Annotated in this window: 103 protein-coding genes and 14 pseudogenes (2 of these 117 cut by a window edge); 59 read left to right on the top strand and 58 right to left on the bottom strand. The window is 60.8% G+C overall.

What is annotated here, in order from left to right; all coding sequences use genetic code 11:
• Positions 1–1,620, top strand: partial view of an FAD-binding protein gene (locus tag MF410_RS10205; protein WP_097625448.1) — the 3' portion only. Its footprint begins 465 nt before the window's first position; only the last 1,620 of its 2,085 coding nucleotides appear in the window; its start codon lies beyond the left edge, outside the window; its stop codon occupies positions 1,618–1,620.
• A 14-nt stretch (positions 1,621–1,634) separates the two neighbouring features.
• On the opposite strand, the gene xth is transcribed toward MF410_RS10205, so the two are convergent.
• The gene (gene xth, locus MF410_RS10200; RefSeq protein ID WP_097625158.1) at positions 1,635–2,426 is read right to left on the bottom strand and encodes an exodeoxyribonuclease III; all 792 of its coding nucleotides are present in this window, start codon (positions 2,424–2,426) and stop codon (positions 1,635–1,637) included.
• 9 nt (positions 2,427–2,435) lie between these two features.
• Positions 2,436–2,932: pseudogene (locus tag MF410_RS10195) on the bottom strand (hypothetical protein).
• Between the two features lie 308 nt (positions 2,933–3,240).
• Between MF410_RS10195 and MF410_RS10190 the strand changes: the two are divergent.
• Positions 3,241–3,744 carry a hypothetical protein gene (locus tag MF410_RS10190; protein WP_097625160.1) on the top strand — a complete coding sequence of 168 codons (504 nt, stop codon included), beginning with the start codon at positions 3,241–3,243 and terminating at the stop codon, positions 3,742–3,744.
• Between the two features lie 31 nt (positions 3,745–3,775).
• On the opposite strand, the gene MF410_RS10185 is transcribed toward MF410_RS10190, so the two are convergent.
• The 3 genes from MF410_RS10185 to MF410_RS10175 all read right to left on the bottom strand — a co-directional run bounded on the left by MF410_RS10185 (position 3,776) and on the right by MF410_RS10175 (position 6,030).
• Positions 3,776–4,399 carry a response regulator transcription factor gene (locus MF410_RS10185; RefSeq protein WP_097625161.1) on the bottom strand — a complete coding sequence of 208 codons (624 nt, stop codon included), beginning with the start codon at positions 4,397–4,399 and terminating at the stop codon, positions 3,776–3,778.
• A gap of 2 nt (positions 4,400–4,401) precedes the next feature.
• Entirely contained in the window at positions 4,402–5,790 is a 1,389-nt protein-coding gene (locus tag MF410_RS10180; RefSeq protein WP_097625162.1) for a sensor histidine kinase, read from the bottom strand.
• Positions 5,791–5,853: 63 nt separating this feature from the next.
• Positions 5,854–6,030: a hypothetical protein gene (locus MF410_RS10175; protein ID WP_165503984.1), complete on the bottom strand. Its 177-nt coding sequence runs from the start codon at positions 6,028–6,030 to the stop codon at positions 5,854–5,856.
• Between the two features lie 161 nt (positions 6,031–6,191).
• On the opposite strand from MF410_RS10175, the pseudogene MF410_RS10170 reads away from it, so the two are divergent.
• Positions 6,192–7,042 (top strand): annotated as a pseudogene (locus MF410_RS10170) (methyltransferase domain-containing protein).
• A 62-nt stretch (positions 7,043–7,104) separates the two neighbouring features.
• Here the strand turns inward: MF410_RS10170 and MF410_RS10165 are convergent.
• The gene (locus MF410_RS10165) at positions 7,105–7,386 is read right to left on the bottom strand and encodes a hypothetical protein (protein ID WP_097625164.1); all 282 of its coding nucleotides are present in this window, start codon (positions 7,384–7,386) and stop codon (positions 7,105–7,107) included.
• A gap of 199 nt (positions 7,387–7,585) precedes the next feature.
• Here MF410_RS10165 and MF410_RS10160 point away from each other — a divergent pair, with 199 nt between their 5' ends.
• The 7 genes and pseudogenes from MF410_RS10160 to MF410_RS10130 all read left to right on the top strand — a co-directional run bounded on the left by MF410_RS10160 (position 7,586) and on the right by MF410_RS10130 (position 12,192).
• Positions 7,586–7,984, top strand: a complete 399-nt coding sequence (locus MF410_RS10160; protein ID WP_097625449.1) for a DUF1236 domain-containing protein — start codon at positions 7,586–7,588, stop codon at positions 7,982–7,984.
• 110 nt (positions 7,985–8,094) lie between these two features.
• The gene (locus MF410_RS10155) at positions 8,095–8,916 is read left to right on the top strand and encodes a DUF1236 domain-containing protein (RefSeq protein WP_097625165.1); all 822 of its coding nucleotides are present in this window, start codon (positions 8,095–8,097) and stop codon (positions 8,914–8,916) included.
• A 46-nt stretch (positions 8,917–8,962) separates the two neighbouring features.
• On the top strand, positions 8,963–9,130 hold the full coding sequence (locus MF410_RS10150) for a hypothetical protein (protein ID WP_165503983.1): 168 nt from the start codon (positions 8,963–8,965) through the stop codon (positions 9,128–9,130).
• Positions 9,127–9,708 (top strand): BA14K family protein, encoded by a 582-nt coding sequence (locus tag MF410_RS10145; RefSeq protein ID WP_097625166.1) that lies wholly within the window; start codon positions 9,127–9,129, stop codon positions 9,706–9,708. Before MF410_RS10150 ends, MF410_RS10145 begins: the two co-directional genes overlap by 4 nt.
• 92 nt (positions 9,709–9,800) lie before the next feature.
• Positions 9,801–10,115, top strand: coding sequence for a hypothetical protein (locus tag MF410_RS10140; RefSeq protein WP_097625167.1), 315 nt, complete (start codon positions 9,801–9,803; stop codon positions 10,113–10,115).
• 108 nt (positions 10,116–10,223) lie between these two features.
• Positions 10,224–11,107: pseudogene (locus MF410_RS10135) on the top strand (hypothetical protein).
• Between the two features lie 77 nt (positions 11,108–11,184).
• Positions 11,185–12,192, top strand: a complete 1,008-nt coding sequence (locus MF410_RS10130) for a L,D-transpeptidase family protein (protein ID WP_179867098.1) — start codon at positions 11,185–11,187, stop codon at positions 12,190–12,192.
• 48 nt (positions 12,193–12,240) lie between these two features.
• Here MF410_RS10130 and MF410_RS10125 read toward each other — a convergent pair whose 3' ends face one another.
• Entirely contained in the window at positions 12,241–13,032 is a 792-nt protein-coding gene (locus MF410_RS10125; RefSeq protein WP_097625170.1) for a phenylalanine 4-monooxygenase, read from the bottom strand.
• A gap of 124 nt (positions 13,033–13,156) precedes the next feature.
• On the opposite strand from MF410_RS10125, the gene MF410_RS10120 reads away from it, so the two are divergent.
• Positions 13,157–13,618, top strand: a complete 462-nt coding sequence (locus tag MF410_RS10120) for an Lrp/AsnC family transcriptional regulator (RefSeq protein ID WP_097625171.1) — start codon at positions 13,157–13,159, stop codon at positions 13,616–13,618.
• A gap of 35 nt (positions 13,619–13,653) precedes the next feature.
• On the opposite strand, the gene MF410_RS10115 is transcribed toward MF410_RS10120, so the two are convergent.
• Positions 13,654–14,154 carry an Lrp/AsnC family transcriptional regulator gene (locus MF410_RS10115; protein ID WP_097625172.1) on the bottom strand — a complete coding sequence of 167 codons (501 nt, stop codon included), beginning with the start codon at positions 14,152–14,154 and terminating at the stop codon, positions 13,654–13,656.
• 129 nt (positions 14,155–14,283) lie between these two features.
• On the opposite strand from MF410_RS10115, the pseudogene hppD reads away from it, so the two are divergent.
• From hppD to maiA, 4 genes and pseudogenes are all read left to right on the top strand, one after another.
• Positions 14,284–15,394 (top strand): annotated as a pseudogene (gene hppD, locus MF410_RS10110) (4-hydroxyphenylpyruvate dioxygenase).
• A 59-nt stretch (positions 15,395–15,453) separates the two neighbouring features.
• Positions 15,454–16,837, top strand: a pseudogene (gene hmgA / locus MF410_RS10105) (homogentisate 1,2-dioxygenase).
• Positions 16,834–17,859: a fumarylacetoacetate hydrolase family protein gene (locus MF410_RS10100; protein ID WP_097625175.1), complete on the top strand. Its 1,026-nt coding sequence runs from the start codon at positions 16,834–16,836 to the stop codon at positions 17,857–17,859. Before hmgA ends, MF410_RS10100 begins: the two are co-directional and overlap by 4 nt.
• Positions 17,856–18,488, top strand: coding sequence for a maleylacetoacetate isomerase (maiA, locus tag MF410_RS10095; protein WP_097625176.1), 633 nt, complete (start codon positions 17,856–17,858; stop codon positions 18,486–18,488). Before MF410_RS10100 ends, maiA begins: the two co-directional genes overlap by 4 nt.
• 55 nt (positions 18,489–18,543) lie before the next feature.
• Here the strand turns inward: maiA and MF410_RS10090 are convergent, their stop codons facing one another.
• Positions 18,544–19,014, bottom strand: a complete 471-nt coding sequence (locus MF410_RS10090; RefSeq protein WP_097625177.1) for an MEKHLA domain-containing protein — start codon at positions 19,012–19,014, stop codon at positions 18,544–18,546.
• 334 nt (positions 19,015–19,348) lie between these two features.
• Here MF410_RS10090 and MF410_RS10085 point away from each other — a divergent pair, with 334 nt between their 5' ends.
• Both MF410_RS10085 and MF410_RS10080 read left to right on the top strand, forming a co-directional pair.
• On the top strand, positions 19,349–20,677 hold the full coding sequence (locus MF410_RS10085) for a hypothetical protein (RefSeq protein ID WP_097625178.1): 1,329 nt from the start codon (positions 19,349–19,351) through the stop codon (positions 20,675–20,677).
• Positions 20,678–20,741: 64 nt separating this feature from the next.
• Positions 20,742–22,010: a patatin-like phospholipase family protein gene (locus MF410_RS10080; RefSeq protein ID WP_097625179.1), complete on the top strand. Its 1,269-nt coding sequence runs from the start codon at positions 20,742–20,744 to the stop codon at positions 22,008–22,010.
• Positions 22,011–22,031: 21 nt separating this feature from the next.
• On the opposite strand, the gene MF410_RS10075 is transcribed toward MF410_RS10080, so the two are convergent.
• Positions 22,032–22,250, bottom strand: a complete 219-nt coding sequence (locus MF410_RS10075) for a hypothetical protein (RefSeq protein ID WP_239620366.1) — start codon at positions 22,248–22,250, stop codon at positions 22,032–22,034.
• Between the two features lie 119 nt (positions 22,251–22,369).
• Between MF410_RS10075 and blh the strand changes: the two genes are divergently transcribed.
• From blh to MF410_RS10050, 5 genes are read left to right on the top strand one after another with little or no spacing between them, the layout of a single operon-like run.
• Positions 22,370–23,668 carry a bifunctional sulfur transferase/dioxygenase Blh gene (gene blh, locus MF410_RS10070; protein ID WP_097625180.1) on the top strand — a complete coding sequence of 433 codons (1,299 nt, stop codon included), beginning with the start codon at positions 22,370–22,372 and terminating at the stop codon, positions 23,666–23,668.
• A complete protein-coding gene (bigR, locus tag MF410_RS10065; protein WP_097625181.1) occupies positions 23,659–24,006 on the top strand; it encodes a sulfite-sensing transcriptional repressor BigR in 348 nt (115 codons plus the stop codon). Before blh ends, bigR begins: the two co-directional genes overlap by 10 nt.
• Entirely contained in the window at positions 24,003–24,413 is a 411-nt protein-coding gene (locus MF410_RS10060) for a hypothetical protein (RefSeq protein ID WP_097625182.1), read from the top strand. Before bigR ends, MF410_RS10060 begins: the two co-directional genes overlap by 4 nt.
• Positions 24,410–24,841, top strand: a complete 432-nt coding sequence (locus MF410_RS10055; RefSeq protein ID WP_097625183.1) for a YeeE/YedE family protein — start codon at positions 24,410–24,412, stop codon at positions 24,839–24,841. Before MF410_RS10060 ends, MF410_RS10055 begins: the two co-directional genes overlap by 4 nt.
• Positions 24,823–25,620, top strand: coding sequence for a sulfite exporter TauE/SafE family protein (locus MF410_RS10050; protein ID WP_097625184.1), 798 nt, complete (start codon positions 24,823–24,825; stop codon positions 25,618–25,620). Before MF410_RS10055 ends, MF410_RS10050 begins: the two co-directional genes overlap by 19 nt.
• A 227-nt stretch (positions 25,621–25,847) precedes the next feature.
• On the opposite strand, the pseudogene MF410_RS10045 reads toward MF410_RS10050, so the two are convergent.
• Both MF410_RS10045 and MF410_RS10040 read right to left on the bottom strand, forming a co-directional pair.
• Positions 25,848–26,680: pseudogene (locus MF410_RS10045) on the bottom strand (universal stress protein).
• A gap of 67 nt (positions 26,681–26,747) precedes the next feature.
• Positions 26,748–29,423, bottom strand: a complete 2,676-nt coding sequence (locus tag MF410_RS10040; protein WP_239620364.1) for an HAD-IC family P-type ATPase — start codon at positions 29,421–29,423, stop codon at positions 26,748–26,750.
• A gap of 224 nt (positions 29,424–29,647) precedes the next feature.
• Between MF410_RS10040 and MF410_RS10035 the strand changes: the two genes are divergently transcribed.
• The gene (locus MF410_RS10035; RefSeq protein WP_097625187.1) at positions 29,648–29,971 is read left to right on the top strand and encodes a TraR/DksA family transcriptional regulator; all 324 of its coding nucleotides are present in this window, start codon (positions 29,648–29,650) and stop codon (positions 29,969–29,971) included.
• Between the two features lie 27 nt (positions 29,972–29,998).
• Positions 29,999–31,862: pseudogene (locus MF410_RS36760) on the top strand (heavy metal translocating P-type ATPase).
• Here the strand turns inward: MF410_RS36760 and MF410_RS10020 are convergent.
• Positions 31,859–32,679: pseudogene (locus MF410_RS10020) on the bottom strand (universal stress protein). The pseudogenes MF410_RS36760 and MF410_RS10020 sit on opposite strands and share 4 nt — an antisense overlap.
• A gap of 129 nt (positions 32,680–32,808) precedes the next feature.
• On the opposite strand from MF410_RS10020, the gene MF410_RS10015 reads away from it, so the two are divergent.
• Positions 32,809–33,267, top strand: a complete 459-nt coding sequence (locus MF410_RS10015) for a pyridoxamine 5'-phosphate oxidase family protein (RefSeq protein ID WP_165503982.1) — start codon at positions 32,809–32,811, stop codon at positions 33,265–33,267.
• Positions 33,268–33,666: 399 nt separating this feature from the next.
• On the opposite strand, the gene MF410_RS10010 is transcribed toward MF410_RS10015, so the two are convergent.
• Entirely contained in the window at positions 33,667–34,077 is a 411-nt protein-coding gene (locus MF410_RS10010; RefSeq protein ID WP_097625191.1) for a universal stress protein, read from the bottom strand.
• A gap of 1 nt (position 34,078) precedes the next feature.
• Entirely contained in the window at positions 34,079–34,378 is a 300-nt protein-coding gene (locus tag MF410_RS10005) for a hypothetical protein (RefSeq protein ID WP_097625192.1), read from the bottom strand.
• A gap of 164 nt (positions 34,379–34,542) precedes the next feature.
• On the opposite strand from MF410_RS10005, the gene MF410_RS10000 reads away from it, so the two are divergent.
• The 3 genes from MF410_RS10000 (at position 34,543) to MF410_RS09990 (ending at position 37,762) form a co-directional block, all read left to right on the top strand.
• Positions 34,543–35,526 carry a zinc-dependent alcohol dehydrogenase family protein gene (locus MF410_RS10000; RefSeq protein WP_179867105.1) on the top strand — a complete coding sequence of 328 codons (984 nt, stop codon included), beginning with the start codon at positions 34,543–34,545 and terminating at the stop codon, positions 35,524–35,526.
• Positions 35,527–35,634: 108 nt separating this feature from the next.
• On the top strand, positions 35,635–36,990 hold the full coding sequence (locus tag MF410_RS09995; protein ID WP_097625193.1) for a trypsin-like peptidase domain-containing protein: 1,356 nt from the start codon (positions 35,635–35,637) through the stop codon (positions 36,988–36,990).
• 124 nt (positions 36,991–37,114) lie between these two features.
• Complete coding sequence (locus MF410_RS09990; RefSeq protein WP_097625451.1) at positions 37,115–37,762, top strand: BON domain-containing protein; 648 nt, start codon at positions 37,115–37,117, stop codon at positions 37,760–37,762.
• A gap of 267 nt (positions 37,763–38,029) precedes the next feature.
• On the opposite strand, the gene MF410_RS09985 is transcribed toward MF410_RS09990, so the two are convergent.
• Genes MF410_RS09985 through MF410_RS09975 form a run of 3 tightly spaced genes read right to left on the bottom strand, consistent with a single transcriptional unit; the run spans position 38,030 to position 40,688 of the window.
• Positions 38,030–39,934 (bottom strand): PAS domain-containing sensor histidine kinase, encoded by a 1,905-nt coding sequence (locus MF410_RS09985; RefSeq protein ID WP_239620421.1) that lies wholly within the window; start codon positions 39,932–39,934, stop codon positions 38,030–38,032.
• A complete protein-coding gene (locus tag MF410_RS09980) occupies positions 39,823–40,221 on the bottom strand; it encodes a helix-turn-helix domain-containing protein (RefSeq protein WP_239620420.1) in 399 nt (132 codons plus the stop codon). The genes MF410_RS09985 and MF410_RS09980 overlap by 112 nt, the downstream gene beginning before the upstream one ends.
• Positions 40,140–40,688 carry a cyclic nucleotide-binding domain-containing protein gene (locus MF410_RS09975; protein WP_239620358.1) on the bottom strand — a complete coding sequence of 183 codons (549 nt, stop codon included), beginning with the start codon at positions 40,686–40,688 and terminating at the stop codon, positions 40,140–40,142. Before MF410_RS09975 ends, MF410_RS09980 begins: the two co-directional genes overlap by 82 nt.
• A 123-nt stretch (positions 40,689–40,811) precedes the next feature.
• On the opposite strand from MF410_RS09975, the gene MF410_RS09970 reads away from it, so the two are divergent.
• Complete coding sequence (locus MF410_RS09970) at positions 40,812–41,555, top strand: response regulator transcription factor (protein WP_097625196.1); 744 nt, start codon at positions 40,812–40,814, stop codon at positions 41,553–41,555.
• On the opposite strand, the gene MF410_RS09965 is transcribed toward MF410_RS09970, so the two are convergent.
• Positions 41,518–41,961, bottom strand: coding sequence for a hypothetical protein (locus tag MF410_RS09965; RefSeq protein ID WP_097625197.1), 444 nt, complete (start codon positions 41,959–41,961; stop codon positions 41,518–41,520). The two genes, MF410_RS09970 and MF410_RS09965, sit on opposite strands and share 38 nt — an antisense overlap.
• A 206-nt stretch (positions 41,962–42,167) precedes the next feature.
• Here MF410_RS09965 and MF410_RS09960 point away from each other — a divergent pair, with 206 nt between their 5' ends.
• The gene (locus MF410_RS09960) at positions 42,168–42,677 is read left to right on the top strand and encodes an Hsp20/alpha crystallin family protein (protein ID WP_165503981.1); all 510 of its coding nucleotides are present in this window, start codon (positions 42,168–42,170) and stop codon (positions 42,675–42,677) included.
• A gap of 79 nt (positions 42,678–42,756) precedes the next feature.
• Here MF410_RS09960 and MF410_RS09955 read toward each other — a convergent pair whose 3' ends face one another.
• Positions 42,757–43,404 (bottom strand): BON domain-containing protein, encoded by a 648-nt coding sequence (locus MF410_RS09955; protein WP_097625199.1) that lies wholly within the window; start codon positions 43,402–43,404, stop codon positions 42,757–42,759.
• Between the two features lie 214 nt (positions 43,405–43,618).
• Between MF410_RS09955 and MF410_RS09950 the strand changes: the two genes are divergently transcribed.
• The 3 genes and pseudogenes from MF410_RS09950 to MF410_RS09940 all read left to right on the top strand — a co-directional run bounded on the left by MF410_RS09950 (position 43,619) and on the right by MF410_RS09940 (position 46,751).
• The gene (locus tag MF410_RS09950) at positions 43,619–45,253 is read left to right on the top strand and encodes an MBL fold metallo-hydrolase (RefSeq protein WP_097625200.1); all 1,635 of its coding nucleotides are present in this window, start codon (positions 43,619–43,621) and stop codon (positions 45,251–45,253) included.
• On the top strand, positions 45,234–45,587 hold the full coding sequence (locus tag MF410_RS09945; RefSeq protein ID WP_097625201.1) for a hypothetical protein: 354 nt from the start codon (positions 45,234–45,236) through the stop codon (positions 45,585–45,587). The genes MF410_RS09950 and MF410_RS09945 overlap by 20 nt, the downstream gene beginning before the upstream one ends.
• Positions 45,580–46,751, top strand: a pseudogene (locus MF410_RS09940) (acetate/propionate family kinase). Before MF410_RS09945 ends, MF410_RS09940 begins: the two are co-directional and overlap by 8 nt.
• 219 nt (positions 46,752–46,970) lie before the next feature.
• On the opposite strand, the gene MF410_RS09935 reads toward MF410_RS09940, so the two are convergent.
• Positions 46,971–48,023 carry a type III polyketide synthase gene (locus MF410_RS09935; protein ID WP_097625203.1) on the bottom strand — a complete coding sequence of 351 codons (1,053 nt, stop codon included), beginning with the start codon at positions 48,021–48,023 and terminating at the stop codon, positions 46,971–46,973.
• A gap of 244 nt (positions 48,024–48,267) precedes the next feature.
• Between MF410_RS09935 and MF410_RS09930 the strand changes: the two genes are divergently transcribed.
• The 3 genes from MF410_RS09930 to MF410_RS09920 all read left to right on the top strand — a co-directional run bounded on the left by MF410_RS09930 (position 48,268) and on the right by MF410_RS09920 (position 50,152).
• The gene (locus tag MF410_RS09930) at positions 48,268–48,933 is read left to right on the top strand and encodes a CBS domain-containing protein (protein ID WP_183777772.1); all 666 of its coding nucleotides are present in this window, start codon (positions 48,268–48,270) and stop codon (positions 48,931–48,933) included.
• Between the two features lie 39 nt (positions 48,934–48,972).
• Positions 48,973–49,125, top strand: a complete 153-nt coding sequence (locus MF410_RS09925; RefSeq protein WP_018073256.1) for a hypothetical protein — start codon at positions 48,973–48,975, stop codon at positions 49,123–49,125.
• A 79-nt stretch (positions 49,126–49,204) separates the two neighbouring features.
• Positions 49,205–50,152, top strand: a complete 948-nt coding sequence (locus MF410_RS09920) for an ABC transporter ATP-binding protein (protein WP_239620356.1) — start codon at positions 49,205–49,207, stop codon at positions 50,150–50,152.
• 31 nt (positions 50,153–50,183) lie between these two features.
• On the opposite strand, the gene MF410_RS09915 is transcribed toward MF410_RS09920, so the two are convergent.
• From MF410_RS09915 to istA, 3 genes are all read right to left on the bottom strand, one after another.
• Positions 50,184–50,909 (bottom strand): cation transporting ATPase C-terminal domain-containing protein, encoded by a 726-nt coding sequence (locus MF410_RS09915; protein WP_239620353.1) that lies wholly within the window; start codon positions 50,907–50,909, stop codon positions 50,184–50,186.
• Between the two features lie 70 nt (positions 50,910–50,979).
• The gene (istB, locus tag MF410_RS09910) at positions 50,980–51,792 is read right to left on the bottom strand and encodes an IS21-like element helper ATPase IstB (RefSeq protein ID WP_239620351.1); all 813 of its coding nucleotides are present in this window, start codon (positions 51,790–51,792) and stop codon (positions 50,980–50,982) included.
• Positions 51,782–53,308, bottom strand: coding sequence for an IS21 family transposase (gene istA, locus MF410_RS09905; RefSeq protein ID WP_130713392.1), 1,527 nt, complete (start codon positions 53,306–53,308; stop codon positions 51,782–51,784). Before istA ends, istB begins: the two co-directional genes overlap by 11 nt.
• A 50-nt stretch (positions 53,309–53,358) precedes the next feature.
• Here istA and MF410_RS09900 point away from each other — a divergent pair, with 50 nt between their 5' ends.
• A complete protein-coding gene (locus tag MF410_RS09900; protein ID WP_239620349.1) occupies positions 53,359–54,399 on the top strand; it encodes a HAMP domain-containing sensor histidine kinase in 1,041 nt (346 codons plus the stop codon).
• A 196-nt stretch (positions 54,400–54,595) separates the two neighbouring features.
• Here the strand turns inward: MF410_RS09900 and MF410_RS09895 are convergent, their stop codons facing one another.
• The 13 genes and pseudogenes from MF410_RS09895 to MF410_RS09835 all read right to left on the bottom strand — a co-directional run bounded on the left by MF410_RS09895 (position 54,596) and on the right by MF410_RS09835 (position 72,482).
• Complete coding sequence (locus tag MF410_RS09895; RefSeq protein WP_097625213.1) at positions 54,596–55,384, bottom strand: hypothetical protein; 789 nt, start codon at positions 55,382–55,384, stop codon at positions 54,596–54,598.
• On the bottom strand, positions 55,381–56,832 hold the full coding sequence (locus MF410_RS09890) for an alpha/beta hydrolase (RefSeq protein ID WP_239620347.1): 1,452 nt from the start codon (positions 56,830–56,832) through the stop codon (positions 55,381–55,383). The genes MF410_RS09895 and MF410_RS09890 overlap by 4 nt, the downstream gene beginning before the upstream one ends.
• A 76-nt stretch (positions 56,833–56,908) precedes the next feature.
• Positions 56,909–57,118: a hypothetical protein gene (locus MF410_RS09885; RefSeq protein ID WP_097625215.1), complete on the bottom strand. Its 210-nt coding sequence runs from the start codon at positions 57,116–57,118 to the stop codon at positions 56,909–56,911.
• Complete coding sequence (locus MF410_RS09880) at positions 57,115–57,924, bottom strand: DUF2092 domain-containing protein (RefSeq protein ID WP_097625216.1); 810 nt, start codon at positions 57,922–57,924, stop codon at positions 57,115–57,117. The genes MF410_RS09885 and MF410_RS09880 overlap by 4 nt, the downstream gene beginning before the upstream one ends.
• A gap of 159 nt (positions 57,925–58,083) precedes the next feature.
• Positions 58,084–59,922, bottom strand: coding sequence for an adenylate cyclase (locus MF410_RS09875; RefSeq protein WP_097625217.1), 1,839 nt, complete (start codon positions 59,920–59,922; stop codon positions 58,084–58,086).
• 195 nt (positions 59,923–60,117) lie between these two features.
• On the bottom strand, positions 60,118–60,507 hold the full coding sequence (locus tag MF410_RS09870; protein WP_097625218.1) for a hypothetical protein: 390 nt from the start codon (positions 60,505–60,507) through the stop codon (positions 60,118–60,120).
• An 86-nt stretch (positions 60,508–60,593) separates the two neighbouring features.
• Positions 60,594–63,019, bottom strand: a pseudogene (locus tag MF410_RS09865) (arylsulfatase).
• Positions 63,020–63,220: 201 nt separating this feature from the next.
• Positions 63,221–64,174: a formylglycine-generating enzyme family protein gene (locus tag MF410_RS09860; protein WP_097625220.1), complete on the bottom strand. Its 954-nt coding sequence runs from the start codon at positions 64,172–64,174 to the stop codon at positions 63,221–63,223.
• A 694-nt stretch (positions 64,175–64,868) separates the two neighbouring features.
• Positions 64,869–68,685, bottom strand: a pseudogene (locus MF410_RS09855) (vitamin B12-dependent ribonucleotide reductase).
• A gap of 589 nt (positions 68,686–69,274) precedes the next feature.
• The gene (locus MF410_RS09850; RefSeq protein ID WP_097625222.1) at positions 69,275–69,862 is read right to left on the bottom strand and encodes a hypothetical protein; all 588 of its coding nucleotides are present in this window, start codon (positions 69,860–69,862) and stop codon (positions 69,275–69,277) included.
• 193 nt (positions 69,863–70,055) lie between these two features.
• The gene (gene gpt, locus MF410_RS09845; RefSeq protein WP_097625223.1) at positions 70,056–70,550 is read right to left on the bottom strand and encodes a xanthine phosphoribosyltransferase; all 495 of its coding nucleotides are present in this window, start codon (positions 70,548–70,550) and stop codon (positions 70,056–70,058) included.
• 204 nt (positions 70,551–70,754) lie between these two features.
• Entirely contained in the window at positions 70,755–71,597 is an 843-nt protein-coding gene (locus MF410_RS09840) for a universal stress protein (protein ID WP_097625224.1), read from the bottom strand.
• 108 nt (positions 71,598–71,705) lie between these two features.
• Complete coding sequence (locus MF410_RS09835) at positions 71,706–72,482, bottom strand: competence/damage-inducible protein A (protein WP_097625225.1); 777 nt, start codon at positions 72,480–72,482, stop codon at positions 71,706–71,708.
• A gap of 410 nt (positions 72,483–72,892) precedes the next feature.
• Between MF410_RS09835 and MF410_RS09830 the strand changes: the two are divergent.
• The 5 genes and pseudogenes from MF410_RS09830 to MF410_RS09810 all read left to right on the top strand — a co-directional run.
• Positions 72,893–74,254 (top strand): annotated as a pseudogene (locus tag MF410_RS09830) (hypothetical protein); the annotation flags it as partial.
• 7 nt (positions 74,255–74,261) lie between these two features.
• A complete protein-coding gene (locus tag MF410_RS09825) occupies positions 74,262–74,633 on the top strand; it encodes a hypothetical protein (protein WP_239620345.1) in 372 nt (123 codons plus the stop codon).
• 46 nt (positions 74,634–74,679) lie between these two features.
• Positions 74,680–74,883, top strand: coding sequence for a hypothetical protein (locus tag MF410_RS09820; RefSeq protein ID WP_239620343.1), 204 nt, complete (start codon positions 74,680–74,682; stop codon positions 74,881–74,883).
• A 761-nt stretch (positions 74,884–75,644) separates the two neighbouring features.
• Positions 75,645–77,576, top strand: coding sequence for a hypothetical protein (locus MF410_RS09815; protein ID WP_097625227.1), 1,932 nt, complete (start codon positions 75,645–75,647; stop codon positions 77,574–77,576).
• 27 nt (positions 77,577–77,603) lie between these two features.
• The gene (locus MF410_RS09810; RefSeq protein ID WP_097625228.1) at positions 77,604–77,822 is read left to right on the top strand and encodes a hypothetical protein; all 219 of its coding nucleotides are present in this window, start codon (positions 77,604–77,606) and stop codon (positions 77,820–77,822) included.
• A gap of 487 nt (positions 77,823–78,309) precedes the next feature.
• Here the strand turns inward: MF410_RS09810 and MF410_RS09805 are convergent, their stop codons facing one another.
• The gene (locus tag MF410_RS09805) at positions 78,310–78,666 is read right to left on the bottom strand and encodes a VanZ family protein (RefSeq protein ID WP_097625229.1); all 357 of its coding nucleotides are present in this window, start codon (positions 78,664–78,666) and stop codon (positions 78,310–78,312) included.
• A gap of 192 nt (positions 78,667–78,858) precedes the next feature.
• Here MF410_RS09805 and ilvA point away from each other — a divergent pair, with 192 nt between their 5' ends.
• The 4 genes from ilvA to MF410_RS09785 all read left to right on the top strand — a co-directional run bounded on the left by ilvA (position 78,859) and on the right by MF410_RS09785 (position 83,367).
• Positions 78,859–80,109 (top strand): threonine ammonia-lyase, encoded by a 1,251-nt coding sequence (gene ilvA, locus MF410_RS09800; protein ID WP_097625230.1) that lies wholly within the window; start codon positions 78,859–78,861, stop codon positions 80,107–80,109.
• Between the two features lie 37 nt (positions 80,110–80,146).
• Positions 80,147–80,473: an HlyU family transcriptional regulator gene (locus MF410_RS09795; RefSeq protein ID WP_003587069.1), complete on the top strand. Its 327-nt coding sequence runs from the start codon at positions 80,147–80,149 to the stop codon at positions 80,471–80,473.
• A 250-nt stretch (positions 80,474–80,723) separates the two neighbouring features.
• Complete coding sequence (locus MF410_RS09790; RefSeq protein WP_097625455.1) at positions 80,724–81,995, top strand: GGDEF domain-containing protein; 1,272 nt, start codon at positions 80,724–80,726, stop codon at positions 81,993–81,995.
• A gap of 181 nt (positions 81,996–82,176) precedes the next feature.
• A complete protein-coding gene (locus MF410_RS09785) occupies positions 82,177–83,367 on the top strand; it encodes an MFS transporter (protein ID WP_097625231.1) in 1,191 nt (396 codons plus the stop codon).
• A 40-nt stretch (positions 83,368–83,407) separates the two neighbouring features.
• Here the strand turns inward: MF410_RS09785 and MF410_RS09780 are convergent, their stop codons facing one another.
• Entirely contained in the window at positions 83,408–84,184 is a 777-nt protein-coding gene (locus MF410_RS09780; protein ID WP_012557430.1) for a glucose 1-dehydrogenase, read from the bottom strand.
• 160 nt (positions 84,185–84,344) lie between these two features.
• Here MF410_RS09780 and MF410_RS09775 point away from each other — a divergent pair, with 160 nt between their 5' ends.
• Entirely contained in the window at positions 84,345–84,917 is a 573-nt protein-coding gene (locus tag MF410_RS09775; protein WP_097625232.1) for a TetR/AcrR family transcriptional regulator, read from the top strand.
• Positions 84,918–84,970: 53 nt separating this feature from the next.
• On the opposite strand, the gene MF410_RS09770 is transcribed toward MF410_RS09775, so the two are convergent.
• Positions 84,971–85,585, bottom strand: coding sequence for an FMN-dependent NADH-azoreductase (locus MF410_RS09770; protein WP_097625233.1), 615 nt, complete (start codon positions 85,583–85,585; stop codon positions 84,971–84,973).
• Between the two features lie 137 nt (positions 85,586–85,722).
• On the opposite strand from MF410_RS09770, the gene MF410_RS09765 reads away from it, so the two are divergent.
• On the top strand, positions 85,723–86,691 hold the full coding sequence (locus tag MF410_RS09765; RefSeq protein WP_239620418.1) for a LysR family transcriptional regulator: 969 nt from the start codon (positions 85,723–85,725) through the stop codon (positions 86,689–86,691).
• A gap of 37 nt (positions 86,692–86,728) precedes the next feature.
• Here MF410_RS09765 and MF410_RS09760 read toward each other — a convergent pair whose 3' ends face one another.
• The 4 genes from MF410_RS09760 to MF410_RS09745 all read right to left on the bottom strand — a co-directional run bounded on the left by MF410_RS09760 (position 86,729) and on the right by MF410_RS09745 (position 90,905).
• Positions 86,729–88,717, bottom strand: coding sequence for a bifunctional 2',3'-cyclic-nucleotide 2'-phosphodiesterase/3'-nucleotidase (locus MF410_RS09760; protein ID WP_097625234.1), 1,989 nt, complete (start codon positions 88,715–88,717; stop codon positions 86,729–86,731).
• Between the two features lie 289 nt (positions 88,718–89,006).
• Positions 89,007–89,414, bottom strand: coding sequence for a PilZ domain-containing protein (locus tag MF410_RS09755; protein ID WP_097625235.1), 408 nt, complete (start codon positions 89,412–89,414; stop codon positions 89,007–89,009).
• An 85-nt stretch (positions 89,415–89,499) separates the two neighbouring features.
• Positions 89,500–90,381: a DMT family transporter gene (locus tag MF410_RS09750; protein ID WP_097625236.1), complete on the bottom strand. Its 882-nt coding sequence runs from the start codon at positions 90,379–90,381 to the stop codon at positions 89,500–89,502.
• Positions 90,382–90,443: 62 nt separating this feature from the next.
• Positions 90,444–90,905 carry an Lrp/AsnC family transcriptional regulator gene (locus MF410_RS09745; RefSeq protein WP_003587050.1) on the bottom strand — a complete coding sequence of 154 codons (462 nt, stop codon included), beginning with the start codon at positions 90,903–90,905 and terminating at the stop codon, positions 90,444–90,446.
• Between the two features lie 155 nt (positions 90,906–91,060).
• Between MF410_RS09745 and ald the strand changes: the two genes are divergently transcribed.
• The 5 genes from ald (at position 91,061) to MF410_RS09720 (ending at position 95,304) form a co-directional block, all read left to right on the top strand.
• Positions 91,061–92,179, top strand: coding sequence for an alanine dehydrogenase (gene ald / locus MF410_RS09740; RefSeq protein ID WP_097625237.1), 1,119 nt, complete (start codon positions 91,061–91,063; stop codon positions 92,177–92,179).
• Between the two features lie 227 nt (positions 92,180–92,406).
• Positions 92,407–93,336, top strand: a complete 930-nt coding sequence (locus tag MF410_RS09735) for a helix-turn-helix domain-containing protein (RefSeq protein WP_097625238.1) — start codon at positions 92,407–92,409, stop codon at positions 93,334–93,336.
• Between the two features lie 256 nt (positions 93,337–93,592).
• Entirely contained in the window at positions 93,593–94,342 is a 750-nt protein-coding gene (locus tag MF410_RS09730; protein WP_097625239.1) for an SDR family oxidoreductase, read from the top strand.
• 118 nt (positions 94,343–94,460) lie between these two features.
• Complete coding sequence (locus MF410_RS09725) at positions 94,461–94,958, top strand: flavin reductase family protein (protein WP_239620416.1); 498 nt, start codon at positions 94,461–94,463, stop codon at positions 94,956–94,958.
• A 61-nt stretch (positions 94,959–95,019) separates the two neighbouring features.
• On the top strand, positions 95,020–95,304 hold the full coding sequence (locus tag MF410_RS09720; RefSeq protein WP_027684966.1) for a DUF1330 domain-containing protein: 285 nt from the start codon (positions 95,020–95,022) through the stop codon (positions 95,302–95,304).
• 125 nt (positions 95,305–95,429) lie between these two features.
• Here MF410_RS09720 and MF410_RS09715 read toward each other — a convergent pair whose 3' ends face one another.
• Positions 95,430–95,933 (bottom strand): DUF1203 domain-containing protein, encoded by a 504-nt coding sequence (locus tag MF410_RS09715; RefSeq protein ID WP_097625240.1) that lies wholly within the window; start codon positions 95,931–95,933, stop codon positions 95,430–95,432.
• A gap of 108 nt (positions 95,934–96,041) precedes the next feature.
• Between MF410_RS09715 and MF410_RS09710 the strand changes: the two genes are divergently transcribed.
• Positions 96,042–96,248 carry a hypothetical protein gene (locus MF410_RS09710; RefSeq protein WP_343228872.1) on the top strand — a complete coding sequence of 69 codons (207 nt, stop codon included), beginning with the start codon at positions 96,042–96,044 and terminating at the stop codon, positions 96,246–96,248.
• A gap of 30 nt (positions 96,249–96,278) precedes the next feature.
• Here MF410_RS09710 and MF410_RS09705 read toward each other — a convergent pair whose 3' ends face one another.
• Genes MF410_RS09705 through MF410_RS09690 form a run of 4 tightly spaced genes read right to left on the bottom strand, consistent with a single transcriptional unit; the run spans position 96,279 to position 99,514 of the window.
• Positions 96,279–96,839: a GNAT family N-acetyltransferase gene (locus MF410_RS09705; RefSeq protein ID WP_131711709.1), complete on the bottom strand. Its 561-nt coding sequence runs from the start codon at positions 96,837–96,839 to the stop codon at positions 96,279–96,281.
• Positions 96,840–96,844: 5 nt separating this feature from the next.
• The gene (sseA, locus tag MF410_RS09700; RefSeq protein WP_097625242.1) at positions 96,845–97,714 is read right to left on the bottom strand and encodes a 3-mercaptopyruvate sulfurtransferase; all 870 of its coding nucleotides are present in this window, start codon (positions 97,712–97,714) and stop codon (positions 96,845–96,847) included.
• 18 nt (positions 97,715–97,732) lie between these two features.
• Entirely contained in the window at positions 97,733–98,470 is a 738-nt protein-coding gene (locus MF410_RS09695; protein ID WP_239620341.1) for an alanyl-tRNA editing protein, read from the bottom strand.
• Between the two features lie 6 nt (positions 98,471–98,476).
• Positions 98,477–99,514, bottom strand: coding sequence for a cysteine synthase A (locus MF410_RS09690; protein WP_097625244.1), 1,038 nt, complete (start codon positions 99,512–99,514; stop codon positions 98,477–98,479).
• A 226-nt stretch (positions 99,515–99,740) separates the two neighbouring features.
• Between MF410_RS09690 and MF410_RS09685 the strand changes: the two are divergent.
• Together MF410_RS09685 and MF410_RS09680 are read left to right on the top strand one after the other, a co-directional pair.
• Positions 99,741–100,401 (top strand): annotated as a pseudogene (locus tag MF410_RS09685) (ChrR family anti-sigma-E factor).
• Between the two features lie 99 nt (positions 100,402–100,500).
• Positions 100,501–101,334: an SDR family NAD(P)-dependent oxidoreductase gene (locus MF410_RS09680; protein WP_097625246.1), complete on the top strand. Its 834-nt coding sequence runs from the start codon at positions 100,501–100,503 to the stop codon at positions 101,332–101,334.
• Here the strand turns inward: MF410_RS09680 and MF410_RS09675 are convergent, their stop codons facing one another.
• From MF410_RS09675 to MF410_RS09655, 5 genes are all read right to left on the bottom strand, one after another.
• A complete protein-coding gene (locus tag MF410_RS09675) occupies positions 101,335–102,594 on the bottom strand; it encodes a cyclopropane-fatty-acyl-phospholipid synthase family protein (RefSeq protein WP_003587031.1) in 1,260 nt (419 codons plus the stop codon). It abuts the gene before it with no gap.
• Between the two features lie 198 nt (positions 102,595–102,792).
• Positions 102,793–103,644: a DUF1365 domain-containing protein gene (locus tag MF410_RS09670; RefSeq protein WP_097625247.1), complete on the bottom strand. Its 852-nt coding sequence runs from the start codon at positions 103,642–103,644 to the stop codon at positions 102,793–102,795.
• A complete protein-coding gene (locus MF410_RS09665) occupies positions 103,641–104,972 on the bottom strand; it encodes an FAD-dependent oxidoreductase (protein WP_097625248.1) in 1,332 nt (443 codons plus the stop codon). Before MF410_RS09665 ends, MF410_RS09670 begins: the two co-directional genes overlap by 4 nt.
• Positions 104,969–106,420, bottom strand: a complete 1,452-nt coding sequence (locus tag MF410_RS09660; protein ID WP_097625457.1) for a deoxyribodipyrimidine photo-lyase — start codon at positions 106,418–106,420, stop codon at positions 104,969–104,971. Before MF410_RS09660 ends, MF410_RS09665 begins: the two co-directional genes overlap by 4 nt.
• A gap of 183 nt (positions 106,421–106,603) precedes the next feature.
• Positions 106,604–106,930, bottom strand: coding sequence for a hypothetical protein (locus MF410_RS09655; RefSeq protein ID WP_097625249.1), 327 nt, complete (start codon positions 106,928–106,930; stop codon positions 106,604–106,606).
• A gap of 198 nt (positions 106,931–107,128) precedes the next feature.
• Here MF410_RS09655 and MF410_RS09650 point away from each other — a divergent pair, with 198 nt between their 5' ends.
• Positions 107,129–107,443, top strand: a complete 315-nt coding sequence (locus MF410_RS09650; protein WP_097625250.1) for a hypothetical protein — start codon at positions 107,129–107,131, stop codon at positions 107,441–107,443.
• A gap of 55 nt (positions 107,444–107,498) precedes the next feature.
• Here the strand turns inward: MF410_RS09650 and MF410_RS09645 are convergent, their stop codons facing one another.
• Positions 107,499–107,978, bottom strand: coding sequence for an Lrp/AsnC family transcriptional regulator (locus MF410_RS09645; protein ID WP_097625251.1), 480 nt, complete (start codon positions 107,976–107,978; stop codon positions 107,499–107,501).
• Between the two features lie 138 nt (positions 107,979–108,116).
• Between MF410_RS09645 and MF410_RS09640 the strand changes: the two genes are divergently transcribed.
• Both MF410_RS09640 and MF410_RS09635 read left to right on the top strand, forming a co-directional pair.
• Complete coding sequence (locus MF410_RS09640) at positions 108,117–108,536, top strand: DUF2000 domain-containing protein (protein WP_097625252.1); 420 nt, start codon at positions 108,117–108,119, stop codon at positions 108,534–108,536.
• A gap of 131 nt (positions 108,537–108,667) precedes the next feature.
• Positions 108,668–109,345, top strand: coding sequence for an HAD family hydrolase (locus MF410_RS09635; RefSeq protein WP_097625253.1), 678 nt, complete (start codon positions 108,668–108,670; stop codon positions 109,343–109,345).
• 22 nt (positions 109,346–109,367) lie between these two features.
• Here the strand turns inward: MF410_RS09635 and MF410_RS09630 are convergent.
• The 3 genes and pseudogenes from MF410_RS09630 to nirB form a co-directional block, all read right to left on the bottom strand.
• A pseudogene (locus tag MF410_RS09630) lies at positions 109,368–112,024 on the bottom strand (nitrate reductase).
• Complete coding sequence (gene nirD, locus MF410_RS09625) at positions 112,024–112,359, bottom strand: nitrite reductase small subunit NirD (RefSeq protein ID WP_097625255.1); 336 nt, start codon at positions 112,357–112,359, stop codon at positions 112,024–112,026. The pseudogene MF410_RS09630 and the gene nirD overlap by 1 nt, the downstream one beginning before the upstream one ends.
• A gap of 4 nt (positions 112,360–112,363) precedes the next feature.
• A protein-coding gene (nirB, locus tag MF410_RS09620) for a nitrite reductase large subunit NirB (RefSeq protein WP_239620338.1) crosses the window boundary here: on the bottom strand, positions 112,364–113,714 show its 3' portion. The gene runs 1,100 nt beyond the window's last position; only the last 1,351 of its 2,451 coding nucleotides appear in the window; its start codon lies off the right edge, out of view; the stop codon is at positions 112,364–112,366.

Genomic DNA, 113,714 nt, shown 5'->3' with positions numbered 1-113,714 from the left:
CATGACGAGGTCGGCCGCGCCACCAGCTGCGGCCCGCGCACCTCGCGCCTGATGGTCAAAGTGCTGGCCGAGGAGGCGCTCCGTCTCAATGTGCCCTTCTACAACCAGACCACCGCAGTCAAAATCCTCACCGAGGGTGAGGGAGCGGGCCGCCATGGCGTCGGCATACTCGCCATGCGCGCCGGCGACCGCACGGAAGAAAACCCGCTGGGCATCGCCTTGTTCGTCAGCGACGTGATCGTGCTTGCAGCGGGCGGGCCGGGCGAGCTTTACCGCGACAGCGTCTATCCCAATGGCTGCTTCGGTTCGCTCGGGCTGGCGCTCGAGGCAGGCGTCGAGCTCGTTAACCTGACCGAAAGCCAGTTCGGCATCGGAACGCGCAGAGAAGGCTTCCCGTGGAATCTGTCGGGCACTTACGTCCAGGCAATCCCGCATCTCTACTCGGTCGATGCCGAAGGCGTCGAACATCATTTCCTGGCGCAATATTACCGCAGCACGCAGGAATTGGCGTCGAACGTCTTCCGCAAGGGCTATCAATGGCCGTTTCATGCAACGCGCATGCTCGATTTCGGCTCGAGCTTGGTAGACCTCGCCATCCACTGCGAGACGGCCGCGGGACGGCGTGTCTTCATGGACTTCAACCGCAATCCGCCGCCGGTGCCGGGCGACTTGCCGTTCAGTTTGGAAAGAGTTGACGAAGACGTCCGCCTCTATCTCGGCAAAGCCGGCGCCGGCCAGGACATGCCGATCGATCGACTGAAGCACATGAACCCGCTCGCGATCGAGCTCTACCGCCGCTACAAAATCGACATTGCCGCCGAGCCGCTGGAATTCGCCGTCAACAACCAGCACATGAACGGCGGCATCATGGTCGACACCTGGGGCCGCAGCAATCTTGCAGGCTGTTACGCGGTCGGCGAAGCGGCGGGCACACATGGGGTAACAAGGCCCGGTGGAGCGGCGCTGAATGCGGGGCAAGTCTTCGGCACCCGGGCGGCCGAGCATATCAGCGCAAGCGGAAGAGCGAAGCGGGCCGCCGCGGGTGAGATCTCAGCTATAGCAGAAGCAGGCATCACAAAACTGCTGGCCGCTCTTCGCTCAGAGAGCCCGCTCACCGTCAAATCGATCCGCTCGGAGGTGCAGGCGCGGATGAGCGAGAAGGCCGGCATCATCTGTGATCAGGAGAGCGTCAGCCGGGCCTTGATCGAAGCGCGTAAGCTGAATGCCGACATTCGCGCGGAAGGTATCGCCTACGGCCGCGCCGCCGAGGCGGTCCGGGGCGTGCAATGGCGGCATATGGCGCTCGCCTCGGAAGCGGTGCTCACCGCGCTCGACTTCTTCATCCGCGATGGCGGCGGCAGCCGCGGAGCGCGGGCGGTATGCGATGGCGAGGGCGAATCCCTTCCGCATGCGAAGGCAGGCCCGTTGGAGGAATATCGCTTCCGGAAGGAAAGCGACGCGCATAGGCACGAGCAGATCGTCGTTCGACTCGAGGGCGATGAGGTCAGGCTTTCCAAGCGTGCAAACCGCACTTTGGATGAAAATGCCAAATCCTTCTTCGAGCGAGACTGGCCAGCCTGGCTGACAGGCCGCATCTATGATCTCGGCGCGGATGAATGAGCCGGCATAGCGGCTCAAATGGCTGCAGCGCTGGGAACGTCGAGTTCGATCATGACGGGCGCATGATCGCTGGTATGCTCCCAGCCTCGCGGCTTTCTGCGGACAGTCGCCGATCGAAGCCATGGCGCGACGGCCGGGCTGAGCAGGAAGTGGTCGATCCGTAGCCCCGCGTCGCGTTCAAAGCTGTTGCGCCAGTATTTCCAGAAGGTGTAAATGCGCTCGTCTGGATGCAGATGCCTGACGGCGTCGGTCCAGCCCTGGCCGACGAGATTGGCATAGGCCTTGCGAACCTCCGGCCTGAAAAGCGCGTCGTCGAGCCACCGTTCCGGCTTGTAGACGTCGATCTCCGTCGGCATGACGTTGAAGTCGCCGGCCAGGATCGACGGCACGCCGAGTTCCAGGAGTTCGGCGGCGTAGTCGTGCAGGCGACGGAACCAGCGAAGCTTGTAGTCGAACTTGGCGCCTGGGAAGGGATTGCCGTTCGGCAGATAGAGGCATCCGATCACGGTGCCGCCGATGACGGCTTCGATATAGCGGCTGTGGGTGTCGTCGGGATCGCCGGGAAGACCGCGCCGCGTCAGGATCGGCGTCTTGCCCTTCGCCAATATGGCAACCCCGTTCCAGGATCTCTGCCCGTGCCAGACGGCGCCGTAGCCGGATCGTTCGATCTCTTTTCGCGGAAACCCGGCGTCGTCTGTCTTCAGTTCCTGCAGGCAGACCGCATCAGGCGCATCCTCCTTGAGCCAGCGCAATAGGATGGCCAGCCGTCCATTGATCCCGTTGACGTTATAGGTTGCAATTTTCACGCTAATCGCTCAACGCGTCGCTCCGAAGACGAAGGCAATGCCGGCAACAATCGCGACCGCCGTCAACGGCTGCTGGCGTATCCGATCTTCGACGTCCTGGACAAAGCTTCGCGCTTCCGCCTTTGCCAGACGAGCCGTCCCGGAAGCCACCTCCGAAGCGGTTTCCGCCACGCGGCCGGCTTCTCTCTGAAGCGTGCGCCTTTCGCCGCGATCGAAATCGGAGGCTTCGGCGAAGCCGCCGGTTTCGCCGGTCGAGCGCAGCGCTTGGTCGACGAGCGGATACGCCTCGTCGAGCCTGGTCGGATCGGGCTCCCGCTTTACCCGCTCAGCCGCCTCGATATCGCTGCGGCCGGCAGGGATCGAGGTATGGGTGGCCGACACTGGGTCGGAGGCCGGGAAGGTGCCCTCGATGCCTCTGTCGAGCTCACCCTTTCGAGCCCTTCTTTGCTGCTCTGCCTGCTCTTTTCGCAGGGATTGGACTGCGGGGATTCGTTCGGGTTTGCCATCACTGTTTCCTCTGTTGCTCTTCGACAATCAAATCGGTGACGAGGAAAGAAGTTCCAGAAAAATGCATTCGCCTGATGCGGCCATGTATTGACGAGGAGGCGAATATCGCCGATGGCGCGCTGGGCAATCCAGCACCAGCGACAGTCGTTCGGACTTTTCCTCGCTGATAGCCCCGGCAATCCGGCGGGCGGGACCAAAGTCCGGCCCGATCTAGTACCTAGGTCCGGTTGCATTTATCCGCCGGAACGGCGAAAATTGGCCAGCGTCTATATTGCGTAAGACGGCGAAGAGCGGACGAGGCTATGGTATGACGTTCTCGAAACGTGATTTTCTGAGATTGGGCGGCAGCGCGGCCATTGCTCTCGTCGCAGCCGCATCGCCGGCCACATTCAACCTTGACGGCTTCCTTCCTGTTCTGGCGGTAGAAAGCGCCCGGGCAAAGGACGGCAATAACGGGAATGGCAATGGAAACGGCAACGGCGGAGGAAACGGCGGCGGCAACGGCAACGGCGGAGGCAACGGTAGCGGCAACAGTGGCAGCAACGGCAATAGCGGTTCGGGCAATAGTGCCGGTGGAAGCTCCAGCAATGGTGCCGGATCCTCTGCCTCTTCCTCCGCGAGCGCCTCGCAGGAATCGGGGGCAACAGCGACCGAAGCGTCCGATGGCTCAATCGACGTCCGCCACGCGAACGGCATTACTGAAACCCTGAGGCGTGGCCGCTACGTGATGAAGGACGGAAAGGGCAGGACGATCATAAGCCGGCAAGCGACCGCAAACGATGCCCGGCGGCTCGGCCGCTACGTTCGCTAAAAAGCCCAAAGCGGGGATGCGGACATCTGGTCTAGCGCTGCTGGCGCCATTGTAGAGCCGCTTCAGTCCTGTTCGAAACGCCGAGCTTGCTCAGAATCTGTGTCATATGATGCTTCACCGTCTTTTCCTGCAGGCTGAGACGCAGGCCGATATGCTTGTTTGACAAGCCTTGAGCGACGAGATCCATCACCTCGCGTTCCCGTGGCGTCAGACCGTTCTTCTCGGTCGCGCTGCCATTCAGCGAATTCTCCATGACCTTTGTCGACATCGTCGGCGAGATATATCGTGATCCGCTCAGGACAGTCTGGATGGCTTCAGCGAGACCACGCGAACCGACACCTTTGAGAACATAGCCCATTGCGCCCCGTTGCAGGGCTGCCATCAGCGTGTCCACCTCTTCGGATACCGTCAACATCAGCACTTTCGTTGCCGGACTCCGCGTCAGCACATCGCTGATCGCCGACAGCCCGCCGCCGGGCATCGAGACATCGAGGAGCATGATGTCGGGATGGTTGTTCGCAGCGATCATCGCAGCGTCATCGCTGCTGGCGCCTTCCCCAACGACGGCAAAGTCGCTGATCTCGGATAGGCTCCGGGTTACGCCCTCGCGAAAAAGCGGATGGTCGTCCACGACGCCGATCGTGATGGATGTCATGTCTAATCTCCCACTTCCATAGGCTCGAAGGTCATGGTGACCGTCGTCCCTCCTTCGCCCGTCTTGACGTCGAAGGATCCTCCCAGGCTGTCGATCCGTTCGCGCAGCCCCACCAGGCCGAGGCTCGTCGGCCTCACCTCCATCGGGTCGAACCCATCGCCGCGGTCGCTGACCTCGACATGAACATGTCCATTGTGCGAGGCGGCGCTTACAGTCTGCTGAATACCGCCGCCGTGGCGATAGGCATTGTTCAAGGCTTCCTGAACGAAGCGATAGATACAGATCTTTACGGCAGGTGCGGGTTCGGGTCCATCGTCGTCGATAATTGTTTCGACACGAGTCTCGGTCTTGTGCTGATGCGCTTCGACCACCCGGGTGACGATCTCGCTGATCGAGGATTTTTCGATCTGCGGGAGCACCAGCCCGCTGCAGATATTACGAATCTCGGTCATCGCCTCGGCAAGGCTCGAACGTATCCATGCGAGCTCCTTTTCCCGCGCTTCGGGCGGTGTCGAGGCATTGATCAACATATCGCTGTCCAGCCGCAGTGAGGCATAGGCAATGTGCTGGGCCGGGCCGTCGTGCAGATCGGCGCCGATGCTGCGCAGATATGTTTCGTTCAGCGCCGCCACGCGCTGGGAGGCGCGCTGCAGCCGCCGCTGCAGCCCACGGTTTTCCGCCAGCAGCGCAGACAGGTCGTTGACCCGTTCCTTGAGATCTTTCCTTTGCGCTTCGATCGTGCGGCTGACCCGAAACACCAGGACGGCGAGAACCAGGAAAAAGATTGCTGTCAGAGCGGCGACGGCGGCCCAGCTCCGAAGCCTGGCATTTGCCAGACTGTCGCCCAGTCCTTCCGCGGTCTCGTAGAATTCGATGACGGCGACGGCCTGTCCGGACCATGGCTGGAGCACAGGGTTGTAAATTTCCATCAGCGGCTTGCCGAGTGCGCGCTCTTTCTCGCTTTCCGGATCGTCGGCGATTTCGTAGCGCGCAACGAGAGACCCTGCGAAGGCATTTCGGAGCTTGTCGTTGACCGCAAAGGTCTTGCCGACCAGTTCCTTTTCGTTCGAGTAGAGGATGGTGCCGTCGCTTCGCCACAGCTTGAACGAAACAAGCCGCCTGCCGAGCGCGCCCTGACCAAGTGTTTCGTCCAGAGCCTGCGCGCTGCCTTCATCCAGAAATGATGCCGTTTGCATGTCTGGAAGCAGCGGCGCGACTACGCTGTCGACATAGAGGGCCGTTGCCGCACCGGAATTGTGGATGACCGCCTCCTCGATGAGATGGGTAACGAGAATGCCCACCAGGAACATGGCGGCAATCGAGATCAACCCACCTGCGATGAAGAACTGGGAGGCGAGTGAGCGGGCATTCCAGCGGCGAAGCCAATTCATTGTGATACCGGTAAGAGACTTGCCGACTAACCTATCGCTTCCTCGAAATTTTTCCAGACGGCGTCAGGGGACATCCCTGGTATCGAAGATTTCGGCACCTCTTATACTTTTCGTCAGCTGGAGCGTATCGCCGGACATGGCTGCACCGAAAACGTAGAGAAGAGCCGCCATGACGACGACAAGGGCGACGACGCACACGTTGCAGGCGTCATTGACGCGGGATCTGTTAGTCTGAGCCATTTCAGGATCTCCTTCACCCCTTCGAAACGGCGCGGTCCTGTCCGCGTTCCACCCCGGGACTTCGGTCTGACAGGCCTCGGACCTAGGTCCGGCCCCCGTGGACGTCACCAGATTCAGTCATATTTCAGCACTGAAAGGTTCGGGGTTCTGGAGATTTGCGAGTGACAATTTCTGCTGACATCGAGAACGGCGCTGCCGCCGCATTTGCCACTTCTGCCCCACCATTCGATGAAGGTATGGCCGAGCTATATCAGACCCTCCTGGTGCCCATCCTCTTCGAGCCCTATGCGGCGGAGATGGCGATCGCCGCCGACCAGTCGAAACCTGGAAGCGTTCTCGAACTCGCTGCGGGGACGGGCGCCTTGACGCGCGCTCTGCGCGCAACGCTTGATCCGCCCACGGAAATCGTTGCCACCGACCTCAGCCAGGCGATGATCGATATCGGCGCGCCAACGGTGACGATGTCGCGGACCCACTGGATGCACGCCGATGCGCAAAATCTTCCCTTCGCGCCTGAGATGTTCGATCTGGTCATCTGCCAGTTCGGCGCAATGTTCTTTCCCGACAAGGTGAAGGCCTATAGCGAGGCTGAAAGAGTGTTGCGCAGCAAAGGCCGCTTTCTGTTTTCGACGTGGGATTCACTTTCGGCCAATGACTTCGCGAGCTGTGTCGACGAATGTCTGGCAGGTCTCTTCCATCCGACCCTCCGGATTTTCTCCGGCGCTTGCCGTACTCCTACTTCGACCCCGGCGCCATCAAGGCGCAGATGTCGTCGGCAGGATTTAAGGCAGTGACCTGCAACCGGCTCGAATTGACCTCCGTCGCGGCCAGCGCCCAGGACGTCGCAGCCGCATTCTGCCAGGGCACGCTTCTGCGGGGCGAGATCGAATGGCGGGCGCCGGAACGCATGTCCGAGATCGTCGATGAGGTGGCCGAGCGCGTGGAAGCGCGTCACGGAGCTCGTCCTAGCGGCGGCATGAGCGCCTTGGTCGTCGCCGGCAGCGTTTCGTAGTTCCCTGGGGGCTGCGCACCAATCACCCTCCACACGCTATGTTCAAAGGCCTATCCGGCACGCTATGACGGCTCGCCGGCCTTCTGTCTGTTCGCAAGGGGAGGTTCGTGTATGGCGCGGATGACATGTTTTTCGATCTCGAAACAGGTCTCGTCGTACTCCCGCACCAGTTTCCAATCGAACCGCCGCTTGCGAATGGCGTCGCGCGCTTCGACGGCCATCTGGTACGCCTCGAAAAGCTGGAGCAGCCGTGGGTCGCGCGTTTCCATGATCGGCTTCCGCATCTCCGGCAGCCGCATCGCCAGGCGTCTGCGTCCCGCCTCCCTGCGGTTGGATCGTGCCATCTCGTTCTTTCTCCTGCTTAGGCCCGGAACGACAACGCCTTTTGATCTGAAAGTAGCGCCCGCAACGAACATTGAAATGCGTTTAGGACCAAAGGCCGGGATCGATCGGACTGAGGTCCGGGGCGTGGAACGACCCCGCTTCCAACTGGTTGGTTTGGCAGCGGTCACCAAGGCCGCTTCAAAACAGAAGGAGGAAAATATGCTCTCCAAGCTTATTGTCGGCGCGGCAACCGCCGCGGCTCTTATGTCAGGCGTTGCATTCGCCCAGTCCTCGACCGTCAATGGCGCGGCCGGCGGTGCGGTCACTGGGGCAATCGTCGGCGGTCCCGTCGGCGCTGCTGTCGGCGGGGTTGCCGGCGCGGTCGTGGGCACCGCGATCGATCCGCCGCCGCAGAAGGTTGTCACCTATGTCCGCGAGGCTCCGGCCCCATCGGCGCGCGTGGTTGTCAAGGAGAAGGTTGTCGTCGGACAACCGCTGCCGGAAACGGTCGTCGTGACGCCCATTCCGGATGATCCGACATATGCCTACGCGGTGGTCAATGATGAACGTGTCATTGTCGAACCGTCATCCCGCAAGGTGATCCAGGTTATCAAGTGACTTGATCCTCTCCGCGGCCCCGTTCCGCGGCTCACTCCCGAAATCATCGTTTAGAACGGCCGCACGGCGCGCAGTAGCGACGTCGTGCGGACAAAATCAGTGAGATTGTTATGAAGACCAGGATACCCGCCGTCCTGATGACGGCACTCTCGATCGGCGTCTCGCCAATCGGCATCATATCCGCCTCGGCGCAGGATGCGCCGATCCTGCCTAAGAAGGGTGCGGCTCAGAACGACCAGTCCAGCGGTGGTGCCGCGCAGCAGCCGGAAGCGGGCGGTGCGGGCACATCGACAAGCCAGGGCACGCGGCAACCTTCAGGCTCCGACGGAAGCTCGTCGGGCGCATCCTCTGGGGCCGCCACCGATGGATCCTCCGGTCAGACGGCAACCGAGCCGGGCGCAAAGATGCAGTCCAGAAGCTCTGACAGCTCGAAGACGCCCAAGTCGAAAGAGTCCTCGACGGAAAGCCAGAAGCCCGCCGGCAGCCAGGACTCCCAGACATCCACCGGCACCTCGATCGGTGGCGAAACCCAAAAATCCGGCGATGCCGCGAAGTCTTCCGGCAGTTCGACCGAGACCCAGTCCAACAGCAAGACGAACGTCGAGAACAACAACACGTCCGTCGACAGCAACACCAAGAACACCGCCAAGACCGAGGCGAACAACACGACCAACGTCAACATCTCGGTCGAGCAGCAGACGGAAATCCGGACTGTCGTGAAGGACGTTCATGTCGAGCCGGTTCGTGAGACGGATTTCACGGTTTCGGTCGGCACGGCCATCCCGAAGAAGATCAGGCTCGAGCCGCTGCCGCCGCGGATCGTGGAAATCGTTCCGCAGTACAAGGCCTATCGTTTCTTCATCCTCGCCGACGGCCGGATCGTCATCGTCGATCCCTCTGCGTTGACGATCGTCTACATCATCTCGGCATAGCAGCCGGCACCCGGCGGCCTTGCGCAGCCGGGATGAGGAGAGGAACATGATCTATTCCGAAGAGAAATCCGCTGGCCTGGCTCTGCCGCTGATCGCCATTCTGCTGGCGATCGCCGGTATCCTCGCCATACTTGTCGTCACCGGCGGCCGACAAGGCAGCACGGCTGGCCGCGTCTGGGTTCCACAGGTTCAACAGCAGGGAACAGGACAATGAACGGCCTCGCATCCGTCGCTTTCGGCATTGTCAGCTCGGTCGGGGCCTGCATAGCCGCCGCATCCGTTGCCTCCCACGTCGTGGCGGATTCCCAACCGCATGCCTTGCAGAACCTCGCCGAGCCCGATCTTTGGACGACAGGGCCGGTGAAAGTCGAGCCCCATCGGCAGCGCTATGAACGGATTGCGCCCGTCTATTCCAGCTATGTCACCGAGGCGCCGGCCGTCATGACGGCAAGGGCGAAGCCGGATCCCACCAGCCCGTCAACCGAACCCCCGCCGCCGCAACCAAAATTTTCGGCCGAGCACCTTGCCTGGTGCGCGCAACGCTACCGCTCCTTCGATCCTGCGACCAACAGCTATCGATCCTATAGCGGTGAGATCCGCGCCTGCTCTTCGCCGCACCAGCTTGATGTCGCAGCGGCCGATGAAAGCGCGAGCCCGCAAGTGAACCCGCAGGCGGCGGCCTGGTGCGCCGCTCGCTACAGGTCGTATCGGCCTGAGGACAATACATATCAGCCGTGGGGCGGGCCGCGGCGCAACTGCGACGCGCCGGTCATCGTGGCGGCGAGCAATTGATCATCGCCATGCCGCGTCAATGTCGGACCTAAGTCCGTGTTTCAAACGCTACGGTTGTGATATCGGTTGCATTGAGGGTCGGAGATCAGGGGATGGCGACGACGCTAATAACGGAAATTCAGAGGGCGCAGGCAAGGCTCCGGTTCCTGAGCAGGACGGACCGAGGCGCCCTTATCGTCCGCATTCTGCGCGAACTGCAGACCCATCGGCGTGAGGTTCTCGGCCATGTACCGGCCGATCGCTGCATCTGGATCGACAGGCTCATTGCCTCCGTTTCCTCGACGATAGCGGAGATCACCGGCATGCCCGACGCCGAATTCAATCGTGTCCTGAACGAATTTGAAAAGCTAATGGCGACACTGCAGGATGGTTCACAAGCGGAAACGCGATTGAAGACAATTCACTGAAGAGGAATTGGCCTCAGTCTTTTCGCGGCCTCGTTTTTCCAAGTGCAAATTTGGTCGCTTCCGGCCGTCCACTGGAAACCGATCCCTTCGTGCAAACGTTCTCTGTCCATGACCGAAACAAAATCCCCGGCAGATCGTGACGAGGTGCCGGCCGGCGGAGATGATCCCAAGTCCGGTGCCGACGTGTCCTTCCCCTACGACAGGATGACCATCGAGCAGTTCCGAAAGCGTTTCCCCCGTGCCCGCTGGAGCGACGCTCGCAAGGCCTGGTTCGTCCCCGGCCGGACGGCGCCCCGCCGCATCGGCCGATGGCTTGCGGAGCTGGAGGCCGAAGCCGACGCCCATGCGGATGCCAAGGGGCGCGACTCTTTTCCTTCGATCCGATCGACAGCCCATATCTTCAACTCGGCAAGGCAGGTTTTCGAATCCGCACGCCATACTCGAAAACCGTCGTCGACGAACTGCGCGAGGTGCCGTTCTCTCGCTGGGACGGCGATCTCAGAATATGGCACGTTCCTTTCCGATCCTATGAGGACCTCAGGCGCAGATGGCCCGATATCGAGGCGGCGGCTCGCAGAAACGAGCCGGAAGAGAGACGGCGCCGGGCCGAGGAGCGGAAAGGGACGGAATTGGAAAAGCGCAGCAAGCTGCGCTCTGCGGAACGAAAGCGTCATCGCTACCCGCTTCCCGGCAACGACCTGCCGCCGCTGGGAAGACCGGTCGCCATCTCCTACGGCATTGTCATCTTTACTGAGATCACCGGCGAACTGGCCGACCCGGATATCGTCGCGGATTTCTATCCCGGCGTGACCGAGGATCACGTCTGGGGATATTGGCGGGCGCCCACGCTCGAAGAACTCCTCCGCACCTGGCCTGCGAAAACGCCTGCCGTTCAAGGCGCCGAGTGGTGGCTGCCGACGATTGCGGAACTGAGGCCGGCGCGGCGCGCGGCAAGATCGCGGGAAGCCAGGAGGCGTGGGACGCACCTGTGATTTGAAGGAGGACATAAGCGGCTAAGCCTAAAGTCCGAGGATCTTTGCTCGATGGAACAAGTTTCGGCGATGGCCATTTGTCGTCTATGAAAACAGCCCTGTCGATGTCGCTGCTCGCTTTGATCATCTCCGTTGGCGATGGTGTCGCGGCGGAACTCAAACCCGATGCGATCAACGCCGCTTCGATTGCATCAATCAAAACAGAAAAGCGCTCGTCCGAAGATCCGGACCCGGCAATCGTCCGCCTCCAGGTCCTTCTCGACCGGGCAGGCGCATCTCCTGGCGTCATTGACGGGCTCGCCGGCGAGAACGTCAACAAGGCGGTGGCCGGTTTCGAGGCCATGAACAACCTGCCCGTCGATGGCAGGCCGGATCCGAACGTCGTTTCCCGGTTGGAAGAGGATGCCCTGATCCCGATCGTTGAAAGCTATGTCGTCTCGGCGGACGATGCCAAGGGCCTCGTCGATCGGATACCCGAGGATTATGGCGAGAAGGCCAAGATGCAGAGCCTGGGATATACCAGCGTTGCGGAAAAGCTGTCCGAGCGGTTCCACATGGGTATCGATCTCGTCAATGCGCTCAACCCGGCTTCGCAATTTGCGCCTGGCGACACGGTTTGGGTGGTGAATCCCGGTCCCCCGAGGAAAGGCAAGGTCAAGAGGATCGAGGCCGACAGGAAGACGGGCCAGGTGCTCGCCTATGCTGAGGACGGAGCGCTGCTTGCAGTCTATCCCGCGACGATCGGCAGCGAAGACAACCCGGCGCCGTCGGGCAAACACAAGGTCAAGGGCGTCGCGAGAATGCCGGTCTACCGCTATGACCCGAAGCGCAACTTCAAGCAGGGAAAGAACGACAAGGTCCTGACCATTCCGAAAGGGCCGAACGGCCCGGTCGGCACCGTCTGGATCGATCTGACCGAGCCGACCTATGGCATACATGGGACACCTGAGCCAAAGCTGATCGACAAGGTTGGCTCGCATGGCTGCGTGCGGCTGACGAACTGGGACGTTGAAGAACTGGCCGGCATGGTCAAGCCGGGCATCCTGGTCGATTTCGTCGATCGAAGTTCAGCCGCTCCGAAGTGAGAGGGAAGAGATCGCCAAATCCCCGCCCTCGTTTCGCTCCGTCGGCGTTTACGAAGCCTTGGCTTCGAAAGCGGGAGCGAAATCACCGAGCGATTTCGCCTTGAGAATCGTGCCCTCGATATCCTGCTCCACGATCGCCTCCAGATCGGCAAAGCTGTCGATGACGTAGTAGATCGGCTGGAGAATATCGATGCGGTAGGGCGTCCTCAGCACACTCAGCAGATCGAACGGCCGAAACTCGCAGGTCGTGCCTTCGGTTGCCGCTTTCGCTTCGCTTGGCGACGAGACAATGCCTGCGCCGAAGCAGCGGCGGCCCTGCGGCGTGTTGATCAGCCCGAATTCGACGGTGAACCAGAAGATGCGGAACAGGTGCCAGGAATAACCTTTGCCGAGACGGACGGCGGTTTCGCCGAAATGGCGCACGAAATTGGCATAGCTCTGGTTGGTCAGCAGCGGGCAATGGCCGAACACCTCGTGAAAGAGGTCAGGTTCCTCGATATAGTCGATATGCTCGCGGCGGCGCAGGAAGGTTGCCAGCGGGAATTTGCCTTGCGACAGAAGCTCGTAAAAGCGCGAGGGCGGGATGAGCGCCGGCACGCCTTCGACGCCGAAGCCGGTGGTCTCGTTCAGGCGCCTGTTCACATCGAGAAGCTGCGGCACTTTCTCCGGCTTGAGCCCCAGCAATGTGACGCCGTCTAGATATTCGCGGCAGGCAGTATCGGCCAGCATCTTCATCTGGCGCCGGTAGAGTTCGCCCCAGATCGCGTCTTCCTCGGGTGTGTAGTCATAAAGGCCGTCCGGGCCGGGCAATTTAGCGGTGTAGCTGCTTTCCTTGGTCATAGGCTGATCCTCCCGGAACACGACGATATGGTTGCCATTATCCTCCAGCTTCGGCGGATTTTCTTTTCTTTCATCTTGGGTCTTGCAATAATGGTGGCAAATTTTCCCGAGCCTGGGGCTAGAAATGAAAGAAACTGGGAATTTTCGCCGCACCCTTCTGCAGCTCATCCAGGCCGACGGCAGCCTGTCGCTGGCAGATCTTGCTGAGAAGGCCGGCATGTCGCAGAGCTCCGCCTGGCGGAAGATCCAGGAACTTGAAGCCGACGGTGTTATCCGCAAGCGGGTGACGCTGCTCGATCCCGGCAAACTCGATCTCAAGCTCTGCGTGATCGCGCATGTGACGCTGGAAGATCACCATGAAGAGGCAGTCGCCTCTTTCGCTACGGTGGTGCTGGAGCGGCCGGAGATCATGGAGTGTTATGCCTTGTCGGGCGCCTTCGACTATATGCTCAAGATCCGGGCGAGGGACGTGGAAAGCTACGAAGCCTTCATGACGCGCTACCTTATGCGCAACCCGCACGTGCGCACCGTGGTCTCGAGCTTCGTGCTGCGCGAACTGAAATTCTCGACCGAATTGCCGCTCTGACGCCTGCCGCCGGCGGGGCGGGGATGTTTTCAAACTTATCGCATGCTGTCGCCATGCCGGCCGCCCGGCATGTGCACAGGAAAGCCCTCGAATGTCTTCAGCGTGTCGAGCACGATCGAGGTCTTCACGTGCTGGACCGACTCGTGCGGCAAGAGAACGTCGTTGACGAATTTTGAAAGGTCGGCGAGGCCGCGGGCCGCCACCTTCAGGTGGTAGTCCATTTCACCCGTCAAGGCATAGGCTTCGAGAACCTCCGGCAGCCCGTTGATCAACTGCGAAAATCGGCGGGCATTGTCTCTATTGTGGGTCGCAAGCGTCACGGAAATGACCACCAGCATATCCAGGCCCAGCTTCTCCCGATCGAGATAGGCCCGGTAGCTGCGAATATAGCCCTCGGCTTCCAGCCGCGTGCGCCGGCGCGAGCATTGCGACGGTGAAAGCGCGATACGATCCCCCAGTTCGTTATTCGTCAACCTGCCGTCCTTTTGCAGTTCCTCGAGCAGGCGCAAATCCAATTTGTCGAGCTGTTCATCCATTGCAAGAAATCTCCACATTGCTCACGAACCGTGCATAATATCTTCTCTTGATATGAAGAATGCAAGGATTTTGCACGTGTTTTGCGCCACACTTTGCACAGTTAAACTCCATCTCGTCAGGAGGAGAAAATGGGTCCTTTCCCGCATGATGCGCCGCCATCCGAAATCACCGCCGACAACCCGGCCGGCACCGACGGCTTCGAATTCGTTGAGTTCGCGCATCCCGAACCCGAGAAGCTCAGCGAACTTTTCACGCGCATGGGCTATGTAGCCGTTGCCAGGCACAAGACGAAAGACATCACCGTCTGGCGCCAGGGCGACATCAACTATGTCGTCAATGCCGAGCCCGGCAGCCATGCCGCTCACTTTGTCGATAAGCACGGTCCCTGCGCCGCATCGATGGCCTGGCGGGTCGTCGACGCCAAACATGCTTTCGACCATGCCGTGTCGAAAGGCGCCGTTCCCTATGAAGGTGACGACAAGATGCTTGATGTTCCGGCAATTGTCGGCATTGGCGGCTCGCTGCTCTATTTCGTCGAGACCTATGGCGCCAAGGGATCGGCCTACGATGTCGAGTTCGATTGGCTTGGTGAGCGCAATCCGCGTCCTGAGGGGATCGGCTTCTATTATCTCGACCATCTCACGCACAATGTCTTCCGCGGCAATATGGACAAGTGGTGGGATTTCTACCGCGAGCTGTTCAATTTCAAGCAGATCCACTTCTTCGACATTGACGGTCGCATCACCGGTCTGGTCAGCCGCGCCATCACCTCGCCCTGCGGCAAGATTCGCATTCCGCTGAATGAAATCGAAGGACGACACCAGCCAGATCGAGGAATATCTGAAGAAGTACCGGGGCGAGGGCATCCAGCACATCGCCGTCGGCACCGAGGATATTTACGGCGCCACCGACCGGCTTGCCGACAACGGCCTGCGCTTCATGCCGGGTCCGCCGGAGACCTATTACGACATGTCCTATGAACGGGTGAACGGCCATAGCGAACCGATCGAGCGCATGAAGAAGCACGGCATCCTGATCGACGGGGAGGGCGTGGTGAATGGCGGCATGACGAAAATCCTGCTGCAGATCTTCTCGAAAACCGTGATCGGCCCGATCTTCTTCGAATTCATCCAGCGCAAGGGCGACGAAGGCTTCGGCGAAGGCAATTTCCGGGCGCTGTTCGAGTCGATCGAGGCCGATCAGATCAAGCGTGGTGTCATCGGGACGGCGGCGGAGTAAACTCTCTCGCACGTCTGAAAAGACGCGCGGCGCAGCGAGAGTGATGGGAGGAGTTGAGCATGGACCAGACATCGATCCAGACGTCCGGCGGTGAAGCCGCGGCGACGGACACACTGAAATATATGCCGGGTTTCGGCAACGACTTCGAAACCGAGTTCGCTTCCCGGCGCCTTGCCGCAGGGCCAGAACAGCCCGCAGAAATGCAATTACGGCCTCTATGCCGAGCAGCTTTCCGGCTCGCCGTTCACCGCCCCGCGCGGCACGAACGAGAGGTCCTGGCTTTACCGCATCCGCCCGAGCGTGCGTCACACCCGCCGCTTCTCCAACGCTTCCTATCCGCTCTGGAAGACCGCGCCCTGCCTCGACGAGCATTCGCTCCCTCTCGGCCAGCTTCGCTGGGACCCTATCCCCGCGCCGACCGAAAGACTGAATTTTCTGGAAGGAGTACGGACGATCACGACGGCAGGCGATGCCGTGACCCAGGTCGGCATGTCGGCCCATGCCTATGTCTTCAATGAGGACATGGTCGACGATTACTTCTTCAACGCCGATGGCGAACTGCTGATCGTGCCGCAGCTCGGCGCCCTCAGGGTGTTCACCGAAATGGGCATCATGGATGTGGAGCCGCTGGAAATATGCCTCATCCCCCGCGGCATGATGTTCAAGGTCCTCAGGATCGGCGAGCAGCCGGTCTGGCGCGGTTACATCTGTGAAAACTACGGCGCCAAATTCACGCTGCCGGAACGTGGCCCGATCGGCGCCAACTGCCTGGCGAACCCGCGCGATTTCAAGACGCCTGTCGCCACCTACGAGGACAAGGAGAAGCCTTGCCGCGTGCATGTGAAGTGGTGCGGAAAATTCTATGTCACCGAGATCGGCCATTCGCCGCTCGATGTCGTGGCCTGGCACGGCAATTATGCCCCGTTCAAATACGATCTCAGGACATTTTCTCCGGTCGGCGCCATCCTCTTCGATCATCCCGATCCGTCGATCTTTTCGGTGCTGACCGCGCCGACCGAAGATGCCGGCACGGCGAATGTCGATTTCGTGATCTTTCCGCCGCGCTGGCTGGTGGCCGAGCATACCTTCCGTCCGCCCTGGTATCATCGCAACATCATGAGCGAGTTCATGGGGCTGATCCATGGCCAGTATGACGCCAAGGAGGAGGGCTTCGTGCCCGGCGGCATCAGCCTGCACAATATGATGCTGCCGCACGGGCCGGATGCGCTCGCCTTCGAAAAGGCAGCCAATGCCGAGCTCAAACCGGTGAAGCTCGATCACACCATGGCCTTCATGTTCGAGACCCGATACCCGCAGCAACTGACGAAATACGCCGCCGAGCTGGAAACGCTGCAGGACGATTATCTCGAGTGCTGGGACGGGTTGGAACGCAAGTTCGACGGAACCCCGGTATCAAGTGATAGCATCGGAATCGACACATGAAACTTGCGACCTTGAAGGACTCCACCAGGGACGGCCGCCTCGTCGTCGTGTCCCGCGACCTGACCCGCTGCTCGGAAGTCGGCCACATCGCCCGCACGCTGCAGGCAGCCCTCGACGACTGGGAGCATGTGGCGCCGAGACTCCGGCTGATTGCCGAAGGCATCGAGACCGGCGCCCAGCCGACGCTCCGTTTTCACGAGCATGACGCTACGTCACCTCTTCCGCGGGCCTATCAATGGGCCGACGGTTCCGCCTACGTCAACCATGTCGAACTGGTGCGCAAGGCCCGCGGAGCCGAGATGCCGGCAAGCTTCTGGACCGACCCGCTGATGTACCAGGGCGGCTCGGATGTCTTCCTCGCGCCGCGCGATCCGATCGTCGCGGCCGACGAGGCTCATGGCATTGATATGGAGGGCGAGGTCGCCGTCATCACCGGCGACGTCGGCATGGGGGCAAGCTCTGAGGCCGCCCGCGACGCCATCCGCCTGGTGATGCTCGTCAACGACGTGTCGCTGCGCGGCCTGATCCCCGAGGAACTGGCCAAGGGATTCGGTTTCTTCCAGTCCAAGCCGGCCTCGGCCTTTTCGCCTGTTGCGGTGACGCCGGACGAGCTGGGGGAGGCGTGGGATGGCGGCAAGCTGCATCTGCCGCTGCTCGTCAGCCTGAACGGCAAACCCTTCGGCAAGGCCAATGCCGGCATCGACATGACCTTCGATTTCGGCCAGCTGATTGCCCATGCCGCCAAGACCCGCCATCTCGCGGCCGGAACGATCATCGGCTCGGGAACGGTGTCCAACAAGCGGGACGGCGGCCCGGGCCGGCCGGTCGAAGACGGCGGCGACGGTTATTCCTGCATCGCCGAAATCCGGATGATCGAGACGATCGAAACCGGCGCGCCGACTACGCCCTTCATGCGGTTCGGCGATCAGGTCCGCATCGAGATGAAGGACCGTGCCGGCCATTCGATCTTCGGGGCGATCGAGCAGACGGTCGAACGCTATGGCGGAGTGAGGGCGGAATGAGCGAGGTCGTTCTCTACGACTACTGGCGATCGTCGGCGAGTTATCGCGTCCGCATCGCGCTCAACCTGCTGGAGATCGACTACAGGACGGTGCCAGTCAACCTTCTGGAGGCAGCCCACAGGAAGCCGGACTATCTCGCGCTGAACCCGCAGGGGCTGGTGCCGACCCTGGTGATCGACGGGCAAGTTCTGACCCAGTCGCTGGCCATCATCGAATACCTGGCCGAGCTACGCCCGGAATGTCGATTGCTACCATCGGACATCACCGACCGTCAGCATGTCCGCGCGTTGGCCTATGCGGTCGCCATGGACATCCATCCGATCTGCAACCTGCATGTCGTGGCGCATCTGATTGAGGTGACCGAGAAGGCTGGCGCGCGCGAGGAGTGGATGAAGCATTTCATCGCAGACGGGCTTGGCAAACTGGAGGCGATGATCGATGACGCCGGCGGAACCTTCAGCTTCGGCGATCAGCCAACGATGGCCGACCTCTGCCTTGTCCCGCAAGTCTATAACGCCCGTCGCTGGGGCGTTGATCTCACGCATCTCAAACGCATCGTCGATATCGATACCCGGTGCGCCGAACTGCCGGCCTTCCAGGCGGCGCATCCCGACTGCGTAAAGCCGTAACGTCACCGTCTTGGTACAAGGCATTAGGCTGAGGCTCGGCGATTGGGCGGAGAGACTACGCGTCCCGCCACGAAGGGAACGTCGCCGCCTGGCCCAGTCGCGTTCCGCTTTCGTCGATAAGCTGCCAGACGGTCACGTTCTCGATCCAGAAACGCCGCCCCGATTTCGCGATCCGGAGGCCGCGGCCATTCTCGACAAAACCATCGCGGGTCACGCTGTCCAGCAGCCGCTGACGCTCGGCGCGATCCGGCTGCTCGGCCGAAAGCCGCGAGGGCAGCGTAATGAATTCATCCCAGCTATATTCGAAGCAGGTCTGCGCGATGCGGTTCGCATAAATGAAGCGCGGGTCGGGCAGGGCATTGTGCGCGAGGACCACGAAAGGCGCGAGGTTGTAGAGCCAGTCCGGCCCTTGCCCCTCCTGAACAAGAGGGCGACCTATAATGCGCAGGTGGCTGCCAGTGAGGAGGGAGAAGAAATCGGGATCGCTCCTCAGGTCAAGGGCGTGATTGCCATAAATAGAAGTCACGAAGTGCCTCGTTGGTCAACTGCTTCGGTGCAGGCGACATAGCCGATATTCATTGCATAGGTCTATGATGTCTGGCGAACCGTGATCCTTTCCGGCGAGGACCGGCATTTACCTTGTCTCAACACTTCTGATTGTGACACTTGCCAGAAGATCGCCCGTTGTGCATTGATCGTAAGCTGCTGGGGTCGCTATCAACATTCTCTGCGAAGCTATTGTTCTGCAGACGCAATCGGCGTCGGCTGAGCGCGGACGCCGGGATTCACGGGGCAGGTGATTTCGTCATCCGGCCACACCCTGGCAAGCTATGCTGCGAATGACGACAGGAGAGGTAGAGGTGCTCGAGGGCTGGGGAATAATGCGCAGATCCGTCTCATTCATATCGATGCTGCTGGCGTTCGTCGCCATGGCCGGAGAGGGGCATGCAGCCATTTCCTACCAACGTCTGGACGGCGCCCCGGGAGAGCGTGGTCTGGTGATAAAGGGTGTGTTTGAATTCTTCGACGATCCGATGACGCTTGTCGACGAATATACGCAGTACCGTCCGGACTACATCAGCTTTGACTCGCCCGGCGGAAACGTGGTCGCTGCGATCAGGTTCGGCCGCGCCATCCGCGCGTTGAATGCAAAAACGCTGCAGATCAGAGCCCTGGAATGTGCGTCGGCCTGCGCCTTCGCCTTCGTCGGTGGCGTCGAACGGTTTGCCGAGCCGGGCTCCATCGGCGTACATCGCGTTTCCCTATCCGACGATGTTCCCATGGACAACAAATTGGCAGTCTCGACCGTTCAAGTGATGACCGGGGAGATCATCGGCTATCTCACCGACATGGGGGTAAGCCCCAATCTGCTGCAGCTCAGCCTGTCGATCGACAGCACCGATATAAGGTATCTCACTGCTGCGGAAATGCGGAACTGGAACATCAACACGCCCGAGGACATGCCCGCGCCGCAAGAAAGCGCGTCGCCACCTGAGGACGCGGCGCCTGAGGTGAGCGCAACACCCGCCGTCACGCCGTCGGACTCAAGCGCTTCCGAGGAGGCGGCCGCATCCGAACCCGGCGACCTGACCACGGAAGCGGTTGATTTCGTCAACCAATACAATGACGAATGGTCGAAAGACAACGCCTCGGCTGTTGATTTCATGAAGAGCATCTATGCCGACGAGGTCTCCTTCTTCGGAAACCCGGTCGATAAAGACGTCGTGCTAAAGGACAAGGCGACCTTCGCCCAACGCTGGCCGCAGCGCATCTACAGCGTCAAGCCGGGCTCCGTCACTGCCAGTTGTGCGGGAAAATGCGAAATGTCGGGAGTTGTCGAGTGGTTTGCCGGAAACAGGGACACGGGTAAGACGTCCTCCGGCATGGCGGAATTCTCCTTTGTTTGGAACACGGCCTCTCTGCAGATCGAGTCCGAGACCGGAAAGGTGCTCGCCACCGACAAGGGAGCCAAGGCGCCGGACCGGTTGATCCATCAGTGGACAGGACTGGACGACTTCTGCCGCACGAGTGTCGAGGGCCCCGAGACGCAGCGGGCGTGCAAACGGCGCGACGAGCTCGGTCCGATGCTCAATCGTGTCGAATGGTGCTACGGCCATGAAGGCGAAGCCGGAATAAACTGGGAGTGGCACAAATGCGATGCCAATTCCCGCCGATATACGAGCAAGTAGCGCGACCGGTCGTTGCCCGGAGGAAGAGATGTTGGGAAACTCACATTCCTGAGCGAGGCCGAGCATGTCAGAAAACGAGCATTCCCAATCGAACTCCGTGCTGCCGGCATCCGACGAACCCGAGAAGCCGGCCGAACGCTACCAACTCGGCCTCTGCCTTTCCGGCGGCGGTTATCGAGCCATGCTTTTCCATGCGGGATCGCTGGTAAGGCTGAACGAGGCCGGTCTTCTGGCGAAGCTCGACATGATCTCCTCGGTCTCCGGCGGATCGATCGCCTCCGGCCTGCTCGCCTATGTGTGGCCGCGGCTAATCTTTGAGAATGACGTCGCCGTCAACTTCAAGACGGAATATGTCGATCGCATCCTGGCCTTCAGCCAGGTCTTTGCGGATGGGCCAAGCTTCCTGAAGGGCGTGTTCAACCCTTTCTCGAGTGCGGCGGAGGAAGCCGCCAAACTCTACGACCGACATCTGTTCGACGGAAAGTCGCCAAGCCTGAAAGACCTGCCGGGATCGCCCTGGTTCGTCTTCTGCGCCAGCAATCTCAGCACCGGCTCGCTCTTCCGCATGTCCAACCGCTATATCGCGGATTACCGGATCGGCGTGTCGTTTCATCCGGCATTGTCGCTCGCGACCGCGGTTGCTGCCTCCGCCGCATTCCCGCCCGTGTTGTCACCGCTGCGTGTGGACCTGTCACAGTTTTCGTGGAGGCGGGAAAAACTCGATGATACGGTTGGCGAAGCTGTCGCTCCGGGCCGGGCAATCTTGAGCGACGGCGGTGTTTACGACAATCACGGCATCGAGCCGGCGCTGAAGCGCTGCGACTGCCTGCTCGTCAGCGATGCCGGCGCGCCCTGGCGTTCCTCCACCCGCGGATACTGGAACTATCTCAGCCAGCTCAAGCGCGTGCTCCACACGACCGACAATCAGGTGAGGGCGCTGAGGCGGCGAGACCTGATCGGCGGCTTCAAGGCGGCCAAAAAGGCTGATCTGCTCGGCCTCGATGCTCCCTCGAAATCGGCTCTGCGCGCAAGAACGCGCGGCGTCTATTGGTCGATCGACAGCAGGGATGCCGAACTCGCGCCCTATGCTTCCTACACGCTGCCGCCATCGTCGGTCGTTCCCTCCGAGGTCGGCACCTATCTTCATTTCCTCGGCGCCAGGGAAACGGAGTATCTGACGAATTGGGGACACTATGTCTGCGACGCGATGCTCAATCGCTTCTATCAATCGCCGCTGGCGCCATCCTCCGGCCCGCCCTTGGCGGCCGGGACGGTGAAGCCCTCCTGGGCGGCACGCGCAAGCAAGCGCCTCTTCGGTTTCCTGCCCTTTTGAACCGCCGGTCTCGCTGTCGACCTAGGCACTGACCGCATCGACGACGTAGCTCGCCATCATCAGATCGAGATGCGCGTCGCCGCCATTCTTGAAGACGGTGATCTGGTCGTCGGACTGGCGGCTTGTCGTACCCGCTGCCACGAGATCGTAGAGATCTCCCCTCTCCTCCATCTGCCAGCGCAGGCGCCGGTTGATCTCGTCGGATGTCTGGGTTCTCACCCGGTTCGTCGTCGTGGCCATGGTTGCTATCTCCTCTTCGCGGGAGCCATTGGGTGAGCACAAAGTTCCGTGCCTCACCTTGAAGATAAATCAATATATATTATATTAGATCGTATAATGAATTGGACGCGGAGCTAGTCATGCCTGTCACGATAATATCCGAGAAACTATCGATCTCGCCGCAGCCGAGCATCGAGGACATCCAGTCGCTTCATGACAAAGGATTCAAGACACTCATCAACAACCGACCGGACGACGAGGATCTTGCCCAGCCTGGAACGCAAGCCGAAAGCCAGGAGGCGAAGCACTGCCACCTGTCCTATGCGTTTGTGCCGGTCACGGCTGGCACGATCACCGAGGCGGATGTGCGTGCGTTCCAGCGCGCGGTCGACAAATCCGAGGGACCCGTATTCGCCCACTGCAAGACCGGCACTCGGTCGCTAAGCCTCTACTTGATCGGCGAGGCCCTTGACGGCCGCATGTCTGCCGACGAGGTCGTCGAATTCGGACGCAGCCGCGGCTTCGACACCAGCGCCGCCGCAGCCTGGCTCGTGCAACATGCTGCCCGCAGGCCGCAGGTGGAGGGCTTCTTCGACAAGCGCACCTGGAGCGTCCAGTACGTGGTGTCCGATCCCGCGACCCGTAAGTGCGCCATCATTGACCCGGTGCTCGACTTCGATGAGAGGGCCGGTGCGACGGCGACCATCAATGCCGACGCGATCCTCGACTACGTCCGCGACAACGGGCTGACGGTCGAGTGGATCCTCGACACCCACCCGCACGCCGACCACTTCTCGGCGGCCGAGTATCTGAAGGAGAAGACTGGCGCGCAGACAGCGATTGGCGAACGCGTCGTGGACGTCCAAAAGCTGTGGAAGGGCATCTACAACTGGCCTGAGCTTGCCACCGACGGCTCCCAATGGGACCGGCTGTTTGCCCATGGCGAGACCTTCGAGGTCGGCTCGATCAAAGCCAAAGTGCTTTTCTCTCCGGGACATACGCTCGCCTCCATCACCTATGTGATCGGCGACGCGGCCTTCGTGCACGACACGCTCTTCATGCCCGACAGCGGTACGGCACGCGCCGATTTCCCCGGCGGTGACGCCCGCGTCCTGTGGAAGTCGATACAGGAGATCCTCGCGCTCCCGTACGAGACGCGGATATTCACGGGCCACGACTACCAGCCGGACGGTCGAGCGCCTCGATGGGAAAGCACGGTGGTGGAGCAGATGAAGTCCAACCCGCATCTTTCCGGCGTGACCGAAGAGGAATTCGTGACGCTGAGGACGAGGCGTGACAAGACGCTGCCGATGCCGAAGCTCATCCTTCATGCCCTGCAGGTGAACATCCGCGGCGGACGTCTGCCGGAGCCGGAGGCCAACGGCAGGCGTTACCTCAAGTTTCCACTCGATGCACTGCAGGGAGCAGCATGGGAATGACGACCGATCTAAAGGCGATGATGAGGGCGGGGCTTTCCCCCGCCGAGATGGCCAGCCGGGCCGGAGAGGTAGCGAACCTGCTGAAGACGCTGTCCCATCCGGCGCGCCTGATGATCGTCTGCTCGCTCGTGGAAGGCGAGTATTCGGTCGGCGAGCTTGAAGAGAAGCTCGACGTCCACCAGCCGCATCTGTCGCAGCACCTGACGGTACTGCGTGGCTCCGGGATTGTCGAAACCCGGCGGGAGGGGAAACAGATCTTCTATCGCCTGACGGAAGAAAAGGCCGCGCAACTGGTCGCTGCCCTCTATGACATCTTCTGCGTGAAGGATGACAAATGAACGCGTATCTGCCCTCATTGGTCGGGGGCATGCTGATCGGCGCATCGGCTGCCATGCTTCTGCTCCTCAACGGCCGGATTGCCGGGGTCAGCGGAATTGTCGGCCGTCTCGCCCAAGGCGTGGGACTGACCACCAATCTTGCGTTCGTGCTCGGGCTGCTGCTCGGGCCACTCGCATACCTGCTCATGTTCGGCGGCTGGCCGGTCGTGCAGATCACCACCGGCGGGCCGCTGCTCATCGTGGCCGGACTGCTTGTCGGCTTCGGCTCACGCATGGGATCGGGCTGCACCAGCGGACACGGCGTGCTTGGGCTTGCCCGCCTGTCTACGCGATCGATGGTCGCGGTCGCCACGTTCCTGACCGCCGGCGCGGTCGCCGTCGCAATACTGCGAGGTCTCGGACTATGAAGCGGAACATCTACAAATTCGTGGCCGCTCTCGCCTCGGGTATCGTCTTCGGCTTCGGACTGTCCCTGTCCGGCATGCTGAACCCGGTCCGGATCCAAGGCTTCCTCAACGTGTTCGGCGTCTGGGATCCGAGCCTTGCCTTCGTTCTCGGCGGCGCCGTCGTCGTCGCCTTTATCGGAGTGCAGGTGATGAAACGGATGAAGCGTCCCGCCTTCGACGACAGCTTCCACGTGCCGATGAACCGTCGGATCGATGCTCCGCTGGTCGTTGGTTCGGCCTTGTTCGGCCTGGGCTGGGGGATCGGTGGCTTCTGTCCCGGTCCGGCAGTCGCATCCCTATCGCTCGGCCTTCCGCAAACGTTCTTGTTCGTCGTCGCCATGCTGATCGGGATGACCTTGTATGACAGAGTATGGAGCAGACGGACGTGAACACCTCCATTTGGGCGGCAGTTGGCTCCGGCGAAATCGTCGGCTTCATGCTCGGCCTGCTCGGCGGCGGCGGGTCCATCCTGGCAACGCCCCTTCTGCTCTATGTGGTGGGGGTGACGCAGCCGCATATCGCGATCGGAACGGGTGCGCTCGCTGTTTCGGTGAATGCGTTCGCAAACTTTGCCAGCCACGCGATCAAGGGCCACGTCTGGTGGCGCTGCGCGGCCGTCTTCTCTGCACTCGGCGTCGTCGGCGCCCTCGGCGGCTCCAGTCTCGGCAAAGCGATGGACGGAGATCGCCTGATTTTCCTGTTCGGCATCCTCATGCTCGTCGTCGGCGTCCTGATGCTGAAGCCCAGGAAGCCAGTATCGATAGAATGCCGGCCCGTCGATCTTAAGATGTGCCTTGCCACCGCGGCCGTGGCACTCGCCGCCGGCGCTGCATCCGGCTTCTTCGGCATCGGTGGGGGCTTCCTGATCGTTCCCGGCCTCATGCTGGCGACGGGCATGCCGATGATCAACGCGATCGGGACATCTCTCCTCTCCGTCGCTGCGTTCGGACTGGCGACGACCCTGAGCTATGCCAGTTCAGGCTTGGTAGATTGGTGGCTTGCCTCCGAGTTCATTGGCGGTGGCATTGTCGGCGGTGTTTTTGGCATGCTGCTCGCTGCGCGGCTCAGCGCCTACAAGAACATCCTCAACCGCCTGTTCGCAGCGCTTATCTTCGTGGTTGCTGCTTATATTTTGTATCGGCACTGGGGGACGGTGGTGCCGGGCTAGGGCGCCAAGCGAAGGGCTCGACAGCGGACGAGCCGCGACTTCCGGCCAGAAGTGACCCTTCGCGTATGAAGAGCGAGCGACCCTTTCAACACCAACACGTTGACCATCTCGTAGAGCCCAGCGGCGGCGTTGCTGGAGAACCAGATGTTCAGTCCCCATAGTCTCTGAAAGCGACATGCTACCACTCCGGCACGGCCGCACACGGAGCGCGGCCGTGGCTCCCTGCGTCAATGCGCCATGAATATTGGCATGCTGCTTTGCTCGATCATGTTACGCGTCACGCCTCCGAAAAGTGTCTGCTGCCAGCGAGGGTGATTGTATGCGCCCATGACGATCAAATCGGCATTCACATCCGTCGCATGCTGCCTCAAGATCTCGTCAGCCCTGTTTCCGCCGCTGGCCACACGATCCACCTGAACCTTGACCCCGTGACGGGAGAGGAAGCTTGCGATGTCGGCCCCTGGCTCCTCTCCATTCACCCGCTCTCGCGAGACTGGATCGATCATCGTCACGTAGACGCAGTCGGCCGTCTTCAACAGGTCAAGGGCCTGCCTTGCGGCACGCGACGCCTCGTCGCTCGAATCCCACGCCAGCACGATCGATTTGGAAGTAGAAGAGAGCGGCCGCCCCCGCGGTTGATGATCACCGGCGTCGGCGTCCGGAACAGAGCGCCATCCATGACCCGTTTCTGGAGCTCCTCGTCCTTGCAGGCTTGGCGACCGACAAGTACGACGTCGGCATAGAGCGCCCGTTCTGCAATGTCCTCCCGCGCAAAGGCATATTCCGTATAGACGTCCTGCACATCGTAGGACAGTCCGGTGCGCGAGAGATACGCCTTGATCTCTTCGGCTTTCTTGACGAGTTCCTCGATTTCGCGTTGGCGTTCTTCCAGCCAGACGGTCGACAGGGAGTTGTATTCTCCCATCATCGGCGACGCTCCCATGCAGAGCACGACCGCGCTGAGATGTGCTCCGGAGGCCCCGCAAAACTCCACGGCCGCCTTCAGGTCTTCGTCGAAATATTTGGAAGTCAGGATGCTCATTACCGTGCGAATGGACATTTCGATCACCTCTCTTGTTGAATATCGAGAGGATAACGGCACTTGCGGCGACGTTCTTTGATCTTCGTCAAGCATGGGATGAACGATCGCGGCGTCGCCGGGAGACGAACTTGTCGACCTCGGTCACGAGAACGAGGGAGCTAGCGATCAGCATGCTGAGGCCCCATTCGAGAGGCATGATCGGCGACAGGCCGAGCGTTCCGCTAAGCCACGGCACGTACATCGCCGAGATGTGGATCGTCTGGGCGGCGAGCACGCTGAGGAGCAGGAAGCGGTTTCGAAGGATATCGACGGAGAATATCGATCGTCTTTCGGAGGAGCATGCCAGGGTCTGGACGTTCTCGAACATCACGAAGATGAGAAGCGTTATGTTGCGGGCTTCGGGAACGCCATATCCATGCGCAATCATCCACTGGAATGCCAGGAACGCCGCTCCGCCGATCACGACCGTCGATTGGACGACGCGCTGGATCATCGTCCCGTCGAGGACAGGTTCGAGCGGAGAACGTGGCGGCCCCGCCAGTTCGTCTCCTTCCGGCCTGCCGCCGGCAAGCGCGACGTCCTGGATGCCGTTTGTCACGAGATTGAGCCATAAGAGCTGAACAGGGAGGAGCGGCATGGGCAGGCCGAACGGCAGCGAGAGCATGAAGAGCAGGACCTCGGCGGCGCCCGTTGCGACCGACATCAGCACCACCTTGCGGATGTTGCGATAGGCCGCCCTGCCTTCTGCGATCCCCGCGACGATGGATGCAAAGTTGTCGTTCGTGACGACAAGATCGGCGCTTTCCTTCGCCACCTCGGTTCCCCTGAGTCCCATCGCGACTCCGACATGCGCCTTCTTCAACGCCGGGCCGTCGTTCACGCCGTCTCCGGTGACGGCGACGATGTGGCCATTGCGGATCAGAGATGCGACGATCGCCGATTTCTGCGTTGGCTGCACGCGGGCGTAGATGCGGGCCTCCCTTGTGATCTCGTCCAGCCGTTGGTCGCCCGCTCGAGCGGCTTCATCGATGTCGTGGCCCGAAACGACCTGGCCCGCGTGAAAGCCCAGGCCGGCATCTCGGGCAATCGCGGCAGCAGTCCGCGGGTCGTCCCCGGTCACCATCACGACCTCCACGCCCGCCGCGTGGCAGTCTTTCATAGCGTTCGGCACTTCGGGCCGGACCGGGTCCTGCAGTCCGGCCAGCCCCAAGAACACGAGATCGACAAGGTGACCGTGTCCGAGGCTTCCGGCGAGGGACGCGCCGATTTCCCCTTCGGCGAACGCGAGCACCCTGAGGCCTCGAGCGGCCATTTCTTCCTTCTGCGCCAAAAGCGACGTACGGTCGATTTCGACTACGTTTCCCGCGGAGTCCATGCGATCAGACATTTCTATGAGCACCTCCGACGCCCCCTTGACGAAGACATGAATCCGATCACCGCCGTGGTGGAAGGATGCAGCGTATTTGTGCTCGGGCTCGTAGGCGATCCTTGCCGCCAGCGGGTATCGGTCGTTCAACTCTTCCTGTCCCAGCCCGGCCTTCCGTCCTGCTGCAAGAAGCGCCACGTCGACCGTGTCTCCGGCGGCGACCCAGAGATCGTCGCGGCGAGCCAGGGTTCCTTCGTTTGCGAGTAGTGCGGCGCGTAGCAGCCTGCGCGCCCTCTCGCGGACAAGGTCGCTGTCCAGGCCGCTCGCCCTGATCTCGCACTTGTCGAGATCTGCATGGGCGTCCAGGGCGATGTCCGTGCCGTCCGGCAGGCGAATTTCGGTTACCGTCTGCACGTTGCTGGTCAAGGTCCCCGTTTTGTCCGTGGCGATGATTGTAGTCGAACCCAGGGCCTCAACGGCCGGCATGCTTCGGACGATGACGTTGCGGGCGGCCATCCGCCGCATGCTGACGGCAAGCGCGACGGAGATCGCGATCGGGAGCCCTTCGGGAACAGCGCTCACCGCCAGTCCAACGGACATCATCACAAGGTCGTGCATAGGTAGGCCCTGCATGAAGCCCGCGACGACCAGCAACAAAGCTGCCAATCCTACGAAAACCGCCAGCGCATTCGTGAACTTCGCCAGACGGGCAACAAGCGGGGGCTGCGACGAACTGGCTCTTCCCAACTTGGCGGCGATGCCGCCAAGCATGGTCGCGGTACCTGTAGCGGTCACGACGCCCTTGGCTCGCCCGCGCGTCACCAAGGAACCCGCGAGCAGCATGGAACTGGCGGTTTCATTCGACGATCCTTCGACGGTTCGCCCCTTGGGAACCGGCATCGACTCGCCGGTCAGAAGCGACTCGTCGCATCGGAGATCACTTGCATCGACAAGCATCAGATCGGCAGGGATTCGGTCGCCGGATTCCAGAAGAACGAGATCGCCCACGACCAGCCGCTTGGCCTCGATCCTGCAAGCCACGCCGTCCCGTATGACCCTGGCCGACGGCTGCTCAAGCTTGCGAAGGGCGGCGGCCGCTCGATCCGCAGAATACTCCTGGTAGGTGCCTATGGAGGCATTGATCAGAAGCACGACGAGAATGAACAGGCCGTCTTCGATTCTGCCGGTCGCAAACGAGAGCGCCGATGCCAGCAAGAGGATGTAGATGATCGGATTGCGAAATTGGATGAGAAAGACCCGCAGCGGCGATGGGGGCTCAGGCTCGGGCAGCGTGTTGGGTCCAAGCTCGGCGAGGCGTTCCTCGGCCTCGATGCTTGTCAGTCCGATCACCGCAGGCGTCGTGGGGGCGGGTGTCTGCGCCGTCAGATTCATCATGGGCTCCGGGCTTGTCGCGACGATTCATCGAAGGCTCCCCCGACAGCCTATGTGCTCCCGCGCAAGAGGCATTGACCGGGATCAAGGAGCTTCGATCGAACTGAGATATGCTGGAGCCGATTTATGGACCGCGGCTTTATGCGGCCACGCGCTGCGCTTGGATTGGTTCCCGACGATGCCGCGTGTGGACCCGCATTGATCAGGCAAGATTGGAAGGCACTAAAATGAATAAAAGCTCAGTACAGGCCGTGTTGCAGACGATGAAGGATGACCTTGTCCGTCGTCTCGGAGCGATCGATGCGGACCTCTGCGTCGCGCTCGAGAAGGACAGCGAGGAGCGCGCGACCCAGGTTGAAAACGATGAGGTTCTTCGCGAGATGCAAGCCGAGGGGCGCGACCAGATCGAGGCCATCGACGCGGCGATCGACCGGCTGAACGACGGCACATACGGGCGATGCGTCAAATGCCACCGCTCGATCGGCAAGGAGCGCCTCGCGGCGGTCCCCTATACACCGTTCTGCATCGATTGCGCAAAATCGTTCCGCTGAGGCTTCTGGATTGATGGGGGGTGAGAGGTGGCTACAGCGGCGGCTTGGTGGGCTGGTAGGTGGACGTGGCCTGAGGGCGGGCTGTCGCGACTGAGGGAAGGAGACTCCCGGTCGGGCCTTCTGGTGCTGTCGTCGCTGCTTGCGCTTGCGGCCGCATTCGCCTTCTATCTCGCGGGTCACGGCCCTGGATATCGGTTAATCCTGGTGGGCTGCACCAGCCTGAGTCTGCTGTCCCTTTGCGTTGAAATCGCCAAGAAGCTGCAGAAAGAGGAATACGGTCTGGACCTGATCGCGGCCCTGGCCATGGGGTCCTCCTTATGGTTCGGCGAATATCTCGCCGGAGCGATCGTCGGCCTCATGTATTCCGGCGGTCAGTTTCTGGAGGCATACGCACATCGTCGCGCCGACGAGGGGATGTCGGCTTTGCTGGCGCAAGTTCCGCGGACCGCCCTGCGGCTTGCCGGGAGTGGCTTCGAAGAAATTCCGATCGAGACGGTCGCAGTCGGCGACGTGCTCCTGATACGCAAGGGAGACGTCGTACCGGCGGACGGGGCGCTTGTCGGCGAATTCGCAACGATCGACCAGGCGGTTTTAACCGGAGAGCCTTTCCCGGTGCGCATCGCCAAGGGTGGAAGCATTTCGAGTGGCGCTACGAACGATGGCGACGCGGTTGAAATCCGTGTTCTAAGCCGTGCCGAGGACAGCACCTATGCAGGAATAGTCAGACTCGTGGAAGCGTCGAAGCGATCCAAGGCGAAGCTGATGCGCCTGGCCGACCGGTTCTCGGTCTGGTTCCTGTTCGCTACGATCGCGGTCGCAGGACTATCGGCAATCTTGTCCGGAGACATGTCACGGATCGTGGCCGTGCTGGTCGTCGCCACGCCATGTCCGTTGATCTTAGCCGTACCCGTCGCACTTGCGGCCGGCACTTCAAAAGCCGCCAAGGAGGGCGTTCTGGTGAAGGGAGCGGGACCTCTTGAGGCCCTCGCCCAAGCCACCGTAGTAGTGTTCGACAAGACGGGGACGCTCACCGCAGGACAGCCCGAAGTCGGCGCGATAGACGGCCCGGAGCATCCAGACAGAATCCTGCGGCTGGCCGCCTCGCTGGACCAGGCGTCCGGCCATGTGGTCGGACGCGCGCTGGTGGACGAGGCGCATAGGCGTGGATTAGTGTTGACCCGCCCGTCGGGGGTGACCGAGACTGCGGGATCCGGGATCTCCGGAATCGTCGATGGCGTGCATGTCGACGTCGGAGGAGACACCTATTTCGGAGAGGTTCCGCCGTCCGGGCCGAACGGTTCAAGCAGCGCAATGCGTGTGAAGGTGCTCTTTGACGGCGCGTCGGCTGGCACGATCACGCTCGAAGACCGGCTTCGCAAAGACGCCGTCCAGCTCGTCAACCAGCTCAGGGCATCAGGGATTTCTCGAATAGTCCTCGCTTCCGGGGACGAGCTTGCCTATCGCGACAGCCATAGCTCGCTCTCTGGGCCTGGACGACGTCGCGGCGAGGCTCGATCCCGCAGACAAAGTCGCAGTCATCGAGAAGGAGCGCGTCCACGGGAGAGTTCTGATGGTCGGCGACGGAGTGAACGACGCGCCAGCGCTGGCGGCAGCCGAAGTCGGAATCGCGGTGGGCGTCGAAAACCTTGCGGCGGCTGCGGAGGCTGCGGATATCGTGCTCGTCCGGGACGACCTCACGCAGATAGTGAAGGCGATCGGCATCGCGCGTCGTTCACGCAAAATCGCGCTTCAGAGCATCTATACGGGTATAGGTCTCTCGCTCATCGCGATGGGGTTTGCGGGAGCGGGATACCTTCCGCCGGTTGGCGGCGCGTTGCTTCAGGAGGCCATCGACGTGGCGGTCATCCTCAACGCCCTTCGCGCCCTCTAATGGGCGAGAAGCGCTGGTAGCTCGGCCTTGACGAGCAGTTCCCGAGTGACGCCGCCGAGGATGAATTCACGAAGCCGGGAATGGCCAAATCCGCCCGCGACCAGAAGGTCCGCTTTTCGTTCCAGCGCGGCCGATTGGATGGCAGCGGTCGCGGTCTCTCCACCTGCCTGAATCGATACGTCTTCCACTTCGAATCCCGAGTGCTTCAAAGAAGAGATCAGTAGCGAGCGGTTCGCCTCGTCGATCTCCTTGTCGTCGGTGATCGAGATGACCTGCACCTTGGTCGCGCGTTCGATGAAAAAGCGGGCGCAGGATAGGGCACGTGCTGCGGTGGCGCTGCCGTCCCAGGCAACGGCGATCGTGTCCACGCGAGAGCAGACGCTGGTGGCGGGAAACAGTACGATAGGACGGCCGCTCCCGAACAGCAGCGTCTCGGAAAACTGGCGGGACAGTTCCGAGGCCTCGACGATGGAGAGGTCGTGACACCTGGCGATTTCGGAAAAACGTTCGTAGACGAACGGCTCCGTGGCCTCGAATCCATGGATTCGCACTTCGACGCCAGTCTCCGAAACAGCGTGATCGAGATGTTCCCGCAACAAAGTCCCGCTGTGCCGGCTATTCCCCTCTGCTTGTTCCCGCCATGTGTCGACATCGATAAAAGTGGGAAAGGGCTGATGGACCTGGGGATCCGGACTTGCGGGATGCTGGCGACGAGATCGGCGTCGTTCTGCCGAGCGAGGCCGATAGCATTGTCGACTATGGTGAAGGAACTGGGGTCGGGATAGGTCGATAACGGGAGATGGAACTGCGGCTTCATGCTGGCCTCCTGAGGTTAAACAGCCGTCATGATGCCTGCCGCGGAGAGAGTTCGCATTGCGCTTTGTCAAGGCCGCGGCGCAACGAAGCTCCTATGATCTTGCCTTCATTAAAGCTGGAGGACACGGCCATGACGATCAAGCTGACGGAGATCAACCCCGGTGAGTGCTACCGGATCCTTGAGAACGAGCGCTTCGGTCATCTCGCCTGCTGCAAGGATGGGCAGCCTTACGTGGCGGCGATCTATTTCGCCTTTTCCAGCGGGGTTGCCTATAGCTTCACCATGCCCGGCAAGAAGCTCGACTGGATGCGGGGAAACGACAAGGTCTGCCTTCACGTCGAGCAGCGTTCGAGCGCAGGCGGGTGGACGAGCGTCGTTGTCGAAGGCAGGTTCGAGGAGTTTCCTGACAGCGACGCGCGACGAAGCGAAAGGCTCCATGCATGGTCGCTTCTCCAAAAGTATTCGGACTGGTGGGAGATCGGCTCCATGAAGCCCCACGAGCTCCCCATGCTCGACGGCTCTCCTCACGTCTTCTACGGGATCGTCGTAACGGCCGTGTCGGGTCGAAGCGCAGTCAGGACGGAATGACCGACGATCCTCGCGCTGATTCCACATCCCGCAAACGGAGCACCACATGCCAATTCCCTCAGCCTGCATCGCAGCGAAACGCTCAACGCCGACCTCCCGCCCATTGTTAGCAAGCGGTTCCTGATCCAAGTCACTACGGATTTGACGGCGTCCGCCGCGCGACGGGGCTACGATACTGTGAATTCCTGGCTCGACTTGTCGGCAGCATCGACAACGGTGATGCGGTCGAGGTCCTTTCGGACGACGTTGAGAGCGAGCTGGAGCAGTATCCCAGGGAGGCGGCGCGGCTATGCGAGGCCGGGTCAAGAACGTTGTCGCACGCCGCCGAACTGTATTGTGACGCCGCCTCCTGTCAGGTTAGCGAGGCTGAAGCGAAGACTGTCGTGTGAAGCGCGGGGCTTACCGGGTCGTTCGCAAGACGAGCACGGAGCATGGTGCACGCTGCACGACATGGTCCACGACCGAGCCGAAGACTCGGTCGAGCACGTCGTCTCGGTGAGAGGCGATCACAACGAGATCGGCGGCGATCTCCTTCGCGATGGCGATGATGACCTGAGACGGGTTGCCCGCGCGGACGCGTATCAAAGCAGGAGTGTTGGTCGACCGCAAAGCTTCCGAAAGTCTGCTCTCGGCGGCGGCCATCACATCGACCGCCCAATCGTCCGGCGCGGCAGACAAAGGCAGACCCTCAACCGCGTGAATGAGGTGGAGGCTTCCGTTGGGCGCGAGCTGCGCGCGGGCCGTTTCGACGAGCTGTAGCATGCGTTGCCGGGATCCTCGGCCGATGGCGCAGACGATGGTGGCGAACATGTCAGTATATGTCCTTTCCAGATAGGCTGACGAACTCGGTCGTCAGGCCATCGTCATGCGCTTCCTTGAGAAGCCGATCGGCGCTCATGATGTCGAGACACATGGTGCCAGTGAAGGATTGCCGGAGCGCGCAGCAAAAATGGTCTCTCGCCCACGCCTCGCCTCGCGGCGTCACTGCTGTCACCTCCCAGCGATCCTCGTCTCGACGTCCGAGAACAAGGTCTGCGCACGTTCGCTCGACCGGAGGAATGGTCGTGGCTATGTCGGTTGCTGTCTTGCGTGCCTCTTCTTGTTCGCGCATGTCCGTCTCCTTTGGATGAGGTCGTGGCGCTGTGTCCACGAGCCTATCTGCTCTAAGACAATCGGTCTTTGACGAGTATCAATCCGGATGTTTGACCGGGATCAAGCCGGGGCCCGGTAGGTGGTGATACGACTATAGCGATGCCCATGCCGATGGAGGGAAACGTGAGGGCCATGGTACTGGAAGAGGTGGGGCAGCCGCTCCGTCTAGTGGAGCGGCCGGACCCGCCAGCGTCGCCCGGCCACGTCGTCGTCAAGGTGGAGGCCTGCGGCGTCTGCCGGACGGACCTTCACGTCTGCGACGGAGACCTCTCCCAGCCAAAGCTTCCCCTCGTTCCGGGGCATGAGATTGTGGGAACCGTGATCGCAGCGGGCGAGGGCGTTCCTCGTCGTCTTATCGGTCGAAAAGTCGGGGTACCCTGGCTGGGCCACACCTGCGGCCACTGCCCATATTGCCGACAGGGTCGCGAGAATCTTTGCGACGCCCCCGGCTTCACCGGCTACTCGATCGACGGCGGCTTCGCGACGCATGCGGTCGTCGAGGCGGGCTACGCGTTCGAACTGCCTAACGATACGGACTCGGTGGCGACCGCGCCTCTTCTCTGCGCTGGCCTCATCGGGTGGCGATCCTTGAAGATGGCGGGCGAGGGGAGGACGATCGGCATCTACGGGTTCGGCGCGGCCGCCCACATCCTCGTGCAGGTGTGCAAGCATCGGAGCCAGAGCGTCTATGCGTTCGTGCGTCCTGGAGACCAGGCTGGGCGGAAGTTCGCGCTTGATCTTGGCGCCGTCTGGGCCGGGTTCTCCGGTGAGAGGCCGCCGGTGCCCCTCGACGCCGCCATCATCTTCGCGCCGGCCGGCGAGCTCGTGCCGATGGCGCTCGACGTAGTGCGGAAGGGCGGAACGGTGGTCTGCGGCGGCATCCACATGTCAGACATCCCGAGCATGCCCTACCGTCTGCTCTGGGGCGAGCGGCGGGTCGTTTCGGTGGCGAACCTGACGCGGGGCGACGGGGAGGAATTCTTCTCGATCGCGAAGGCGGCCGAGGTCAGATGCGTGACCATCGTCTACGCGCTTGAACATGCAAACGAGGCTCTCGACGACCTGCGGGCAGGCCGCATCAACGGCGCAGCCATCATCGTGCCATAGCCGCCATCCGCGTTGACGAGGATCAATGCGGATCGATCGGGCAAAACGGAAGCTTCTTCGTCAAGACGTCCGTCGACAACCGGCGGCGCTTCCGCGAGGAGATCAGAGATGTCGCGTTCGTTGCTAGCCCTGGGGGCGCTCTTCATCGCAGGTGAGAGCCTGTTGTCGGCTCCCGCCGTTGCAAACAGCCTGTCGCTCGCGCCCATGCTCCAGCGTGTCGTGCCGAGCGTCGTCAGCATCTCGGTGCAGGGCAAGGAACTCGACGACGCGGATGCGACGCTCGCCGATCCCTTCTACAGAAAGTTTTTCGGACTACCTGACGACGCCGCGCCGGCAGAGAACGGCTTCCAATCGGCCGGCTCGGGTGTCGTCATCGACGAGGTCCACGGCTACATCGTCACCAACCAACATGTCATAGCAAGCGCCTCGAAAATCGAGGTGGCGCTCTCCGATGGCCGACGCTTCAAAGCGAAACTCGTCGGCGCCGATCCCGAGACGGATGTCGCCGTCGTTCAAATTCCACCCGATCATCTTGTTCATGCCGATTTTGGAAGCGCGTCCTCGCTCCATGTCGGCGACGTCGTCGTGGCAATCGGAAATCCCTTCGGCCTGGGCCAGACCGCCACTATGGGCATCGTCAGCGCGCTTGGACGCCGGGCCGTGGGATCGGAGGGGTACGAAGGATTCATTCAGACGGACGCTTCGACAAATCCCGGCAACTCGGGCGGCGCACTTGTAAACGAGGACGGCGTCGTCGTCGGGATCAACAGCGCGATCATCGGGCCGGCCGGCGGAAGCATCGGCATTGGTTTTGCAGTGCCCGCCGAGACCGTCGGCATCGTGATGCGGCAGCTCATCCTGACCGGCAAGCTGGTACGCGGCGAGGTGGGACTGGTCACGCAGGACCTGACGCCCGGTCTTGCAAAAGCGTTCGGCGTGGATGAAGAGCCGGGGGCGCTCGTCAGCGAAGTCCGGCCCGGTTCGCCGGCTGCGAATGCAGGAATTCAGCCGGGCGACGTCGTCCGAATGGTCGACGGAAGGACAGTGCGCGGCGCGTCCGACGTACGCAGGCTTGTGGGATCGCTACCATTGCAGTCCAAGCCATCCTTCCAGATCGATCGCGCCAGCCGAAGGATAGAGGTCTTTCCTGAGGTATCCGCCGCACCGGTCGCCGAACCGGCCGCTCCTCGTACCATCCATATCTCCCGTGGCCCTCTCGCCGACGTCGAGATGGCGAACTCCCCCGACGGTCTCGGCGCGCGCGTCGTCGTCGCGACGGAGGGCTCGGTCGCTGCACAGGCCGGCCTGCAGCCGGACGACGTTATCGTCGCTGTCGACCAGCAGCCGGTGACCGACGTCGGGCAACTTCTCGCAATTCTCTTGAAGGAGCATGCCCGCGCTCTCATCACCGTCGTGAGGAACGGCCACCGCCTCTTCGTGGCCACCGACGTGCAGACTCAGTAGCGAGTTCGCAGACGATGTTCGGTCCGCTGAGATCTCAAGGTCGCTCACCTGCTTGATGAAGATCAAAGACGGAATTCTACGGCACGGGCACGATCGGCACGTCGCAAACCTGAAGGAGGTTGTCATGAACGACATTCAACTCAGACAGAACATTCTTGACGAAATGGAATTCGAGCCCAGCATCGACGCGGCTGATATCGGCGTCGCGGTCGACAGCGGGATTGTAACCCTGACGGGTCATGTGCGCACCTACGCGGAGAAGGAAGCCGCCGAGCGAGTAGTTCGTCGCGTCAAGGGCGTGCGCGGAATTGCTGCCGAAATTGAAGTGCGGATCTTCGGACCCAAGGAAACAGACGACGACGACATCGCCCGGCGAGCTGTCAAAATGCTCGACTGGAACGTTTCCGTGCCAAAGGATTCCGTGCAGGTGCGGGTTCTCACAGGGTGGGTGACCCTGCGGGGCGAGGTCGAGTGGCAATATCAAAAGAACGCGGCTTACGACGCAGTGCGCGATCTCGCCGGCGTGGTGGGGGTATCCAATCTCGTGGAGCTGAAGCCCCGCGTTACGGCCGTGGATGTCAAGAAGCGCATAGAGGATGCGTTTCAGCGCGACGCCGCTCTTGACGCCGATGCAATTAGGATCGATGTGAAAGGCAGAAAGGTTATCCTCTCAGGCAAGGTGAAGACCTGGTCGGAACGGCAGGCGGCGGAACGCGCTGCATGGTCCGCTCCGGGGATCAGCACTCTCGACGATCGGCTGACGGTCGGGTGATCGAATATCGTGGGCTGCTAGACGTTAGCCGCTCCGCCTACATTCAGCAGCAAGGGCGCCGCTGAGCGCCCTTTGCATAGCCTCAAATTTCCGAGATCGACTTGCGCGCAAATCTCGTCTCCGAAATTCCGTGCTTGCCAATGCAGAGCCTCCGTCGCGAGTGCAGGGAAACCTTTGTTGTTCTTGGAGAACGGCCTTGGGCGGGGACGTAGCCCGCGGGATCTTCCGCGAAGACAGACATGCGCCTCGACGCCGTCCGCGCCGCGTTCATTTTTTTAAATTGAAATCCTGCAGTCGAGCAGAATCTCGATCATGCCTCGCGTCGAGCAGCAGCCTGAGACGAGCCGACATCTCCGAAGCCGTATACGGCTTCTTCAGCCAGCCGGCGCCCGCTTCGATCTCCTTCTCCGCAGCATGAGGCTCCGAAAAGCCCGACGTGAGAAGAATTTTCACCGTCGGCCAGCGCTCGCGTACCCTTCGGGCCAGTTCGTCGCCGTTCATCCCAGGCATGGCAACATCGGTGAACAGAAGCGCTACGTCATGCGCCGCCTCCAGCTCCTTCAACGCGTCGATCCCGTTCGTAGCTTCGATCACTGAATAGCCAAGCGTCTCCAGACGGCCGACCGTCACTCTGCGAACTCTCGCGTCGTCCTCGACCACCAGGATGGTTTCCGTGCCTCGAGACGGGGCGTCCTCGGCCCGCTGTTCGCCGGGAAGGGAATCTTTTCCGGCGTCGGCGCGTGGAAGGAAGAGGCGTACCGTTGTCCCCTCGCCAGGTTCGCTATAGAGCTGCAAGTGTCCTGCGGATTGCTTGGCGAAACCGTAGACCATGCTGAGCCCAAGTCCCGTTCCCGAACCCGTCGGCTTTGTTGTGAAGAACGGTTCGAAAGCACGTTCCATCACCTCCGAGGTCATTCCAGTGCCCGTGTCTGTCACCGAAATGAGGACGTATTTGCCGGGGCGGATCGCCGGGTACATGCCGGCGTAGTCGGAGTCGATCTCGACGCCGGATATCTCGATCGCCAGGCGGCCGCCGGCAGGCATCGCGTCCCTGGCGTTGAGCGAAAGGTTGAGAAGCGCGCTCTGGAGCTGCGCCTTGTCCGCCATTGCGCTCAGCCGCCGTCCAGGAATGATCGTCCGGAGCTCGACGGAGTCGCCGAGCGTTCGCTGGACGAGGTCTGAAAACTCTCCAAGCAGGGCGCCGACGTCCAGCACCTTCGGTGCGAGAGCTTGCCGCCTTCCGAACGCCAGAAGCTGCGAGGTCAGTCTGGCGCCGTCGTCGGCCGCGGACTGCGCCTCGCGCAGCAGGGACAACTGCCCCGGCTCGGCCAGACGGGCCTCCAGCATTTCGAGGTTGCCGCTGATGACGGCGAGCAGATTGTTGAAGTCGTGGGCGAGCCCTCCAGTCAACTGGCCGACCGCCTCCATCTTCTGCGACTGCCGCAGCTCGGCTTCTATGCGGTGGCGGCTCGTGAGATCCCTTACGAAGCCCGTGAAGGTCCGCTTGCCGCCCACGATCGCCTCGCCGACCGAGAGCTCCATCGGAAAGGTGGTCCCGTTCTTTCTGAGACCGACGACCACGCGCCCATAGCCGATGATCCGGCGGCGCCCGGTCCGGATGTATGAATCCAAGTATCCGTCGTGCGCCTCCCGGTCGGGCGAGGGCATCAGCATGGAGACGTTCCGCCCGGTGGTCTCGTGCGCGGAGTAGCCGAAGAGTTTCTCCGCCGCAGCGCTGAAAGAAGCGATGACACCTCTGTCGTCTATGACGACCATTGCGTCTGGGACCGTATCAAGAATGGACTGGAGGTGAGCCTGTCGCTCCCGCAGTTCGTGCTCGACCTCCTGCATGAGTGTCACGTCGTTGTTGGACTGGACGATGAGCGTGTCAGGATCGCCAAGTTCGAGGAGGGTCCACCGTGTCACAATGGCCAGCCTGACACCGTCCTTCCGTCGGTGACCCACCTGACCGCTCCAAGATCCCTTGGTACGCACATTGGCTCGAATCTCCGCCACGTCTGCCGGAAATTGCGTATCCAGGAGCTCGTGCACCACCTTTCCTACAGCCTCCGTGGCGGACCATCCGTAGAGTTGCTCGCAGCCCGAGGTCCAGCGCTGGATGACGCCGTCCAAGCCGTGGACGATGAGGTTGGCCCCGTCGAATATGCGCACGATCCGGTCCAGGTCGGTTTCACTGGTAGCGTATTCCAGCATAGCGTGCTCCAGAGTTCTGTCTCTTCGAACTCGTCGTCCGGGTCTTCGTCGGCGGCGCGGGCCAGTGACGACCGGCTGGCAACCTTGAACTGATGCTTGTCCGCAGGCAATAGTATGCTCTTGGCGACTAGCTTGGTAAGCGTCCTCGACACGGTCTCGATCGTCATGCCGAGATGGTCGGCGATGTCGGCGCGCACCATTGGCAGACTGATCGTCCGGCCGTCCCGCCCCTCGTTCCGCTCCAGCTGATGAAGAAGGAAGGTGCAGACACGCTGCTCGGCGTTCTATGCGACAGCAGGAGCATGTGGTCCTGTGCCGCCGAGATTTCGTCGCGAAGTTGCGACAGAAGCTGAAGCCGGAAATCAGGCACGAGTTGCAGTTCCTCTTCCAGCGTCCGCTTGTTCATCCGGGTGAAGGCCACGTCATCGATGGCCTCGCCTGCAAACATGTAGCGGTTGCGAAATGACAAGCCGACCAGGTCGCCCGCGCCAAGGAAACCGATGATGAGGCGGCGGCCGTCGGGAAGGAACCGGCATATGCGGACGTTCCCGCGGACGATGCGAAACACATGGCGGGCGGCGTCGCCCTCGAAGAAGATCGTGGTTCCCGACTGGGCAGTCTCGACGGTCTGGCGCATGAACAGGGGCGCGAAGTCGATCATTCCATGCGCCCGCGGCCGTTCGAGTGAATGGATGTTTGATACCGCTTGCATGTCGTGGCCTCCATCTGCCGTTGCTTGGCCTGGATTTGACCGAACCCTGATGACACCGGAATGCGAGAAGCGTAAGACTTGGTGCGATTGTGTAACAATCCGTAACAGGCGAAGAAAGCCGGAATGACGAGCGGAACTCTCAGGCGGACCCGCATACTTGTCGTGGACGACGATGTCCGGATTCAGAGAATGCTTGCGCAGTACCTCGGCGAGGAGGGATTCGACGTCGACGTGGCAGGCAGCAGCTCACAGATGCGCGCGAGAATGGCGGGCGCGAAATTCGACGCCGTCCTGCTCGACGTCGTCCTGCCGGGAGACTGTGACGGACTCCAACTCGCAAGGGAAATCCGTTCAGGTTCGGACGTCCCCATCATCATGCTGTCCGGCCGCGACGATGTGATGGACCGCGTCGTCGGTCTGGAGGTCGGCGCGGACGACTATATTGGCAAGCCATTCCATCTCCGGGAGGTGCTCGCCCGCGTGAGGACGGTTCTGCGAAGACGAACAGTTTCAACCGAACCCGCACCCCCGGAAGAAGGCGTGCTCCGTTTCGCGGGATGGCGGCTTGACGTAGAACGGAGAGCGGTGACCAACCCGGCCGGGGACGAAGTGGCGATGTCGACGGGGGAGTTCGACATGCTGCATGTATTCGCCACCCATGCCGGGCGCGTCATGACCCGTGACATACTGATGGACTTGACGCACAAGCGTGGCCGCGACGGCTTCGACCGAACTATCGACGCGCTGATCGTGAGGCTGCGGCGCAAGATAGAGACGGATCCGGCCAATCCTAGCCTGATTAAGTCCGTCCGCGGCGTCGGATATCTCTTTACAGCAAGGCCGGAGACGGCTTCTGGTCGATCCTGAACATCAGGCCATGATCCCACCGGCGAAATCGGTCTTCGCTTTCCATCTCTGAGAAATCACCTGGAAACTGCGCCCAGAACCGCATGTAGTCGCATCCCGCCGATCGCCTTCGCAGCGAGGTGAACAGGAGGTCCGTGATGGTCACGTCGTCAATGACGCTCGCCACCGCGAAGATCGGCACGTCCATCAATCGTCCGGCGATCGGATGCGTGCCGATCCGGTAGACGGCCAGCCCACGCACATAACCTGCCGGATCCTTTAACGAGACGAGCGTCCACCGATCGGCGCTCGCCACCACTCGCGCCCAATCGTCGGCAGAAAAGCACGGAGCCGCCACCTGAATCAGGCTGTAGGCGATCAGCGCATCGTCCAAGTGGAGCAGGTGGACGCAATATCCCGATGTCATGGCGGCTTTCCTCCTCGATCGAGAGGAAATCTTCGCATGGTCCGGCAATTGGGGCCTTGTCCCAGGTCAATCCTCAGTCCGAGGAAACTCGAATGACAAAAGCCAGGGTGATTTGATGGTGATCAAAGACTGAGATTGCAATGGACTGTTCTATGTACGCGTCGCCGCCTGTGAACGACGGTATTCTTGAGAGAAGGAGAATGACAATGGCAGACTCTTCAACGAAACTTTCCGTTAAGACCGAAGCAAGGCCGGCGGCCCCCGCCGACCGCTGGTGGCCCCTCGACAGCCTCCGGTCCGAGATCGACCGCGTGTTCAACGACTTCGGGAGCCCGTCGATTTTCGACCGGGCCTTCAGCAGGATGCCGGCCGCGTTCTCGCGCGGCATGCTCGCCGTCGATCTCGTTGAATCCGACAAAGCCTTCGAGCTGTCGGCCGAGCTTCCAGGCGTCGACGCCAAGGATCTTGACATCACGCTCGCCGACGGTGTGCTCACCATCAAGGGCGAGAAGAACGAGGCCAAGGAAGAGAAGGAAAAGGACTATTACCTCTCCGAACGGCGCTACGGGTCGTTCCACCGAAGCCTGGAATTGCCGCGCGGCGTGGACAGCGAGAAGATCGAGGCAAAGTTCTCCAACGGCGTTCTCAAGGTGACGCTGCCGAAGACACCCGAGCGGCAGCAAAACAGCAAGAAGATCACGGTGAAGGCGGCCTGACGGTCAACCCTCCGCTACGCCGAGGGGGTGGCGCGTACGGTGGGGCGCGGAGAGGGAGGGGCGGGCCCCTCCCTCTTTTTCAGTTGATGCGGATGTGGTTCTCGACGGCGGCAACGCCTGGTACGGACCAGGCCGTCCGCTCGGCGACGCCGCGCTCGTGCCAGGCGCGCACGCCCCCTTCGAGAACGACCTTGTCGTCCTGAACCTTGACCGTGATCCCTCCAGCGTCGACTTCGGCACTCCGTTTCAGGGCGTCCTCGATCCGACGGCGGACGTCCGGCACCGTCGGGCACGGCCGTATCGTCAGCAGATTGATGACGCCGACCACGCCGCCGAGCTTCCTGACGGCATGTTCGGCGGCAGTCCTCTGAAACCGCCAGCGCACTTCGCCCGACAACGTGACCCAGCCGCTCTCGACCTTTACATGCACCGATCCCTCCGGGAGCGCCGTGTTCCAGGCGATGATGTCGATCGCCCGCGATGCTATCTGGTCGTCCGCATGCTGCTTGTGACCGACGCGCCGCACCTCGATCTCTACAGCCACCGCCCGGACGCCCTTCATCCGCGCCGCGACGTCTTCCGCTGTCAGCTTTTCCGCGTAGGTCGACACATGACCGGAGAGGGTCGCAATGCCATCTTCCACCGAGACCCCGATATGGGCGGCGTCGATGCTGGGTTCGAACGCCAGCTCGTCGAGTATGTCCTGTTGGATTGCCAAGTCCGTCATTTTTACCTCCTGTTGGGTTCCGAAGCGCGTTGGCCTCGTGGGGTATGATGCGCCATCCAAAATTATTGGCTTTGCGCTTGGTCAATCGAACCTGGCGGTGGCCTGCATCACCCCCAAATTGCGGATCAGGCGAGCCGCGAACGGGTCTTTGACCTTCGTCAACGTGGTTTCGTCCGGAGTGCCTTAAAGTACCCGACAACACATAGGAGCTGTCATGGCCAATCCGATCCTTCACTTCCATGGCGCCGCTGGGTCGGTGACCGGATCGTGCTTCCTTTTAGAGAGCGGTGACACACGCATTCTCATCGACTGTGGAATGTTCCAGGGCTCGAAGTCGGAGAAGGAACTCAACTACAAACCATTTCCCTTCGAGCCGTCGCGGATCGACGCCGTGCTACTCACACACGCGCACATCGACCACTCGGGGCTGCTTCCGAAGCTTGCGAACGCGGGATATGCCGGGCCAATCTTTGCAACGGCAGCAACCATCGACCTTTGCACGATCATGCTGCAGGATTCGGGTCACATCCAGGAGTCGGAGGTCCGGCAGCTCAATCGAAGGAATCGGAGAAGGGCGCGAGAGACGGTGGAGCCCGTCTATACCGCCGACGACGCCCGCAGAATGCTGCCGCAGTTCATTGCCGTCGAGTACGGTGAGTGGCGGGAGACCGTTGGCGGCGTGAAGTTCCGTTATTGGAATGCTGGACACCTGATGGGTTCCGCATCGATCGAAGTCGAGGCGCCAGGCGCCGACGGGGCGACGAGATCTTTGTTCTCCGGCGACGTCGGCGCGAGCAACAAATTGTTCGAAAACCTCCCTCGGGCACCTTCAGATGTCGATTACCTCATCTGCGAAAGCACATACGGAGACCGTGAAAGGGAAGAATACGCTCTGAAAGATCGACGGGACCGGCTGCGCGAAGTAGTCGCGACTTCGAACAGCCCCAGCGGGGTTCTTCTGATTCCCTCCTTCGCCGTCGAGAGGACGCAGGAGGTGCTGACTGACCTCGTGGCCCTCATGGACGAAGGAGAGGTGCCACGGTGCCCTATCATGATAGACTCGCCGCTCGCGTCGAGAGCGACCGAGGCATTCAAGAAGCATGCGGCGGACCTCGGTCACGGCAAGGCGTTCCTTCGCGCGCTTAACGCTCAAAACGTGCGCTTCACGGAGACTGCCGAGCAGTCGAAGGCGCTCGATCTCGTCCGGGGCTTTCACATCATCATTGCGGCAAGCGGAATGTGCGAGGCAGGGCGGATTCGCCACCGCCTGAAGAACTGGCTCTGGCGGCCGGAGTGCACTGTGCTGTTCGTCGGGTTCCAGGCGGCGGGGACGCTTGGCCGTATCCTGCAGGAGGGCGCTACCGATATCCGCATCCAGGGCGAGGAGATTCACGTCTGCGCCAGGATGGCCACGCTCGACGCCTACAGCGGACACGCGGATGCAAGCGAACTGGATGCGTGGGTTGCCGAGCGGGAGCCGATCCGGAACGCAGTCTTCCTTGTCCATGGAGAGGAGCGCGCTCGTGAAGCGATGTCCGCGCGTCTCTCGAAGCAAGTTTCGGCAAAGGTCGTCTGCCCGTCGCTGGATGATGCCTACGAGCTTTCACCGGCGGGTGCACGCCTCATCGAAGACACGAGGCCCGCACGTATCAAGCCGGTCGTGCCCGGCAAGCCAGACTGGAACAACGACTATCAGCGGTTCGTTCTGGACCTGTCCGATCGTCTGAAATCCGTCGCCGACGAGAAGGGTCGCGCGGTCGTGCTGCGCAGGCTTCGACGCGCACTGGACCCGGACGAAGTTTCGGCTGCCGAAGGGAGGAGAGACGGCAATGTTGATCATGGATCGTGACTGCAAGCGCGGCGGAGAACGCTTCGCGATACCGACCCAGGGTGAGGTGCAAGGCAAGCTTACCGTCCTGGAGGTCGTCGCTATAACCTGCCTGAGGGAGGTTCTCGCTTCGAAGAATGCCTTTGCGGTCGCTGCGTTAAAGAAGAAGGTCTTGCGGGCCATGAAGGAGCAGTGCGCGCCGTTCGGTCTGTCGTCGGAAGACGAGACGTCCGTCCTCGAGTACGCATGCGAGTTCTTCGAAGAGGCAAGCAAGGAGGCAGCCAGGCAAGGCGCAACGAAGGTGGCTGCGAAGTCTGCTGGGACGGCACGCTCCAGGGCTTCGGGCCATGGATAGGGTTGCCGTCACTTTCAACGCCGGGTCCTCCAGCCTCAAGGTCGGCGTCTTCAGCCTGAAGGACGGTCGAGCACTCCGGCTGGGAGGTGGTATTGCCACGCTCGGGGACCAGCCAAGGTTCACCTTGCGATTTTCTGGCGGGGACGAGGCTGTCGATCTTCCGTCCAGTACAGAGATCGACGCGCGGCTGGTATTGCAGGTCGTCGATTGCATTGTCCGCAGAGGATTCGACCCCGTGGTGGCCGGCCATCGAATCGTCCACGGCGGACAGGTCTTCGATGGCCCCGTTCTTCTGGAGCCAGACGTCGTCCTCAGAATGGAACACCTGACGCATCTCGCGCCGGTGCACCTTCCTCCGGCGCTTGCGATCGTTCGCGCCGTCCGGAGTGCATATCCGGACATACCGCAGACTGCGTCGTTCGATACCGCATTCCATTCGTCGCAGAGCAGTCTTGCCGCGCGGCTCGCCATTCCCAGAGAGCTGCACGACGCCGGGGTCCGCAGATACGGCTTCCACGGACTTTCCTATAAGTACGTCGCCGGCGAGCTCAGGAAACACGATCCAGACCTGGCCGCCGGCCGTATCATCTGCGCGCATCTTGGAAGCGACGCGAGCCTTTGCGGAATGGTCGACGGCGTGAGCATAGACACCAGCATGGGCTTCTCCCCGCTGGGCGGAGTTCCGATGTCGACCCGGCCGGGGTCGCTCGATCCCGGCGCTGTCGTCCACCTTCTGCGCAACAATTTCCACGACGCAGACAGCCTCGAGGATTTCCTTCACCACCGTTGCGGGCTACTCGGCGTCTCCGGGAAAAGCGGTGACGTCCGGGTCCTGCTGGAGGACTTCAATCCGGCGTCCAGGGAAGCCCTCGACCTCTTCTGCTTCAGGATCGCCGGCGAGATAGGAAGGCTTGCCGTCTCTCAGGCGGGGTGGACGCCGTCGTCTTCACCGCCGGCGTCGGCGAGCATCAATCGGAAATACGCAGTGGCGTCGCGCACCATCTGGGTTGGCTGGGTCTCTCGTTGAGCGAGCCCGCGAACAAGATGAATGCTACCGTAATCAGCGCGAGGGAAAGCGAAATCGTCGCCCTTGTCATTCCGACCAACGAGGAACAAGTCATCGCCGAAGAAGCGATCGCAGTCATCAGCCGGCACAGGCTTTAAGGGTCGAACATGTTTGAACATAGCAGCCCACCGCCGACCGAGCGCGAACTCGAACTCATCGACCGCCAACTTCTGCGCGAGCCGCATCGGCCGGAACAAATCAAGCCCCGCCTTCTCGGACATTGGGAACGACGCCCGGCCTCAACTTCATCTACGCCCATCTCAACCGCGTCACCACCCGCTCTAGCGTGACCGCGGCGAGAAGAATGATAGAGGGGATCATGCTGCAGCCCTCAACGAGAGGCAGCTAAGCGTGAAGCCCGGTCCCATCGCCGTCAGGACGGTTCTCCTGGGTAGTCCGTGCGCAAGAAGCTTCTCGAGTACGAACAGCGCGGTTGGCGACGACATGTTCCCATAATCCGAGAGAACCTCACGTTCCTTGTCGAGGGTTCCCTGGCTCAGTTTGAGTGCCGCTTCCAAGGCGGTGATGACCTTGGATCCGCCGGGGTGGCACGCAAACCGGTCAACGTCGTCAGGAGTGAGATCTGATCGGGCGAGTATGGATGTTACGCCCTTCAGCACGTGAGTTTCGGCGAACGGCGGTATCGCACGGTCGAAGATCACGCCCAGACCTTCCGGATCGACGCTCCACCCCATGATGTCCAGCGTGTCGGGCCACGTATGCTGGCCTGCAAATTCGATCTCGGCCAGACCGGCCTCGCTGGCACGGACTACGCAGGCGGCGGCCCCGTCGCCGAAGAGGGCGGTCGCCACGATGTTCGCCTTCGTAAGCTTGTCCATGCGAAATGCCAATGTGCAGGTCTCGACCGCGACCACCAGCACGACCGAGCCTGGCCGGGATGCCGCCAGCCGTGACGCGATTGAAAGTCCGGAGACTCCGCCGGCACAGCCGAGGCCGAACACGGGCACCCGTTCGACGTCGTCCCGGAAACCCAGCTTTCTGCTTACCCTCGCTTCCAGACTGGGTGTCGCAATACCAGTCGAGGAGACCGTTACGATCGTGTCGACGTCGCCTGCTGTAAGGCCCGCCGACGCCAGAGCTTTGCTGGCGGCGGACATGAACATCGCACACGCGCCCTCGATATGAGCAAGGTTCCGTTCGGGCCATCCCGACGTCTCGAGATACCAATCGATCGGCCGGACGCCATAGCGGCGTTGAATCCCCGAGGTTTCGAACACCCTTGCCAGCTTTTCGAAATCGTCAAATCGTGATGAGAACGCGGTGTGCGACGCTCGCGCCGCGTCACGCTGCTCGATGACATGTGGCGGAACTGCGGTACCGACGGATACCAGCTTGACGGAATGCTGCATAAGACTCCTTGCGACGGCGCGGAAAGACTTTGGTGTGCCGCGCGAGGACGAGAACGAACCATAACGTCTTGATCCTGCAAAAGGTTGCAATGCCGGCGAGCCTGATGCCGCACTTCGTCGGAAGGCTCCGGAGACGACGATGCGCGAAGACGGCCTCCCGCGGCTTCGTGTCAGGCTTGATCCACGTCAATGCGCTCAACGCGTGTTGGCTCCGTAATTGTTTGATCAACAAGGAGACAGTGCGATGCTTGCTAGAGACATCATGACGACCCCCGTGACGACGCTCGACGAGGGACACAACATCAAGGAAGCCGTCGAGATCGTCAACGCCAGCAAGATCGGCGCGGTGCCCGTCGTCGATGGCGAAGGGCGGCTCACGGGCATCGTCACCGAGGGAGACCTGCTGCGCCGGGTGGCGTCGTCTTGGGCGAGACGGGCGGTACCGCATACGCGCGACCGCGAAGATGCACTGGCGGACTATGTGAAGGCCCGAAGCTGGCGCGTCAAGGACGTGATGTCGACGCCTGTCATCAGCGCCGCTCCGACCGCCACCGCGAGCCAGCTCGCCGAACTCCTGCAGGCCCACGACATCAAACACCTGCCCGTCGTCGAGAACGGCAGGCTCGCCGGAATGATCAGCCGTCGCGACTTGATGCGAGCGCTTCTCGATGTTCCACGGCAGTGCACCGCTTCCGGCGACGAGGCCCTCGGGATCGCGGTTCGTAGCCGCCTGAACGCCGAGCTTGAAATAACGCCCCCCATGGTCGCTGCGACCGTCTCCAACGGGGTGGTCACCCTGAAGGGAGAGGTCGAGACGGAGCTGGAACGCTCAGCGGCCAGGGTGGCGGCGGAAAGCGTCCGCGGCGTCGGCGGCGTGGTGAACAAGATCACCCTGGCTTCCGCATGGTGAGCCACCTCGAACGATGAAATCGTGCCTGGAGTTTCCGTCATGTTTGTCAGGGTCATCGCAGACGCCGTCATGTCGAGGCTTCTCCTCGTCATCCTGATCCTCATGGTCGGGACGGTCGTGGGCGTCCTGCTGGTGAAACCATCCGACGACTCTCGAAGCGGGCGCGTCGAGCGCTCTCTTTCTGACCCGTGAGTGCGCAATGAACATTTGGCGCTCCAGGACTGAATTGCTTGGCCGCTTCTCGCAAAGGACCGGAAGTGCGACGGATTCGATGCCCTCCGACCTGTTCGGTTTCATCTGGTTGATGGGAAGGCGTCATCAGGCGTTGATCGCCGGGTTGTCCCTGGTTCTGTTTGCTATCGGCGCGGCGCCTCTCGAACTCCAGCGTCGGATCGTCAACGAGGCGACCCAGCGAGCTTCGTACGGGTCGCTTCTCTTTCTCGTTTCGCTCTATCTCGCGGTGGCAGTGGTGGAGGGCGCCATTAAATTCACCCTCAATCTCTACAGAAGCTGGGTGGGCGAGAGGGGCACGCTCTGGCTGCGGGCGCGTGTTCTGCATCAGGCCGAGACGCCGCCATCAGAATCCATGCTCGAGGGCGTCGAACTGTCGATTGTTCTTGCGGAAGCCGAGCCGGTCGGCGGTTTCGTTGGAACCAGCATCTCCGAGCCGCTGCTGCAGGTCGGCATCCTTGTCACCGTCTGCAGCTACCTGATCTATCTCCAGCCGCTGATGATGCTGGCCGTCGCAGCGACCTTTGCCCCGCAGATTGCCTTCGTCCCAATGATGCAGGCCGCGATCAACCGCCGGGTCGAGGCGAAGGTCGCCATCATGCGCGACGTCAGCGAAGGCATGGTGCATGCGATCGAAGGTGGCCAGGGAGAGGATCCTCAAACTTCGCGCATCGGAGCGATCTTCTCCGCCAACATGGGGATCTGCCGATACAAGTACGCCATGAACTTTCTCATGAATCTCATGGCGCAATTGGGCTACGTTGGCATTTTCGTCCTGGGGGGATACTACGTTGTCACCGGCAAGACCGAGATAGGGACCGTGGTCGCATTTGTCTCGGGACTGGCGAAGATCGTCGACCCTTGGGGGGCTATCGTGGACTGGTATCGTGACCTCAGGGTAACCCAGGTGAAGTACCGACTAATCAGGGACGCCGCGAAGTTCGATGGCGGTGGCAACCACGAAATACGAAATATAAGTGCATTTTGAGATTCCGCGCTCCCGCGCTGAGCGACCACGCCTATTTTGAATGGCGCCTTGTTCGAGTGCGAGGCCGACGGCGCGACGCTCGAGGCTGTGAATGGTCCTGCGTTGACAGCGTCGTAAAGTAGAAGATCTTCACGGTCTCGAGAGCTGATACGTAGAACAAGGTGATACCCAAAAGCACTGCGAGAATTTCGAGGGGGATCGGAACGAACCCGAAAAGCCCGCCGATCGGGGTGTAGGGGATGGTCACTCCCGCGGAACCGACGGCAATCGCCGTGCCGAATAGCAGCGGACTGGGTCGGCTCCTCCAGATCGGACCAGGCGTTCTGATGACGAGCATAGTCGCCAACTGCGTCATTAGCGATTCCACGAACCACGCGGACCGGAACTCGTCCTGTCCGGCGGAAAACACTCCCAGGAGCACGACGAACGTCGCCAGATCGAAGAGAGAACTTAGCGGCCCGAACCAGAGCATGAACCTCTTGATGCGTGAGATGTCCCAACGCTGCGGACGCCGAAGGTCTGCCGAATCGACCTTGTCCGTGGCGATGGCCATCGCCGGCAGGTCCGACAGCAGATTGTTTAGCAGTATCTGCTTGGCAAGGAGCGGCAGGAACGGCAACACGAGCGACGCCGCTGCCATGCTGATCATGTTGCCGAAGTTAGCGCTCGTCGCAATCGATATGTACTTCATCGTATTGGTGAAGGTCCTACGCCCGTCGTCCACCCCTTTGGAAAGGACCGCGAGATCCTGCCGCATCAGGACGACGTCGGCGTGTTGATTTCCACTGAGAGCTGACCCGGCGTTTCCACCGAGAAGTGACCCGCCTTTAGGTATCGTTTGTGTTGGTCGTGGTGGTCAAGTTCCTTCGTTTCTCCTTCGTTGTTTTGGGCTCATGCGCCGAGCTGTTCTTGAAGCGGAAGCTGTCGTTTCCGGTTTCCAGGATGTGGCAGTGGTGGGTAAGCCGGTCGAGCAGCGCGGTCGTCATCTTGGCGTCGCCGAACACGCTGGCCCATTCACTGAAGCTCAGGTTGGTGGTGATGATGACGCTGGTGCGCTCGTAGAGTTTGCTCAGCAGATGGAAGAGCAATGCACCGCCTGAGGCGCTGAACGGCAGGTATCCCAGCTCGTCGAGAATGACGAGATCGGAATGGACGAGTTGATTAGCGATCTGCCCAGACCGACCCTGCGCCTTCTCTTGCTCGAGAGCGTTGACCAGTTCGACCGTTGAGAAGAACCGGACCCGTTTATGGTGATGTTCGATGGCCTGGACACCGATCGCGGTGGCAATGTGTGTCTTGCCCGTGCCGGGACCGCCGACCAGAACGATGTTGTTGGCGTCGTCGAGGAAGTCGCAGCGATGAAGCTGTTGCACGAGCGCCTCGTTGATCTCGCTGCTGGCGAAGTCGAAGCCGTTCAGATCACGGTAAGCCGGGAAGCGTGCGGTTTTGAGCTGATATGCGGTCGATCGGACCTCTCGTTCCGCAGTCTCCGCCTTGAGAAGCTGGGACAGGATCGGAATGGCAGCCTCAAACGCCGGCGATCCCTGCTCGGTCAGATCACCGACGGCGTGGGCCATGCCGTGCATCTTCAGTTGCCGTAGCATGATGACGATCGCGCCGCTTGCCGGATTATGACGCATGGCGAACCTCCGTCTTTCTCAAGGTATCGTATCGTTCGACATTGGCCTTGGGCTCATTGGTGAGCGTCAGTGCCTGAGGTGCGTCGAGGGTCGGCGGCGTGAAGGATTTGCCGTCGACCAGGCGATGCAGCAGGTTCAACACATGCGTCTTGGTCGGAACGCCGGACTTCAGCGCCATGTCGACGGCCGAGAGCACTGCCTGTTCGTCGTGCTGGAGAACAAGTGCCAGGATATCGACCATCTCGCGGTCGCCACCTGGCTTCTTGAGCAGATATTGTTGCAAGGTCCGGAATGCGTCTGGAAGCTCGGCGAACGGTGCGCCGTTGCGAAGAGCGCCGGGCTTTCGCTGCACCACCGCCAGATAATGCCGCCAGTCATAGATGGTCTGCCCCGGTCGATCATGGGAACGATCGATGACGCGACGGTGCTCGCAAACGATCTGACCTTCTGCCGCGACGACGACACGATCCGGGTAGACTCGAAGGCTCACCGGTCGATTGGCAAAGGATGCCGGAACGCTGTAGCGGTTGCGCTCCAGATGCACGAGGCAGGTTGGCGTGACCCGCTTCGTATATTCGACAAACCCGTCGAACGGCCTGGAAACGGGCATCAAAGCTGGTGTTTCCTCTGCCCATATGTCGGCGATGGTGCCACGCATCTGACCATGCGGGGTCTGTGCCCAGAACTCCTTGCAACGCTGCTCAAGCCAGTCATTCAGGGCTTCCAGTGATGGAAAGCGCGGGACCGGTTGGAAGAAGCGATGACGCGCATCCTGAACGTTCTTCTCGACCTGTCCTTTCTCCCAGCCGGAGGCCGGATTGCAGAACTCGGGCTCGAACACGTAGTGGCTGGCCATTGCCATGAAGCGGACGTTGACGTCGCGCTCCTTGCCACGGCCGACCTTGTCGATTGCAGTCTTCATATTGTCGTAGATGCCGCGGCCAGGAATGCCGCCGAAGACGCGGAACGCGTGATTATGGGCATCGAACAGCATCTCATGCGTCTGCAGGAGATAGGCTCGGACGATGAAAGCCCTGGAGTAGCTCAGCTTCGTATGCGCCACCTGCAGCTTGGTGCGCTCATTGCCGATGATCGCCCAGTCTTCCGACCAGTCGAACTGGAAGGCTTCACCAGGCTCGAACGCCAAGGGCACAAACGTGCCGCGGCCTGTCGTCTGCAATTCCCTCTGCCGATCATCACGCCATTCCCGAGCAAATGCCGCCACGCGATTGTAGGAGCCCTCGTAGCCGAGGCTGACCAGGTCAGCATGTAATTGTTTCATCGTCCGCTTCTGTTTGCGGCCCTTCTTGGATTCCGTCTTCAACCAAGCTGACAATCGATCCGCAAACTGGTCAAGCTTGCTCGGTCGCTCCGGAACGTTGAACTTCGGCTCCACGCCGCCGGCACGCAGGTATTTGCGGATGGTATTCCGGGACAGGCCGGTCCTGCGGCAAATCTCCCGGATCGATAGATGCTCTCGAAAATGCCAGCGTCGGATTACGCTCAGTAATGCCATGTCGATCACTCCAGAGCCCCCGCTGAAAGCATGCGAGGGACGGTTGAAACATGGGTCAATTCTCAATGGAAATATCTGGCTGCGCCGGGTCAGCTCTCAGTGGAAATCAACAGCCTGAGGGCAGGAGGCCCATTCGCATCGCGGTGGCGGTGAATGCCGACGAGGTCGACAGCGCTCGCCTTGGATTTGCTCTCGACATTCTGCCCTATGTCGCCGTTCTTGCTGCGCTACTCGTGTTGATGTCGATCGGTCAGCTTTGGATCGGATTGAGACCTCTCGACCGCATCGGTCGTGATCTTGAAGCCGTCCGCGACCGGAGGGCCAGCCGACTGGCGGGGGCCTATCCGCGCGAGGTCCAACCGCTCGTCAACCAACTGAACAAGCTGCTGCAAAGCCAGGCCGCCGCGATGGAGAAGGCCAGGAGTAGGGCCAGTGATCTCGCCCACGGACTGAAGACGCCTTTGACCGTTCTCACAAACAACGCGTACTCACTCAGGGAGAAGGGCGAGGCCGAGATCGCCGATGAACTCGACCATCTTGCCGAGACTATGCTTTCGCACGTCGAGCACGAGCTCGCCCGAGCCCGTATCACCCCGAGCCCTGATCAGCGAAGTGGCGATGCCGACGTCGAGAAGATCATCAGCGAGACCGTTCGAATGCTCCGACACACTGAGGCAGGTGAACGCCTCGCATGGGAAATAGACGTGGCCGAGGACTTCAGCGTTCCCGTCGATCCGTACGACTTCCGCGAACTTGCGGGCAACTTGCTTGAGAACGCCTGCAAGTGGGCCAGGAGCAGGATCCATGTCACCGCGATTCGACAAAATGGGCAGAGCCGTCTCACGATCGAGGACGACGGCCCAGGCGTCTTGCCAGAGAGATTGCCCGATCTTCCACGCCGGGGTGTCCGTCTCGACCGTCTCAAACCCGGCTCTGGTCTAGGTCTTGCCATAGTGTCGGAGATTGCAGCGGTGTACGATCTGACGCTCACGTTGGAAAACCGTGTTGAAGGTGGCTTTCGTGCGGAAGTCGTCTTCCCTGACGTCATCGCCTCCCGAGCGCTCCATCCCAGAGTAGCGACGACGACATAACATCTTCGACGCGCGGCTATCCTTCATTAAACTGCGCCCGCAACTGTGGCGGCGTGCCGGACGCCTGCGTCGATACGGTCACGGTTGGTGTCTTGCTCCGGGGGAGGCCGGAACGAGCAGAGCCGAGGGGAAGCATTGAGTACCTCGGTTGACATCGATCACGGTGCGCTTCGATCTGCTGTTCCAGACGTCGTTCTTAGAAATGGATGACGACGCCGAGGATCGGCCCCTGCTGGACGACGTCGAAAACAAAGCCGTCGTTGTCGTAGTCGACGCCGAGTGCGCGGTATCCCGCAACAGCCGAGATCGTGTCGGTGAACTTGTAGCCGAGCGCGAGCGCCACATCCCAGTCAAGATCCGCGCCGCCGGCACCGACGAGACCCCATCCTGTGAGATAGATCTCCGGCGTGAAGAAGTAATTGCCCCGGACGCCCACCAGACCGTCGACCCAGGTCGCGCTGTCATCTTGCTCGACGCCACCGAGAATCCCGCCATTGAAGGAGATGTTGGTGTCGACCGACCACACCCGGACGCCGCCGACGACATCGAGGTGTCCCGACTGGTCTTCCAGCACCGAGTAGCCGACCCCGAGAAGTCCCGCGAAGGTCTTTGAAGTGACGTCGACGCTGTCGGCGAGAATGCCAAGCGGCGTATTCGCGTCTGCGCCAAGCTTGGTGTAGATGATGTCGCCGAAGATGCTGAACCGGTCGTACCGTGCCTCACCCGCAGCCATGAAGGCGAAATCGAGGTTCTCCAGGATGTCGCCGAAATCGGAGTCGATATGAACCTCCGGCAATCCGAACTGTGCAATGTCTCCGGAAATCCCTGCCATCCAGAAATACGGCGCGACGGTGAAGGTCCAACCGCTCGGGCTCTCGACTACTTTTGCATCGGGTGTTAGCGGCGTAAGATCGGCCGCCCAGCCGGGCGAGGTGGCCACGAGACCCGCGCAAAGGACCGCAGCGCGTAGAAGAAATGCCGTCATGTAAGTCCCCCTGCTTTGTCGGTCTTCATCGCTGTCGCCGACGAATCAATCATAATCATCGATCTCCACCCAAGTCTGGCGCAAGACCCGCCTGCCGATAAGTATGTTACGGTAGCATCTGTCCCTCTCGGCATTGCCTGCGCTTGTCCTGCCGATGTCGGAGCTAAGGTCTGCAGTCTCGGGGTTGGCCGTACCTCGTCGCAGTTTTTCAACGCTGCCGGCCGCGGTTTGGCGGTGCCCATCAGACCACTGACCTGGCCCGCATAGTTGTCCCGCGTGTTCTGATCGACCGCAGCGACGGGGGCGGCAAGGATCAGACCAGCAACGTTCCCGGCTGCCGCCGCCGTTCCGGTCGTCGCCACCAGAATCTGGTCGCCAAGTCCGACCCTGCTGTCGGTGAGCGTCTGACCCTCCGAGATGCGTGATCCGATGAGCTGAACGATCTGCGGCGATTCCGCGAATTTTCCGTGGTTCATTCGGTCGCCAGATTTGATCTTGGTGAGATCGATCACCACGATCTTGTTGGCCTCGAATTCCGCCTTGTAGGGCGCTTGCTCGGGATCGATGGCTCCTAGTCGGGACACGTCACCCCAGACCCGACGCGAGAAAGCCAGTGCACGGTCGTCACGGGATACGAACAAGGTGAATTGCGGATGCTGTTTGCCCATGTCGCCGATCTGCTGGCGGAACACGTCGACATCGACGTCGGGAGCCGCGAGCATGACATTCTTGAACTTCACCGGAAGTCGGCCGTTACGAATGGCCATCTGGCGCAACGATTCCAACGCCAGCCAGTTCCCCATGGAATGAGCGAGGATGGACACCTCCTTCACCTGCGGATCCTTCGCGAGATACTGGAAGAGCGTCTCCAGAGCATTTCTTGTATAGTTCGTGCTCTCCCGATCATAGCCGTAGGCGAGAAGGCTGCCACGCGACGGCCAGGTCACCAGCACGGGAGCGCTGTGCACACCCGAGTCCTGGACGATCTGGGCGAAGCGGTAGACGGAGTCTTCGAACCGGTTGTTGAAACCATGGATGAACACCAGGACACTGTGGTCGGGGCTCTTGCGGACGCTCGCGCTCAGCCAGCGCTTGGCCTCATCGACATTGAGATCGTCGGCCTTCAAGGTCGCGAAATCAGTCGCCGGATTGGAGGGAAGCCTCTTTGGCCAGGCGACCTCTCCCTCCTTGCGGACCGTGTTCGGCGGGATCGACACGGTGATATCGGCGAAAGCCGGGGCCAGCGCCCGTTCTCCGTTGAACATCTCTCCTGGCACCGCGGACCTGCTGCGTGTCGTCGCGATCAGCAAGTTGACCTTGGTCGACTTCGGAGACGTGTCTGCAACGGGCGTCATGACGTCCTTCGGATGCCCGCCGCACCCAGACAGAGCGACGATCAATGCACACAGCAGAAGCCATTGAACATAGCCGGCAACGATCGATCCCATTCCCGCGTCGTTTTTGCTCCCCACTGATTTCCCTCATGCTGGCGCTTGTCGAATGCGCGTTCGTCGGGCCTGTTTTTTAGCAATTATAGACGCCGACGGCGCAGCGCCGGACCGAGCGGCGCGCAACTCCAGCGACACTCACAGGCGTCATCGGCCGGCCGACCCTGGCCTCTGCCGGCGTGAAGACGCCCAGTCCCGGAATCGCAAACCCGTTTCCGATTTCCAGGCCGGACATGCCGATCGCCGCAGCGAGCAGCAGGAGTTTGAGTTTTCTTGCGACGGTCATTTGGTGCCTCCCATGGCAAAGTGATCAGGAAGCTCATCAATATCGGCAAGCTTCGTCAGGTCGACTTTCTTTGCGTTCGTGATGTTCTTGAACCCGAAGTCGTCGGCAACGACATCGATGCCTGTCTTCCAGTCACTGATTTGGATGCTGTATTGCGGGCCCTGATCCACCTGGCTTGCGGTAATGACATATCGACACGGATAGGGATGCTCGCCCTGAGCGATCCATATCTGCCAGTCGACTTCCTTGGTACGGAATGCAAGGTGGTCGCATTCGACGCCGCCAATCACACCGCTGCCGAGGTCCTTGACATCGACCACGTCGCGCATCAGTTCGTCATAGGCATCCGGGAGCAGAAGATCGGCACCCGGAACGGGTCTATGCAGCTTGTCCCGCAATTCATCGATTAGGTGATCGATGGTGCCTGGAACTTCTGCCTGGGCATAGAGGTTGGCGTCCTTGCCAAGCAGCGAAAGCGTCTTGCCGTCGAATGTGACTTCAACGTTGGCGAACCCACCAAACCGGGTAACCCGGAGTTTATCCGGCCGGCCCATTTCGATCTTGCCGGAACTTGCCAGCAGAATCTTCTGATGGTCGCCGGTGACGACCTCCAGGTTGGTGTCATACGAAAATGAGATCGCCTTTTCTGCGGCCATGTAGTCGGACATTGTTTTCACGAGCTTCTTGGCGTCTGCGTCTGCAGCGCTTGCAGCCGATCCAGATCCCACGATGATCATCAAGCCGAGTGCCGCGGAAGACACCGCCGCCACGGCAGGGTGCAAGGTTCGCTGGAGTGCTTTGGTCATCGACGAATCCCTTCTAAATGGTTTGTCGGACGACTGAGGTCGCTAGCTGGCTCTCGAGTATCAAAAGAAACGATTATCAGCGACCACAACCTACATGGTGACGACAGCGCGCGCGTGTAACATCGGGTATGTTCTGTGCCAGTTGTCCTGACCGTGGCGTTATCGTGGCTGAAGGACATTGGAACCGTCGATCGGCAGCGACATGGTCGCCTGCACCTCGTCCATCGCAGGAAGTCCGGCCGTTCGCAGATCGGCAATCATCCGCGCCCTGTCCTGTGGTTGGAAATTCCGCATCTTGAGTTCGGCCACGATGTTCGCAATGAAGTCGGGTCTCATTTCGTTGAACTGCGAAGCCTCGCTGCGGGCGTCCTCGACCATTCCTGCGTCGACATAGATGACGGCAGCCACCGCATGGAACAGCGGGAACTTCTGCAGGTCAGCCTGCCTGATCTCGATGACAGCGGTCTTGTCGTCGTGCAACATGTAGGCTGCGAGTGCGCGCGTTCCGCGATAGTAGCCGCCGCCGGCAGGGTTGAGAGCAATGGCGCGATCCAACAGTGCTGCCCCCCGCTGCCACTCCCCGCTCATCGCCAGCCGGGTACCAAACTCTCCTAGCAATTCGGTGTCGTTCGGATTGGTCGCCAGTGCCCGTTCGCCTATCTGAAGTGCCTCCGGAACCCGCTGGCTGAAAAACAACGTCGTCATCAGCGCCTGAAGGGCGCGGGTGTTAGCGGGATCCAGTTGAACGGCGCGGCGGGCGGCCTGAAAGCTGCGATCTATCGGCGCGGATGAAATGGGCTTCCGGTTGAACCTGAAGCGATCCTCATCGAGATAGACGATGGACAACATCGCCCAGGCCGTCGCAAAGGATGGATAGCGGGCGACCGCACTTTCGAGGCAGTTACGAACCTCTCCGTGCCGCTCGATGCTCAACTCGGCACGGTAAGCATAAAAGCTCAGCGTACAGCCGTAGATGCCAAGATCATCAGGCGGCGGTTTGGAGACATCGGCCTGCGCCATGATGCCATAGGGCTGCGCCACGGCGCTCGCAACCTTGTTGGCGACGTCGGACTGAATGGTGAACAGGTCGCGGACGCCGATGTCGTCGTCGTAGGTCTGCGACCAGAGGATCGCATCGGTCTGCGTGTCGAGCAGACGTGCCGTCACACGCACTCGGCTTCCGGAGACGCGGACACCGCCTGCCAGCAGGAAGCGCGCACCAAGTTCCCCGCGAATCTGCGATGTCCCCACCTCTGGAGGCAAGGATCTGGACGTCTCGCGACCGAAAACCTTGATCTCCTTGAAGCGGGGAAGGGCAGCGAGAAGCTCCTCAGTCAGGCCCTTCGCGTAGAGTTGCGCCTGAGGACCGTCACCCAGATTAGCAAATGGAGCGATCACCAATGTCGGTCCATCGGTTCCGGTTATGTCGGCAGTCGCGAAGGGCCAGATGGAGCCAAATCGAATGGAGGTCAATCCAGCCAGGGCTACAGCGCCGCCCACGATCACGATCAATCCAAGGGCCACTGCCCACATATGCCGTCTTAAGCTGGTAAAAGGGTACTCGGCGCGCTCCAACGGCAAACTTTGGTCTTCAGCATCAGAATTGTCAGCACTCGAACAAGTCCAGGCAAAGGTCGGCACGTAACCGCCTTTCGGAATGTCTATTCGGATCGGATCGTGTCGACCTGCCGTAAGATAGTAGCGCTCAAGCACCTGCCTCAGCCTTCCGGCCTCGATCCGCACCACCGGATCATCCTGCGTGAAATCGTTGGGGCGCTTGAAGACTTCGACGGCGACAGAATACCCCTTGATCCGGGCTGCGCGGCCTGCAAGCGTCTCCTCCACGGCATAGGTAAGAAATGCGGCACTCCGACCGATATGCGGAAATTGCGGGCTGGTAACGATTTGATTAAGCTGAGCCCGAACATCATCGTGGGTCGGAGGTGGCCGCGTCGAATCCGGCGCGATATCGCGCCTTGATGGCAATGTATCCTGCACGACTTGCTCCTCACCCGCTCTTGAGGGACGTGACTACCGGAGATTTTATTAACTATCTCTTTTGTAACCTACCGCAGAAACTGATCCTCGTCCAACCGGAGAAGCGGACATTGCGTCGTCGTCGCCTCGTAGCAGCCCGCGACCCGAGGCGGCCAAAGCCGTAAATGACCACCCAAGGAAGCACGATGACACGATCTACTGCGCCCGCCGAATAGCGAGCAAGCCCCATAGGGAAGTCGCCGCGTGATAGAGGATCGCCGGCCACAGCAGGATGCCGACCATCTGCAGAACGAGGGCGGAATAGGTCAAGACGGCCATGGTCAGGAAATTGTAGAGCGTCACTCCGACGAGGAGCCCCAGTCTGCCTTGCCTGTCTTCGGCGCCACCCGCACCCCAGCTTGCTGCGGCAAGAGCGAGCAGCGCCGCGCCGCAGATCCGCCCAACCAGTGGTGCCTCCGAAGCGACCTGCTTTGTCTCAAACAGCAGAACGAAGAGGATCGACGGCGCCACGACAAGCCCCAGTCCCGTCGCACCTTCGGCGATAGCGAACAGAGTCAGAAGCATGCGTCGGTGCGCTGTGTTCATGGCGCAGAATCCCCGTGCCCAGGTCAGCGTCCACTTTCGGCATGTGTCGCCTTGGCGACGGGGCGCTCTGCGCTGGACCTCCTGCCTCAAGGTTGCGGCTGAAGTTCTATCTTCAAGTTGTTCAGCTTTCCGTCGAAAGCGAACGGTGCCTGATAGTCGTTATCGTCGACACCGGTTCCCGTGTCGGAGCCGACATCAAAGGTTTCACTCGCTTCGAGAGCAAAGGGAATGGTATGAGGGAAGGTCCCGCTTGCCGCCTGGGCTCCGTCGATGGTGATTGTCCCCGTCCCACCTTTGCCGAGGCCCGGCCCGTCGGACTTGAAGGAGAACACGAGATTGTGCTTTCCAGGCGTCAATGCCATTGCACCCTCCACCCTTGGCCTGGCGAGGTCCAACAGGTCATAGACAAAGATTGGCTTCCCGTTGAGCAGGTAGAAGCCCCATCCCCGAAGCGCCCGCCCGCAGTCGCAAGCATGCCGTTGCCGCCGCCAGCGGGCACATCGATATCGGCCGTGATCGTGAAGGACTTGTTGAGGATGCTCGGTGCCGTCCCGAGGGGGACGCCGACGATCGGTTTCGTATAGATGAAGTCATTGCGTCCAGCGACGATGCTCGGTCGCGGGAGAATGAAGCGCGTCAAGGCCGAGGCATCCAACGGCAGGACCTGATACTTTGCGGCCTCGATCCAGAACAAATCCTGCAACTCCTTCAGCTTGCCGGGATTGGCGGCCGCCAGATCATTGTTTTGCGTCCAATCCTTGGACAGGTCGAACAACTCCCAGGTCACGCCGTTGACGATGTCTTTCGGGATCGGAGCCGTTCCGTTCCAAGGTTCCCGATAGGGCAATGTGGAGGCGATCCACCCATCGTGATAGATCGCGCGATTGCCGAACATCTCGAAATATTGGGTCGAATGTTTCGATGGCGCATCGGCGTTTGCCTTGTCGAAGGTGTCGGCCAGGCTCACGCCTTCGATCGGCGTCTGGGTGATACCATTGACCATCTCGGGCGCGCGGACGCCTGTCACTTCCAAGATCGTCGGGACGATGTCGATGACATGGTGGAACTGGTTGCGCACCCCACCCGGATCTTTGATGTGACCCGGCCATGCGATGGCCATGCCGTTGCGAATGCCGCCGAAATAGGAAGCGACCTGCTTGGTCCACTTGAAGGGCGTATCGAAAGCCCATGCCCAGCCGACTGAATAGTGCGGATAGGTCGCTGCCGACCCCCAGGCGTCGTAGAATTTGAGCTGGTCCTGGACGGGCACGTCGACGCCGTTGAAGAAAGTCATCTCGTTTGGCGTTCCAGCCGGGGAGCCTTCCGCGCTCGCGCCATTGTCGCCGCTGATAAAGATGATCAGCGTGTCATCGAGCTTGCCCATGTCCTCGACCGCTTTGACGACCCGGCCGATTTCGTTGTCGGTATAGGCGAGGTAGGCTCCGTAGACGTCGGCCTGGCGGATGAAAAGCTTCTTCTCATCAGCAGAAAGGCCGTCCCACGGCTTGATAAGCTTATCGGGCCAAGGCGTAAGTTGGGCATCCTGCGGAACAACGCCAAGTCTCTTCTGGTTGGCGAAGATTTGGTCGCGCAGCGCATTCCATCCCTTGTCGAAGAGATGCAAGTCGCTGATCTTTTTGATCCACTCGGGGGTCGGGTGATGAGGCGCATGCGTCCCGCCCGGTGCATAGTAGAGGAAGAATGGCTTCTTGGGATCGAGCTGGTTGAGTTGGTTGAGATAGTTGATGGCGTCGTCCGCCATATCAGTCGTCAGGTTGTAGGTTGGGTTATTCAGATAGGGATAGACACGCGTGGTATTGCGGTAGAGGTCCGGTTGCCACTGGTTGGTCTCGCCGCTGACAAAACCATAGAAATACTCAAATCCCATTCCGATGGGCCATTGATCGAAGGGACCCGCCTGACTGGTTTGGAAAGCTGGCGTGTTGTGGTTCTTGCCGAACCAAGATGTTGCATAACCATTCGCCTTGAGGATTGTGCCGATCGTGTCCTTGTCCGCGGTAATGACACTGTCGTAGCCCGGATAACCGGTCGACGCCTCGCTGATCACACCGAATCCCACTGAATGATGATTCCGGCCCGTGATCAGAGCGGCGCGTGTGGGGGAACACAGCGATGTCGTATGGAAGTTGGTGTAGCGCAGGCCTATGTTGGCAATCCGGTCGAGCGTTGGCGTCGGAATGACGCCACCGAAGGTGCTCGGGGCCGCAAATCCAACGTCATCGGTCAAGATCAGCAAGACGTTGGGCGCCCCCTTGGGCGGTACCACTTGCGGCTGCCAATATGGCGTCGACTGAAGCGCGTCGAGATTTGTCGTGCCGCCGAACTCGCCTGGTGGCGGCGGGATCTGTCGGCCGTCGATTGTGGTTGTCGCACTGGGCGCGCCGGCTGTTCCATTGATGACTTGCGCTGGCGCACTCGTCCCGCCGATGGAAAAAAGTGTAAGCGCCGTACCGCCTAAGAGGGCAGCCAAAGTCAGGATACTGCTTTTCATCTCGGTCCCCCGGCAATCGATCCCGCATGATGCTGACCGTTTTATTCGGGGAGGGTATGGCCAGTACCGCGCACGCGCCAGTAACATACAGTATGCACTGTCGATCCGCGTTCGCTCCTACAGTCACATTGCAGACTGAGTTGCGGACCCGCAATCGGCGGCTTCGTTCCGCCGAGGCGCCCTTTGGTTATCACGCGGCCCTCACGTGCGCTTGACGCAGCGAAATCCGACATGACTTGTCGACGTGTCCTCAGGCTCGGCATGTCTGGCGGCGGGACGATAGCGCCTGCAGTAGTTCGGCGCGCAGAGGTGGGATCCGCCCTTGAGCACGCGCCGGGGGATCCTGATGTCTGGCATCCCCGGATCATAGCTGGCGTCGGCGTCGCCTCCGCGGGGATTGATGGGGATGCAGCATGAATGGCTGGCAGGCTCGGGATGGCGTGCCGACCAGAAGTCAGAGGTCCATTCCCAGACGTTGCCGATCATGTCGTAGATGCCGTAGCCGTTTGATGGAAAGGATCCGACAGGGGACGTTCTATCTGCACCGGCGGGCTTGGTGCTCTGCGTAGGGAAGGTGCCCTGCCAGGTGTTGGCCATCAGCTTTCCTTCCGGGATCAACTCGTCGCCCCAGGCAAATTCGGCATCATCAAGGCCGCCGCGCGCCGCCAGTTCCCACTCGGCCTCGGTCGGCAGATCTTTTCCCGCCCAAGCCGCATAAGCCTTGGCGTCGCTATAGGCGATATGAACGACGGGATGATCGAGCTTGCCGCGGATGTCCGTGCGACCACCGTAGGGGTGTCGCCAGTCCGCTCCGAACTTGAACGACCACCACTGCGTAATGTCGGGACCGACGACGGTTTTCGGCGGCGTGAACACCAGCGATCCGGCTCGCAGCATTTTGGAGAGCGCTCCAGCATAGTCCTCGGCACGGGGCGCCCTTTCGGCGACGGTCACATGTCCGGTGGCTTTGACGAATGAGGCGAACTGGCGGTTGGTGACGGGGGTGGCGTCGATCCAGAAGCCGTCGACCGTCACCGGATGGGCAGGAGCCTCCTCCACATAATGCTTGTCCGAACCCATGGTGAAGGTATGGCCGGCCACCCAGACTAGGCCCTGAAATCCCGCGTCGTCCACCGCGCGCCGGTCAGGTATCATTTTCGTCACCCTCGCTAGCGTATCGCCGTTTCATATAACGATGCGTGCCGCTGATCTCCGATCAGGATAACTACCCCCCACAGCCGCGTTCTTGAAGTAGGTTACAGTAAGATACGACCGCGGAATTCGATCGAGCCAGGTAGAAGTTGCGGCGATGATATCGCGTCGACACTGATGTCGCCTGCCACGCCATTGCTGTTCTGAACGGCTTTCGCCCGGATATTTGTTCCTGGCTAAACGCGGATCCGTCAGTAGGCTACGGTAACCTGCTTGCTCTCCTTATGTTTGCCGTAGCTTATATACGCGCCGAGGCAAGCCGACAGTCCCTAGTGTTTTCAACGCGGCATGCAAGCCCGATCTATCGCGATCTTCACGAGATGACCCTTCAGGAACTGCTTGGGATGCAATCACGCATCGCCATAGCAGGTGCGGAATCGGAGTCGCCTGAGGCGGATTTGAGGTTCTTCGGTCATCCGGACATGTGTGGAAGTCCAGCTTTCATTCAGGCAATGACCGAAGTCTGGGAGGAGATTGTGGGGCTACTTCCTCTAAGATCACTCGTAAAAAAGTCCCGTCCGCTGCGCCCTCGTAAAAAATCCATCGGTCCAGATCGCAATCTAGACCGATGGATTCTGTGTCATAAAAGTGGCGCTATGTCATAACGCTTGTCGCGCCAGAGGAACTCCGAGAGTCTTCAGCTGCACCCGCTCGTCGCACCGCACGTGTCGCACTTCTCGCAGGTCCCATTCCGCACCATCGTGAAGTTCTGGCACTCCGAGCACATGTTGCCGGTATAACCCTGCATAATCGAGCGCTGGCGGCGTTCGGCTTCCACCTTTTTGGCTTCGGTCTTCGCCGTTGCCGCGTCCGCTGCCGCCTTGTCGGAGAAAAGGGCGGTGGCGTCGCTGGTGATTTCCTCAGTTACCTCTTCGGCGATCTCTTCGGCCAATTCCTTGGCGCGCTCCTCGTAGTCGCGCTTGAAGGCGACGATTTCGGAAGTGGAGATGGCTGCGGTCGGTTCCAGTTTGCGGGCAGCACTGCCGGCAAAGGCGGTGACCGTGCCGGTGGAAGCGGCGCGGGCAGGGGCTGCAGTGGCAGCACCCTTGGGTTCGCCGGCCTGGCGTTCGCCGCCGGTGCCGGACACCAGCGTCGGCTTGTAGCCGCGGGTCCAGCCGGTCGACAGCAGGTTGGTCTTGCCTTCCTGGATGCCCTTGCCGAGTGCGGTGTTGGAGAAATCCGACGTATCGACATGGGCGAGGTCATGACGGCCGAGATAGGAGACGGCAAGCTCGCGGAAGACATAGTCGAGGATCGAGGTAGCGTTCTTGATCGCGTCGTTGCCGATGACCATGCCGGCCGGCTCGAACTTGGTGAAGGTGAAGGCCTCGACATATTCTTCGAGCGGCACGCCATATTGCAGGCCGAGCGAGATGGCGATGGCGAAATTGTTCATCATCGCCCGGAAGGCAGCGCCTTCCTTGTGCATGTCGATGAAGATCTCGCCGAGGCGGCCGTCGCCGAATTCACCGGTGCGCAGATAGACCTTGTGTCCGCCGACGGCGGCCTTCTGGGTATAGCCCTGGCGGCGGTTCGGCAGCTTCTCGCGTTCACGCGAAACGCGTTCGATCACCCGCTCGATGATCTTTTCGGTGATGGTGACGGCCTGGGCGGCGACGGGCGCCTGCAGCAGGTCCTCCAGCGCATCCTCGTCGTCCTCGTCCTCGATCAGCGAGGCATTGAGCGGCTGCGACAGCTTCGAGCCGTCGCGATAGAGCGCGTTCGCCTTGAGGCCGAGTTTCCAGGAGAGCAGATAGGCGTTCTTGCAATCCTCGACGGTCGCCTCATTCGGCATGTTGATCGTCTTGGAAATCGCACCCGAGATGAAGGGCTGGGCAGCAGCCATCATCCGGATATGGCTTTCCACCGAGAGGTAGCGCTTGCCGATTTTGCCGCAGGGATTGGCGCAATCGAAGACCGGCAGATGCTCGGCCTTCAGGAAGGGCGCGCCTTCCAGCGTCATCGCGCCGCAGACATGGATGTTGGCGGCTTCGATGTCCTTCTTCGAGAAGCCCATATGGTCGAGCAGGTTGAAGCTCATGTCGGCGAGCTGTTCGTCGGAAACCTTCAGCTTCTCCTTGAGGAAGTCGGCGCCGAGCGTCCACTGGTTGAAGACGAACTTGATGTCGAAGGCGCTCTTCAGCGCCGCATTGACGGCTTCCACCTTCTCGTCGGTCAAGCCCTTGGCCTTCAGCGTCGACGGGTTGATCGCCGGTGCTTGGTTCAGGTTGCCGTGGCCGACGGCATAGGCCTCGATTTCGGCGATCTGGCTCTCGGAATAGCCGAGCGTACGCAGCGCGTCGGGCACGGCGCGGTTGATGATCTTGAAGTAGCCGCCGCCGGCGAGCTTCTTGAACTTGACGAGGGCGAAGTCGGGCTCGATGCCTGTCGTGTCGCAATCCATGACGAGACCGATCGTGCCTGTGGGGGCGATGACCGAGACCTGGGCATTGCGGTAGCCATGCTGTTCGCCGAGCGCGAGCGCCTTGTCCCAGGCCGATTTGGCGTGGGCGGCAAGATCCTGATCCGGGTTTTCCGAATGGATCAGCGCGACCGGGTCGATCGACAGCGCCTCATAGCCGGAGGTTTCGCCGTAAGCGGCGCGGCGATGGTTGCGAATGACCCTGAGCATGCTGTCGCGGTTCGGCGCGAAGTTCGGGAAGGGGCCGAGCTCGGCAGCCATTTCGGCCGAGGTCGCATAGCATATGCCGGTCATGATCGCGGTCAGCGAACCGGCAATGGCGCGGGCCTCAGTGGAGTCATAGGGAATGCCCGACGACATCAGCAGGCCGCCGATATTGGCGTAGCCGAGCCCGAGCGTGCGGTATTCATAGGAGAGTTCGGCAATGCGCTTCGACGGGAACTGCGCCATCATGACCGAGACTTCGAGCACGACAGTCCACAGGCGAACGGCGTGTTCGTAATCGGCGATATTGATGCGCTTGGTGGCCTTATCCTTGAACTGCAGCAGGTTCAGCGAGGCAAGGTTGCAGGCGGTGTCGTCGAGGAACATGTATTCCGAGCACGGGTTCGAGCCGCGGATCGGGCCGCCGGCGGGCGAGGTGTGCCAGTCGTTCATCGTCGTGTTGAAGTGGATGCCAGGATCGGCCGAGGCCCAGGCGGCGTAGGAAATCGTTTCCCAGAGATCGCGCGCCTTCAGCGTCTTCATCACCCGGCCGTCCTTGCGGGCGGTCAGCTTCCATTCGCCGTCATTTTCCACGGCGCGCAGGAAGTCGTCCTTGATCGAGACGGAGTTGTTGGAGTTCTGGCCGGAGACCGTGAGATCAGGCTTCCGAATCCCAATCCGTGTCGTAGGTCTTGAATTGAAGATCCTTGTAGCCCTGGCGGGCGAACTGGATGACGCGCTGGACGTAGTTCTCCGGAACCTGGTCCTTCTTGGCGGCGCGGATTTCGCGCTTCAGGGCAGGGTTCTTGGCCGGATCGAAGCAGTCGCCGTTGTCGCCACCTTCGCAATTGAAGCAGGCTTTCATGATCGTCTTCAGGTGCCGGGCGACGACCTTCGAGCCGGTGACGAGGGCTGCGACCTTCTGTTCTTCCTTGACCTTCCAGTTGATGTATTCCTCGATATCGGGATGGTCGATATCGACGACCACCATCTTGGCGGCGCGGCGCGTCGTGCCGCCCGATTTGATGGCGCCGGCGGCGCGGTCGCCGATCTTCAGGAAGCTCATCAGGCCGGAGGAGCGGCCGCCGCCGGAAAGCTTTTCGCCTTCGCCGCGCAGCATCGAGAAGTTGGAGCCGGTGCCGGAGCCGTATTTGAACAGGCGCGCCTCACGCACCCACAGATCCATGATACCGCCTTCGTTGACGAGATCGTCCTCGACCGACTGGATGAAGCAGGCATGGGGCTGCGGATGTTCGTAGGCCGACTTGGACTTGGTCAGCTTGCCGGTGAAGGGGTCGACATAGAAATGGCCCTGGCCGGGACCGTCAATGCCGTAGGCCCAATGCAGGCCGGTGTTGAACCACTGCGGCGAGTTCGGCGCAACGCGCTGGGTGGCGAGCATATAGGCAAGCTCGTCCTTGAAGGCCGCCGCATCTTCTTCGGACGAGAAATAGCCGCCCTTCCAACCCCAATAGGTCCAGGTGCCGGCAAGGCGGTCGAAGACCTGGCGCGCATCGATCTCGGAGCCGGTCTGCTCATCCTTGGACAGGGTCTTCAGCGCCGCATCGTCGGGAACGGAGCGCCACAGGAAGGAAGGAACGTCGTTTTCCTCCACCTTCTTCAGCCGGGTGGGGACGCCGGCCTTGCGGAAATACTTCTGCGCCAGAACATCGGTCGCGACCTGGGAGAACTGGGCGGGAACGTCGATATTCTCGAGGCGGAACACGATCGAACCATCGGGGTTCTTGATCTCGCTGGTCGCCTTGCGGAATTCGATATCCGCATAGGCGCCTTGGCCGGCCTTCGTGAAACGACGTTCGATGCGCATGGTCTTGACCTCGTGTTGGCGCCCAGTCCCCACGACCGGGGCGCAAATTCCTATCCGGCGGCACATTGTCGTCGTGCAGCCAGTCTCGTTTCCGTATTGTCACAGGGGTGTCATCCGGAGATGTCCTTCCTGTATCTTGTGGTGATGGTGGCTGCAAACGCTAAATATAGTATTAACAGCTTATTATCGCCAGTCCCGACGTCACTTTTTTTGGAGGCTGAAAATCGCGCAGAGATCCTGTCAGGCCTGACACCGTTCCCGGCCAGTCGCCCTGATTCCGCGTCCTAATTTTCAATAGGGAACCGGGCTCGTTACCTCCGGTCCTGTCGCCGCCGCAACATCAGGGACAGTAAGTTTGAAACGGGTGATTCCGTCAAGGGCTGGCCGTTAATTGATTGCTAACCACAACATCTTGTGGATGCGCCTGTGGAGATTGGGGAAAGCCGGGGAGCCCTGAAATTACAATGGCTTGCAGGCGCTGCCGGCCAAGGAAAATGCCGGAACCACAAAAAAGCGTCCTGCGGCAAATCTTGTGATGGCATTTCCCGTGCAAATGCGCATGCCGATTCGGCGCCGAATTCAGCCCTCTTCAGAGCGCGTCGATGGCGATGGTGACGGTGGCGACGCCGATCGCCTTGTCCTCTTCGTCAATGACGACGAAGCTCGCCTGCGTTTCGAGCATCTGGGTGGATTGGTTGCGTTCCGCCCGGTCGATGAAGATCTCTCGCGAGCCGTCGGCGAAGGTTCTGAGGTATTTCTCCTCGTCGCCCTGCCAGTAGTCGGCGGTGATGGTGCTTTGCCCCACATTCAGTCCATGACTGTCGGTGACGAAAAATTCGACGATCGCCCCCTGCGAGGCGTCCTGCCTGGTTTTCAGGTAGTTCGACACGGATTTGTCGAGCAGCAGCTGGACCATCTGCAGATGGTGCCGATCGACCTCCGACCGATAGGTCTCATCGAGGACCCGCATGTCGATTTCGCTGACATCGGTGAATTTGGCATTCTGCTCGGCGATGGCTTTCAGCACCAACGGCGTTTCCACCATCGGCCGGATCCGCGTCTCGACATAGTCGCGCACCAGGGGAACATAGGCAGGCTCGGCGCGGGCAGGCGTGAGGGGAAGCAGACATGCCGCCAGCCCGACGGCAACCACCGCAACATGTCCCCACCGCGCCATCGTCGTTTCCTTCTACCGCATCGTTTGCTGCACGCTTTAAGCGCAGTTTGATACGATTCGCAGCTGCCGAGTTTATGCGAATAAGTTAAAATAGATGTGCAGATCCCGATAGCGGATTCAGGAAACCTCGCCGACAAAAACTGGAACAATTTCAAGTGGTAAATACGAGGGGTGCGCGCTGCGACCTATGGGCTCAGCGCGGCCCCTTGGCGATCGGCTCCTGGTAGGTGAAGCCCATGTCCCAAGGGAAGTAGATCCACGTATCCTGGCTCACCTCGGTGATGAAGGTATCGACCGTCGGAACACCCTTCGGCTTTGCATAGACGCAAGCGAAATGCGCCCGCGGCAGCATGGTGCGCACCTGGTCGGCGGTCTTGCCGGTGTCCGTCAGATCGTCGACGACGAGCACGCCTTCGCCGCCGTTTTCGGCGAGCTCGGGCGCTATTCCCTTGAGCAGCGTCATGTCGCCCTGGTTGACGTAGTCATGATAGGAGGCGACGCAGACGGTCTCGATCAGCCGGATGTTCAGTTCGCGCGAGATGATCGCGGCCGGAACGAGGCCGCCGCGGGTGATGCAGACGATCGCCTTGAACGTTTGATCGAGGCCGGCAAGCCGCCAGGCAAGGGCGCGCGCATCGCGGTGGAACTGATCCCAGGAGACGGGAAAGGCTTTATCGGGAAGGGACATCGGGCTGCTCCGCGGCATGAAAAATCAACACGCCGTTTGCCGGCGACCGGAGGGGCTTGAGGCGGCGATCGGCAAAACAAGAAATCGCGCGAGCCGGAACTGCGCGAGATCGCGCGCTGCACTGCGCGAGTTGTGCCGAGGCCCGAAGCCGTCATCGGTCGGCGCAATTAACGGAATTTGCCGGCAAAAGGCAAGAGCAGCCGATCAACGCGACAGAAGCGTCAGCGCCGTCATCGATTGCAGCAAGGTCCTCGTCGTGCCGCCGAAGATCATCTGCCAGAGCCAGGAATGGGTATAGGCGCCCATCACGAGAAGATCGATGCTGTTGTCCGAAAGCCGGTTCTCGATGACGTGCGAGGTGTTTTTATCCACGCTTCGAGCCGTCGAAAGCGTCGTCTTCACGCCGTGGCGGGCGAGCGTGGCGGCGATATCGGTGCCTGCCGTCAGCGGCGACTGCAGTGCGGTGTCGGCCGGATCGACCGACAAGATCTCCACCGCGTCGGCCGCCTTCAGGATAGGCAGCGCGTCGAAGGTCGCGCGCGCTGCCTCCTTCGAGCCGTTCCAGGCGATCAGCACGCGCTTGATCGGCTTTGGCTGACGGATGATGTAGGGGATTATCAGCACCGGCCGGCCGGTTTCGAAGAGAAAGCTGTCGACGTCGACATGGCTGTCGGAGGATTTGGCCGGATCGGCCTGCGAGGCGATCAGCAGATCGGCGCTGCGGGCGCTTTCGATCAGCGGTGCGGAGCCGTAGCCGATGGAGGTGGCAAAGCTGCGCCACTCCGAGGAACCGCCTGAGGCCTCAGCCTTGGCGCGAAAAATCCGCTCTACCGCGATCGTTTCGCCATGCGCCATATCCTGCAGCGCCTGCACGGCGACGGGATCGGGGATTTCCATCGGCGCCACCAGCGGTACGGCGGAGATGTTTTCGGCATGCAGGCCGATCACATGGGCGCCGCTTTCGGCGGCAATGGCAAAGGCGAAATCGGCGACGGCGGCGCTATTGTCTGCTGTATCGAGAATGGCGAGAATGGTTTTGTAAGACATATCAATTCTCCTTGCGCTGAAATGGCGTGCGCGAGGGAAGGAATGCACCGGACCGTTCTTCCGTTCCTTGACGGGGATTAAGCCTGATCCCCGGTTCCGGTTATGCCCTCAAGCCTCGGCGGAATGGTTATCGGCGATGTCCTTCCTCTGGCGGATGACGTCGATCATGTCTTGCACCGCGGCGCCGGCCGCATCGATTGCTGCCTGCGCGCGGCCACGCACGACGATCTCGGTCGAGAATTTCTGGCCGATATAGCGGGGGTAGGAGCCGATGCTGGTTTCCGGATGGGCTTTCTGGATCGCCGTCAGGGGCGTACCGATCTCGCCTTCGCCGTAAGGGCAAGCGATGGCGAGCGAGAGCACCGGCGTTCCGGTTCGAAGCATCGGCAGCACATTGTCGACCATCGCCTGGAAGACCTGCGGCACGCCAGCCATCACGTGGACGTTGCCGATGATGAAACCCGGCGCCGTCGACACCGGATTGGCAATATGGACAGATCCGCGCGGCATGCGCGCCATGCGCTGGCGCGCCTCGGTGAATTCCATCTCGCGGCGACGGTACATATCGGCCAGCAGCGTCATCGCCGTTTCGTCATATTCGCACGGCACCCCGAAGGCCTTGGCGATGGCATCGGCGGTGATGTCGTCATGCGTCGGCCCGATGCCCCCTGATGTGAAGACGTAATCATATTTGCCGCGAAGCGCGTTCAACGCCTCGACGATCGCCTCCTCATCGTCAGCGACGATGCGCACCTCCTTGAGATCGATACCGGAAAGCGTGAGCAGATCGGCGAGGTGGCCGATATTTTTGTCCTTGGTGCGGCCGGAAAGAAGTTCGTCGCCAATGGCGAGCATGGCGGCGGTAACAACGGTGGCGTGGCTCATGGGATGTTCCGTGATGTGAGGCTGGTGAATAGGTAGCGCCCTTCGGCCGCTTTGCAAACACTCGCCGATGCGTCACTTTTACCGAAACTAAAACAACGAAGAATTCAAGTGCGGCTCGCTCCACGGCACCTCCAGCGGGCGTGGCGAAAGCGCTAGACGCCGACGAGCTATAGTTCCCAGGTAATCACTGCGTCTCTCGGATTGCAGGCAAACGGTTTACAAGCTATGGCGGGTCTGTCGGCGACAAGGCAATTAGATCGAAGTGCAAAGCCCCCAAACCTTTTCAGCATTTCCCTACCTGGCGATGGATCGCTGCCTTCCAGATTTGCACACGATCCGGCAGTTCGCGCGCCGGAATCTACGCTGTCTTCGCAGTAAGCAATCGCAGTGGGGGAGAGGAACATAAGATCATGACTGTCCTTGCGGTGTGGCTTGTCGTTGCCGCGATTTTACTGTTTGGCCTGACCCTCAATCGCGCTCTTGTGCTTTGGCTAAACCGCGGCTTTCATCCGCCTGTTCGTGACGGCACGGATCTGCTCTTGAGCGGTATCTTGCCGGGGATTGCTCTCGTCGGTGGTTTGGCAACGGCCCTCGGAGTCATTCATCTGTTGCGCATAGAAATCGTGTTGCCTCTTGCCGCGATTTTGATGATCTGGCGACGGAATGATGTTCTGGCGACTTTTGTTGATTTGCGCAATCTGGCGGGGGTGGGCGTGCGGGCGACTGCCAACGGCAATCCCTTTCCTCTTTTGGCATCGGGCGCATTTATTGTCTTGATTGGGGTGATTTCGGTAACAGCGCTCTTCCCGGCAGGATCGGCGGATGTTTGGGCATTTCAGATTCCGCTCGCGCAAAGCATCGTTTCCCATGGTGGGTTTGTCACGCCGCAGATAGGCAGCAATTTTTACGGAAACATACCGCTTTTCTTCAATGTGCTTTTTGCCAGCACATTGCTATTCGTCGATCACTGGCTCGGGGCGGGCCTGATGAACGCGGCGATTTTCCTCGGATTTTTGTTATTGCTCACAAGCTGCGCACACCGCTGGCGGGCGGCTGGATTGTTGCTGGTTTTCTTCCTGATCGTGTTTCAGCCCTTTTTTACGCCAGGCGTGGCAGTCCCTTTAACTGATCTTCCCAGATCCTGTTTTTCGGTTGCCGCCGTCCTTTATCTCTGGCGCTATCTTGAGACCGGCAGGCCCTCTGAGATCGTCTCTTGTGCTTTGCTCGTGGGTGGCGCAGTCGGCGGCAAATACACCGAGCTTCAGATGGTTGGCTTGATCGGTTTGGCGCTCTTGCCGTCGATCTATCGCGGCAAAATGCCATTTTCGCTTTTTTTGACCTGCCTGGCCGCGTTTCTATCCCTTGCGGGCTACTGGTACATCAAAAATCTCATCGTGCTCGGTAACCCTATCTATCCTTTCATTTTTGGGCATCCCGGACTTTCGGATCAGTGGATGGCGGACTACAGACTTGAGCTCGGCCGTGCTTTCGATCCGGCAAACCGGGTTTTCGTGACCGATCTTACGACCCGCCAGGGTTGGCACGACTTCTTCTTTATCTTGCATGATTGGTTTCTGGATCGCCGGCGATATGCGATCGTCGCTCTCATCCTGATCATCGGCGCATTGCTCGCGTCGTTCAGAAGGATATTTGTGCTTGTAGCGACAACTGCTGCGATGTTCATCATCTGGTACGCCGTCATGTTCAACCATATCCGATGGGCGACGCCGGCCTATTTGCTATATTTTTCGACCGCTTATATTGGCGCGAGTTCTGATCGTGGAAAAAATTGCAGTCAGCAAAACCGCTCAACCGGGCGGCTTTGTGTTCGACATGTCTGCACGCCTGCTGGCAGGACGTAGGGCCATCAATGGCCATTTGTTTACGCTTGCAGTGGTGGTTATCGCTCTTGTGGTGTTCTGTCTTCCTGCAGTCAAATTCGTTTATCGGCCCAGCCGCCAACCCTATTCCTGGATGGAGCAGGGAGTCATGGAAGTCCTGATCGGCCGGCAAAAACTCGATGGCTTTCTTGGGGCCCAGCGTGAAGGTTACATCATTTATCGCTATGTTGCGGCAAATGATTTGAGGACTGTATTTCAACCGTTCGACACGGGCAGCATTTGCGGCCGCCTACACGGGAGGCAGAGATAGGGGATGGTTGCTGCCCCCTTATATATTTCCCGACTCCGAAAATGATGTGGACGCCTTCGTCAAACGTAACAACATCCGGTACTTTATCCGGGTGACGGAGAAACAGGAATTGTTGGCCGAACGCGTTGGCGCCGCCAAGTTTGGGTTGGCGCAAATAACCATATCGCGAATGTTGCCGGAATCGACTTTGTTGCTGAAAGACGGATTTGGGTGGGAACTGTACCGGTTCAACGGTTTTCCCTCGCAATGAAACCCGCAGGGCTGCGGTGACGCCCATCTTCTCATGGGTGGCCTGATTTGTATGGCATATGGTGCGGACGGCGGGGGTCGAACCCGCATAGCCTAAGGCCGAGGGATTTTCTTACCGCTACGGCTTTCGCCGCCGCCTTCCGGCGTTTGTGGTCTGGACTATACCTTCACCCTAGCGTCTGCCTTAGGTGCTGCCCGTCTAGTCTCTACACCTTCCCCTTGCGGGGCTTGGCTCGGGATTGCCATCTGACAGGTTTCCCCGACTTTGAGCAGTTCTACATCAGGCGTTTCCGCCAGTGCACTCAATTTTGCTTTAAGTCCCTTGTGTCTACCGATTCCACCACGTCCGCGTGGTTCTCCCTGCTAACAAAGAGAGGCGGCATTCTCAACCGATATTCAGTGGCGAGGTGCGATTCCGTTTCAAACGCTGGAAGCCCTCCATACCCGGTCGCTCGAATGTCCGGCTGCATTCGGCAGTAAAGCGACAATCCGGTGCGCCGATCAAAGCTCCGACAAGCAACTGAACATTAGGAAGTTTTAAATTGACGCTGTCCCCATGCCGGGCGCGACAGTCGATTGCGAAATTTCATGCCAGTCAGCGTAGAAAACTTAACACAACCCCTGCGACAGAAGCTTGTTGAATTTCGCAGGACATTGGGACAAAGTGCTGGCTGGGGTAGAGTTCGCGATTTTTACTGTTGCAATACGTGCACTTCACTTTTCATTGTGAGCGCCGGGACATGTGGTGACTTAAAAGGCAAAATGGCTTTTGTTCTGAAGACCTTCGGGAGGTTGCAGCTCGTCGACGAGGAGGGGAACGCTGTCGCGTTTCCCGAGAAAGGCCTGCTGCTTCTCGCCTATTTGTTTACAACCGATCAAGGTTCGGCGGATCGAACGACCTTGGCTCGCTTCCTTTGGGGCGAGGCCGACCGGGAGGTTGCACTGTCGACTTTGCGGAAGGTGATTTCGAGAATTAAGGCCCGTCAAATCGATCTTGGGGTAAACATCCTTTCATCTCAGGGCAACGTGCTCACTCTCGACCGGGGGGCACTATCGTCTGACATGCTCCTGGCCGACAAGGAGGAAGAGGTTGAGCCGTTCTCCCGGCTGAGACAGCTGGTGACGCTGATGAACCAGCCTTTTCTCGAGCCGGTTCACAGCCAGAGCCGCCAGTTTCAGTATTGGCTCGCCGAACGTGAAAATTACCATAACGAGCTTCTCGCCAATACTTTGAGAACGGCGTCGCAGCTGGCCCCGTCGCGAAAGAACGCCGAACTCCTGAGGAAGGCGGCGGTTATCTTGTTTCGGACCGAGCCGAAGGATCCCGAGACGCTGCAACTGCTCATAAAGATCCTCAAGGCGGAAGGGGAAGTCGAATTACTTCGGAGCTATTTCGAACAGCGGCGCAGTGCGACATCGAGAGGCAGTTCCGCGCGTACCGGATCCGACGACGGTGACACGAAATACCTGCGCCCGCCATCCGCGTCGTCAAAGGCGAAACTTGAGGCTTCTCTTCCCCTGGAGCCCGAAGATATCCGGATTTCCATTCCCCGCCTGGTGCTGCTTCCCCCTAAAAATCAATCCGCTCGGCCGCAAGCCGGTTTTTTAGCTGCGTCTTTGGTGGAGGATATAACGATCGGATTTTGTGTCTTCAACAGCCTGGAGGTCATAGCCCCGTATTCGGCGGTTCAAATCGGCCACCAGGTGGAGACGCAGAAGGCTTTCTTCGAACGCCATTGCGTCAACTATATCCTCGACACCCGGATCAGCAATATGGGCGATGAGGTGACGCTCTTTGCCCAACTGATCTTTTTCGATCAGAATCAGATCGTCTGGGCCGAAAGGTTCAGCCTCGATCGTATGGATCTCGCCAGAGACAGGCGAGTTGTTGCCCGGCAGATCGCTCTCTCCGTATCCAGCGAAATCGAGCGTCATGAGGCGTTGCGCGAAGATCTGAACCCGGTTGCCTACCACAGATATCTTGTCGGCAGGCGGCATCTGGCGCGGTTGACGCTTCCGAACCTGCGGCGCGTCCGCAAGGAGATGAAAGCCGCACTCAGCGTCAGCCCCGATTTCGCACCGGCGCTAAGTTCGATGGCGCGGACCTACTCCAAGGAATGGTTGCTGACGGCTCGGGGAGATATCGATCTTTTGCAGTTGGCGGAGACCTTCGCCAAGCAGGTCACCGAGATGCGTTCGGACTTCGCCGATGGCTATCGCGAGCTCGGTGTCGCCAAGTTGTTGCAGGGTGCCTTCGATGAAAGCGCCGAAGCCATGGAAGTGGCGGAAAGCCTCGCCCCGCACTACGCCGACGTGATTGCCGACTACGCGGACACGCTGGTTCATTGTTCGCTCCCGGCCATGGCCTTGCGAAAGATCGAGCGGGCAATCGAGCTGAACCCGCTCGGTCCCGACACCTATTTCTGGACTGCTGCGGGAGCAAACTATGCCCTCGGCGAATTCGAAGCTTCGCTGGACTATATCGGGCAGATGGCCGATCCTCATTTAGCGGATAGGTTGTCCGCTGCAAATTGGGCCATGTTGGGTCATCAGGACAAGGCGCGGATCTTCGTACGAAGGTTTCGTGAAGGCAATCCGGACTTCGATGTGGACAAGTGGTTGTCCGCAGTACCAAGTAAAGAGCAATGGCATAAAGATCTTTATCGTGAAGGCCTGAAGAAAGCTGGATTTTAAACATCAATCGTTAGAGAGGGCAAAAACATGGCTACAGTTGTTGTTATTAGTGTTGATGGTCAAGACGGGCTATGGGTCGCTGATCTGGACGCCGGCACAGTACTGCCGCTCCCGGTCCCGAAGGCGGGCGGCCTGAAAGTCGTGACCGATCTTCGCGCCACCGGCGCGACGGTGACAAAGGGCGTGAATGTGGCTGTCACGGTCAAGTCAGCGGAAGCGGCATTCTCTGGCCATTATGACGGCTAGGGTTGAATGATTGGCGCCATAGCGCCGTTGCGTTCCGGATTGCGATCTTCAGGAATTCGTGCACAGGCGCGAGAGACGGCGAGGGGCATTTGACCTCCTCGCCGCCGAGCACCAATCCGGCGCTGCACTGATGGGATCATAGTCGTCCCCAGCGCCGATCAAGTGTAACGGATCTCAGCGACAGTCTATCGGCCCTGGTAATGCGGGGTTCGGTTCTGCTTGCCCACGCACCTGCTTAATACCGGTTGAATATACATGTATATTGTGGATATAAGCGTGTTATTGCTTGACAAGAGCGTTTTCGGTGTAAGGATTGCGCCGCGGCGGTTGAGTAAGTGTTGTCTTGTGGGAGTAAGGCGATGGTTTACGATTGGACTGGTGCCAGGGTTCGGCGCATCCGGATATTCAAGACCAGTATCGCGCTTGTTCTGGGAACCGCGATTGCTGCAATACCGCTGTTCTTCTGGGCCGTGGAGTTTCGCGGTTTTTAACCGGAGATAATCAGCGTCTCGCGCCACCTGTTGATCACCCAGCCGGCCAGCAGTCCGATGGCGGCGCCCATGGCCTTGATGCCGGCATCATGCAGGCGCGGATGGCGCGTCGGCGAGAGGTACTGCAGATATTCGATGGCGACGGTACCAGCGATCAGCAGCACGGCCACCAATTTCCACTGTTTCGGATAGGCGAGCGCAAAGGCGAGGCCGACAAGAATATAGGCGCTCGCGCGGTCGGTATCGACAGTCGTAACGGTCTCCGGCCTCAGCCCGATCGGCGAAACCGTCACAAAGATGATTAAGGCGAGCAGCAGCCAGGCGAGCGGCCTTGCGAATTTGAACATGATCATGGCTTCATATTTAGTGGCTCGTCTTTTCATTGACAGTTAAAATCAGTTCATGTGCCGGCTATTTCGCGGTGGGCTTAAGAAAAGCTTTCGCAAACAGGGCTTGGACCGAACCGTAAACGGCCGAAGCGGCCTTTCCTATGCCGGCCGGCCTGTGCCATAGCGGCGGTATCATTATGAGAATGGATCACGCCCGTGACGAGACTTGATGTCGAAAGCGCCGAAGAGGCAATGCGCAGCCTTTTTCCGGCAACGCCGCTGCAGCTCAACGATCATCTCTCGGCGCGTTACGGGGCCGATATCTGGCTGAAGCGCGAGGATCTATCGCCGGTGCGCTCCTACAAGATCCGCGGCGCCTTCAACTTCTTCCGCAAGGCGATCGGGCAGGGTGCTGCCGGCAAGACCTTCGTCTGCGCCTCGGCCGGCAATCACGCCCAGGGCTTCGCCTTCGTCTGCCGCCATTTCGGCGTGCCGGGCGTCGTCTTCATGCCGGTAACGACACCGCAGCAGAAGATCGACAAGACCCGCATGTTCGGCGCCGAATTCATTACCATCCGGCTGTTCGGGGACTTCTTCGACCAGTGCTACCAGGCCGCGCGCGACCATGTCGAAGCGGTCGGCGGCGTCATGGTGCCGCCCTTCGACCATGCCGATATTATCGAAGGGCAAGCGACGGTCGCCGCCGAGATCATGCAGCAGCTGCCTGAGGGAACGGTCCCCGATATGGTCGTGCTGCCGGTCGGCGGCGGCGGGCTTGCCGCCGGCATCACCGGTTATCTTGACGGCATCGTGCCGAAATCGGCCTTCGTCTTCACCGAGCCCGCCGGCGCACCGAGTCTGAGGCGCAGCATCGAGGCAGGTGAGGTGACGACGCTTGCCAAGGTCGACAACTTCGTCGACGGCGCTGCCGTCGCCCGCATCGGCGACCTGAATTTCGCCGCGCTGCGCGATTTCCCGGCAAGCCAAGTGCAGCTGATGCCGGAGAACGCCATCTGCGTCACCATCCAGGAGATGCTGAATGTCGAAGGCGTCGTGCTGGAGCCGGCAGGCGCTCTGTCGCTGACGGCGATCGCTGCGATGGACGCTCAGGCGATCCGCGGCAAGACCATCGTTGCCGTCGTCTCCGGCGGCAATTTCGATTTCGAGCGCCTGCCTGACGTGAAGGAAAGAGCCATGCGTTACGCAGGGCTGAAGAAATATTTCATCCTCAGGCTCGCCCAGCGCCCCGGCGCGCTTCGGGATTTCCTCAATCTGCTCGGCCCTGACGACGATATTGCCCGCTTCGAATATCTGAAGAAATCGGCGCGCAATTTCGGCTCGATCCTGATCGGCATCGAAACCAAGGCGCCGGAGAATTTCGCCCGGCTGATCGGAAATTTCGAAGCCGCCGGCATGGGTTACGAGGATATCACCGAAAACGAGATCCTCGCCAACCTGATCATTTGACTTGGCGACAGCAATGCCATCGTGCTAAAGGCGGATCATGGCTTCGTTCCTTTCAAATCTCTTTTCGATGTTCTCCGGCGGCGGCAAACCGGCTTCCGAGGCGGCAGGCCCTTCCGGCGAGCCGCAGCTTTATAACGATTGCACGATCTACGCGGAGCCGCGCAGGGAAGGCAGCCAATATCGCCTTGCCGGTCGCATCGAAAAGAAGGTCGGCGACGAGGTTCTGGTGCGCAATTTTATCCGCGCCGATCTGTTCTCGTCCTCCGACGATGCGCTCGAATGCACGGTGCGCAAGGCGCAGCAGATTATCGATCAGCACGGTTCGTCACTCTTTGGTGACGGTGAGAAGCTTCGTCAGGTCTGAGACCGGGATATCCGTCGCATCCATGCGTGGCCGCAATTATTCTTCTTTTTCAATCCTGTGACGCGGCGACACCGTCGCGGATCGGCATCTCGCTCACGCAATCTTAAAGGGTTGCAGTCAAAGGTGTCGCCTGCAGCATGTGCAGGGCCGCCCTCGTGTTTGACTTTTTCGGACAATCGACCAAAGGATCCGCTGTCGCGACCGTTGCGCCCGCGTTCCGTCCAGGGCGCCGGCCTGAAGCCGGGGTATGGTGATGGAGACGCTCAACCTCGCCCTTTTCGTCGTCGAAGCCGTCGCCTATTTCGTGCTGATGGTGACGCTTCTGCACTTCCGTCATCGGCTCGGTCTCGGGGTTTTCCTGACGGCGCTCGGCGTCATGCATTTCATGGAAACCTACCTGGCGGCGGTCTTCTATGTCTCGCTGCCGTTCGGGGATGTGTCGCCGGGCTCGTCGGTCTTCTTCTCCGGCAAGCTGATGATGATCCTGATGCTTTACCTACAGGAAGATGCCGCGACGGTGCGCCAGCCGATCTATGGCCTGTTCCTCGGCAACCTGCTCACCGTCGGCATTGCCTGGGTGCTGCAACTGCACCTGCCGCTGCAGATGTCGCCCGCCCACACGCCGGATGTCGATTTCCTCCAGGAGATGGGCTGGCTGATGGTCTGGGGCACGGCGCTGCTTTATGTCGATTCGCTCGGCATCATTCTGCTTTACGAAAAACTCGGCGATTTCTTCCGCCGGCGCGTCGTCCTGCGTTTCCTGATTTCGGGCTTCGTGCTGCTGACCTTCGACCAGATCGGCTTTTTTGCAGCGCTGAATTATTTCCTGGATGTGCCGATCGCCGCATTCTGGGCAGGTTGGAAGGCGAAAATGCTTGCCGTCTGCCTCTATGCGGCAATGTTTGCAATCTATGAATATCGTATTCGCCGCGGCGGCAAGGCCGGCTCCGCGCGTTCGATCAGCGACGTGTTCGGCGACCTGACGTTCCGCGAGCGCTACAACGATCTTCTGGAGCGTACCGGTCGCGACATGCTGACCGGCGTCTATGACCGGACGCGCATGGAGGTGGAGGCGCCGCTGATGATGCGTGAGGCGCTGAGACAGGGTCTCTACGCCACGGTCCTGATTATCGATGCCGATCACTTCAAGGATGTCAACGACGGCTATGGGCATCTCCAGGGTGACGAGGTGCTGAAGGCGATCGCCGCCCGCCTCGGTACGACGCTGCGCTCGAGCGACCGCATCTTCCGCTTCGGCGGCGAGGAATTCGTCGCCGTCTGCCCCGGCACCGATCACGAGGAAGCTTTGCTGCTTGCCGAACGCCTGCGCTGGACGATCGCCACCAGCGTCAAGACGCCGGATGACAAGCCGGTCACGGTCAGCATCGGTGTTGCGACCGCCGACGAGGACGGCGTCGATTTTACCGCCGTGCTGACGGCTGCCGACGGCAGGCTCTACGCGGCAAAGAAGAGCGGCCGCAACTGTGTCGTCGGCCGTTCCGGTGTCGTGCAACTCGGTTGACCCGATCAAACGCAGTGCGTCCGCTGCCGGTGTTTGTGATGTTGCATAAACCGAAACGCCTGACAGCGATATCATGCCTTTTCAATGGGTTATAATAACAATAAAAACGGCTTGTTAGCACAATGCAAACGTGATCTCCATTGCCGCAACGGATCAGCTTTCCTGCAAGGGGCTTGGAGATATGAGTGATGCAGCTGTGCGAAGGAAGGTCGATGGCGGCGAATTTGCCGTTTTGTGCATCGGCGGGTTTCTTCTGTCGATCGCCTATGGCGTGACCTTTCTGATCCCGGTGCTGGTCGGTCAGCGCGGCGGCAACGAGGCGCTCGCCGGCCTGATCATTTCGGCCGCGACCGTCAGCACCGTCATTCTCGTGATCCTGTCCGGCCACATCGCCGATGCCATCGGCTCGGCGCGGGCGGTGGCGGTTTCAGCGCTCTTTCTGGCGGCATCCGGGTTGGGATTTGCCACGGTCCCGGCAGCCGGGCTTAGCCTGATGACCGTCGGTTTCGTCCTCGGCATCGGCTGGGGCACTTTCTATGCGCTCGGGCCTATTCTGGTGGCGGCGATCACCGAACCCGAGCACCGGATCAGGTTCTTCGCCCTGCTGTCGGGATCGATGATGTCGGGCATCGGCGCCGGACCGATCATCGGCCGTATTGCCACCGGCTGGGCCCTTCCGATCGAAACGGCCTTCGCCTTTGCTTTCCTCTCCAGTCTCGCCGGCGGCGCGCTTTATTTCCTGCTGCATCTCAGGCTGACCAATGCCGGCAAGATTTTGCCGCATGTCAACAAGATCTCCTTTGCCGCAGCGCGTCAGGTGATAGGTTCGCGGGCGATCTATTCCATCGCCATGGTCGGCATCGGCGGGGCGATTTTCGGCGGGCTCTCCAGCTTTCAGACAAGCTACGCCAAGGCGCACGGTTTCGATTATTCGCTGTTCTTCATCGGCTTCATGTCCGCCGCCATCCTGAGCCGGCTGTTCGTGGCGGGATATGTGGTGAAGAGGGATCCATTCTATTCGCTTCTGGTGCTGACGAGCGTGACGCTGGCATCCATCCTGCTGTTCCTGGTGGTGACATCAAGTCAGCTGGCCTATCTCGGAGCCGCGGCAATGCTGGGCCTGGGCTATGGGCTGACCTATTCCGTCATCAACGGACTGGCAGCAAATGAAGCGCCCGCAGGTCTCATGCCGCAATCGCTTCTCTTGTTCTCGCTGTCCTATTTCATCGGCGTCTTCGGCTTTCCGCTGATCGCCGGCAACCTCATCGTTTCCTCCGGGATCCAGGCCATGCTCCATGTCCTGCTGCTGCTTGCCGTCGCCAATCTGGCAATCGTCCTGCTTCGTGTGGTCGACCGCGCAAGGAACCGCTGATCGAGGGCGGGCAAGTCCGATTTGCCCGACCCTCGCTGGCTCATGCGGCGCGGAAGATCTTGGCGCCGGAGGGGGCACTCGTCATGCCGCCGTCGACGGTGATCTCGATGCCGGTGACATTGGCAGAATCATCCGAAGCCAGGTAGAGCGCCGCCTTGGCGATTTCGTCGGCCTCGCTCATGCGGCCGAGCGGGCTCATGCCGCCGATGCGCGCCTCGAGCGCCGACATCGCATCTTCCGTCTGGGCCATCGGCGACCAGATCGGCGTCTTCGTGCCGCCGGGTGTCACCTGATTGACGCGGATGCCGCGCGGCGCGAGTTCGGAGGCCATATTGCGCGTCATCGCCCGGACCGCGGCCTTGGTCGCCGCATAGGCCGACCAGCCGGGAGCGCCGAGCACGGCGTGCACCGAACCGTTGAGAATGACCGAACCGCCGTCGCTGAGATGCGGCAGCGCCGATTGCACGGTGAAGAAGACGGCCGTGAGATTGGTGCTGATGATCTGATTGAATTGCTCCGGCGACGTGTCACCGAGCGGTGTCGCGCCGCCGATGCCGGCATTGGCGAAGACGATGTCGAACTTGCCGACCTTTGCGGCGGCTTCCGCAAAGGCCTTCTCGGTGGCGGCGGCATCGGTGACATCGACCTTCAGCGCGACGACGCCGGCCCCAAGCGCCTTTTCGGCGGCGGCGAGCGTTTCGGGATTGCGGCCGGTGATGACGACCTTTGCACCCTCGTCGATGAAGACCTTGGCGGTCGCAAGACCGATACCACTGTTGCCGCCGGTGATCAGCGCGACCTTGTTTCTTAGACGCATGATTCATGCTCCTCTTGGAAATGGCAACGATCTGGATTATGATCGTTATCTACAAGGATTATGATTGTAATCTACATGAGTCAAGCAGCATGATGCCGAAAAGTATAAGCGGTTTTCGACCGACATCATGCTCGTTCGAAATTGATACGGGAGAATTCGGATGGGTCGTTCGCAGCTGGAAAAACAGAAGACGCACGAAAAGATCGTGGAGACTGCGTCGAGGCGGCTGCGAGAGGAGGGGCTGGAAGGTGTCGGCGTCGCCGACCTGATGAAGGAGGCCGGATTGACCGTTGGCGGCTTCTACAAGCACTTCGCCTCCCGCGACGATCTTGTCGCCGAGGCGATCCAGTCGGCTTTCGATTCATGGGGACGCAAGCTGGAGGCCGACGGGATAGACCCGGCGAAGATGACGGCCGCCGATGTTGCCGACCGCTATCTGAGCGCCTATCATCGCGACAATCCCGGCGAGGGCTGCCCCTTCGCCGCCCTGACCTCCGATATCTCCCGTGGCGACGACAAGGCGCGGGGGATTGCGACGGAACGGCTCCGGCTTAATTTCGAGGCTTTGGCGAGCAAGGCGTCGGGAGCCGACGCGGAAAGACGGCGCAAGGCGGTCATCGCCTTCGCGATGATGGCCGGCGGCGTCGGCCTTGCCAGGATTTCCTCCGATGAGGCTCTGTCGGCCGAAATTCTCGAGACGGTCCGGGATTTTGTCGCTGCTATCGACAAATGACAAACGGCCGGCGAATGCCGGCCGCTGCACTATGGTAAGCGTTGAAGAGCCGATTAAGCGGCCAGCGCGATTTCCTGGACGCGCGTCTTGGCAGCGTCGATGGCCTTTTCGGCAGCTTCAGGACCGAAGGCGAGGCCTTCGACGTAGATGGTCTCGATGTCGGTGATGCCGAGGAAGCCGAGAACCGACTTCAGATACGGCACGGCGTGGTTCAAGGGGGCAGCCGGTCCCTGCGAGTAGACGCCGCCCGAGGTAAGCACCACGTAAACCTTCTTACCGGTGAGCAGGCCGACCGGGCCGCTTTCCGTGTACTTGAACGTCAGGCCGGCACGGGCGACGTTGTCGATCCAGGTCTTCAGCGAGGAGTAGATGTTGAAGTTGATGAGGCCGGTGCTGATGACGATCGTGTCGGCGGCAAAGAGTTCGTTGACGAGTTCGTCAGACGTCTTGACGGCGGCGACTTCCTCGGCAGTGCGGGCCTCGGCCGGCTTGCGGATCGCGCCGGTGAAGAGGTCGTCGATATGCGGCAGCGGGCTGGCGGCAAGGTCGCGGCGAACGAGGACGCTGCCTGGATTCTGGTTCTTCAGCTTCTCGGCGAGTTCAACGGCGATCGGCGTCGAGAGCGATTCGGCACGCGGGCTGGACGTCAGAAGAAGGATGGACGACATGGTGCATTTCCTTTCGAATTGGATTTGTCGGCCCGTTTTGGGAGGTGAGCCGCAGTCTCGAAGCGGAAAATAGGTCTGGCTTGCTATCGAAAAAACGGTGATAATGTCGATCGAAACTATCGATGGAATGGATGGATATGCTTCCGAACCCGACCCTGGACCAATTGCAGGTGTTTTTGACCGTTGCCGAGACCGGCAGCTTCTCGGCTGCGTCGCGGGCGCTGAACCGGGCTCAGTCGGTCGTCAGCTATACGATCGCCAATCTCGAGGCGCAGCTTGAAGTGCCGCTTTTCGAGCGCTCCGGCGCCCGCCAGCCAAAGCTGACGGAGGCGGGCAGGGCGATGCTGGAGGATGCGCGCCGTATCCTCGGCGACCTGCAGGTCATGCGGGCGCGCGTCAAGAGCCTGAAGGAAGGGCTCGAAGCGGAGGTTTCCGTTGCCATTAGCGTCATGGTGCCCTCAAAGGCCGTGGTTGATGTGCTCCACGAATTCCGCGAGATGTTCCCATCGGTTTCGCTGAACCTCAACGTCGGCGAGCTCGGAATGGTCATGGATCTGGTCATGGGCGGCAAGGCGACGATCGGCATCGGCGGAGCAGTTCTGAAGCAGGACGATTCGGTCGTCACCGAACGGATCGGTCACTCCTTCATGATGCCTGTCGCCGCGCCTAACCACCCGCTTGCCGGGCTCGACCGGCCGCTGACGCTCGGCGACGTGCGCGATGAGGTGCAGCTCGTCGTCACCGATGCGTCGGGCCTGACGAAGGGGCGCGATTTCAACGTTTTGTCCTACAAAACATGGCGCGTCAGCGATATTTCGACGAAGCATCAGCTGATCAAGGCCGGCCTTGGCTGGGGCGGACTTCCGGCATCGCTCATCCATGACGATCTCCTGAGCGGCGTGCTCATCCATCTCGATCTCGATGCCTACGAACAGGGGGAGTATCCCATCTATTCGATGCGCCGGCTCGCCAACCCGCCCGGACCTGCCGCCACCTGGATGATCGACGCGTTCCGCACCCGGCTTACCCATTGCCCGAGCCAGGCGGATTTCCACGCCCAGATCGCGGAACTGCGTGACCCCGCAATCCCGCTCGCGGCCGAATAGGGAAGGCGCAGCCGACGCGCCTTCGTATTTCTTTTGGTTAGAGAACCAGCCTGAACTTCGAGAAGCCGTCCGCACCGTCGCCGGCATCCTCGATCTTGACGCTCTTGACCGCAGCGAGGAACTGCTTTGCCTTCGGGCCGCTCTCGAAGGTTGCCGTCGTGCCCGGCAGCGGCTTGAAGGTCCAGTTCGCATCGGCCGACGGATTGATCGTGCCCTGGTCGTGGACATAGCGGACAATGACATCGCGGTTGGTGTCCGGCGCCTGGAAGATCACCTTATCAGTGGCGATCTCCGGGAAACTGCCGCCGCCGCCGGCGCGGTAGTTGTTGGTGACGACGACGAATTTCTGGGCGGGATCGATCGGCTTGCCGTCGAAGGCGAGGTTCTGGATGCGGTTGGCATCCGGATTGATCGCCTTGCCGGAGGAATCATATTTCGGCGGCTGCGACAGGTCGATCTGGTAGGTCACGCCGTCGATGACGTCGAAATTATAGGACGGGAAATCGTTGTTGAGCAGCGGCGCATCCTTCGCGCCGGCGTCGATGTGATTGAACATGCCGGCCGACATTTCCAGCCAGTTTTTCACCTGGGCGCCGGTGATGGCAACGGCCTGCACCGTATTCGGGTAGAGATAGAGGTCGGCGACATTCTTGATGGCGATATCGCCGGCCGGGACGTCGGTATAGTAATCGGCGCCGCCACGGCCGCCGGCCTTGAAGGGGGCCGCCGCCGAAAGCACCGGCAGATCCTTGTACTTGGTATCGGCCAGCATCTGCTTGATGTACCAGGTCTGGGCCTGGCTGACGACCTGCACGGAGGGATCGTCGGCGACGAGCGCGAAGTAGGAGTAGAGCGGTGCCGACGTCTTGCCGACGGGGGTGCGGACATAGGCAAGGGTGGCCTCGTGTTCGGCCTTGGCGGCTTCGACCACGTCCTTCTTGTCGGCGTAATCGGCAACCACCTTCTTCTTGTCGTCGCGATGATAGATCGGCCGTGCTTCCGAGGTGAAATCAACGATCTTCCAGCTGTTGCCGTCCTTTTCGAGGAGCAGGTCAATAAGGCCGAGATGCGAGCCCCAGAATCCTGCCATCACGGCAGGTTTGCCATGCAGCGTGCCCTTGACCGGATCGGCATTGGCGATGCCGTCCCAGCTCTTCGGCCCGGGGAAGACGAGATGCTGATGGCCGGTGAAGATGGCGTCGATCCCCTCGACGGCGGCGAGATGCAGCGAGGCGTTTTCCATCTTTTCGGACGGCGCGGCTCCGTCGATGCCGGAATGGGAAAGCGCGATGACGATATCGGCGCCGGCTTCCTTCATGGCCGGAACCCAGGCCTTGGCGGCCTCGACGATATCACGCGTCTGCGCCTTGCCTTCGAGGTTCTTGATGTCCCAGAGCATGATCTGCGGCGGCACGAAGCCGATGAAGCCGATCTTGACCGGGCTCTCATTGCCGGCGCCGTCTTTGATCTGTTTTTCCACGATCATGTAGGGCTTGAAGAACAGATCGTCCTGCTTCGGGTCCGAGGCGAGCTGGCCTTTGGTCAGATTGGCGCAGACGAAGGGAAAGTTCGCGCCTGACAGCACTTTGAACATGAAGTCGAGCCCGTAATTGAACTCGTGATTGCCGAGCGTTCCTACCGTGTAGCCGAGCGTGTTCATCGCCTTGATCACGGGATGGACGTCGCCGTCCTTCATGCCGTGCTGATAGGCCATGTAATCGCCCATCGGATTGCCCTGCAGCACGTCGCCATTATCGATCAGCAGCGAGTTGACGGCCTCGGCGCGGATCTTGTCGATGATCGTGCCGGTGCGGGAAAGCCCCATCGTGTCGTTCGGCTTGTCGGCATAATAATCATAGGGAAAGACGTTGACGTGAATATCCGTCGTTTCCATCAGCCGGAGATGCGCCTGGTTGGCGCTGGCTCGCGCGCTGAAGGGATGCAGCAGCACCAGGGCGGAGGTGGCGGCAAGGCCGCCAAGCAGGGAACGGCGGCTCATCACGCCGACATCGAAAATGGAAGACATCGAAACTCTCCTTGAAGGATCATGCATCGTCCGGCCCGTCAGAATTAGGACGATTTGGCGAGGAGTACACTGCAAAAATGACAGGACGGCAAAACAATGAGTAGCAAGGGCGATGTGGTTTTGAAATGCAATTTATGGTGCAGACGGGGCCGACGGGGACAGGATCAATTATAGGCTCAGCGCCTGACTGCCGCAGCCAACTGCCGCAGCCAGGGCGCGGTCAATCTGGACGTCAACGTCGGCCGCTGCGACTGGACGATCTCAGCCGGATCTTCGGCGCGAAGGCGGTTCAGCGTAACGGTTTCGGCGTCGACGTTGCCAAGTGAGGTGGGCGGTCGGCGTTGGTCGCGGCTCTAAGCTGACGCACCGCCAGGACCGGCCGAATTTCCTTATGGAAAAAGCGGAAATAGGAGGAGACCTGTGCCCGCGCATTCGAATTCACGTCGAACTGGATGCCGACACGGCCGTTGTGCTTCCAGCGGATGATGCCTTCGAGCAGACCGAGGTTTTCAGCTTCGATGCGCACCTTGCTGCCGGAGGCTGCATGGAGCGGCGTCTTCGTCTCCAGGGCAGCGCCGGTCACCGACAGATTGAGAATGCGGGCATCCACTTCACTGTTCAGATGTTTGACGCTGCCGAAGACCCGGCAGTTTTGCCGGTCGGCTTTTCGCGCCGTGATTTTCAAGTTGCGGGTCATACGGTCTCCCTTGGATACGTCAGGGGAGCATAGCGCCCGAAAATTGAAATGGTTTTAGTGGCTTGGCTAAAATTGCAATGAAACTTCAGTTGGCCATGGCGGCTCTGCGCCCCACGACATGTTCGCGCCAGACGGTGAAGATGCCGGCGGCAACGACGACGATCGAGCCGATAATCGTGTTGAGGCTGAGCGTTTCGTCATAGATCGTCACGCCGATGATCGAGGCGTAGACCAGTGACAGATACGTCAGCGGCTGGACGGCAGCGGCATCGAGAAGATCATAGGCGCGGATCAGGAAATAGTGGCTGGAAATGCTGGTCATGCAGACGAGCGCCATCCAGCCCCAGTCTCCGGGCGACATCCAGCTCCAGTAGAACGGGCCGATGATGGTCATGGTGATGCCGCCGATGACGCCGGTATAGAAGAAGCTGGTCATCGCCGAATCGTCGCGGCTGACGAGACGGGTCGCGATGACATAGAAGGCGAAGTTGAAGCAGGAAGTGATAGCCAGAAGCAGTTTCACATCGAAAAACTCGCCTTCCGGCTTCAGGATCAGCAGCACCCCGAAAAGTCCGGCGCCGATCGCCACCCACCGCCGCCAGCCGACCCGCTCGCCAAGGATCGGCATTGACAGCAGCGCGATGAGGATCGGCGTCGCTGAGAAGATCGCTTGTGAACGGGCAAGGCCGATTATGGCAAAACAAGTGATGGCCAGAACCACCTGGACCGCAAGCAGCACGCCGCGCACCACCTGAAGAAGCGGGCGTTTGGTGTGGGCCGTTGCCTTGAGGCCGCCGCGCATCTTCGAAGCGAGGATGATCGTGAACAGCGCAAAGGCCCAGTAGCGGATCATCGTCACGAAGATCGGCGGGTAAGCAGACGCCAGATGTTTCGAGATGGCGTCCTGGAGAGAGAAGATGGTAATCGCCAGCAGAGCGAAAATATAACCGTGGGTCTTCGATGTCATGACATGCCGTTGAGCGGGAAACACCGAGAGTCTGGTCAGGCTTTCAGCGAAGATGCAAGGTCTCAAAGCCCGACATTCGGCCTGTCGATGATTTCTCTGAGTGCAAAGCTCGAATTGATTTTGACCACATGGGGAAGGGCCGACAGCCAGTCGCGATGGATGCGCTCATAATCCTCGAGATCGCGGGCGGCGACCCTGAGGATATAATCATATTCGCCCGACATCAGGTAGCAGACGAGCACGTTGGGGCAGAGCTTCACCGCCGCCTCGAATTCCGCCAGGGTCTTGGCGAACTGGCCGGAGAGCGAGATATGCACGATGGCGATCATCTTATAGTCGAGCGCCTTATGCGAAAGCCGCGCGTGATAGCCGCCGATGACGCCGCTTCTCTCCAGAATGTCGAGCCGGCGCGAACAGGCCGAAGGCGACAGTCCGATCTTTTCGGCAAGCTCGGCGTTGGTGATGCGTGCATTGGCCTGCAGCACCTTAAGAATCGCAAGATCGATGGTATCGAGATCGGCCATTCGAAGAACTTTCGAAAAATAACGATGACAACGCAATAATCTCCGAAAAATCGCGTTTCGGCAAATCGTCTTTGCAAGGACATTTCATCGCCTTGGTGGTTGGATTCATCATCCGAGGAGATCCGCGGTTGCGGGATGACAGGAGAGGAACGCCAATGCGTGTCGGTTGCCCGAAGGAAATCAAGAATCATGAATATCGCGTCGGCCTGACGCCGGCTTCGGTGCGCGAATACGTCGCCCATGGCCACGAGGTCTGGGTGGAAACCAAGGCGGGCGCCGGGATCGGCGCCGATGACGCCGCCTATGCCGCGGCTGGCGCGAAGATTGCCGCCTCCGCCAAGGATATCTTCGAAAAATGCGACATGATCGTCAAGGTGAAGGAGCCGCAACCCTCAGAATGGGCGCAGCTGCGCGACGGTCAGCTTCTCTATACCTATCTGCATCTGGCGCCCGATCCTGAACAGACCAAGGGTCTGATCGCCTCCGGCGTCACCGCAATCGCCTATGAAACGGTTACCGACGAGCGCGGCGGCCTGCCGCTGCTGGCACCGATGTCGGAGGTCGCCGGTCGCCTGTCGATCCAGGCGGGCGCGACCGCCCTGCAGAAAGCCAATGGCGGCCTCGGCGTCCTGCTCGGCGGCGTGCCGGGCGTGCTGCCGGGCAAGGTCGCGGTTATCGGAGGCGGCGTCGTCGGTCTGCATGCCGCCAGGATGGCCGCCGGCCTCGGCGCCGATGTCAGCATCCTCGACAGGTCGCTGCCGCGCCTTCGCCAGCTCGACGACATCTTCTCAGGCCGCGTTCACACCCGTTATTCCAGCATCCAGGCATTGGAGGAGGAGGTCTTCTCGGCCGATCTCATCATCGGCGCCGTGCTGATCCCCGGTGCGGCTGCGCCGAAGCTCGTCACTCGCGAGATGCTGTCCGGCATGAAGAAAGGCTCCGTCATTGTTGACGTCGCCATCGACCAGGGCGGCTGCTTCGAGACCTCACATGCAACCACCCATTCCGACCCGACCTATGAGGTCGATGGCGTGGTGCATTATTGCGTCGCCAACATGCCGGGTGCTGTTCCCGTCACCTCGGCGCATGCGCTGAACAATGCCACGCTCGTCCACGGCCTGGCGCTTGCCGATCGCGGCCTGCGTGCCGTCGCCGAAGACAAGCATCTGAGGAACGGCCTCAACGTCCACAAGGGCCGCATCACCAACAAGCCGGTCGCCGACGCACTTGGCTACGAAGCCTTTGCGCCGGAGAGCGTGCTGAACGTAGCGTAAGCTAGCTGACTCTAGGTGACGACTTACTGCGCTATTTTCGGCCGGCAGGGCGGTATCCGAAGGGATGCCGCCTTCTTTGTATGACGGCGCACCTGTAATCGAACCGCGACCGTTGGCGGCGTTGGGGCTATGCTTTTCCTCGTCACGCAGCGCGACGAGTTGTGTCCCGCCCGATCAGTTGCCATCGTATCATGCCGATGGGCAGTCGCCATCCAAACGGAGCAGCAATGACGGTTGATAGTCGAGAGCAAACATCGCCGGTTCCGCTTCGAACATCACCTATCGGCCTCGAAACATATATTGCCGGCAGGACACTTGTCAGCGGGGATGGACCAGCCTGGACTGATATATTCGTGCAGGTGTTTTCCCGCCTGAAGGTGCAACATCCCTTTCTTGTCCCAGCGGTCGCCGAGCCTCTCGTTGTTTGGGTGATCTCAGGTCAGGCATGTGTCGAGGAACGCGATCTGGGCGGGGAGTGGGAGGCCAATACAGTCAGAGTCGGGGACTTTTTTCTGACGCGGTCGCCTACGCCATACGAAATGCGCTGGCACGCCGAGGGAGACGAACCTTTCCAGGTAATGCATCTCTATCTCTCCGTTCCGTTGTTTGACCGGGTGGCGGAAGGGGTTCTCGGCAAGGCTGCCAGCGCCATGCGCCTGCGCGACATATCGGGTGGCCGCGACCAACATCTCTCCAGCATGCTGGAACTGATCCATGCTGAACTGACGGCAGAAGGGCAGGGAAGTCGGCTCTTCGTGCAGGGATTGGCGCAGACGCTCGCTGTTCACCTTATCCGACAATATGCAACATTCGACGCAGAGGCACGGCCGTCAAATGCCCTCCCGGGCGCCAAGCTACGGCGGGCGATCGCATTCATGGAAGCCAACCTTGAAGAGCCGTTTGATCTCGCACGTCTGGCGCAAACGGCCGGCATGAGCGCTTTTCACTTCAGCCGCCTCTTCAAGAAGGCCACCGGCCTCTCTCCATCCCATTATTTCATTCGCCAACGCATAGCCAAAGCCCAGCAACTTCTGCAGGAAACCAGCACCAGCATCATCGAGATCGGCATGTCCGTGGGGTATTCGAGCCCTAGCCATTTTGCTCAGATTTTCCGCCGGGAGGCTGGCGTCTCCCCCAGCGACTACCGTCGCAGCTAAAGCGCGTCGCGATCTTTTTCAGATTCGCTCATTGCGCTTTAGGTCTCAGTTTCTACGCATGTCGTTGTCGCAAAACCGCTGCACACTTTTGTGCGACATGCTTTAGCATTTCAGCTTGGTCCTTGCGGATTTGAGCAAGATCCCGACAGGTCTCGCAAGGTCCCGAGAGAGGGATCGATCACTCCTCTTTATGTTCCTCCTTGTCGAACATGACCGTCCTTTCGGTTGGAAGGGCGCCTAGTCAAGGAGATAAACCATGACGAATATCAATGGAAAAATCGCGCTGGTCACCGGCGCCTCGAGCGGCATCGGTGCCGCTACCGCGTTGAAGCTCGCCGAGGCCGGCGCAAAGGTCGGTATCGCCGCCCGTCGCACCGACAAACTTGAAGGCCTCCAAAAGGAGATCGCTTCTGGGGGCGGTGAAGCCCTCGTCATCGAAATGGACGTGGTCGATCCAGCCTCCGTCGAAGCCGGCGTCAAAAAGCTGGTGGGTGCCTATGGTTCGATCGACATTCTCGTCAACAATGCTGGCCTGATGCCGCTTTCGGATGTGGATCAGTTCAAAGTCGACGAATGGCACCGGATGGTCGACGTCAATGTGAAAGGCCTGCTGAACACCACTGCTGCAGTTCTGCCGCAGATGATCAATCAACATTCGGGCCACATCTTCAACATGTCGTCGATTGCTGGCCGCAAGGTCTTCAAAGGCCTGTCGGTTTATTGCGCCACCAAACATGCGGTGGCCGCGTTCTCCGATGGCCTGCGCATGGAAGTGGGCCAGAAGCACAACATTCGGGTGACTTGCATCCAGCCAGGCGCCGTGGCGACCGAGCTGTATGATCACATCACGGAGCCTGGCTATATCAAGCAGATGGACGACCTTGCCAAGCAGATGACGTTCCTGCAGGGCGCAGATATCGGCGACACCATCGTCTTCGCGGCGCAGGCGCCTGCCCATGTGAATGTCGCGGAACTCTTCGTTCTGCCGGTCGAACAGGGCTGGTAACCACACCAGAAGGTCTTTCAGCTTCCCCGCATACATGCGGGGAAGAGACTCGCGAAGGAGCCGGACGATGAATGAGATTTCCGCTTCCCAGACCTATCGCCTGCTCTAACCCGGTCCGATCGTTCTTGTGACGACGAGCCTTGAGGGAACGCCCAATGTGATGACGATGGGTTTTCACATGATGATCCAGCATGCACCGCCGCTGATCGGTTGCGTCATCGGCCCTTGGGACTTCAGCCACCAGACCTTGAAAAAGACCGGCGAATGCGTGATCGCGATTCCAGCCGTCGATCTTGCCGAAACCGTGGTGGACATCGGTAATTGCTCCGGTGACACGGTGGACAAGTTCGAGCGGTTCAGCCTGAGGACTCGTCCAGCAAAGGATGTCGCGGCGCCGTTGCTGGTGGACTGCCTTGCCAATATCGAATGCCGTGTTGCCGATCCGAGCTTCGTCGAGCGATACAATCTCTTCATCCTCGAAGCAAAGAGGATCCGGATTGACGAGAGCCGCAAGGAACGACGGACCATGCATCATCGCGGTGACGGCAGCTTCACCGTGGATGGCAGCACACTCGATCTCCGGAAGCGCATGGTCAAGTGGCGGCACTTGCCATAAAGCGCGCCGCTGCACGCAAAAAAACATCCCTAAACTTCACATTGATTGAAAGGATATGAACATGTCCGCCTATCTCGTTGTCGATCTCGATATCCACGACCCCGAAGCCATTGCCGATTACCGCTCCAAGGCCCTGCCTCTGGTGGCAAAGGCCGGCGGCCGCCTCATTGCGCTCGATGACGCGCCGCTCGAACTCGAAGGCTGGCAGGCGACGAATATGCTGATCATCGAGTTTCACGATATGGATGCCATCCGTGGTCTCTTTGCATCGCCCGAATATGCGCCGCTCGCACACCAACGGCAGGCGGCCGCAGGTTCGCGGATCATTGCCTTGCGTGGCGTTTAATAGGATTCGAGGGTGCGCGATCCCGACAGCATTCGTCAGGGGAAACAGAAACCGCCTCGGCGATCACGGCAGAAGGAGCGCGCGGGCGAGTTGACGACTTCCTGTTGCGCTTCGCCCTCCGCCTATCAGGCGCCGGTTTCCGCCAGGACCGGCGCCTTTACCTTATCGATCCGGCATTGGAAGCAGTTGTTGCGCGCGGAACGCACATGCACATAGGCGATATCAGATCGTCCCAGCAGCTCTTTGCCATAGGCCGGAATATCGCCGATCTCAGTCACCGCGCCGGTACCGTAGACGATGCGGTCGTTCTCGCTGTAGCCGCGGACGATGAAGTCACGGCTCGTCGTCAGCATCGGCGGCATGATCTCTTCGGCGGCATAACGTGCGCAAGGCTGCTTGTGCAGGAAGACAGGGCCGGTTTCGGCATAGGGCTGCAGCTCGGGGAAGGGCCGGTAGGCAAAGACCAGCAACGCCTGGCCCGCATCGATATTCTGAAGGCAATGGCGGCAGGGATGGCCGGGACCATCGGAGACGATCGTCTCGGGCAGCCTGTCATAGGCGTCGCGGCCGCCGTTCCAGAGGCGTTCGGCGTCGGTCGTCGGCATGGCAACAAAACGAATGGCGGTCATGGCAGATCTCCTTTGTGATCGCCATGAAATGCACCTGTACGAGCGGGCAAGCCACCCGATTCTTGCCTGCGTCTGCATAAGAGATCGCCGGAGAGTGAAAAGCGGAGTATCTTCTGGACGTACGTTGTCAGGCGAAAGGAGAAGGCCTTGGCCGACGTCGATCTGGCGCTGCTGGCGCAACAGAATGCAGAAATACTGGAAGAGCTGAGAGCCCTGCGGCGGGAAGTGGCGGAACTGAAGGAACAGTCGGGCCGCACGCTCGATTTCGAGCGCCGCAACGACCCGCGCCGCCCGAACAGCCTGACGCAGCGTTAACCAGTTCTGCCTACGTCAGGAAAGCATCCGTCAGCTTTTCCGCGCAAGCTCCAGAAGCTCCTTGTCGCTGAGCGGCCGGACGATGCCGGTACCGGTCGAAACGGGGGAGAAGCCGTACATCTGGTAGAGCTGCAGCGCACGCGGATGGTCGAGATTGTTGGTGGTGGTGGTGACCCGCTTCGGATTGAGCGACCAGATGGCATAGAGCGCCTGCAGCAGGAACCATTTGCCGATGCCGAGACCGAGCGCATGTTCGATCAGGCCGAAATGGCTGAGCTCGATCATATCCTCGTCTTCGCAGAAATATTCGTAGAAGCCGGCGGGTGCGCCGTTCACATAGAGAACGCTGATATTGTTGCGCTTGTCGTTCAGCGTCTCGGCAAGCTGCTCGTCGCTCATGCGCAACCGGTCCACCCATTGCCAACGCGCACCCACCTGCCGGTAGAGATAGCGGTAGAAGGGCAATGGGATCTCGGGAGCGCGCATGATCGCCGTCTGGATGTTGACGGGCACCGGCATGCTTGCCTTTGGCGGCGCCGTCATTTCGAGCCGGGTGATGTGAGCTTTCAGCGAAGCGGATGCCTTTCCCATGGCGATCAGACTTTGACCGGCGTCGGCGGACCGGTGACGATGGGCGTATCGTCACGGCTTCCCCATTCGCTCCACGAGCCGTCATAAAGCTTGTTGTCGTGATGGCCGAGCGATTCCAGCGCCAGCGTGATGATGGCGGCGGTGATTCCCGAGCCGCAGGACGTGACGACAGGCTTTGAAAGATCAATGCCGGCGTCCTCGATCGTCTGCCTGAGTTCGGGCAGCGACTTTAACCGGCCCTGGTTGGCGAAGACGCTGGATGGCAGGCTGCGAGCGCCGGGCATATGGCCGGAGCGCATGCCGGCACGCGGTTCGGGTTCGGCGGCTGCAAAGCGGCCGGCGCTGCGGGCATCGGCGATCTGCATCGCGCCGCTGGAGACGATGTCGCGCATCGTATCGAGCGTCACCACGCGGCTCTCGTCGAAATCGGGCGTGAAACGCGCCGACGAATAGCTGGGCAGGGTGGTTTCGAGCGGGCGGCCCTCGGCCTTCCAGCCGTCGAGACCGCCATCGAGCACGAAGACGTTCTTTGCGCCCATCACCCGGAACAGCCACCAGACGCGCGGCGAGGCGAACAGGCCGATGCCGTCATAGACGACGATGCGATCGTTCTCGCTGATGCCGAGCCGGCCGACTTCGGCGGCAAAATAATCGGCCGAGGGGATCGTGTGCGGCAGTGACGTCGAATGGTCGGCGATCTTGTCCTGGTCGAAGCGGATGGCGCCGGGAATATGGCCGGCCGCATATTCGGCATCGGCATCGCGTTTCTGCGCCGGCAGATAGAAGGAGGCGTCCACGACGCGCAGATCCGGCTTGCCGAGTTCGGCCTGCAGCCAGTCGGCCGATACGACGAAACGGCTTTTGGTCTCACTCATGATGCTCTCCCTTGATGGTCAGGCTTCGTCGCCGGGCGTGCCGAATCGGATGCGGAAGCGCCGATTTTCTTTGCCCTTCTTTTCGATCTTGGCGATATGGATCTGGCCGACTTCCTGTGTTTCCGAAACATGTGTGCCGCCGCAGGGCTGGCTGTCAATCGAGGAGTTCTCGCCGATGCAGACGAGGCTGACGCGCCCGAGCCCGATCGGCGGGCGCACATTCTTCGATTTGACGATGTCGGGAGTGGCTGCAAGCTCCTCGTCGGTAATCCATTGCAGATAGACCGGATGGTTCTCGCCGACCAGTTCCATCAGCTTGGCCGTCACTTCGTCCTTGTCGATCGTCTCGGCCATGTCGAAGTCGACACGGCTTTCCTCCTCGCCGACGGCAGCGCCGGTGATCGGATACGAGCAGACGACGGACAGCAGATGGCAGGCCGTGTGCATGCGCATCAGCCTGTAACGGCGCTGCCAGTCGACGTGCAGCGCCAGCGTCTCGCCAACCAGAGGCCTCGGCTCGTTTTCGAGCGGCACGTGGATGACGATGTCCTTGCTCGGGCCGTGCTTCGTCTGGCCCAACACGATCTTGGTGCCGTCGGCGCGTTCAAGCTCGCCCGTATCACCCGGCTGGCCGCCTGATGTCGCATAGAAGCAGGTCTGGTCGAGTTCGATGCCCCCGTCTTCGTGGACGGCGGTGACGACCGCCTCGCATGTCGAGAGATAGAAGTCGTCACGATAGAGGGCATTGACGGGCATGGGGTCTCACGCGGGCTCGTAGGGAACGTTTATATCGGGCGAGTTGGCCATCCAGCCCGGAACGGGCAGTCCCTTCGAGGTCAGGAAATCCGGATTGAAGAGCTTCGACTGGTAGCGGTTGCCGTAGTCGCAGAGGATCGTCACCACCGTGTGGCCGGGTCCGAGATCCCGGGCGAGCTTGACCGCGCCGGCAATGTTGATCGCCGTCGAGCCACCGAGGCACAGGCCTTCGTTTTCGACGAGGTCGAAGAGATAGGGCAGCGCTTCGGCATCGGAGACCCGATAAGAGAAATCAGGCGTGAAGCCTTCGAGATTGGCGGTGATGCGGCCCTGGCCGATGCCCTCGGTGATCGAAGAGCCCTCGGATTTCAGCGCACCGTTCTGATAGAACTCATAAAGAGCAGCGCCGTCGGGATCGGCAATGCCGATCTTGACGTCCGCATTGAAAGCCTTGAGGCCGGCAGCGACGCCGGCCAGCGTGCCGCCGGAACCAACGGAGCAGATGAAGCCGTCGACCTTGCCGTCGGTATCGTTCCAGATTTCCCGAGCGGTGGTTTCGATATGCGCCTGGCGGTTGGCGACATTGTCGAATTGGTTCGCCCAGATCGCCCCGTTCGGCTCTGTTTTCGCCAGCTGCTCGGCGAGCCGCCCCGAGACCTTCACGTAGTTGTTCGGGTTCTTGTAGGGAACGGCGGGCACTTCGACGAGTTCAGCGCCGAGCAGTTTCAGCGCATCCTTCTTTTCCTGGCTCTGCGTTTCCGGAATGACGATGACGGTGCGGTAGCCGAGCGCCTTGGCGACCAGCGTCAGCCCGATGCCGGTATTGCCGGCCGTGCCTTCGACGATGAGGCCGCCGGGCCGAAGCAACCCTTTCCGTTCCGCGTCGCGGATGATGTAGAGCGCGGCACGATCCTTCACTGACTGGCCGGGGTTCAGGAACTCCGCCTTGCCGAGAATGGTGCAGCCGGTCGCCACCGACGCGCCCTTGAGTTTGATCAGGGGCGTATTGCCGATGGCTTCGAGGACGGAAGGGTGGAAGGTCATGGAATCTGCCTCTATTCGAACTCTTACTTTAGGAACGGTCTTTTCCCTTCACAAGGCTGCGTTGGCAAGAAATGCTATTCCACGCCCCTGTCGGGCACGATAAAATTTGGCCTTCCTCCCCCGAAATGATGAATGGCCCGCAATCCCGCCATGCGTGGGGTGATCCGAAGATTGACTTTCCCCGTACGGATGACGACAAAGCGAAAACGGAGCGCGGCAACAGGGCGTGACCGAAACCGGTATGATTCACGAGCAGATCGACACGATCGATGCATTGATGGCGCATTATGTCGCCGGTTCCTTGCCCGAGCCGGCGCGGGTGCTGGTACGATCCCATCTCGAAATGAAGCCCGACAATCACAGCCTGGTGGACAGCCTCGAATTGCTGGCTGGGGAGGCGCTGGAAAGCGCTGGTGAAACCGCCATTGCCGACCGCGACCGGCAGCTTCAGGCAATCTTTTCCTCTGCCGCTCCGGTCGCAGCGCAGCAGGCGGCCAAACGGCCGGAAAATGCGCTCTTTCCACAAGCGCTGCGCGATTTCGTCGGCTTCGAGGTCGAGGACGTGCCGTGGCGCAAGCGGTTGCCGGGTTTCAAGGAATATTCCCTCGAATTCGACGGCTGCGAGGTCAACCTGATGTGGATCCGCCCGGGCCGCGCTTTGCCGGCGCACACCCACAAAGGCATGGAACTGATCCTCATCCTCAGACGGCGCCTTCAACGATGAACGCGGCCGTTTCGGCCCCGGCGACATCTCCATTGCCGACGAGACGGTCGACCATCGGCCGGTCGCCGAAAAGGATAGGCCCTGCATCGCCTTTGCCGTTTCGGACGGGCCGGTGAAGCTCACCGGATCCCTTCGTCAGATGATCGGCGACCTGATCGGCTGAAAGCAGCCACAATGGTGTGATAGAGCCGTAAATCCGGGAAGAGAAGGGAACTTTCCGGACCTGTTTTCGGTTGGTCAGGCAGAACCGGAGGAACATGTCATGCGTGATTTCACCGCCCGTCCCGAAGATGGACTCGTCTGGATCTCGGGTGCGAGTTCCGGCATCGGCCGCGCGCTTGCACTGAAGCTTGCCGACGAAGGATACAAGGTCGCCGTCACCGCCCGAAGCCATGAAAAGCTGGTCGAACTGCAGGCCGAGGCCAGCGGCCTTGCGGGCAGCATCGTCGTTCTCGATGGCGACGTCACCGATGCCGAGGACATGGAGCATATCATGGCCTCCATCGAATATGAGCACGGCACGCTCGGCATGGCGATCCTCAATGCCGGCGTCTATCTGCCTGTTCATGCTGAGGACCTGAACCGCGCCGATTTCGAAAAGAGCTTCGCCGTCAATCTCTCCGGCGTCGTCAACTGTCTGTTGCCGGCAGTCCGCCATATGAAGGCGAAAGGGCAGGGACAGATCGCCATCGTCTCCTCCGTCACCGGCTATGGCGGCCTGCCGACGGGCGCTGCCTACGGTGCCACCAAAGCGGCGCTGATCAATATGGCCGAAAGCCTGAAATTCGATCTCGACAAGATGGGCATCCGCATCCAGCTCATCTGCCCGGGCTTCGTCGACACACCGGCGACGCGGAAGAACGCCTTTCCCATGCCGTCCCTGGTGTCGACCGACGAAGCCGCCCGGCAGATTGCCGCCGGGCTGAAATCGCAGGCCTTCGAGATCTCCTTCCCCAGGCGCTTCACCATGATGCTGAAGCTTGCGCGCATGCTTCCCTACAGCGTCTATTTCATGCTGGTGAACCGCGTGACCGGCTGGCGCGAGCGGCCGTCATCGGCTGGTCACCATCCGGCGACACCGCATCCGGCGGAATGATCAGCTGCGCGAGAACACCACTTGGCGCACATCGATATTGCGGGCGCGGAAGCCGGCCTCGCAATAGAACAGATAGAATTCCCAGAGCCGCTTGAAACGCTCGTCGAAGCCCATCGGGCGGATGCGCTCCCAGACCGACCAGAAGCGTTCGCGCCATTCGGCAAGCGTGCGGGCATAGTCGAGCCCGAAGCCGAAGTCCCTGACCAGTGACAAGTCGACCTTGCCGGCAAGTTCCGCCAGATGGTTGCGCGTCGGCAGCATGCCGCCGGGAAAGACATATTTCTGTATGAAGTCGGGGTTGCTGCGATACTGGTCGAAGGCCTCCGGCCGGATCGTGATGATCTGCAGGCCGGCCTTGCCGCCCGGCTTCAGACATTGCCGGAGCTTGGAGAAATAGGACGGCCAGTATTTCTCGCCGACCGCTTCGAACATCTCGATCGAGACGATCCGGTCGTAAAGCCCGGTCTCGTCGCGGTAATCCTGGAAACGGAATTCGACACGGTCGCCGAGACCGGCCTTGCGGATGCGCTCCTCGGCAAAGGCCAACTGCTCGCGGCTGATCGTCAGCCCGGTCACCTTGCAGTTCAGTTCGCCTGCTGCAAATTCGGCAAACCCGCCCCAGCCGCAGCCGATCTCCAGCACGTGATCGCCGGGCCTGATGCCGGTCGCCTCGGCAAGCGCGCGGTATTTGGCATTCTGCGCCGATTGCAGGTCGTTGGCCCCTGTCGAATAGAGCGCGGAGGAATAGGTCATGCTCGGATCGAGCCACTGCCTGTAGAAATCGTTGCCGAGATCGTAATGGGCGGAAATGTTACGCTTCGATCCCGTCTTGGTATTGGTGTTCATCCAATGGCGGACGCGCTCGACGAGGCGGCCAATGCCGCCCTTGCCATTGGCATAGCTGTAGACGGCTTCGCCGTTGACGAGGAAAAGTTCGAGGAAGGCGGCGATGTCGGGGCTGTCCCAGTCGCCGTCCATATAGGTTTCGGCAACCCCGATCGTGCCACTCGTCAGGGCCCGATAGGCAAGGTTCCAGTTGTTGAGGCTGAGAGCCGCCTTCGGCCCGGCCTGCTTGCCCTCGATCAGCAGCCTGCGGCCGTCGGGCAGGGTGACTGCAAGCGAGCCGTGCTGCATGCGCAGAAGTCCGCGCAGCGCCAGCTTCGCCTTGAACGGCAGCCCCTTCACCAGACGGGATATATTTTCGGCCGTCAGCGTCACCGCGTCACGGGCCAGTACATTCCAATCCTGCGCCTTGCTCATCTTTCCTCCTCCAGCATTTTCTTGCCGGTTAGGGACGACGATACATCCGTGACGATGTTCGGGCGGCCTCCGGCCATTATTCGGCAAGGCTACTGCATAATTTCCTCAATCGGAAATCGAATTAAGGAAAAATTATGCAGCCGTTCAAAGCGCTGCAGCGCTTTTGCGCGTCGTGTCGGAACGCCCGGCGCTGCAAGGTCATTCCGCGGTGTCCGCAAGCGGCCGGGGCCGGTGAATGCTGACGGCAGGCGGAGGCGCCGGACGGCTGATATAACGCGCGCCCTTCAGCCACAGTTTCAGCGCTTCCCAATGGATGCCGGCCACGATCTTGAAGGGGAGGAAAGGGATGAGCGCCGTCAGCCGAAGCAGCGCGGCGCTTGTCAACTGCAGCCGCCGTCCTGAGAATGTCGCCGCAAGCAGCGGCCCTTCGCCGTCGGTTTCGAGGATGCGCCAGCGGATTTCCGCGCCAGGCGGCAGCATGCGGAAGTGATAGCGCGCCGCTATGCCGATGAAGGGCGAGACGTGGAAGAGCTTGTCGCAGCTCTGACGGAGCCCGCCGTCCGACATTTCACCATCACTGAGGGGACAGACGTAACTGTGTCGCTCGCCGAAAGTGTTGCGCACCTCGTAGATCATCGCGACGAGGGCGCCGCCGCCATCATAGGCGTGATAGACGGAGATCGGGTTGAAGACATAGCCGAGAATGCGGGGATAGCAGACAAGCAATATCCTTGCCGCGCGATCGAGCCCGGCCTCAGCGAGCAGCCGGTCGGCATAGGCGCGCAGCGGCGTGTTCGCCGTGTCGGCATGGTCATTTTCATGAAACGAGACGAGATTGCGACCGTTGACGGAAAACAGCGCCGACAGCCGATCGGCTGCTTCAAGCCGATCGAGATCGACGAGCAGGGAGAAGACGCGGTAGCGGAAACGATGACCGAAGGGTTTCAGGCGTTGATGCATGATGTCGCCGACATAGAGCGCGGCCGCCGCATCCGGCGCAGCGCCGTTGCCGCTCATGCTGACGCCGCGCTTTTTGCCTCGTCCGCTCATGCCGCTGCATCCGGTTGCGGTTGCCGGCTTCGCGCCGTTCGCCAGGGAATGATGCCACCCAGCGCCTCGGCTGCCGCCAGGCCGGAAACCAGGCCATCCTCATGAAATCCATATCCCATCCAGGCGCCGGCGAAATGGCAATGGTTCTCACCCTGGATGGCGGCGAGCGCCCGCTGCGCCGCCATGGCATCAGCCGAAAATTGCGGATGCTCATAGGTGAATTCCGCAAATACCATGCGGGGATCCGGCTCGCGGTCGGGATTGAGCGTGACGAACAACGGCAAACCATCGTCGATGCCCTGCAGCCGGTTCATCCAATAGGTGACGGCGACACCCGCCTTGCCATCCTCCCGGCTGGAGCGCAGATAGTTCCACGAGGCCCAGACCTTGCGCCGCTGCGGCATCAGCCTTTGGTCGCGGTGCAGGACGACGCGGTTCGGCTGGTAGGGAATGGCGGCAAGCAGCAGCCGTTCCCGGTCGGTGGCATCGATGAGCAGGCGTGCCGTCTGATCGCTGTGGCAGGCAAGGATCACCTTGTCGAAGGCACGCTGGCTGCCGGTCTCGTCGATAAGCGTGACGCCGTTCTCCGAACGGATCACCCCGCGTATGCCGCAGGACAGTTTCACCCGTCCGCCGAGCGGCTGCAGCAGCCGGTCGAGATAGCTGCGGCTGCCGCCGGTCACCGTCCGCCATTGGTGCTGGCGGTGATAGATCAGCCGGTGATTGTCGAAGAAATTGACGAAATATTCGGCCGGGAACTGCAGCATGCGGGCCGACGGTGTCGACCAGATCGCCGCCGCCATCGGCACGAGATAATTGTTGGTAAAGCCGGGCGAGAAGCCGCGCCAGTCGAGATAATTGCCGATCGAGCGCGAGGCGAGGTGACCGGCGGCCCGGTCTTCGAGGCAGGTGCGGTTGAAGCGCAGGATCTCGCGGATCATCCACAGGAACGACGGCCGCAGCAGGTTGCGCTTCTGCGCGAAGATCGAGGACAGCCCGCCGCCGCTCCATTCCAGCCTGCCGCGGTCGAGCGAGAGCGAAAAACTCATGTCGCTTGCATGGGTGGCGATGCCGAGTTCGGCAAAGAGGGCCGTCAGGTTCGGATAATTCGGTTCGTTATAGACGATGAAGCCGGTATCGACCGCAATCCGAACACCGTCATAATCGACGTCGACCGTCGCCGTATGGCCGCCCGCCCGCGCCTGGCTCTCGTAGAGCGTTACGTCGTGCACGGGGTCGAGCGCCCAGGCCGCCGAGGCGCCGGAGATGCCGGAGCCGATGACGGCGATCTTCAGCCGGCGCGAGGCGGGGCGGAAATGCGCGTTCATGCGGCGTCCTTTGTGGCTTTGTAAGCGGCGAGCGCTCGGTCGCGGGCGCTGGCATGGTCGACGATCGGTTTCGGATAGGTCTGCCCGAGGATGATGCCGGCCTCGTCGAGCGCGCTCTTCGGCGCCTCGAACGGCCGGTGAATGTATTTTACCCCGAGCCGTTGAAGTTCCGGCACATGAGCTCTGACATAGTCGCCGTCGGGATCGAAAGTCTCGCCCTGCAGCATCGGATTGAAGATGCGGAAGAAGGGTGAAGCGTCGGCTCCCGAGCCCGCCACCCATTGCCAGCTTGCCGCGTTGTTGGCGGGATCGGCATCGACCAGCGTATCGCGGAACCAGGCCTCGCCGTCGCGCCAGTCGATCATCAGATCCTTGATGAGAAAGGAGGCGACGATCATGCGCACCCGATTGTGCATCCAGCCGTGACGCCAGAGCTGGCGCATGCCGGCATCGACGATCGGGTAGCCGGTCATGCCACGGCGCCACGCCTCGAAATCGCCGTCGTCGTAGCGCCATTTGAAGCCGTCGAAACGATCGTTCCAGTTCTCCGAGGCAAGACGCGGGAAATGGAAAAGCAGGTGGTAGGAGAATTCCCGCCAGGCGATCTCCTTGCGGAAATGCACGATGTCGGCCGCCGGCACCCGGTTCGACAGACCGCGCGTAGCATCCCAGATGCGGGCAGGGGAGATTTCGCCGAGCGCCAGATGCGGCGACAGCATCGAGGTCGCCGGTTTCGCAGGATAGTCGCGGTTTTCCTTGTAGCCCTTGAGTTCTTCCTCGACGAAGGCGCTGAGCCTCTCTCTTGCGCCTTGCTCGCCCGGCGTCCAGAGATCGGTAAAGTCCTTCGCCCAGTCCGGCTTTGTCGGCAGCAGTTTCCAGCTCTTCAATGTTTCCGATGCCGGACGCTGCGATGCCAGCCGCAGCTTCGCCGGCGCCTCTAGCGGCGGCTCGGCTTCGCCCGCACCCTCCAGCGCGCGCCAGAACGGCGTATAGACCCGATAGGGCGTGCCACTGCCGGTCATCAGCCTGGACGGTTCGTGCAGCAGCTGGCCGCCGAAACTTCTCGCCTCGATCGCCTGTTTTTCCAATTCCTGCTTGATGTGGGTGTCGACCGAAATGCCCGAGGGATCGTATCGCCGGTTCCAGAAAACGGCTTTGGCACCGCTCTTTTTGATGACGGCGCGGAGCACCTCCAGCGCTTCTCCGCTGGCAAGCACCAGCCTGCCCTGCCGCTCGTGCAATGATCTATCAAGCGCTTCCAGCGAATGATGCAGCCACCAGGCCTGCGCAGCGCCGAGCGGACCCGTGCCGGCTGACGCCGGCTCGTTGATATAAAGGGGGATGATCGGTCGCCCGGAGAGATGGGCGGCATTCAGCGCCTGATTGTCGTCAAGGCGCAAATCCCTGCGAAACCATAAAATGACAGGTTTTATCGCGTCCTTTGCCAATGAAGCCATTCCCTGCTCTTGTCTTTGCACCCTGCTACGGATGTACGGAACGCTCGGATCAAAAGTTTCATCGGAGGGAAAGCTTTTCATCGTGGTGGCGACGACATGAAAAAGGCCGGCGTGAACCGGCCTTTTCCAAATGTGGCGCGCGTTCGCGCGACATGTAGGGAGCGAAAGTGCCTGTCAGTTGTCGTATTCGCGGCAGGCTTCGCTGATCGAGGCGCCGCTTTCGCCGCCGCGTGTATCGACGCCCGACCTCTGCTGCGGCATGCCGGCGCATTCCATCGTTTGCGGCTGGCCGATGCTCTGTGTTGTCATCGGATCAACCGGCGCGACGCGCACCGGATACATGCCGTTGTTACTGTTGGTGTAATCGGATGAATAGCTACCCGAACTCGGATCGGTCGAGCCGCCGTTGGTCGGCCCGATCGGATCGGGATTCGACTGGGCAAAGGCTGACGATGCCATGCCGATCGCAAGCAGCGAAGCGGCGATAAGGGATTTGTTCATGAGGATATCCTCCTTTGATTTTCATCTTGGATGACCCTGGGGTAACCGCCTGCCGGAATCATTGTTCCGAAAATTGCGAAAAATCTGCACGCAGGCCTTGCATGGTTACGCATAAACCTTAACGGCGGAAGCTGCTGGATCGCCTCTGCCACCTGCCTTAGTGCATGACGAAACGCCAATCCGCAGCATGAGGCCGCAATGTTCGTTTCCCCGCGCGAGGCCGCAGATCTCGGTCTGCAGATTGCCCTTGCACTCGCCCTGACGGCCAGTGGCATGGCAATCGCGTCCTCTGCCATGGGCCGCGAGAAGGCCGGCATATCAGCGATCGACGTCGGCCGCCCCTCGTTGTGGACTGCCATTCCGACGCGTATCGATCCGACGACACAGGCCTATCTGCGCGCCGACGCGCGGGCCGGGCCGGAACTTGCCGCCAGCGCCGAACAGCCCTGCCATGACCCGATTGGCCTGCGCCTCTCCTGCAATTTGATTGCCACCAGCAGCACAGCCTTTTAGAGCAATTCCAGCAAAACTGTGTAGCGGTTTTGGCGACGATCTCTGCGCTTCACCGCTAACGGCTGGCGCTCGATAGCTGCACGGGCAGGATCGTCGATGCCTTGATGTCCTTCAGCACGAACATCGTATGCATCTCCTTGATGCCGGGCAGGCGACGGATCACCGTCATGGCGAATTCGGCATAATTGTCGAGATCGGCAGCGACCACCTGCAGCAGGAAATCGGCCTCACCGGCAACGGAATAGCAGGCGATGACCGCCTCCAGTTCGCCGACCTCGCGCTCGAAGCGCTGGGCCTCGTCATGGGAATGCGTGTCGATCTGCACACGCACGAAGGCGAGGACGCCGAGGCCGACGGCGCGACGATCGACGAGAGCCTGATAGCTGCGGATGACACCGGCCTCTTCAAGCCGTTTTACTCTGCGCCAGCAGGGCGAGGTCGACATCCCCACGCGTTCCGCAAGTTCCTGGTTCGTCAGCCGTCCCTCGCTCTGGAGCGCCTTCAAAATTCGGATATCTCCCGGCTCGAATTCCATGATCGGTAAATCCTTTCTAGCTTCATCGATAGATAGGAAGATCCTACCAAAATCGCCCGGGTCGCGACAGGAATAGGCAGGATATTTCTATGCCTTACGATAGGTTGGGAAAACCGAACCAAGCGTGGAGAATGAGGGATGACGGGTGAGGATTGGCGTGTCGCAGTGATTGTCGAGCCGGCGCTGCCGACCGGCGAACTCGCCAATACAATCGCAGTGCTGTCGATCGGCCTCGGCGCTGCGGCGCCGGCGCTTGCCGGCGCGCAATTGACCGACCTGACCGGCCGGATATTTCATGTCAGTGCCAACAAGCCGGTCCCGGTGCTGCAGGCGGCGGCCGCCGATCTGAGATCGCTGTTGCACAAGGCGTTGCCGGCGCCCGATGGCGCACTGGTCGTGCCATTCCCGCGTTTTGCCCGCGCCCTGCATGTCTATGCCGATTATGAGGCTTCGATACCAGCGCGCGACCTCTCCTCGGAAATCATCGACGGCATCGGGCTCGCCGGCCCGACGAAGTGGATCCGTTCGCTGACTGGCTCGCTGAAGCTGCTGCGTTGATGCGTGCAGGCAGGGCTTGCCGCCTGGTATAGCTGACCTGTCCCGGCGAAAGCTTGCAAAAGGCGATGATTTGCCGCTTCATCGGGCGATAGCGACCACCGTCCGACTCTTTTCCTGAAGGATTCAGCCTTTTGTCCCAACCGATGCCCCGCGGCTTCGAGAAGCCTTATGCCGCCTTCCTGTTCGATATGGACGGCACCATCCTCAATTCCATCCGTGCTGCCGAACGTGTCTGGAGCGACTGGGCAAGGCGTCAGGGGCTCGATGTCGCCGACTTTCTGCCGAAGATGCATGGATCGCGCGGCGTCGACACGATCGCCCGGCTGAACCTGCCGGGCGTCGATCCCGAACATGAAGCCAGGCTGGTGACCGAGGCCGAGATCGCCGATGTCGGCGATGTCGTTGCCATTTCGGGTGCCGCGGCATTCCTGAGCTCGCTGCCGCCGGATCGCTGGGCGATCGTCACCTCTTCGCCCTTGCGTCTTGCCCACCGGCGGCTGGAGGCGGCGGGCCTGTCGCTGCCGAAATTCATGGTGACGGCTGAGGATGTGAAGGTCGGAAAACCCGATCCGCAATGTTATATTCTCGGCGCCGAACGCCTCGGCGTCAGCACCCAGGACTGCCTGGTGTTCGAGGATGTCGCCGCCGGCATTACTGCCGGCGAGGCGGCGGGCGCCGATGTCATGGTCGTCACGGCAACCCATCATGACAAGATGGAAACGCCGCACCCGACCTTCGCATCCTATGACGAGATCTCGGTCTGCATCTCAGCTGACCACAAGATGTTTATCGTGCCGAACGCGGCCTGACATCAGCCGCGTTTCCGGCCTCTCACTCCGCGGCGGCGGCAAGACAGCGATCGATGATCCTGCCGATTTCGCCGCGGCACGAGCCGCAATTGGTTCCGGCACTCGTTTCCTTGCCGACCGCCTCGACGCTGTGGCATCCGCCGCGCACGGCGGCGGCGATCTGGTTGACCCCGACGCTGAAGCAGGAGCAGACGGTGGCTCCCGGATCCGGCCTGCCGGCGCCGGGACGGCCTGCCACGAGTGCAAAACGTTTCCTCAGATCATCATGTGCGGCGGAGAGCTGCGAGATCGCCCAGTTGCGCGCCACGGCGACCGGCTCGCGAGCAAGGAACAATGCGGCGAGCAGCGTCTCGCCATCGAAGAAGGCGAGCCGGAGGTCGCCGGTTTGCCGGTCGGCATAACCCAGCGGTTCGATCTCATCAGGAATGGCGAAAACCGCCCGGCACCAGGCCGTCCAGTCTTCGACGGTCCGGTCGAAGGCAAGCTCCAGCCGCCAGCCGCCCTCGGCTTTCGCCAGCGCCCAATAGGCCGCGTCAGGTGTTACGGGTTTTGTCGCCGAGACGGCGAAACCGTAATGGCTGGCGGGGAAGGGCCGGACGGCGACAGCGACGTTCTTCGACGCCGGCTGGCCGGAAAAGGGATCGGTGATCGGCGCGACCACGGCGTCGATCCGCGCTTTTGCCGCGAACTGGTCGTTCCAGTGCATCGGCGCGAAAATGCCGCCGCGGGCCTGGCGATCGGTCACCAGCGCCCGGACGATCGCCTTGCCGTGGGGGCTGTCGATCTCGACGAGGCCGGCGCTCGATATGCCGGTCTCGATCGCGTCGCGCGGATGGATCTCGGCAAAGGGTTCGGCGATATGGGCGGACAGCCGGGCGCTCTTTCCGGTTCGCGTCATCGTGTGCCACTGGTCGCGGATGCGCCCGGTATTCAGCGTGAAGGGGAAGTCGGCATTGGTGCGATCCGTTGCCGGCGGTTCCACCGCGACGAAGCGCGCCTTGCCGTCGGCATGGTAGAAACCGCCATCGGCGAAGAAGCGGGTGATGCCGGGTTCTGTCCCTGCCGCCTGCGGCCACTGGAAGGGCGACAGCTCCTCGTAAGCGTTGCCCGAGATACCGGCGCGGGCGCCGATGTCGAAGTCGCGGCTGCCGTTGTTTTCGAAGGCGGACAGGGCGGCGTGTTCGGCGAAAATCTCGGCCGGTGCGTCGAAATCGAAGGCGGCGGCAAATCCCATGCGGCGTCCGACTTCCGCAAGCTGCCACCAGTCGGCCTTGGCATCACCGGGCATGTCGAGAAACGGCCGCTGTCTGGAAATGCGCCGTTCGGAATTGGTGACGGTGCCGTCCTTCTCGCCCCAGCCGAGCGAGGGCAGAAGCACCTGCGCGTGCCGGGCCGTATCCGTCTCTCTCAGAATGTCGGAGACGACGACGAAGGGACAGGCGGCGATCGCGCTTTCGACGCTATCGGCGTCCGGCATCGAGACAACAGGATTGGTGGCCATGATCCAGAGCGCCTTGATGCGCCCGTCGGCCACCGCGCGGAACATGTCGACCGCCTTCAGGCCGGGCTTGGCGGCGATTACTGGCGATTCCCAAAAACGCTGAACGCGGTCGCGGTCTTCAGGATTTTCGATCGCCATATGGGCGGCAAGCATGTTGGCGAGACCGCCGACTTCGCGCCCCCCATAGCGTTCGGCTGGCCGGTCAGCGAGAAGGGGCCCATGCCGGGGCGGCCGACGCGGCCGGTCGCCAGATGGCAGTTGAGGATGGCATTGACCTTGTCGGTGCCGGACGAGGATTGGTTGACGCCCTGGCTGTAGCAGGTCACAACCTTCGACGTCGTTTCGAAAAGGCGGAAGAATTCCCGGATCTGCATGGCCGGCAGGCCGGTTCGTTCCAGCAGATCGTTGATATCGAGTGCTGCGGCTGAAGCAAAGGCGCTGGCGAAGCCTTCCGTATGGGAGGCGATATAATTCTGGTCAATCGCAGGGCTTGTCGCGAGGTGGGCAAGCAGTCCCATGAACAGCGCGACATCGCCGTCCGGACGGATGGCCAGATGCAGGTCGGCGATATCGCACGTCATCGTCCGGCGCGGATCGATGACGACGATGCGCATGTTGGGCCGCGCCGCTTTTGCGGCGGCCAGCCGCTGGTAGATGACGGGATGACACCAGGCGAGGTTGGAGCCGGTGAGCACCACCAGATCCGCAAGTTCGATATCTTCATAGGTCCCAGGCACGGTATCGGCGCCGAAGGCGCGGCGATGCCCGGCCACGGATGAGGACATGCAGAGCCTGGAATTGGTGTCGATATTGGCCGAGCCGATGAAACCCTTCATCAGCTTGTTGGCGAGGTAGTAATCTTCGGTCAGCAACTGGCCGGAGACATAGAAGGCGACGGAATCGGGCCCGTATTCGGCGATCGTATCGGAAAAACGCCGGGCAACCAGATCGAGCGCCTCGTCCCAGCCGCTGCGCGCGCCTGCGATTTCGGGGTAAAGCAGCCGGCCGTCGAGATCGATGGTTTCGGCAAGCGCCGAACCCTTCGAGCACAGCCGGCCGAAATTCGACGGATGCTCGGGATCTCCTTTGACGGTGACGGCGCCGGCCTCGTCGACCGTGGCGATGACGCCGCAGCCGACGCCGCAATAGGGGCAGGTGGTCTTGACCTCAGCCGCCATTATTCAGCCGCCATCAACAGGCTTTCCAGCGCGATGAACAGGGCGCCGTCCTCATTGCGGACCGGTAGGGTCCGCACCTCGCCCTGGTCGGCGCCGAGCGCCTTGCCAGTTTCCAGAGAGATCACCCAATTGTGCAGCGGGCAGGTGACCGCCTTGGCATGCACGATGCCCTGGGAGAGCGGGCCGCCCTTGTGCGGGCAGTGATCCTCGATGGCGAAGACCTCGTTTTCGGCCGTGCGGAAGACGGCGATCTTGCCCTGCGGCGTCTTCACGCAGCGCGCGCCGCGCAGGGGAATATCGGAGATGTCACCGATTGCGATCCAGTTCATGTCCATCTCCTTATTCGGCTGCCTGCGGATAGCCGATCGTCGCCATCGGCTTGAATTCGTGCTTGTCCTTGCCGGAAACACGCTCCGACCAGGGATCGACCTGGGCAAATTTCTGGGAGAAGACAAAGCGGTCGTAATAGGCCTTGCGCTTTTCGGCATCGTCCATGATCTGGCGGCGGATTTCATCCAGGCCGATGCGTTTGGCCCATTTGTAGATGCGCTCGAGATAGCGGGCCTGCTCGCGGTACATCTGCGTCAGCGCCACGATATGCTCCAGCGCCTCGTCCTCGGTCTTCACCAGGCCGAGCACCTCGGTGCCCTTGATGTCGAGACCGGCTGCGCCAGCGAAATGGATCTCGAAACCGGAATCCACGCAGATCACGCCGATATCCTTGCAGGTTGCTTCGGCGCAATTGCGCGGGCAGCCGGACACGGCCATTTTCAGCTTGGCCGGCGTCCACGAGCCCCACATGAATTTCTCGATGCGGATGCCGAGACCGGTGAAGTCCTGGGTGCCGAAGCGACACCAGTCCGAACCGACGCAGGTCTTCACTGTACGCAGGCCCTTGGCATAGGCTTGGCCGGAGACGAAGCCGGCCTTGCCGAGATCGGCCCAGACGGCGGGCAGATCTTCCTTCTCGATGCCGAGCAGATCGATGCGCTGGCCGCCCGTGACCTTGACCATCGGAATCTCGAACTTGTCGACGACATCGGCGATGGCGCGCAGCTCGTTCGCATTGGTGACGCCGCCCCACATGCGGGGAACGACGGAATAGGTGCCGTCCTTCTGGATGTTGGCGTGGACGCGCTCGTTGATGAAGCGCGACTGGTAGTCGTCGGCATATTCGTCCGGCCAATCGCAGACGAGGTAATAATTGAGCGCCGGCCGACACTTGGCGCAGCCGCAGGAGGTCTTCCATTCCAGTTCCTGCATGACGGCAGGAATGCTCTTCAGGCCTTTCGCCTTGATCAGGCGGCGAACATCGTCATGGCCGAGTTCGGTGCAGGTGCACATCGGCTGCACGGCGGCCGGATTGTAGCCGTCGCCAAGCGTCAGCGCCATCAGTTGTTCGACGAGGCCGGTGCAGGAGCCGCAAGAGGCGGATGCCTTGGTATGAGCACGCACGTCGTCGAGCGACGTCAGCCCTTTGCTGGTGATCGTCGAGGTAATCTTGCCCTTGCATACGCCGTTGCAGCCACAAATCTCCGCGTCATCCGGCAAGGCTGCAACGGCCGCCATAGGGTCCAGCGGCGACCCTCCCTGATAGGCCTGACCGAAGATCAGCGTCTCGCGCATCTCCGAAATATCGGTCGCCTTCTTCTTCAGATCGTTGAACCAGGCGCCGTCGGCGGTCTCGCCG

It is taken from the genome of Rhizobium sp. C104 (assembly GCF_022354505.1).
GTDB classification, from domain to species: domain Bacteria; phylum Pseudomonadota; class Alphaproteobacteria; order Rhizobiales; family Rhizobiaceae; genus Rhizobium; species Rhizobium redzepovicii.
This window is presented reverse-complemented; position numbering and strand designations above follow the sequence as displayed.

Coding starts and splice junctions, on each gene's coding strand:
- MF410_RS10190 (WP_097625160.1), top strand. CDS start 3,241: ATGACGTTCTCGAAACGTGATTTTCTGAGATTGGGCGGCAGCGCGGCC.
- MF410_RS10185 (WP_097625161.1), bottom strand. CDS start 4,399: ATGACATCCATCACGATCGGCGTCGTGGACGACCATCCGCTTTTTCGC.
- MF410_RS10180 (WP_097625162.1), bottom strand. CDS start 5,790: ATGAATTGGCTTCGCCGCTGGAATGCCCGCTCACTCGCCTCCCAGTTC.
- MF410_RS10175 (WP_165503984.1), bottom strand. CDS start 6,030: ATGGCTCAGACTAACAGATCCCGCGTCAATGACGCCTGCAACGTGTGC.
- MF410_RS10165 (WP_097625164.1), bottom strand. CDS start 7,386: ATGGCACGATCCAACCGCAGGGAGGCGGGACGCAGACGCCTGGCGATG.
- MF410_RS10160 (WP_097625449.1), top strand. CDS start 7,586: ATGCTCTCCAAGCTTATTGTCGGCGCGGCAACCGCCGCGGCTCTTATG.
- MF410_RS10155 (WP_097625165.1), top strand. CDS start 8,095: ATGAAGACCAGGATACCCGCCGTCCTGATGACGGCACTCTCGATCGGC.
- MF410_RS10150 (WP_165503983.1), top strand. CDS start 8,963: ATGATCTATTCCGAAGAGAAATCCGCTGGCCTGGCTCTGCCGCTGATC.
- MF410_RS10145 (WP_097625166.1), top strand. CDS start 9,127: ATGAACGGCCTCGCATCCGTCGCTTTCGGCATTGTCAGCTCGGTCGGG.
- MF410_RS10140 (WP_097625167.1), top strand. CDS start 9,801: ATGGCGACGACGCTAATAACGGAAATTCAGAGGGCGCAGGCAAGGCTC.
- MF410_RS10125 (WP_097625170.1), bottom strand. CDS start 13,032: ATGACCAAGGAAAGCAGCTACACCGCTAAATTGCCCGGCCCGGACGGC.
- MF410_RS10120 (WP_097625171.1), top strand. CDS start 13,157: ATGAAAGAAACTGGGAATTTTCGCCGCACCCTTCTGCAGCTCATCCAG.
- MF410_RS10115 (WP_097625172.1), bottom strand. CDS start 14,154: ATGGATGAACAGCTCGACAAATTGGATTTGCGCCTGCTCGAGGAACTG.
- MF410_RS10100 (WP_097625175.1), top strand. CDS start 16,834: ATGAAACTTGCGACCTTGAAGGACTCCACCAGGGACGGCCGCCTCGTC.
- maiA (WP_097625176.1), top strand. CDS start 17,856: ATGAGCGAGGTCGTTCTCTACGACTACTGGCGATCGTCGGCGAGTTAT.
- MF410_RS10080 (WP_097625179.1), top strand. CDS start 20,742: ATGTCAGAAAACGAGCATTCCCAATCGAACTCCGTGCTGCCGGCATCC.
- MF410_RS10075 (WP_239620366.1), bottom strand. CDS start 22,250: ATGGCCACGACGACGAACCGGGTGAGAACCCAGACATCCGACGAGATC.
- blh (WP_097625180.1), top strand. CDS start 22,370: ATGCCTGTCACGATAATATCCGAGAAACTATCGATCTCGCCGCAGCCG.
- bigR (WP_097625181.1), top strand. CDS start 23,659: ATGGGAATGACGACCGATCTAAAGGCGATGATGAGGGCGGGGCTTTCC.
- MF410_RS10060 (WP_097625182.1), top strand. CDS start 24,003: ATGAACGCGTATCTGCCCTCATTGGTCGGGGGCATGCTGATCGGCGCA.
- MF410_RS10055 (WP_097625183.1), top strand. CDS start 24,410: ATGAAGCGGAACATCTACAAATTCGTGGCCGCTCTCGCCTCGGGTATC.
- MF410_RS10050 (WP_097625184.1), top strand. CDS start 24,823: ATGGAGCAGACGGACGTGAACACCTCCATTTGGGCGGCAGTTGGCTCC.
- MF410_RS10040 (WP_239620364.1), bottom strand. CDS start 29,423: ATGATGAATCTGACGGCGCAGACACCCGCCCCCACGACGCCTGCGGTG.
- MF410_RS10035 (WP_097625187.1), top strand. CDS start 29,648: ATGAATAAAAGCTCAGTACAGGCCGTGTTGCAGACGATGAAGGATGAC.
- MF410_RS10015 (WP_165503982.1), top strand. CDS start 32,809: ATGACGATCAAGCTGACGGAGATCAACCCCGGTGAGTGCTACCGGATC.
- MF410_RS10010 (WP_097625191.1), bottom strand. CDS start 34,077: ATGTTCGCCACCATCGTCTGCGCCATCGGCCGAGGATCCCGGCAACGC.
- MF410_RS10005 (WP_097625192.1), bottom strand. CDS start 34,378: ATGCGCGAACAAGAAGAGGCACGCAAGACAGCAACCGACATAGCCACG.
- MF410_RS09995 (WP_097625193.1), top strand. CDS start 35,635: ATGTCGCGTTCGTTGCTAGCCCTGGGGGCGCTCTTCATCGCAGGTGAG.
- MF410_RS09990 (WP_097625451.1), top strand. CDS start 37,115: ATGAACGACATTCAACTCAGACAGAACATTCTTGACGAAATGGAATTC.
- MF410_RS09975 (WP_239620358.1), bottom strand. CDS start 40,688: ATGCAAGCGGTATCAAACATCCATTCACTCGAACGGCCGCGGGCGCAT.
- MF410_RS09970 (WP_097625196.1), top strand. CDS start 40,812: ATGACGAGCGGAACTCTCAGGCGGACCCGCATACTTGTCGTGGACGAC.
- MF410_RS09965 (WP_097625197.1), bottom strand. CDS start 41,961: ATGACATCGGGATATTGCGTCCACCTGCTCCACTTGGACGATGCGCTG.
- MF410_RS09960 (WP_165503981.1), top strand. CDS start 42,168: ATGGCAGACTCTTCAACGAAACTTTCCGTTAAGACCGAAGCAAGGCCG.
- MF410_RS09955 (WP_097625199.1), bottom strand. CDS start 43,404: ATGACGGACTTGGCAATCCAACAGGACATACTCGACGAGCTGGCGTTC.
- MF410_RS09950 (WP_097625200.1), top strand. CDS start 43,619: ATGGCCAATCCGATCCTTCACTTCCATGGCGCCGCTGGGTCGGTGACC.
- MF410_RS09945 (WP_097625201.1), top strand. CDS start 45,234: ATGTTGATCATGGATCGTGACTGCAAGCGCGGCGGAGAACGCTTCGCG.
- MF410_RS09935 (WP_097625203.1), bottom strand. CDS start 48,023: ATGCAGCATTCCGTCAAGCTGGTATCCGTCGGTACCGCAGTTCCGCCA.
- MF410_RS09930 (WP_183777772.1), top strand. CDS start 48,268: ATGCTTGCTAGAGACATCATGACGACCCCCGTGACGACGCTCGACGAG.
- MF410_RS09925 (WP_018073256.1), top strand. CDS start 48,973: ATGTTTGTCAGGGTCATCGCAGACGCCGTCATGTCGAGGCTTCTCCTC.
- MF410_RS09920 (WP_239620356.1), top strand. CDS start 49,205: ATGCCCTCCGACCTGTTCGGTTTCATCTGGTTGATGGGAAGGCGTCAT.
- MF410_RS09915 (WP_239620353.1), bottom strand. CDS start 50,909: ATGCGGCAGGATCTCGCGGTCCTTTCCAAAGGGGTGGACGACGGGCGT.
- istB (WP_239620351.1), bottom strand. CDS start 51,792: ATGCGTCATAATCCGGCAAGCGGCGCGATCGTCATCATGCTACGGCAA.
- istA (WP_130713392.1), bottom strand. CDS start 53,308: ATGGCATTACTGAGCGTAATCCGACGCTGGCATTTTCGAGAGCATCTA.
- MF410_RS09900 (WP_239620349.1), top strand. CDS start 53,359: ATGGGTCAATTCTCAATGGAAATATCTGGCTGCGCCGGGTCAGCTCTC.
- MF410_RS09895 (WP_097625213.1), bottom strand. CDS start 55,384: ATGACGGCATTTCTTCTACGCGCTGCGGTCCTTTGCGCGGGTCTCGTG.
- MF410_RS09890 (WP_239620347.1), bottom strand. CDS start 56,832: ATGGGATCGATCGTTGCCGGCTATGTTCAATGGCTTCTGCTGTGTGCA.
- MF410_RS09885 (WP_097625215.1), bottom strand. CDS start 57,118: ATGACCGTCGCAAGAAAACTCAAACTCCTGCTGCTCGCTGCGGCGATC.
- MF410_RS09880 (WP_097625216.1), bottom strand. CDS start 57,924: ATGACCAAAGCACTCCAGCGAACCTTGCACCCTGCCGTGGCGGCGGTG.
- MF410_RS09870 (WP_097625218.1), bottom strand. CDS start 60,507: ATGAACACAGCGCACCGACGCATGCTTCTGACTCTGTTCGCTATCGCC.
- MF410_RS09860 (WP_097625220.1), bottom strand. CDS start 64,174: ATGATACCTGACCGGCGCGCGGTGGACGACGCGGGATTTCAGGGCCTA.
- MF410_RS09850 (WP_097625222.1), bottom strand. CDS start 69,862: ATGGCGCGGTGGGGACATGTTGCGGTGGTTGCCGTCGGGCTGGCGGCA.
- gpt (WP_097625223.1), bottom strand. CDS start 70,550: ATGTCCCTTCCCGATAAAGCCTTTCCCGTCTCCTGGGATCAGTTCCAC.
- MF410_RS09840 (WP_097625224.1), bottom strand. CDS start 71,597: ATGTCTTACAAAACCATTCTCGCCATTCTCGATACAGCAGACAATAGC.
- MF410_RS09835 (WP_097625225.1), bottom strand. CDS start 72,482: ATGAGCCACGCCACCGTTGTTACCGCCGCCATGCTCGCCATTGGCGAC.
- MF410_RS09815 (WP_097625227.1), top strand. CDS start 75,645: ATGGCTTTTGTTCTGAAGACCTTCGGGAGGTTGCAGCTCGTCGACGAG.
- MF410_RS09810 (WP_097625228.1), top strand. CDS start 77,604: ATGGCTACAGTTGTTGTTATTAGTGTTGATGGTCAAGACGGGCTATGG.
- MF410_RS09805 (WP_097625229.1), bottom strand. CDS start 78,666: ATGATCATGTTCAAATTCGCAAGGCCGCTCGCCTGGCTGCTGCTCGCC.
- MF410_RS09795 (WP_003587069.1), top strand. CDS start 80,147: ATGGCTTCGTTCCTTTCAAATCTCTTTTCGATGTTCTCCGGCGGCGGC.
- MF410_RS09785 (WP_097625231.1), top strand. CDS start 82,177: ATGAGTGATGCAGCTGTGCGAAGGAAGGTCGATGGCGGCGAATTTGCC.
- MF410_RS09780 (WP_012557430.1), bottom strand. CDS start 84,184: ATGCGTCTAAGAAACAAGGTCGCGCTGATCACCGGCGGCAACAGTGGT.
- MF410_RS09775 (WP_097625232.1), top strand. CDS start 84,345: ATGGGTCGTTCGCAGCTGGAAAAACAGAAGACGCACGAAAAGATCGTG.
- MF410_RS09770 (WP_097625233.1), bottom strand. CDS start 85,585: ATGTCGTCCATCCTTCTTCTGACGTCCAGCCCGCGTGCCGAATCGCTC.
- MF410_RS09765 (WP_239620418.1), top strand. CDS start 85,723: ATGCTTCCGAACCCGACCCTGGACCAATTGCAGGTGTTTTTGACCGTT.
- MF410_RS09760 (WP_097625234.1), bottom strand. CDS start 88,717: ATGTCTTCCATTTTCGATGTCGGCGTGATGAGCCGCCGTTCCCTGCTT.
- MF410_RS09755 (WP_097625235.1), bottom strand. CDS start 89,414: ATGACCCGCAACTTGAAAATCACGGCGCGAAAAGCCGACCGGCAAAAC.
- MF410_RS09750 (WP_097625236.1), bottom strand. CDS start 90,381: ATGACATCGAAGACCCACGGTTATATTTTCGCTCTGCTGGCGATTACC.
- MF410_RS09745 (WP_003587050.1), bottom strand. CDS start 90,905: ATGGCCGATCTCGATACCATCGATCTTGCGATTCTTAAGGTGCTGCAG.
- ald (WP_097625237.1), top strand. CDS start 91,061: ATGCGTGTCGGTTGCCCGAAGGAAATCAAGAATCATGAATATCGCGTC.
- MF410_RS09735 (WP_097625238.1), top strand. CDS start 92,407: ATGACGGTTGATAGTCGAGAGCAAACATCGCCGGTTCCGCTTCGAACA.
- MF410_RS09730 (WP_097625239.1), top strand. CDS start 93,593: ATGACGAATATCAATGGAAAAATCGCGCTGGTCACCGGCGCCTCGAGC.
- MF410_RS09720 (WP_027684966.1), top strand. CDS start 95,020: ATGTCCGCCTATCTCGTTGTCGATCTCGATATCCACGACCCCGAAGCC.
- MF410_RS09715 (WP_097625240.1), bottom strand. CDS start 95,933: ATGACCGCCATTCGTTTTGTTGCCATGCCGACGACCGACGCCGAACGC.
- MF410_RS09705 (WP_131711709.1), bottom strand. CDS start 96,839: ATGGGAAAGGCATCCGCTTCGCTGAAAGCTCACATCACCCGGCTCGAA.
- sseA (WP_097625242.1), bottom strand. CDS start 97,714: ATGAGTGAGACCAAAAGCCGTTTCGTCGTATCGGCCGACTGGCTGCAG.
- MF410_RS09695 (WP_239620341.1), bottom strand. CDS start 98,470: ATGCCCGTCAATGCCCTCTATCGTGACGACTTCTATCTCTCGACATGC.
- MF410_RS09690 (WP_097625244.1), bottom strand. CDS start 99,514: ATGACCTTCCACCCTTCCGTCCTCGAAGCCATCGGCAATACGCCCCTG.
- MF410_RS09680 (WP_097625246.1), top strand. CDS start 100,501: ATGCGTGATTTCACCGCCCGTCCCGAAGATGGACTCGTCTGGATCTCG.
- MF410_RS09675 (WP_003587031.1), bottom strand. CDS start 102,594: ATGAGCAAGGCGCAGGATTGGAATGTACTGGCCCGTGACGCGGTGACG.
- MF410_RS09670 (WP_097625247.1), bottom strand. CDS start 103,644: ATGAGCGGACGAGGCAAAAAGCGCGGCGTCAGCATGAGCGGCAACGGC.
- MF410_RS09665 (WP_097625248.1), bottom strand. CDS start 104,972: ATGAACGCGCATTTCCGCCCCGCCTCGCGCCGGCTGAAGATCGCCGTC.
- MF410_RS09655 (WP_097625249.1), bottom strand. CDS start 106,930: ATGAACAAATCCCTTATCGCCGCTTCGCTGCTTGCGATCGGCATGGCA.
- MF410_RS09650 (WP_097625250.1), top strand. CDS start 107,129: ATGTTCGTTTCCCCGCGCGAGGCCGCAGATCTCGGTCTGCAGATTGCC.
- MF410_RS09645 (WP_097625251.1), bottom strand. CDS start 107,978: ATGGAATTCGAGCCGGGAGATATCCGAATTTTGAAGGCGCTCCAGAGC.
- MF410_RS09640 (WP_097625252.1), top strand. CDS start 108,117: ATGACGGGTGAGGATTGGCGTGTCGCAGTGATTGTCGAGCCGGCGCTG.
- nirD (WP_097625255.1), bottom strand. CDS start 112,359: ATGGACATGAACTGGATCGCAATCGGTGACATCTCCGATATTCCCCTG.